Annotated in this window: 103 protein-coding genes, 1 tRNA gene, 1 rRNA gene, 1 other RNA gene, 1 pseudogene and 1 riboswitch (1 of these 108 running past the window's edge); of the genes and pseudogenes, 47 read left to right on the top strand and 60 right to left on the bottom strand. The window is 37.4% G+C overall.

All coding sequences use genetic code 11. The features are described from left to right. From aceF to hda, 7 genes are all read left to right on the top strand, one after another. Nucleotides 1–139, top strand: partial view of a pyruvate dehydrogenase complex dihydrolipoyllysine-residue acetyltransferase gene (aceF, locus tag DV356_RS03795; RefSeq protein WP_118806530.1) — the 3' portion only. The gene continues 1,466 nt to the left of window position 1, outside the view; the window shows 139 of its 1,605 coding nt (coding positions 1,467–1,605); its start codon lies off the left edge, out of view; it ends in the stop codon at nt 137–139. 131 nt (nt 140–270) lie between these two features. Continuing rightward, complete coding sequence (gene lpdA / locus DV356_RS03790) at nt 271–1,695, top strand: dihydrolipoyl dehydrogenase (RefSeq protein WP_118806529.1); 1,425 nt, start codon at nt 271–273, stop codon at nt 1,693–1,695. Nucleotides 1,696–1,854: 159 nt separating this feature from the next. After that, nucleotides 1,855–2,397 (top strand): adenine phosphoribosyltransferase, encoded by a 543-nt coding sequence (gene apt, locus DV356_RS03785; RefSeq protein ID WP_005650156.1) that lies wholly within the window; start codon nt 1,855–1,857, stop codon nt 2,395–2,397. A gap of 11 nt (nt 2,398–2,408) precedes the next feature. Then, nucleotides 2,409–4,475 (top strand): DNA polymerase III subunit gamma/tau, encoded by a 2,067-nt coding sequence (gene dnaX, locus DV356_RS03780; protein ID WP_118806528.1) that lies wholly within the window; start codon nt 2,409–2,411, stop codon nt 4,473–4,475. Between the two features lie 139 nt (nt 4,476–4,614). Next, nucleotides 4,615–5,241, top strand: coding sequence for a uracil phosphoribosyltransferase (gene upp / locus DV356_RS03775; RefSeq protein WP_005657618.1), 627 nt, complete (start codon nt 4,615–4,617; stop codon nt 5,239–5,241). A 103-nt stretch (nt 5,242–5,344) separates the two neighbouring features. Beyond that, nucleotides 5,345–6,589 carry a nucleobase:cation symporter-2 family protein gene (locus tag DV356_RS03770; RefSeq protein WP_118806527.1) on the top strand — a complete coding sequence of 415 codons (1,245 nt, stop codon included), beginning with the start codon at nt 5,345–5,347 and terminating at the stop codon, nt 6,587–6,589. A 63-nt stretch (nt 6,590–6,652) separates the two neighbouring features. Further along, entirely contained in the window at nt 6,653–7,348 is a 696-nt protein-coding gene (gene hda, locus DV356_RS03765; RefSeq protein ID WP_074030104.1) for a DnaA regulatory inactivator Hda, read from the top strand. Between the two features lie 28 nt (nt 7,349–7,376). Here the strand turns inward: hda and yciH are convergent, their stop codons facing one another. The 7 genes from yciH to cmk all read right to left on the bottom strand — a co-directional run bounded on the left by yciH (nt 7,377) and on the right by cmk (nt 12,808). Continuing rightward, nucleotides 7,377–7,697, bottom strand: a complete 321-nt coding sequence (gene yciH, locus DV356_RS03760; RefSeq protein ID WP_005663537.1) for a stress response translation initiation inhibitor YciH — start codon at nt 7,695–7,697, stop codon at nt 7,377–7,379. Nucleotides 7,698–7,703: 6 nt separating this feature from the next. Further along, the gene (gene pyrF, locus DV356_RS03755) at nt 7,704–8,396 is read right to left on the bottom strand and encodes an orotidine-5'-phosphate decarboxylase (protein ID WP_005667227.1); all 693 of its coding nucleotides are present in this window, start codon (nt 8,394–8,396) and stop codon (nt 7,704–7,706) included. A 23-nt stretch (nt 8,397–8,419) separates the two neighbouring features. Continuing rightward, nucleotides 8,420–9,610: a lipopolysaccharide assembly protein LapB gene (gene lapB / locus DV356_RS03750; RefSeq protein WP_118806526.1), complete on the bottom strand. Its 1,191-nt coding sequence runs from the start codon at nt 9,608–9,610 to the stop codon at nt 8,420–8,422. After that, nucleotides 9,610–9,903, bottom strand: coding sequence for a LapA family protein (locus DV356_RS03745; RefSeq protein ID WP_005650128.1), 294 nt, complete (start codon nt 9,901–9,903; stop codon nt 9,610–9,612). Before DV356_RS03745 ends, lapB begins: the two co-directional genes overlap by 1 nt. A gap of 74 nt (nt 9,904–9,977) precedes the next feature. Beyond that, entirely contained in the window at nt 9,978–10,262 is a 285-nt protein-coding gene (locus DV356_RS03740; protein ID WP_118806525.1) for an integration host factor subunit beta, read from the bottom strand. A gap of 122 nt (nt 10,263–10,384) precedes the next feature. After that, the gene (gene rpsA / locus DV356_RS03735; protein ID WP_005650125.1) at nt 10,385–12,034 is read right to left on the bottom strand and encodes a 30S ribosomal protein S1; all 1,650 of its coding nucleotides are present in this window, start codon (nt 12,032–12,034) and stop codon (nt 10,385–10,387) included. A gap of 96 nt (nt 12,035–12,130) precedes the next feature. Next, nucleotides 12,131–12,808 (bottom strand): (d)CMP kinase, encoded by a 678-nt coding sequence (gene cmk, locus DV356_RS03730; protein WP_114890267.1) that lies wholly within the window; start codon nt 12,806–12,808, stop codon nt 12,131–12,133. 463 nt (nt 12,809–13,271) lie between these two features. Between cmk and pdxS the strand changes: the two genes are divergently transcribed. Both pdxS and pdxT read left to right on the top strand, forming a co-directional pair. Beyond that, nucleotides 13,272–14,147, top strand: a complete 876-nt coding sequence (gene pdxS / locus DV356_RS03725; protein ID WP_118806524.1) for a pyridoxal 5'-phosphate synthase lyase subunit PdxS — start codon at nt 13,272–13,274, stop codon at nt 14,145–14,147. Beyond that, nucleotides 14,148–14,726, top strand: coding sequence for a pyridoxal 5'-phosphate synthase glutaminase subunit PdxT (pdxT, locus tag DV356_RS03720; protein ID WP_005687358.1), 579 nt, complete (start codon nt 14,148–14,150; stop codon nt 14,724–14,726). A 548-nt stretch (nt 14,727–15,274) separates the two neighbouring features. On the opposite strand, the gene dld is transcribed toward pdxT, so the two are convergent. Together dld and DV356_RS03710 are read right to left on the bottom strand one after the other, a co-directional pair. Further along, the gene (dld, locus tag DV356_RS03715) at nt 15,275–16,969 is read right to left on the bottom strand and encodes a D-lactate dehydrogenase (protein WP_005694374.1); all 1,695 of its coding nucleotides are present in this window, start codon (nt 16,967–16,969) and stop codon (nt 15,275–15,277) included. Nucleotides 16,970–17,218: 249 nt separating this feature from the next. Continuing rightward, the gene (locus DV356_RS03710) at nt 17,219–17,500 is read right to left on the bottom strand and encodes an Hpt domain-containing protein (protein WP_042600832.1); all 282 of its coding nucleotides are present in this window, start codon (nt 17,498–17,500) and stop codon (nt 17,219–17,221) included. A 134-nt stretch (nt 17,501–17,634) separates the two neighbouring features. On the opposite strand from DV356_RS03710, the pseudogene DV356_RS03705 reads away from it, so the two are divergent. After that, nucleotides 17,635–17,967 (top strand): annotated as a pseudogene (locus tag DV356_RS03705) (transposase); the annotation flags it as partial. Between the two features lie 81 nt (nt 17,968–18,048). Here DV356_RS03705 and DV356_RS03700 read toward each other — a convergent pair. The 3 genes from DV356_RS03700 to rsmI all read right to left on the bottom strand — a co-directional run bounded on the left by DV356_RS03700 (nt 18,049) and on the right by rsmI (nt 21,114). Beyond that, nucleotides 18,049–18,600 (bottom strand): NlpC/P60 family protein, encoded by a 552-nt coding sequence (locus DV356_RS03700; protein WP_038439704.1) that lies wholly within the window; start codon nt 18,598–18,600, stop codon nt 18,049–18,051. Between the two features lie 112 nt (nt 18,601–18,712). Then, nucleotides 18,713–20,161 carry a metalloprotease TldD gene (gene tldD, locus DV356_RS03695; RefSeq protein ID WP_038439703.1) on the bottom strand — a complete coding sequence of 483 codons (1,449 nt, stop codon included), beginning with the start codon at nt 20,159–20,161 and terminating at the stop codon, nt 18,713–18,715. Nucleotides 20,162–20,262: 101 nt separating this feature from the next. Then, nucleotides 20,263–21,114 carry a 16S rRNA (cytidine(1402)-2'-O)-methyltransferase gene (gene rsmI / locus DV356_RS03690; protein WP_118806523.1) on the bottom strand — a complete coding sequence of 284 codons (852 nt, stop codon included), beginning with the start codon at nt 21,112–21,114 and terminating at the stop codon, nt 20,263–20,265. A gap of 71 nt (nt 21,115–21,185) precedes the next feature. On the opposite strand from rsmI, the gene DV356_RS03685 reads away from it, so the two are divergent. The 6 genes from DV356_RS03685 to nrdB all read left to right on the top strand — a co-directional run bounded on the left by DV356_RS03685 (nt 21,186) and on the right by nrdB (nt 28,583). After that, on the top strand, nt 21,186–22,913 hold the full coding sequence (locus tag DV356_RS03685) for a penicillin-binding protein activator (RefSeq protein WP_105877740.1): 1,728 nt from the start codon (nt 21,186–21,188) through the stop codon (nt 22,911–22,913). After that, the gene (locus DV356_RS03680) at nt 22,913–23,272 is read left to right on the top strand and encodes a YraN family protein (protein ID WP_005654204.1); all 360 of its coding nucleotides are present in this window, start codon (nt 22,913–22,915) and stop codon (nt 23,270–23,272) included. Before DV356_RS03685 ends, DV356_RS03680 begins: the two co-directional genes overlap by 1 nt. Before the next feature lie 12 nt (nt 23,273–23,284). Then, complete coding sequence (locus DV356_RS03675) at nt 23,285–23,869, top strand: D-sedoheptulose-7-phosphate isomerase (protein WP_118806522.1); 585 nt, start codon at nt 23,285–23,287, stop codon at nt 23,867–23,869. Nucleotides 23,870–23,925: 56 nt separating this feature from the next. Continuing rightward, nucleotides 23,926–24,507 carry a division/outer membrane stress-associated lipid-binding lipoprotein gene (gene dolP, locus DV356_RS03670; protein WP_118806521.1) on the top strand — a complete coding sequence of 194 codons (582 nt, stop codon included), beginning with the start codon at nt 23,926–23,928 and terminating at the stop codon, nt 24,505–24,507. A 254-nt stretch (nt 24,508–24,761) separates the two neighbouring features. After that, the gene (gene nrdA, locus DV356_RS03665; RefSeq protein WP_118806520.1) at nt 24,762–27,032 is read left to right on the top strand and encodes a class 1a ribonucleoside-diphosphate reductase subunit alpha; all 2,271 of its coding nucleotides are present in this window, start codon (nt 24,762–24,764) and stop codon (nt 27,030–27,032) included. Nucleotides 27,033–27,452: 420 nt separating this feature from the next. Then, nucleotides 27,453–28,583: a class Ia ribonucleoside-diphosphate reductase subunit beta gene (gene nrdB, locus DV356_RS03655; RefSeq protein WP_005650087.1), complete on the top strand. Its 1,131-nt coding sequence runs from the start codon at nt 27,453–27,455 to the stop codon at nt 28,581–28,583. Between the two features lie 115 nt (nt 28,584–28,698). On the opposite strand, the gene odhB is transcribed toward nrdB, so the two are convergent. The 8 genes from odhB to proQ form a co-directional block, all read right to left on the bottom strand. Beyond that, nucleotides 28,699–29,928, bottom strand: coding sequence for a 2-oxoglutarate dehydrogenase complex dihydrolipoyllysine-residue succinyltransferase (gene odhB, locus DV356_RS03650; protein ID WP_118806518.1), 1,230 nt, complete (start codon nt 29,926–29,928; stop codon nt 28,699–28,701). 102 nt (nt 29,929–30,030) lie between these two features. After that, complete coding sequence (gene sucA, locus DV356_RS03645) at nt 30,031–32,838, bottom strand: 2-oxoglutarate dehydrogenase E1 component (protein ID WP_118806517.1); 2,808 nt, start codon at nt 32,836–32,838, stop codon at nt 30,031–30,033. 202 nt (nt 32,839–33,040) lie between these two features. Further along, nucleotides 33,041–33,679, bottom strand: coding sequence for an MBL fold metallo-hydrolase (locus DV356_RS03640; RefSeq protein WP_042593941.1), 639 nt, complete (start codon nt 33,677–33,679; stop codon nt 33,041–33,043). 9 nt (nt 33,680–33,688) lie between these two features. Next, nucleotides 33,689–34,444, bottom strand: a complete 756-nt coding sequence (locus DV356_RS03635; RefSeq protein WP_005670387.1) for a TatD family hydrolase — start codon at nt 34,442–34,444, stop codon at nt 33,689–33,691. A gap of 51 nt (nt 34,445–34,495) precedes the next feature. Beyond that, complete coding sequence (gene mepK, locus DV356_RS03630) at nt 34,496–35,056, bottom strand: peptidoglycan L,D-endopeptidase MepK (protein ID WP_005670386.1); 561 nt, start codon at nt 35,054–35,056, stop codon at nt 34,496–34,498. A 15-nt stretch (nt 35,057–35,071) separates the two neighbouring features. Next, nucleotides 35,072–36,541 (bottom strand): L,D-transpeptidase family protein, encoded by a 1,470-nt coding sequence (locus DV356_RS03625; protein ID WP_042601613.1) that lies wholly within the window; start codon nt 36,539–36,541, stop codon nt 35,072–35,074. 73 nt (nt 36,542–36,614) lie between these two features. Then, entirely contained in the window at nt 36,615–38,696 is a 2,082-nt protein-coding gene (gene prc, locus DV356_RS03620) for a carboxy terminal-processing peptidase (protein ID WP_192882154.1), read from the bottom strand. 27 nt (nt 38,697–38,723) lie between these two features. After that, nucleotides 38,724–39,362 (bottom strand): RNA chaperone ProQ, encoded by a 639-nt coding sequence (gene proQ, locus DV356_RS03615; RefSeq protein WP_038439689.1) that lies wholly within the window; start codon nt 39,360–39,362, stop codon nt 38,724–38,726. A gap of 183 nt (nt 39,363–39,545) precedes the next feature. On the opposite strand from proQ, the gene DV356_RS03610 reads away from it, so the two are divergent. Then, on the top strand, nt 39,546–40,796 hold the full coding sequence (locus DV356_RS03610; RefSeq protein ID WP_085024666.1) for a paraquat-inducible protein A: 1,251 nt from the start codon (nt 39,546–39,548) through the stop codon (nt 40,794–40,796). Continuing rightward, nucleotides 40,780–43,425 (top strand): PqiB family protein, encoded by a 2,646-nt coding sequence (locus tag DV356_RS03605; RefSeq protein WP_118806516.1) that lies wholly within the window; start codon nt 40,780–40,782, stop codon nt 43,423–43,425. Before DV356_RS03610 ends, DV356_RS03605 begins: the two co-directional genes overlap by 17 nt. A gap of 54 nt (nt 43,426–43,479) precedes the next feature. Here DV356_RS03605 and moaE read toward each other — a convergent pair whose 3' ends face one another. The 4 genes from moaE to moaA form a co-directional block, all read right to left on the bottom strand. Next, entirely contained in the window at nt 43,480–43,932 is a 453-nt protein-coding gene (moaE, locus tag DV356_RS03600) for a molybdopterin synthase catalytic subunit MoaE (protein WP_050848615.1), read from the bottom strand. After that, nucleotides 43,933–44,178 (bottom strand): molybdopterin synthase sulfur carrier subunit, encoded by a 246-nt coding sequence (gene moaD, locus DV356_RS03595; RefSeq protein ID WP_005654167.1) that lies wholly within the window; start codon nt 44,176–44,178, stop codon nt 43,933–43,935. A gap of 1 nt (nt 44,179) precedes the next feature. Then, entirely contained in the window at nt 44,180–44,662 is a 483-nt protein-coding gene (moaC, locus tag DV356_RS03590; protein WP_118806515.1) for a cyclic pyranopterin monophosphate synthase MoaC, read from the bottom strand. 91 nt (nt 44,663–44,753) lie between these two features. Then, a complete protein-coding gene (gene moaA / locus DV356_RS03585) occupies nt 44,754–45,767 on the bottom strand; it encodes a GTP 3',8-cyclase MoaA (protein WP_118806644.1) in 1,014 nt (337 codons plus the stop codon). Further along, nucleotides 45,756–45,897: riboswitch (molybdenum cofactor riboswitch) on the bottom strand. Its footprint overlaps the gene before it by 12 nt. 315 nt (nt 45,898–46,212) lie before the next feature. Between moaA and ytfE the strand changes: the two genes are divergently transcribed. Then, on the top strand, nt 46,213–46,884 hold the full coding sequence (ytfE, locus tag DV356_RS03580; RefSeq protein WP_116945331.1) for an iron-sulfur cluster repair protein YtfE: 672 nt from the start codon (nt 46,213–46,215) through the stop codon (nt 46,882–46,884). Nucleotides 46,885–46,959: 75 nt separating this feature from the next. On the opposite strand, the gene rnpB is transcribed toward ytfE, so the two are convergent. Further along, an RNA gene (rnpB, locus tag DV356_RS03575) (RNase P RNA component class A) lies at nt 46,960–47,336 on the bottom strand. Between the two features lie 161 nt (nt 47,337–47,497). Between rnpB and DV356_RS03570 the strand changes: the two genes are divergently transcribed. After that, nucleotides 47,498–48,433: a KpsF/GutQ family sugar isomerase gene (locus DV356_RS03570; protein WP_012054716.1), complete on the top strand. Its 936-nt coding sequence runs from the start codon at nt 47,498–47,500 to the stop codon at nt 48,431–48,433. 9 nt (nt 48,434–48,442) lie between these two features. Then, the gene (locus DV356_RS03565) at nt 48,443–48,985 is read left to right on the top strand and encodes a KdsC family phosphatase (protein ID WP_118806514.1); all 543 of its coding nucleotides are present in this window, start codon (nt 48,443–48,445) and stop codon (nt 48,983–48,985) included. Between the two features lie 117 nt (nt 48,986–49,102). Here the strand turns inward: DV356_RS03565 and yccS are convergent, their stop codons facing one another. Both yccS and DV356_RS03555 read right to left on the bottom strand, forming a co-directional pair. Further along, a complete protein-coding gene (gene yccS / locus DV356_RS03560; RefSeq protein WP_105873246.1) occupies nt 49,103–51,238 on the bottom strand; it encodes a YccS family putative transporter in 2,136 nt (711 codons plus the stop codon). Nucleotides 51,239–51,305: 67 nt separating this feature from the next. Next, a complete protein-coding gene (locus DV356_RS03555; protein WP_074039863.1) occupies nt 51,306–51,971 on the bottom strand; it encodes a curli polymerization inhibitor CsgI-related protein in 666 nt (221 codons plus the stop codon). A 197-nt stretch (nt 51,972–52,168) separates the two neighbouring features. Here DV356_RS03555 and sohB point away from each other — a divergent pair, with 197 nt between their 5' ends. From sohB to DV356_RS03510, 9 genes are all read left to right on the top strand, one after another. After that, complete coding sequence (sohB, locus tag DV356_RS03550) at nt 52,169–53,230, top strand: protease SohB (protein WP_074039865.1); 1,062 nt, start codon at nt 52,169–52,171, stop codon at nt 53,228–53,230. Between the two features lie 282 nt (nt 53,231–53,512). Further along, entirely contained in the window at nt 53,513–54,091 is a 579-nt protein-coding gene (rsxA, locus tag DV356_RS03545; protein WP_071162614.1) for an electron transport complex subunit RsxA, read from the top strand. A gap of 87 nt (nt 54,092–54,178) precedes the next feature. After that, nucleotides 54,179–54,760 (top strand): electron transport complex subunit RsxB, encoded by a 582-nt coding sequence (rsxB, locus tag DV356_RS03540; RefSeq protein ID WP_005650033.1) that lies wholly within the window; start codon nt 54,179–54,181, stop codon nt 54,758–54,760. Continuing rightward, complete coding sequence (gene rsxC / locus DV356_RS03535; RefSeq protein WP_118806513.1) at nt 54,761–56,884, top strand: electron transport complex subunit RsxC; 2,124 nt, start codon at nt 54,761–54,763, stop codon at nt 56,882–56,884. Between the two features lie 4 nt (nt 56,885–56,888). After that, nucleotides 56,889–57,965 carry an electron transport complex subunit RsxD gene (gene rsxD / locus DV356_RS03530; RefSeq protein WP_112072015.1) on the top strand — a complete coding sequence of 359 codons (1,077 nt, stop codon included), beginning with the start codon at nt 56,889–56,891 and terminating at the stop codon, nt 57,963–57,965. After that, a complete protein-coding gene (gene rsxG, locus DV356_RS03525; protein WP_118806512.1) occupies nt 57,965–58,588 on the top strand; it encodes an electron transport complex subunit RsxG in 624 nt (207 codons plus the stop codon). Before rsxD ends, rsxG begins: the two co-directional genes overlap by 1 nt. 1 nt (nt 58,589) lies before the next feature. After that, entirely contained in the window at nt 58,590–59,297 is a 708-nt protein-coding gene (locus DV356_RS03520; protein WP_005658208.1) for an electron transport complex subunit E, read from the top strand. Between the two features lie 121 nt (nt 59,298–59,418). Continuing rightward, entirely contained in the window at nt 59,419–60,054 is a 636-nt protein-coding gene (nth, locus tag DV356_RS03515) for an endonuclease III (RefSeq protein WP_038439678.1), read from the top strand. Between the two features lie 58 nt (nt 60,055–60,112). Next, on the top strand, nt 60,113–61,486 hold the full coding sequence (locus DV356_RS03510; RefSeq protein ID WP_118806511.1) for a sodium-dependent transporter: 1,374 nt from the start codon (nt 60,113–60,115) through the stop codon (nt 61,484–61,486). Between the two features lie 23 nt (nt 61,487–61,509). Here the strand turns inward: DV356_RS03510 and modC are convergent, their stop codons facing one another. From modC to modA, 3 genes are all read right to left on the bottom strand, one after another. Continuing rightward, entirely contained in the window at nt 61,510–62,565 is a 1,056-nt protein-coding gene (gene modC / locus DV356_RS03505; protein ID WP_112119429.1) for a molybdenum ABC transporter ATP-binding protein ModC, read from the bottom strand. Continuing rightward, complete coding sequence (modB, locus tag DV356_RS03500) at nt 62,552–63,280, bottom strand: molybdate ABC transporter permease subunit (RefSeq protein ID WP_005628423.1); 729 nt, start codon at nt 63,278–63,280, stop codon at nt 62,552–62,554. The genes modC and modB overlap by 14 nt, the downstream gene beginning before the upstream one ends. A 123-nt stretch (nt 63,281–63,403) precedes the next feature. Then, complete coding sequence (gene modA, locus DV356_RS03495) at nt 63,404–64,168, bottom strand: molybdate ABC transporter substrate-binding protein (RefSeq protein WP_118806510.1); 765 nt, start codon at nt 64,166–64,168, stop codon at nt 63,404–63,406. 137 nt (nt 64,169–64,305) lie between these two features. Here modA and DV356_RS03490 point away from each other — a divergent pair, with 137 nt between their 5' ends. Continuing rightward, nucleotides 64,306–65,073: a TOBE domain-containing protein gene (locus DV356_RS03490; protein WP_005664858.1), complete on the top strand. Its 768-nt coding sequence runs from the start codon at nt 64,306–64,308 to the stop codon at nt 65,071–65,073. 109 nt (nt 65,074–65,182) lie between these two features. Here DV356_RS03490 and lsgF read toward each other — a convergent pair whose 3' ends face one another. From lsgF to lsgA, 6 genes are read right to left on the bottom strand one after another with little or no spacing between them, the layout of a single operon-like run. Then, nucleotides 65,183–65,986, bottom strand: a complete 804-nt coding sequence (gene lsgF / locus DV356_RS03485) for a lipooligosaccharide biosynthesis galactosyltransferase LsgF (protein WP_192882153.1) — start codon at nt 65,984–65,986, stop codon at nt 65,183–65,185. 1 nt (nt 65,987) lies between these two features. Then, nucleotides 65,988–66,872, bottom strand: coding sequence for a lipooligosaccharide biosynthesis N-acetyl-glucosamine transferase LsgE (lsgE, locus tag DV356_RS03480; RefSeq protein WP_112119427.1), 885 nt, complete (start codon nt 66,870–66,872; stop codon nt 65,988–65,990). An 11-nt stretch (nt 66,873–66,883) separates the two neighbouring features. Then, nucleotides 66,884–67,657, bottom strand: a complete 774-nt coding sequence (gene lsgD, locus DV356_RS03475) for a lipooligosaccharide biosynthesis galactosyltransferase LsgD (RefSeq protein ID WP_071162621.1) — start codon at nt 67,655–67,657, stop codon at nt 66,884–66,886. Nucleotides 67,658–67,668: 11 nt separating this feature from the next. Continuing rightward, nucleotides 67,669–68,730, bottom strand: coding sequence for a lipooligosaccharide biosynthesis family 4 glycosyltransferase LsgC (gene lsgC / locus DV356_RS03470; protein ID WP_071162622.1), 1,062 nt, complete (start codon nt 68,728–68,730; stop codon nt 67,669–67,671). A 1-nt stretch (nt 68,731) separates the two neighbouring features. Beyond that, complete coding sequence (lsgB, locus tag DV356_RS03465; RefSeq protein ID WP_112119426.1) at nt 68,732–69,646, bottom strand: lipooligosaccharide biosynthesis sialyltransferase LsgB; 915 nt, start codon at nt 69,644–69,646, stop codon at nt 68,732–68,734. Next, nucleotides 69,643–70,848 (bottom strand): lipooligosaccharide flippase LsgA, encoded by a 1,206-nt coding sequence (gene lsgA, locus DV356_RS03460; protein WP_112119425.1) that lies wholly within the window; start codon nt 70,846–70,848, stop codon nt 69,643–69,645. Before lsgA ends, lsgB begins: the two co-directional genes overlap by 4 nt. 133 nt (nt 70,849–70,981) lie before the next feature. On the opposite strand from lsgA, the gene DV356_RS03455 reads away from it, so the two are divergent. Continuing rightward, nucleotides 70,982–71,725 (top strand): YdcF family protein, encoded by a 744-nt coding sequence (locus DV356_RS03455; RefSeq protein ID WP_118806509.1) that lies wholly within the window; start codon nt 70,982–70,984, stop codon nt 71,723–71,725. Between the two features lie 220 nt (nt 71,726–71,945). Here DV356_RS03455 and metE read toward each other — a convergent pair whose 3' ends face one another. The 3 genes from metE to lptF all read right to left on the bottom strand — a co-directional run bounded on the left by metE (nt 71,946) and on the right by lptF (nt 76,586). Then, a complete protein-coding gene (metE, locus tag DV356_RS03450) occupies nt 71,946–74,216 on the bottom strand; it encodes a 5-methyltetrahydropteroyltriglutamate--homocysteine S-methyltransferase (protein ID WP_118806508.1) in 2,271 nt (756 codons plus the stop codon). A 193-nt stretch (nt 74,217–74,409) separates the two neighbouring features. Then, nucleotides 74,410–75,486, bottom strand: coding sequence for an LPS export ABC transporter permease LptG (lptG, locus tag DV356_RS03445; protein ID WP_112103247.1), 1,077 nt, complete (start codon nt 75,484–75,486; stop codon nt 74,410–74,412). After that, on the bottom strand, nt 75,483–76,586 hold the full coding sequence (gene lptF, locus DV356_RS03440) for an LPS export ABC transporter permease LptF (protein WP_112103246.1): 1,104 nt from the start codon (nt 76,584–76,586) through the stop codon (nt 75,483–75,485). Before lptF ends, lptG begins: the two co-directional genes overlap by 4 nt. 107 nt (nt 76,587–76,693) lie before the next feature. Between lptF and DV356_RS03435 the strand changes: the two genes are divergently transcribed. After that, nucleotides 76,694–78,169 (top strand): leucyl aminopeptidase, encoded by a 1,476-nt coding sequence (locus DV356_RS03435; RefSeq protein ID WP_112103245.1) that lies wholly within the window; start codon nt 76,694–76,696, stop codon nt 78,167–78,169. A 36-nt stretch (nt 78,170–78,205) separates the two neighbouring features. On the opposite strand, the gene DV356_RS03430 is transcribed toward DV356_RS03435, so the two are convergent. The 9 genes from DV356_RS03430 to rsgA form a co-directional block, all read right to left on the bottom strand. Further along, the gene (locus DV356_RS03430; RefSeq protein ID WP_112103244.1) at nt 78,206–80,233 is read right to left on the bottom strand and encodes a BCCT family transporter; all 2,028 of its coding nucleotides are present in this window, start codon (nt 80,231–80,233) and stop codon (nt 78,206–78,208) included. Between the two features lie 265 nt (nt 80,234–80,498). After that, nucleotides 80,499–81,854: a quorum sensing histidine kinase QseC gene (gene qseC, locus DV356_RS03425; protein ID WP_118806507.1), complete on the bottom strand. Its 1,356-nt coding sequence runs from the start codon at nt 81,852–81,854 to the stop codon at nt 80,499–80,501. After that, nucleotides 81,851–82,516: a response regulator gene (locus tag DV356_RS03420; RefSeq protein WP_014550655.1), complete on the bottom strand. Its 666-nt coding sequence runs from the start codon at nt 82,514–82,516 to the stop codon at nt 81,851–81,853. The genes qseC and DV356_RS03420 overlap by 4 nt, the downstream gene beginning before the upstream one ends. A gap of 64 nt (nt 82,517–82,580) precedes the next feature. Next, the gene (locus DV356_RS03415; protein WP_005654345.1) at nt 82,581–82,946 is read right to left on the bottom strand and encodes a YgiW/YdeI family stress tolerance OB fold protein; all 366 of its coding nucleotides are present in this window, start codon (nt 82,944–82,946) and stop codon (nt 82,581–82,583) included. A 114-nt stretch (nt 82,947–83,060) separates the two neighbouring features. Next, nucleotides 83,061–83,273: a hypothetical protein gene (locus tag DV356_RS03410; protein WP_005649971.1), complete on the bottom strand. Its 213-nt coding sequence runs from the start codon at nt 83,271–83,273 to the stop codon at nt 83,061–83,063. Between the two features lie 182 nt (nt 83,274–83,455). Beyond that, nucleotides 83,456–83,956 carry a PTS glucose transporter subunit IIA gene (gene crr / locus DV356_RS03405; RefSeq protein ID WP_005654343.1) on the bottom strand — a complete coding sequence of 167 codons (501 nt, stop codon included), beginning with the start codon at nt 83,954–83,956 and terminating at the stop codon, nt 83,456–83,458. A gap of 59 nt (nt 83,957–84,015) precedes the next feature. Next, nucleotides 84,016–85,743 carry a phosphoenolpyruvate-protein phosphotransferase PtsI gene (gene ptsI / locus DV356_RS03400; protein WP_118806506.1) on the bottom strand — a complete coding sequence of 576 codons (1,728 nt, stop codon included), beginning with the start codon at nt 85,741–85,743 and terminating at the stop codon, nt 84,016–84,018. 79 nt (nt 85,744–85,822) lie between these two features. Further along, on the bottom strand, nt 85,823–86,080 hold the full coding sequence (ptsH, locus tag DV356_RS03395) for a phosphocarrier protein Hpr (RefSeq protein ID WP_040033977.1): 258 nt from the start codon (nt 86,078–86,080) through the stop codon (nt 85,823–85,825). A 159-nt stretch (nt 86,081–86,239) separates the two neighbouring features. Next, entirely contained in the window at nt 86,240–87,280 is a 1,041-nt protein-coding gene (rsgA, locus tag DV356_RS03390) for a small ribosomal subunit biogenesis GTPase RsgA (protein WP_118806505.1), read from the bottom strand. Nucleotides 87,281–87,350: 70 nt separating this feature from the next. Here rsgA and orn point away from each other — a divergent pair, with 70 nt between their 5' ends. Both orn and DV356_RS03380 read left to right on the top strand, forming a co-directional pair. After that, nucleotides 87,351–87,899 carry an oligoribonuclease gene (gene orn / locus DV356_RS03385; protein ID WP_005694199.1) on the top strand — a complete coding sequence of 183 codons (549 nt, stop codon included), beginning with the start codon at nt 87,351–87,353 and terminating at the stop codon, nt 87,897–87,899. Between the two features lie 93 nt (nt 87,900–87,992). Further along, nucleotides 87,993–88,068 (top strand) — tRNA-Gly (locus tag DV356_RS03380). 131 nt (nt 88,069–88,199) lie between these two features. Here DV356_RS03380 and wecA read toward each other — a convergent pair. The 3 genes from wecA to map all read right to left on the bottom strand — a co-directional run bounded on the left by wecA (nt 88,200) and on the right by map (nt 92,833). After that, a complete protein-coding gene (gene wecA / locus DV356_RS03375; RefSeq protein WP_005688044.1) occupies nt 88,200–89,267 on the bottom strand; it encodes a UDP-N-acetylglucosamine--undecaprenyl-phosphate N-acetylglucosaminephosphotransferase in 1,068 nt (355 codons plus the stop codon). Between the two features lie 74 nt (nt 89,268–89,341). Continuing rightward, nucleotides 89,342–91,933: a bifunctional uridylyltransferase/uridylyl-removing protein GlnD gene (gene glnD / locus DV356_RS03370; RefSeq protein WP_118806504.1), complete on the bottom strand. Its 2,592-nt coding sequence runs from the start codon at nt 91,931–91,933 to the stop codon at nt 89,342–89,344. 93 nt (nt 91,934–92,026) lie between these two features. After that, nucleotides 92,027–92,833, bottom strand: a complete 807-nt coding sequence (map, locus tag DV356_RS03365) for a type I methionyl aminopeptidase (protein ID WP_005649958.1) — start codon at nt 92,831–92,833, stop codon at nt 92,027–92,029. Between the two features lie 138 nt (nt 92,834–92,971). On the opposite strand from map, the gene erpA reads away from it, so the two are divergent. The 7 genes from erpA (at nt 92,972) to DV356_RS03330 (ending at nt 99,745) form a co-directional block, all read left to right on the top strand. Continuing rightward, the gene (gene erpA, locus DV356_RS03360) at nt 92,972–93,313 is read left to right on the top strand and encodes an iron-sulfur cluster insertion protein ErpA (RefSeq protein ID WP_171034761.1); all 342 of its coding nucleotides are present in this window, start codon (nt 92,972–92,974) and stop codon (nt 93,311–93,313) included. A 1-nt stretch (nt 93,314) separates the two neighbouring features. Then, nucleotides 93,315–93,668 carry a YacL family protein gene (locus DV356_RS03355; protein WP_005667113.1) on the top strand — a complete coding sequence of 118 codons (354 nt, stop codon included), beginning with the start codon at nt 93,315–93,317 and terminating at the stop codon, nt 93,666–93,668. Nucleotides 93,669–93,674: 6 nt separating this feature from the next. Further along, nucleotides 93,675–96,020, top strand: coding sequence for a penicillin-binding protein 1B (gene mrcB, locus DV356_RS03350; protein ID WP_118806503.1), 2,346 nt, complete (start codon nt 93,675–93,677; stop codon nt 96,018–96,020). Nucleotides 96,021–96,191: 171 nt separating this feature from the next. Next, complete coding sequence (locus DV356_RS03345) at nt 96,192–97,064, top strand: phosphoribosylaminoimidazolesuccinocarboxamide synthase (protein ID WP_012054745.1); 873 nt, start codon at nt 96,192–96,194, stop codon at nt 97,062–97,064. A gap of 155 nt (nt 97,065–97,219) precedes the next feature. Continuing rightward, on the top strand, nt 97,220–98,554 hold the full coding sequence (gene argG / locus DV356_RS03340) for an argininosuccinate synthase (protein WP_118806502.1): 1,335 nt from the start codon (nt 97,220–97,222) through the stop codon (nt 98,552–98,554). A gap of 76 nt (nt 98,555–98,630) precedes the next feature. Continuing rightward, on the top strand, nt 98,631–98,984 hold the full coding sequence (locus DV356_RS03335; protein ID WP_118806501.1) for a helix-turn-helix domain-containing protein: 354 nt from the start codon (nt 98,631–98,633) through the stop codon (nt 98,982–98,984). Then, nucleotides 98,969–99,745 (top strand): IS3 family transposase, encoded by a 777-nt coding sequence (locus DV356_RS03330; RefSeq protein ID WP_118806500.1) that lies wholly within the window; start codon nt 98,969–98,971, stop codon nt 99,743–99,745. The genes DV356_RS03335 and DV356_RS03330 overlap by 16 nt, the downstream gene beginning before the upstream one ends. A 111-nt stretch (nt 99,746–99,856) precedes the next feature. Here DV356_RS03330 and tnpA read toward each other — a convergent pair whose 3' ends face one another. Together tnpA and DV356_RS03320 are read right to left on the bottom strand one after the other, a co-directional pair. Beyond that, the gene (gene tnpA, locus DV356_RS03325) at nt 99,857–100,321 is read right to left on the bottom strand and encodes an IS200/IS605 family transposase (RefSeq protein WP_032823630.1); all 465 of its coding nucleotides are present in this window, start codon (nt 100,319–100,321) and stop codon (nt 99,857–99,859) included. A gap of 272 nt (nt 100,322–100,593) precedes the next feature. Next, entirely contained in the window at nt 100,594–101,307 is a 714-nt protein-coding gene (locus tag DV356_RS03320) for a UTRA domain-containing protein (RefSeq protein ID WP_032823631.1), read from the bottom strand. A gap of 195 nt (nt 101,308–101,502) precedes the next feature. Between DV356_RS03320 and malQ the strand changes: the two genes are divergently transcribed. From malQ to DV356_RS03300, 4 genes are read left to right on the top strand one after another with little or no spacing between them, the layout of a single operon-like run. Next, nucleotides 101,503–103,023 (top strand): 4-alpha-glucanotransferase, encoded by a 1,521-nt coding sequence (gene malQ, locus DV356_RS03315; RefSeq protein WP_032823632.1) that lies wholly within the window; start codon nt 101,503–101,505, stop codon nt 103,021–103,023. After that, entirely contained in the window at nt 103,010–105,277 is a 2,268-nt protein-coding gene (gene glgP, locus DV356_RS03310) for a glycogen/starch/alpha-glucan family phosphorylase (protein ID WP_204355978.1), read from the top strand. Before malQ ends, glgP begins: the two co-directional genes overlap by 14 nt. Before the next feature lie 9 nt (nt 105,278–105,286). Beyond that, nucleotides 105,287–106,078, top strand: coding sequence for an endonuclease/exonuclease/phosphatase family protein (locus DV356_RS03305; RefSeq protein WP_032823634.1), 792 nt, complete (start codon nt 105,287–105,289; stop codon nt 106,076–106,078). A gap of 10 nt (nt 106,079–106,088) precedes the next feature. Then, a complete protein-coding gene (locus tag DV356_RS03300; protein WP_032823635.1) occupies nt 106,089–107,753 on the top strand; it encodes a PTS transporter subunit IIBC in 1,665 nt (554 codons plus the stop codon). Nucleotides 107,754–107,950: 197 nt separating this feature from the next. On the opposite strand, the gene rnb is transcribed toward DV356_RS03300, so the two are convergent. Further along, nucleotides 107,951–109,930: an exoribonuclease II gene (gene rnb, locus DV356_RS03295; protein WP_112119410.1), complete on the bottom strand. Its 1,980-nt coding sequence runs from the start codon at nt 109,928–109,930 to the stop codon at nt 107,951–107,953. A gap of 82 nt (nt 109,931–110,012) precedes the next feature. After that, nucleotides 110,013–110,801, bottom strand: coding sequence for an enoyl-ACP reductase FabI (locus tag DV356_RS03290; protein WP_005649928.1), 789 nt, complete (start codon nt 110,799–110,801; stop codon nt 110,013–110,015). A 178-nt stretch (nt 110,802–110,979) separates the two neighbouring features. Between DV356_RS03290 and prfC the strand changes: the two genes are divergently transcribed. Next, nucleotides 110,980–112,563, top strand: a complete 1,584-nt coding sequence (gene prfC / locus DV356_RS03285) for a peptide chain release factor 3 (RefSeq protein WP_005654905.1) — start codon at nt 110,980–110,982, stop codon at nt 112,561–112,563. Nucleotides 112,564–112,638: 75 nt separating this feature from the next. Here the strand turns inward: prfC and DV356_RS03280 are convergent, their stop codons facing one another. The 5 genes from DV356_RS03280 to rrf all read right to left on the bottom strand — a co-directional run bounded on the left by DV356_RS03280 (nt 112,639) and on the right by rrf (nt 115,324). After that, a complete protein-coding gene (locus DV356_RS03280) occupies nt 112,639–112,872 on the bottom strand; it encodes a YgjV family protein (RefSeq protein WP_105883253.1) in 234 nt (77 codons plus the stop codon). 102 nt (nt 112,873–112,974) lie between these two features. Further along, on the bottom strand, nt 112,975–113,304 hold the full coding sequence (locus DV356_RS03275) for a branched-chain amino acid transporter permease (RefSeq protein ID WP_112119409.1): 330 nt from the start codon (nt 113,302–113,304) through the stop codon (nt 112,975–112,977). Then, a complete protein-coding gene (azlC, locus tag DV356_RS03270) occupies nt 113,301–114,035 on the bottom strand; it encodes an azaleucine resistance protein AzlC (protein WP_112119408.1) in 735 nt (244 codons plus the stop codon). Before azlC ends, DV356_RS03275 begins: the two co-directional genes overlap by 4 nt. A 9-nt stretch (nt 114,036–114,044) precedes the next feature. After that, nucleotides 114,045–114,974 carry a LysR family transcriptional regulator gene (locus DV356_RS03265; RefSeq protein ID WP_112119407.1) on the bottom strand — a complete coding sequence of 310 codons (930 nt, stop codon included), beginning with the start codon at nt 114,972–114,974 and terminating at the stop codon, nt 114,045–114,047. 234 nt (nt 114,975–115,208) lie between these two features. Continuing rightward, nucleotides 115,209–115,324: ribosomal RNA gene (gene rrf / locus DV356_RS03260) — 5S ribosomal RNA — on the bottom strand. Between the last annotated feature and the right edge of the window lie 19 nt (nt 115,325–115,343).

Genomic DNA, 115,343 nt, shown 5'->3' with positions numbered 1-115,343 from the left:
CGGTAAAGAATTTGCGCCACGCTTAATTCTTCCGATGTCATTATCATTTGACCACCGTGTCATTGATGGTGCAGATGGTGCTCGTTTCATTAGCTATCTTGGCTCTGTTTTAGCAGATTTACGCCGATTAGTAATGTAATCCGTAGGTGGGTTCAGCCCACCTATTAATGAGATCTATTAGAAATCTTTGGTGGGCTGAAGCCCACCCTACAAAGACTACAAAGACCGTAAAAGTGCGGTCAATATTTTTAACGTTTTTACGAGGTAAAAATGAGTAAAGAAATTAAAACCCAAGTCGTTGTACTTGGTGCAGGCCCTGCAGGTTATTCAGCCGCATTCCGTTGTGCGGATTTAGGATTAGAAACTGTTATTGTTGAGCGTTATTCAACCTTAGGTGGGGTGTGTTTAAACGTAGGTTGTATTCCATCTAAAGCGTTATTACACGTTGCAAAAGTAATTGAAGAAGCAAAGCATGCTAATAAAAATGGTATTTATTTTAGTGAACCACGCATTGATCTAGATGAAGTGCGAGCAGGTAAAGAAGCCGTTGTTGCTAAATTAACAAGCGGTTTAGCGGGAATGGCAAAAGCACGTAAAGTGACTGTTGTTGAGGGTTTAGCGACTTTTACCGATTCTCACACATTAGTTGCGCGTGATCGCGATGGAAACCCAACGACTGTTAAATTCGACAATGCCATTATTGCGGCAGGTTCTCGTCCAGTTCAATTACCCTTTATCCCACACGAAGATCCACGTATTTGGGATTCAACAGATGCGCTTAAATTAAAAGAAGTACCGAAAAAACTACTTATTATGGGCGGTGGTATCATCGGTTTAGAAATGGGGACTGTATACAATGCTTTAGGTTCTGAAGTTGAAGTTGTTGAAATGTTCGACCAAGTGATTCCTGCAGCAGATAAAGATGTTGTTGGTATTTACACTAAACAAGTTGAGAAAAAATTCAAGTTAATGCTTGAAACCAAAGTGACTGCAGTTGAAGCAAAAGATGATGGTATCTATGTTTCAATGGAAGGCAAAGCATGTAATGACACCAAACGTTATGATGCAGTACTTGTCGCTATCGGTCGTGTGCCAAATGGTAAATTGATTGATGCAGGTAAAGCAGGCGTTGAAGTAGATGATCGTGGTTTTATTCACGTTGATAAACAAATGCGTACAAATGTGCCACATATCTACGCAATTGGGGATATTGTAGGTCAGCCAATGTTAGCACATAAAGGTGTTCACGAAGGTCACGTTGCCGCAGAAGTCATTGCGGGACAAAAACACTACTTCGATCCTAAAGTAATTCCATCAATCGCTTATACCGAACCAGAAGTGGCGTGGGTAGGTAAAACTGAGAAAGAATGTAAACAAGAAGGCTTAAACTACGAAGTGGCTAAATTCCCTTGGGCTGCATCAGGCCGCGCGATTGCATCTGAATGTTCAGAAGGTATGACGAAGTTAATCTTTGATAAAGATACGCATCGTGTACTGGGCGGTGCAATCGTAGGTTCTAATGGTGGGGAATTATTAGGCGAAATTGGTTTGGCAATTGAAATGGGTTGTGATGCAGAAGATATCGCATTAACTATCCACGCACACCCAACGTTACACGAGTCTGTTGGCTTAGCTGCGGAAGTATTTGAAGGCTCAATTACTGACCTTCCAAATGCAAAAGCGAAGAAAAAATAATTCTTATTGAAGAATTTTTAATTCTGCTTAGATTAAAAATTCCAGCCTAAATAAAAATCCCCAATTGGGGATTTTTATTTTCCTCTCTTTCTATTTTTTTATGATAGAATGCCAATCCAAAAACGTTTCTTTTTTTTACCGCACTTTTGAGCATTATTTATGACTACACAACTTGATTTAATTAAATCTTCTATCAAATCAATTCCTAACTATCCAAAAGAAGGCATTATCTTCCGCGACATTACTACCCTTTTAGAAGTTCCAGCAGCTTTTAAAGCAACAATAGATCTTATTGTGGAACAATATCGCGATAAAGGAATTACCAAAGTGCTTGGAACTGAATCTCGTGGTTTTATTTTTGGTGCCCCCGTTGCCTTAGCACTAGGTTTACCTTTCGAATTAGTACGTAAACCTAAAAAATTACCACGTGAGACTATTTCGCAATCTTATCAATTAGAATATGGTCAAGATACTTTGGAAATGCACGTTGATGCAATTTCAGAAGGTGACAATGTTTTAATTATTGATGATTTATTAGCAACTGGTGGCACCGTTGAAGCGACAGTAAAATTAGTGCAACGTTTAGGTGGAGCGGTAAAACACGCTGCATTTGTGATTAATTTACCTGAATTAGGTGGCGAAAAACGCTTAAATAATTTGGGCGTTGATTGCTATACACTCGTCAATTTTGAAGGTCATTAATTAAGGATTCGATGAGCTATCAAGTCTTAGCCAGAAAATGGCGACCAAAAACTTTTGCTGATGTCGTTGGGCAAGAACATATTATCACGGCATTAGCAAATGGATTAAAAGATAATCGACTACATCACGCTTACCTCTTTTCAGGCACGCGTGGTGTAGGAAAAACCTCTATTGCTAGATTATTCGCAAAAGGATTAAATTGTGTTCACGGTGTAACGGCAACGCCTTGTGGCGAATGTGAAAATTGTAAAGCTATTGAGCAAGGCAATTTTATTGATTTAATTGAAATTGATGCGGCATCTCGCACAAAAGTTGAAGACACGCGTGAATTATTGGATAACGTGCAATATAAACCAGTTGTGGGCAGATTTAAGGTTTACTTAATCGATGAAGTCCATATGCTATCCCGTCATTCATTTAATGCGTTGCTCAAAACTTTAGAAGAACCGCCCGAATATGTAAAATTTTTACTCGCAACAACAGATCCACAAAAACTACCTGTAACTATTCTTTCTCGCTGTTTACAATTTCATCTTAAAGCATTAGATGAAACTCAAATCTCCCAGCATCTTGCCCATATTTTGACGCAAGAAAATATTCCTTTTGAAGAACCTGCATTAGTTAAACTTGCAAAAGCGGCACAAGGAAGTATTCGTGATAGCTTAAGTTTAACGGATCAAGCCATTGCAATGGGCGACCGACAAGTTACAAATAATGTTGTAAGCAATATGTTAGGGTTGCTTGATGATAACTATTCTGTTGATATTTTATACGCCTTACATCAAGGCAATGGCGAACTCTTAATGCGAACACTACAAAGAGTTGCTGATGCGGCAGGCGATTGGGATAAATTACTTGGCGAATGTGCAGAAAAATTACATCAAATTGCGCTTATGCAACTTCTTCCACAAAAATCTTCAGATAACAATGAACATTTTTCATTTTTAGCCAAACACATCTCTCCAGAAAATGTTCAGTTTTTTTATCAAGTCATTGTTTCTGGTAGAAAAGATTTATCAAATGCACCAAATCGTCGTATTGGTGCAGAGATGACATTATTGAGGGCATTGGCATTCCACCCAAAGTTCCTTACGGCAGTACCAAAGGCTAACACTACAATTACGCCACCGCCATCAACGCCAAGTGCGGTTGAAAATACTGGTAATTATGTAGATGTGCCAGTACTGTCGCAAAGTATAAAATCAGCTTATTCTCAAGCAAAACCAAATAAAACGAGCATTCCAAATTTGGCAAGCCTTTCGGCTTTAGATGCGCTGGAACATTTAACACAACTGGAAAACCAAGAACGTCAAGAACACAAAGCTGAATCATTAGCTGCAGTAAGTGAGACTTTACATCACATCCAAGAACTGGACGAAGAAAAATCTTATAAAAAAATGACCGCACTTCCCGTGCGAGAAATGACTGAACCAAAGCCCAAGCACATAGAAAAGCCAACATCACTACCAAATGCCGCACAAGCTCCACAAGAAAATAGCACAGAAGAAAATTCAAGTGATGATAATGCAGAAGTTGCTCAAGATGAACAAGAAATCTTGAGTGCTGACACCTATCGTTGGGAATGGAGCAATCCAGAACTTGCTAAAGCCGATACAGGCGTTCGTCCTTCCGATATAAAACAGGCGATTTTAAAAGATATTACGCCTGAATTACGTTTAAAAATCATCACCCAAACTCAACAACAAGATGAGTGGGCAAATATAGTTGAACGTTCTGGCGTAACAGGATTTAGCAAAGAATTAGCGTTAAATTGTTTCTTACAAAGCAAAACCGATGATGAAATCAATCTTGGACTACATTCAGAAAAATCTCATTTACGCCAAGACAGAAGTATAAAAAATTTGGTTGAAGCTTTAAGTAAATTGCAAGGTAAAGATATTCGATTAACAATCAATCTTGATGATAGCAATGTCACGACGCCAATTGAATATCGCCGTAATATTTATCAAGCATTGCGGGAAAAAGCTCAAAATGAATTGCAAAAAGATAGCAAACTACAAATGTTGCTTAATGAATTTGATGCAAAATTAGACGTAGAGAGTATTCGACCAGTTTAAAAATATTGTGTTTTCCCCTCACAATTTCCCTATCAAATTTATAAAACCATCAGAATATTTTTATTAAACTCTACCATTTTGTATGTTTTTAATCTAAAATTCGTCAATTTGTTTTTTAAGAGTCAAAAGGAGAGTGAAAATGAAACTAGTTGAAGTAAAACACCCACTTGTAAAACACAAACTAGGTGTGATGCGTGAAGCTGAGATTGATACAAAAAAATTCCGTGAACTGGCAACAGAAATTGGTAGCCTATTAACCTATGAAGCAACCTCTGATTTAGAAACTGAAAAAGTAACGATCAACAGTTGGAATGGCCCTGTAGAAATTGATCGAATTAAAGGTAAAAAAGTAACGGTTGTGCCAATTTTACGTGCTGGTTTAGGTATGATGGATGGTGTACTTGAACATGTACCAAGCGCACGTATCAGTGTAGTGGGAATCTACCGTAATGAAGAAACCCTTAAGCCAGTCCCTTATTTTCAAAAATTAGCCAGCGATTTAGAAGAACGTCTTGCAATTGTTGTAGATCCAATGCTTGCAACGGGCGGTTCTATGATTGCAACCCTCGATCTTTTAAAAGCAAAAGGTTGTAAACATATCAAAGTATTAGTGTTAGTGGCTGCACCAGAAGGAATTAAAGCTCTTGAGGCTGCACATCCTGACATTGAACTTTACTGTGCTTCTATTGATAGCCATTTAAATGAACAAGGTTACATTATTCCGGGTCTTGGTGACGCGGGCGATAAAATTTTTGGGACAAAATAATCCCCAAAACAAGACGGCATTTAAGCCGTCTTTTTTCCGTGCGTGAAACACAAGAAAAACTGACCGCACTTTTAAGTTAATTCAAACAGAGAGTTGAAACTAAATGACAAACCAAACTTCTTCTTTTCCTTCGGAAAATCAAAGCAAATTAAAACAATCTTTCGTTGGCCTACAAATGCTTTTTGTTGCATTTGGTGCGCTTGTTCTTGTACCATTAATTACAGGACTTGATTCCAATACGGCATTATTAACCGCTGGCGTTGGCACCCTACTCTTCCAATTTTGCACAGGCAAGCAAGTGCCTATTTTCTTGGCATCATCTTTTGCCTTTATCGCGCCCATTCAATATGGCGTACAAACTTGGGGAATTGCGACTACGATGGGCGGTTTAGCGTTCACTGGTCTTGTTTATTTCGCCTTGAGCACTTTAGTAAAATTACGGGGAGCAGAAGCATTACAACGTTTTTTCCCACCAGTGGTTGTTGGGCCAGTAATTATTATCATTGGCATGGGGCTTGCACCTATTGCGGTGGATATGTCCTTAGGCAAAAACAGTGCCTATGCTTATAACGACGCAGTATTAGTTTCAATGGTAACGCTTCTTACCACTTTATCTGTGGCAGTATTTGCCAAAGGATTGATGAAACTTATTCCAATAATGTTCGGTATTACCGCAGGCTATATTTTGTGTTTATTTCTAGGTTTAATTAATTTCCAACCAGTGATTGATGCGCCTTGGTTCAGTTTGCCCAAATTAACGACACCTGAATTTAACCTAGAAGCCATTCTTTATATGTTACCAATTGCCATTGCCCCCGCCGTAGAACACGTGGGCGGTATTATGGCGATTAGCTCTGTAACAGGTAAAGACTTTTTAAAAAAACCAGGATTACACCGCACTTTATTAGGCGATGGCGTCGCTACCGCTGCTGCCTCTTTAGTTGGTGGTCCGCCTAATACGACTTATGCGGAAGTTACTGGTGCTGTGATGCTAACACGCAACTTTAACCCAAATATTATGACTTGGGCTGCAGTTTGGGCTATTGCGATTTCATTCTGTGGAAAGGTAGGCGCATTCCTATCAACCATTCCAACTATTGTAATGGGTGGAATTATGATGCTTGTTTTCGGTTCAATCGCAGTTGTGGGCATGAGTACCTTAATTCGCGGAAAAGTTGATGTTACCGAAGCTCGTAATCTTTGTATTATTTCTGTCGTAATGACATTTGGTATCGGCAATATGTTTGTAGATGTGGGTAACGTATCACTAAAAGGTATCAGCTTGTGTGCGATTGTTGCTATCATCTTAAACCTTGTTTTACCGAAAGCAAAAAATGAAGTAGAATAAGCCATTTCAAAGGGTTAAATTATCATTTAGCCCTTTCTTACTTAATCTGTACTACATAAACATTTGAATAAGCAACTCCCCTTACCTATTCATCAAATTGATGATGCTACATTAGAGAACTTTTACGGCGATAATAATCTTTTATTGCTCGATTCTTTACGCAAAAATTCATCTGATTTAAAACAACCGTTTTTCTACATTTGGGGAGATAAAGGCTCTGGTAAAACCCATTTACTTAGAGCATTCAGTAACGAATATTTAATCAATCAACGTACTGCTATTTATGTACCCCTTAGCAAATCTCAATATTTTTCTACCGCAGTTCTTGAAAATTTAGAGCAACAAGAATTAGTATGCTTAGATGATTTACAAAGTGTAATCGGAAATGATGAATGGGAATTAGCTATTTTTGATCTGTTTAATCAAATTAAAGCAAGTGGGAAAACGCTTTTACTAATTAGTGCAGATAAATCGCCTTCCGCACTTTCTGTCAAATTGCCTGATTTAAACTCTCGCTTAACTTGGGGGGAAATTTATCAATTAAATTCATTAACAGACGAACAAAAAATCAAAGTACTACAACTCGCAGCTTACCAACGAGGATTCCAATTATCTGACGAAACTGCAAATTTTTTAATTACACGACTAGCACGAGATATGCATACTTTATTTGAAGCACTTGATCTACTAGATAAAGCATCATTACAAGCTCAACGAAATCTTACGATTCCTTTCGTCAAAAAAATTTTGAATCTCTAACAAAAAAGGCACTAATGCGCCTTTTTAATCATCCACCTGATAATTTAACTTTAAACCCTTTTTGCTCTAATAATTGCTTGAGCAAATCTCGTTTTTCCCCTTGAATTTCAATAATACCATTTTTAACTGCTCCACCACATCCACAACGTTTTTTTAATTCAGCAGCTAATTTTTTCAATTCCTCATCAGATAAATCTAAACCAGTTATAACTGATACGCCAGCACCTTTTCTACCACTCGTTTGTTTTTGAATACGTACAACACCGTCTCCTTTTGGGCGAACTACAGAAGCCTTTTCCTCTTTAATTCGACCCACATCTGTTGAATACACTAAAACAGAATCTGACATTTATAATTACCCAATAGATACATTAATAGAACGGAGAACCTCCGCAGGATTATCCGCTTGAGTTATTGGGCGTCCAATAACTAAATAATCTGAACCAGCACGAATTGCTGCGGTAGGTGTCATTACACGTCTTTGATCGCCAAAATCAGTTCCTATTGGACGAATCCCTGGGGTCACTAATTTAAAGTCTTCTCCACAAGCATTACGTAAAATTTCAACTTCTTGCGGAGAGCAAACCACACCATCCAAACCTGCTCGTTGGGTTAAATGAGCTAAGCGTAAAACTTGTTCCATTGGCGATGCATTAATCCCAATTTGTAATAAATCCAAGTCTTCCATACTGGTTAATACCGTCACAGCAATAAGCAATGGCGCATCTTTCCCATAAGGTTCAAGAATTTTCTTCGCGTCTTCCATCATACGCAAGCCACCACTTGCGTGTAAATCCACCATCCATACGCCTAAATCAGCAGCAGAACGAACTGCTCTTGCTACCGTATTTGGAATATCGTGATATTTCAGATCCAAAAAAACATCAAAATTACGTTGATGTAATTGTTTTACAAAATTAATACCAAGTGTAGTAAACATTTCTTTACCCACTTTTAATCGACACAAACTTGGATCAATTTGATCAACTAAAGCAAGAGCCTCTGCTTCTTTCTCGAAATCCAATGCCACAATAATTTTACTTGTCATAATGTTACCTCACTGAGTGTCAATTAATTATGTTCTTGATTTGAAACCGGTTTAATACTTTCCCATTGACGGCAAGATGGGCAATTCCACAATAGCTTATGGATTTGATAACCACAATTTGTACAACGATAAGGCGATGTTTGCTTAATTCGTTCACCAACCATTTTATGTAATAAAATTAAGCTTTCTTTTCCACGCCCGTCTTCTGCATCATCAATTTGATACTGCATAAAACGATGGAAAATTAAAGTACTTGGCTTTTTCGTGAGTTGCTGATAAAGCTTAGCTTGAGCAGCAGACTTGCCATCTTTTTCTTCAATTAATTTGGCTAGTGCCAGCTCTACTTCATCATTATTAATAATTTGACCTGCACGAATTAAAAATAACTCAAAATTATCTAACTGATTTAATTCTTCGTAACAATGTTTTAAAGGTAACAAAATTTCACCCGTATAATCTGGATTTTGCTCCAAAACATTTTCTAATATTTTTACTGCTTGTTGATATTGACCGTCAAGCATTGCTAAATTTGCAAGCAATAAAGAAGCGCGAACACAAGTCGGAGAAACCGACAAAGCCTTTTGTAAAACACTGCGTTTTTCAACCGCACTTTCAGGCTCTAAACTTTGTGAATATTCACAATAACATTGCGCAAGTTCAATATTATTCTCTTGTGGCTTTATTTTAGCGAGTTTTTCAGCAATATTGACTGCTTTTTTCCATTCTTTTGTCTTTTGATAAATCACTAAAAGTTGCTGTAAAGCATTTTCTGCAAACTCAGGTTCATCTACTAGTAAAATATAAAGATTCTCAGCTCGGTCAAAAAAACCAACCACCATAAAATCTCGAGCAAGCTGTTGTTTTGCAAGTAATTTTTGTTCAAAAGTATAATTAGGACTAAGATCTAAAGCTTGATGAATGCGCAATGCGCGATCAACTTCGCCTCGAGAACGAAACAGATTGCCAAGTGTAAGTTCTGCTTCAAATTGAGAGTGACTTTCGATTTCATTTTCGATTTCTTGCTTTTGCAACATATCTAAAAACAAATCTACAGCTTTATCAGTTTGATTGGAAAGTAAAAAATTCACTCCCGTAACATAATCTCGGGAGAGTTTATTACTTACGTCATCTTGATCTTTCTTCGCACTACGCCGCCCCATATACCAACCATAGGCAGCAGCAATAGGCAATAATAGAAAGAGTAATTCTATCATTAAACGACCTTATCGCGCGTAGTCGTCAATTCATTGATTTGTAAAGTCTGACGTTTCACTTGACGAGCTAGTGCCATATTTTTTAATTTTAACTTAATATAGAAAAAAGCAGTAATTAGCCAACCAAGAATTAAACCTAACCCAAATAAAATAGCAACGAGGCTTGAAAGCTGAAACTGACTTTCTGCCACAATATAATTAAATGTAATAATCTGATCGTTATTCGCACCAATGGTAATTGCAACTAACACAATAGCAATAAAGATCACAATACCTAAAATATATTTAATCATTTCATTTCCTTTAAAATATTTGTAACCCAAAATAAACTTTTTAATCAAAAATATTTTAATTAAATTTTAATCAATTAAGCCTGAACATCCACTCGAGCTTTTAATTCTTTACCCGCTTTAAAATATGGAACAGACTTAGCTGATAAGTTTACTGAATCGCCTGTTTTCGGATTTCTTCCCAAACGTGGTTGCCGATGATGTAAAGAAAAGCTACCAAAACCTCGAACTTCAACACGATCACCATTTTCAAGAGATTGAGAAATAAACTCTAAAATATCTTTTACCATATTTTCAATTTCTTTTGCAGGTAAAGTTGGCTGTTTTACTGACAATTTTTCCATAAGTTCTGACTTAGTCATCGTCTATACTTCCTTAATATTACTTAAATTAAGATCTATTGATAATAAATTACACAAATATATTAGCAATAACTCCTAACAAATAAGGCTGGACATCAGCCCAGCCTTATTACGTGAATTAATTATTCACCTTTAGCTGCTTTAAATGCTTCAGCCATTGCATTTGGAATAACAATATCTTCTTGTTTGTTATTTACACTTGCAACTGCCGCAGCTTCTTCAGCTTGATCTTTTGCTTTCACTGATAAGTGAACAATGCGAGATTTACGATCTACTCCAGTGTATTTCGCTTCAACGACATCGCCAACAGCTACTTCACTTGTTAAATCAGCAGAACGGATATAACCTTCAACACCACCTGCTAATTCAACTTTAGCACCTTTAGCATCTGCTTCAACAACAGTTGCAGATACTACCGCACCTTTTTTGTTGATTGCAACAAAGTTATTGAATGGATCTTCTTCAAGTTGTTTAATACCTAAAGAGATACGTTCTTTTACTGCATCAACAGCTAATACAACAGCTGACACTTCGTCACCTTTTTTGTATTGACGAACAGCTTCTTCGCCTGAAATACTCCAAGAAATATCAGATAAGTGAACTAAACCATCGATACCTCCTTCAAGACCGATGAAGATACCGAAATCAGTGATAGACTTGATTTTACCCGTTACTTTATCGCCTTTGTTGTGAGTATCAGCAAACTGAGTCCAAGGGTTAGCTTTACATTGTTTTAAGCCTAAAGAAATACGACGACGTTCTTCATCAATTTCTAATACCATTACTTCTACAGTATCGCCTAAGCTAACCACTTTAGATGGGTGGATATTTTTATTAGTCCAATCCATTTCAGAAACGTGAACTAAACCTTCAACGCCATCTAAGATTTCAACGAAACAGCCATAGTCAGTTAAGTTAGTTACTTTACCTGTTAATTTGCTGTTTACTGGATGATTTTCAGCAATTGCTGCCCATGGATCTTGACCTAATTGTTTTAAGCCTAAAGATACACGAGTACGATCTTTATCGAATTTTAATACTTTAACAGTAACTTCATCGCCAACATTTACGATTTCACTTGGGTGTTTAACACGTTTCCAAGCCATATCTGTGATGTGTAATAAACCATCAACACCACCAAGATCAACGAATGCACCGTACTCAGTTAAGTTTTTAACGACACCTTTAACTTCTGAACCTTCCACAAGATTTTCTAATACTTGTTCACGTTCTTGGCTGTTTTCAGATTCAATTACTGCACGACGAGAAACAACAACGTTGTTACGTTTTTGATCTAATTTGATTACTTTGAATTCTAATTCTTTGCCAAGTAAGTGATCTGCTTCACGCGCTGGACGAGTATCAACTAAAGAACCTGGTAAGAATGCACGAACACCGTTTAACTCAACTGTGAAGCCACCTTTCACTTTGCCGTTGATTAAACCGATAACGGTCGCTTTTTCTTCGTAAGCTTTTTCTAATTCAATCCAAGATTCGTGACGAACCGCTTTCTCACGAGAAAGTTTAGTTTCGCCGAAACCATCTTCAACTGCATCTAATGCAACATTTACAGTATCGCCAACTTGGATTTCAAGTTCGCCTTGTGCATTTAAGAATTCAGCAACTGGAATTGCAGACTCAGATTTTAAACCTGCATCAACAAGCACAAAGCCTTTTTGGATAGCTACTACAGTACCGCTAACGATTGAACCTTGACGAGTTTCAAGGACTTTTAATGATTCTTCAAAAAGTTGAGCAAAAGATTCTGACATATAAATAATCTTCTTAATTTAAGTTAATAACATCCACATTAAAATCCATAAAATGCGGGGTTGAGGATAAATGCTTATTCTTCCTTGAACAAACAGTTAAATCAAAACTGATACCTTTTCTTGAATATAAGCTAACGCCTGATCAATAACTTCATCGATACTCAAGGTTGTACTATCCAATAATAAAGCATCATCTGCTGGTTTTAGCGGCGCAACTTCACGATTTCTATCACGAAAATCACGCTCTTTTATCTCGGCTAAAATCTGTGCAAAGTTACCATTTATTCCTTTATTTTGCAACTGTTTATAGCGTCTTTTTGCACGTTCTTCAGCACTTGCATCTAAAAATAATTTTACTTGTGCATTTGGGAATACAACCGTTCCCATATCTCTGCCGTCCGCAATTAATCCATCATTTTTCGCAAAATCTTGCTGAAGTTGTAATAAAGCTGACCGCACTTTTTGAAAGACTGCTACTTTTGACGCAGCATCTGCCACTTCTTGCGTGCGAATTAAACGGCTCACATCCATTCCTGCAAGCAAAATGCTTACCTCGCCATTTTGAGGAATAAATTGAATATCTAAATGACGGGCTAATTCTGCTAAATCTGTTTCATTTGTTAGATCAGTTTTACGTTGCAACGCTGCCAATGCAGTAACGCGATAAATCGCCCCACTATCCAACAATGCATAGCCCAACTTTTCAGCCAACGCATAACAAAGCGTCCCTTTCCCAGCACCACTAGGCCCATCAACAGTAATAATCATTCCCATACAAATTATCCTTTCATTCTCAAAATTTTGCGCATTATAGAGACAATTGCCCCTCATTACCATCCTAAAGATTATTACTAGCTTTTTTGTATGGCTTATCTAATAAAGTTAATTTCACAAGCTCTAGGAAAGCGTAAACTCCCTTTCAAGCTTTTTCTTAAATTTCAGAAAATCTAACCACATAGAAAAAGGTTTTTAAAAACATTTCAAGGTTTTTTTAATAACTATTGTGGCACTTAAGGACGAAATTCTTTCAGCTAAAGTAGCTCTTTTTTCTATTATTAAATTGGACAATCCTTCTGACGTTCTACACTTCGTTTATACAAAAAACTGAAATTAAGCACGCTAGACATTATGCCTTTTAATATATACGCATTTTTTCAAACTTGTTCTAAAGACTTTTCTACATTACAATAAAAAACGTAGCTATCAATACAAATAATCAAATAATGAGGACAAAGAAATGGCTGAAAATCGTTATGAACTAAATAAAAACTTAGCACAGATGCTCAAAGGTGGTGTTATCATGGATGTTCAAAACCCTGAACAAGCTCGCATTGCAGAAGCTGCTGGTGCAGCTGCAGTGATGGCTTTGGAACGAATTCCTGCAGATATTCGTGCTGTTGGAGGTGTCTCTCGAATGAGCGATCCTAAGATGATCAGGGAAATCCAAGGAGCAGTTAGCATTCCAGTTATGGCAAAAGTTAGAATTGGACATTTCGTTGAGGCTCAGATTTTGGAAGCTATTGAAATTGACTATATCGATGAGAGTGAAGTGCTTTCTCCAGCTGACAACCGTTTCCATGTGGACAAGAAAGAATTCCAAGTACCTTTTGTATGTGGTGCCAAGGATTTGGGCGAGGCCTTGCGTCGTATCGCTGAAGGGGCTTCAATGATTCGTACAAAAGGAGAACCAGGAACAGGAGATATCGTCCAAGCTGTTCGCCATATGCGCATGATGAGTCAAGAAATTCGTCGCATTCAAAATTTACGTGAGGACGAGCTCTATGTTGCGGCCAAAGATTTACAAGTTCCTGTAGAATTGGTTCAATACGTCCATAAGCATGGGAAATTGCCAGTTGTCAACTTCGCAGCTGGAGGAATTGCAACTCCAGCAGATGCGGCCTTGATGATGCAACTTGGCGCAGAGGGTGTCTTTGTTGGTTCAGGTATTTTTAAGTCAGGAGATCCTATAAAACGTGCGAGTGCTATTGTCAAAGCTGTAACTAACTATCGAAATCCACAAATCCTAGCACAAATCTCCGAAGATTTAGGTGAAGCCATGGTTGGTATCAATGAAAATGAAATCCAAATTCTCATGGCTGAGCGAGGAAAATAAATGAAAATCGGAATATTAGCTCTACAAGGTGCCTTTGCGGAACATGCACGAATGCTAGAAAAATTAGGAATTGAAAGTGTCGAACTGAGAAATTTAAAAAATTTTCAACAACATTACAGTGATTTATCAGGTTTGATCCTACCTGGCGGTGAGTCAACCGCCATAGGAAAACTTTTAAGAGAGCTGTATATGCTGGAACCGATAAAACAAGCTATCTCTTCTGGCTTTCCTGTCTTTGGAACTTGTGCTGGTTTGATTCTGTTGGCTAAAGAGATTACTTCTCAGAAAGAGAGTCATTTTGGAACAATGGACATTGTGGTTGAGAGGAATGCCTATGGACGCCAATTGGGAAGTTTCTATACAGAAGCAGATTGCAAGGGGGTTGGTAAAATTCCTATGACTTTTATCAGAGGACCTATTATCAGTAGTGTTGGTAAAAAAGTCAATATTCTTGCAACGGTAAATAATAAAATCGTTGCAGCCCAAGAAAAGAATATGCTGGTAACATCATTTCATCCTGAATTAACAAATAACTTGAGTTTGCATAAGTACTTTATCGATATATGTAAAGTAGCATAAACCATTATCTGCATATCTGCCCTCCCTAGGAAACAAACCATATTGTAGCAATGAGAGCAGATAATTTTCATCAAAAAACCGAACAGTTACTAGACTTAAAACCGAATGCAAGGTAGGATAAGGATGAACAAAAACAAAATTTCTTGTTGTATTGACGAGAGCAAACGCCACTTCGTAATTGGGCTTTCCCCAAAACGAACCAAAATCAACAATCCTAAAGACATTACACACCATTGAGTATTTACAAGGTTTCAATGCGGACTGAATCATCTATGAAAGCACCGACGGCTTGGATCTTACGATTGCCAAAATATTATATCAAGCAGCCCTTTTCGTGCTCATTGCCAATCCACGACAAATCAATCACTTTACAATGTCACATTTAGTAACCAACAATTACTGTACAAGTGTAGACTGGAATAAGTCAAATAATTTTGCGGTAAACATCAGATAATTTGCTGACCTTATTTTGATGAGTTGGCTCTATCTAAGAAGAGGAAATAATAAACAAGCGGTCACATTTGACATCTTTTTTGCATTTTAGAGGTTTATTCCGCCCAGTATTTTTTCCTCGTCGTTTTACCAATACCTGGATTAAAGCTATTGGTTGGATCCAACTCTTTATAGAATTTTCTCAAGGTTGGTTTAGCCTCGTATAAATGCCCTACATTGTGTTCGGCTGGGTATTGCGCACCACGCTTGTCAAGTAATTTCAACATTTCGTATTCTAGTTCTTCATAATCATAACCTTTTTTTACAATGTAATCTTGGTGAAAGACATGGCACATAAAATGTCCGTAGTAAAGTTTAGAGATAATTCTGTTATCAATTTCTGGCGGTAACACTTCAAACCAATCTTGATCATTGCGACGTAATGCAACATCTAAAGCAACTATTTCTTCTACTTCTTTTTCGTGAATTGCACGATAACGAATTGCAGCACTTGCAACAGCGAAACGATGAAGCATTGCAGCTTGGGTTTCGATTGCATTGCATTCAAAATAGCCACCTTTTGAGCCATCTGCAATGTAGGATTCCAAATATTCACGGGCTTCTTGAATGCCTTTTCCACCCATTTTGATAATTAAGTGATGCTCGTATTTGTTGCGATAATCCCATAAGCTTTGTGGAAGATGTTCTGGGATGAATTTAGACACAGTTTGCATAAATTTATCGCTTAAATGTTGTGGTAAAAAGAAGAATTTTTTGCCGATGCGATCCACGTTTGATTTTAAGGAAAAGAGTTTTGGTAGCCAATGTGTACCAAACTTTTTAATGACCCAAAAGGTATCTTTGCCATATTTTGCTGCGATGTCAAATGCATCACGATGGATATATTCACCTGAAATGGGTAGCACTTCGAAGTTTACTAACATGTGGCGACGAATATCGCTCAACACAGAAGTTTGATTGGTGCCGATATAGAAAACAGCCGTCTCTTTTTCAAGCGGAAAGGTGTCTAAACGAACCGCAAAGACAGCAAGTTTTCCTGCACAGCCTGAGGCTTCATAGTGGCGAGCTGGGTCGGCATTAAAACGAGCAGGGGAGCCTTCATCAACTTGACGAACATAGTTGCAGTAGTAATGGTCGTGACCATGTCCGCAATCTTGTCGAATATCTTTAACCTGATAACGTTTTTCTTGTAGATTAGTTAAAATTTCTTCAGGAGTTTCTCCTAAATCAATGCCTAAATGATTTTTTAGTTCTAATTCACCTTTTTCATTAAGTTGAGCGTAAAGTGCCATTTCTGTATAGGCTGGTCCACGTTGAACTAATGCTCCACCTGAGTTGTTACAAATCCCACCAATAACTGATGCACCAATGCAAGATGAGCCAATAACAGAGTGGGGTTCACGACCAAACGGTTTAAGTTGATTTTCTAATTCATTGAGTGTAGAGCCTGGTAAGCAAATAACTTGGGAAGCGTTATTGATGAGTTGGATTCCGTCAATTCGCATTGTATTGATGACGACAATATCGCGATCATAATCATTGCCATCTGGTGTAGAGCCACCAGTTAAACCTGTATTCGCCGCTTGGTTTATAACAATAACATCATGTTCAACGCAAACTTTTACAATGTTCCAAAACTCAAGTAGAGTGGCAGGGCGAACAACAGCTAGGGCGTTTCCTGTTCCAAATCGATAACCACTTCGATAAGCTTCTGTTTTAGTTGGATCAGTAATAATATAACGAGAGCCAACAATATCGGTCAGTCGTGAAATGAGTTGTTGAACAGACATTTTATTATCCTCTTGTAATAAGAATTAATAGCACTATAACAGAATAATTCCCATTTGGATAAGGATATTTTAGGCTTTAATCGGTGTTTTTTTGGAATTGCTCTGCATATAAAGAAAATTCTCTCTTTGAGGGTAAATTGGGATGAGGTAGTTTTTGAAGTGAATTTTAAGCACAATAAAAAAAACATCAGAATTTTTAGCCGCACTTTCTAAAGTATCCGCTAATTTACATAAATGATTTAACCCTACCTATGCTGCTACTCTTTTAATTTTATGAACAGTATTTTCTGTTTCTTTCATATTATCTTTTGATAATTGAGTAAGATAATTAGGCATGGTTTGTTTGAATAAAGATAAATTTTTTAAAATTTTGGATTTACCATGCGTTTCAATCAATGCTAAATCAAACTGTTCTGAAAGCTCATTATCATCATTCATTTCTATAATAGATTCGCTTTCATCTGCAAAAAATTGCTGTAGACAATGGTGTAAATCCTTAATTGAAATGAGTTTACGTAATATGCCATCCATTCCAATTTCTTAATGTTCCTGCTCGCTTTACATAACATTGACGGTAAAAAATCATAAATACCATTCTAATAGTTTTCTCGCAAATGTTGGGCGATTTCTATAATTTCACAAATCTTTTTACATAAATTTGGGGTTTATTTAACAGTGAAATTATGGCTTATAATTTAGTGCTAAGTCCGAACTTTGAGTAAATTAACCAAATGATGAAACAAGCCGTAGCAAGGCTTGATGAAGCAAAACCGATTTTACATTCCGACCAAGGTTGGCAATATCAGATGATAGATTATCAACACATACTCAGGGAGAATGGCATTCAAAGTATGTCAAGGAAGGGAAATTGTTTAGATAACGGTAGAATGGAAAGCTTCTTTAGATGTTTTAATAACTGGAAAAAAAGCTCCATGAGCGTATTCAGAAGAGGCTAAAGACTGAGCCCTGTGAATGACAGAACTCAGTCCTTGAGCTAAATAAGTCTAACTTTTTGGGGGCAGATCATTTATCAATAAACTGATCAAAAAACCGAACTTAATGTTCGGTTTTCTTTTTCATTACATAATTCGACGCGATTGAGTGTAGGTTCTAGCCCAATATTTTTCATCAAGGGAACTTATTGTCACGCCTTGCCCTGTACTTACGTGCATAAATTGGTTATTACCAATATAAACACCAACGTGATTATTTTTACGGAAGAAAACTAAATCGCCTTTTTTAAGTTCTGATTTATTAATTTTTCTACCTAAATGACGCTGTTCAGCCGTAGAACGAGGCAATTCAATACCAAAAACTTCAGAAAAAGTAGTTTGCATAAATGCTGAACAATCAATACCACGTTTAGTCGTACCGCCCATACGATAGCGAGTGCCAACCCATTCATTATAAACACTGGCTAGAGCCTTATCGCCCATCAAAGCAGAGGAACGGTTTGTTCTCACTTTGTGAAAAATGCCTGTTCGATTATCTTTTTCTAAATTATTAATTAAACCAGTTAATTGAATATCATCATTTTCTGAAATAACCTGATGACTTACCGTTCGTGGTACATTAGAACAAGCGGTTGCTAATACAGCTAAACCAATAATAACTAAAATTCTTTTCAACATAATTTCAAATAATTAAAAGAAATAAAATTTCGCAGCGGCTATCAAAATTTGAATAAAATTGCCAGTAAAAATCCAATTCTAATGGAATTTTTGTGATCTTTTACACAATGACTTAATTTGTTCCACCAACAGTAATTTCATCAATTTTTAGTGCTGGCTGTCCTACGCCAACAGGTACACTTTGTCCCTCTTTACCACAAACCCCGATACCTAAATCAAGCTCTGATTTATCTGCAACCATAGAAATTTTTTGCATCACTTCAATGCCACTGCCAATTAAAGTTGCACCCTTAACTGGTTTCGTGATTTTTCCTTTTTCAATTAAATAAGCTTCTGAAGTGGAAAATACAAATTTACCAGAGGTAATATCCACTTGCCCTCCACCAAAGTGCGGTGCATAAATCCCCTGTTTTACAGAAGCAATCAAATCATCAAACTGACTTTGTCCAGCAAGCATATAGGTGTTAGTCATTCTAGGCATTGGTAAATGGGCGTAAGACTCACGTCGTCCATTTCCTGTTGGAGCAACGCCCATCAAACGGGCATTCATTTTATCTTGCATGTAACCTTGCAAAATCCCGTCTTTGATGAGTACATTGCACTGGCTTGGTACACCTTCATCATCAATAGTCAATGAACCTCGACGATTTTTAATCGTGCCATCATCCACAATTGTACATAATGGAGAAGTTACTTGTTCGCCAATCTTACCAGTAAAAAGTGAACTTTCTTTACGGTTAAAATCGCCTTCTAAACCATGCCCAACAGCCTCGTGTAACAGCACACCAGGCCAACCTGCGCCTAACACAACTGGCATTAATCCTGCAGGTGCTGCAACTGCACTAAGGTTTACTAAGGCTTGACGAACCGCTTCTTTAGCAAATCGTACTGCTCTAATATCGCCATCAATCACTTCAAAGAACCAATCTAAACTGAAACGCCCACCAGAACCACAACTTCCTCGTTCACGTTTTCTATTTTCCTCTACTAACACAGAAATAGATAAGCGAACTAAAGGACGAATATCTGCGGCTAATGTGCCATCTGTCGCCATAATTAATACTTCTTCATAAACGGAACTGAGGCTTGCTGAAACCTTGGTTACACGATGATCTTCTGCGCGTGCTGTACGATCAACCAAATGTAATAGCTCAATTTTTTTCTCTTTAGTCAAACTTTCCAAAGGATTAATCGCCGCATAACGAGCAATAGGATTTACAACATTAAAAGCGGATGGCGAAATCAAATTCCCCTGTTTGACTTGCGCGATCCCCTTTACCGCCTCCGCACATTGCTGCAAAGAAGCAAGATTAATTTGATCGGCATAAGCAAACCCCGTTTTCTCGCCAGAAACTGCCCGCACACCAACGCCACGATCAATATGAAAACCGCCTTCTTTTATAATGCCGTCTTCTAATACCCAACTTTCATCTTGGCTAAGTTGAAAATACAGATCGGCATAATCAATATTGCGATGCGACATAACATCAAAAATATTGAGTAATGTTTGAGTTGAAAGATTGCTTGGTGTGAGTAATGTATTTGAAACTTGGTTTAACATATTTTTTCCAGTCTAAAGTAAATATCTTGTGAGTGCTTGTATCCGTTTAATACAACAGCACAGATTAAAATCGGATTAATAAAGTGCGGTTGATTTTGAGGTTATTTTTCCAAATGCGCTAATCCAAATTGATACAAAGCATTCTTCTTATAACTATACAACTCAGCAACTATAGCTGCTGCTTTTTTAAGTGGCAATTCTTCTGCAATTAACTCAAGTGCCTTTACCGCTTGTGGCGAAATTTCATCGTTATTGTCAGACTTTGGTTTGCTTTCCACAATCAAAACCATCTCGCCTTTTGTACGATTGGGATCTTCTAAAAGCCATTCGCGTAAATTTTTAATCGTATTCCCCGTAATCGTTTCCCAAGTTTTAGTCATTTCACGGGCTAACACAATATAGCGTTCTTCCCCTAGCACCGCTTGCATATCTTCTAGTGTATCTAAAATACGGTGAGTGGATTCATAAAAAATCAAAGTGCGGTCTTCTTCTGCGATATTTTCTAATTTATCTTTGCGCGCTTTACTTTTCGCGGGTAAAAAACCCTCAAAACAAAATCTATCAGAAGCAATCCCCGATGCACAAAGAGCGGTAATTGCCGCACAAGCTCCTGGCAAAGGCACAACTCGAATACCAGCTTCACGGCATTGGCGTACTAAATGAAAACCAGGGTCACTGATTAATGGCGTCCCCGCATCAGAAATCAAGGCAATATTACTCCCCTGCTTGAGCTTTTCCACCAAAATATGCGCTTTTTCTTGTTCGTTATGATCGTGCAAAGCAAAAAATGGCTTCTTAATGCCGTAATGGCTCAATAAAAGTCCACTATGGCGAGTATCTTCTGCTGCAATTAAATCCACTTGAGCAAAAGTCTCTAAAGCACGCTGGGTAATATCCTGTAAATTGCCAATGGGTGTGGCAACAATGTATAAAATTCCGGTTAAATCAGTCATTTTTGTTTGCTTTTAAGTTATGAGATAAGTAAGATTTGCTACAACTATTGTCTGTTTATGATGGAGCAAAGATGTCTATTCTATTACAAGGCGGACGTTTTAAAAAACGTTTAATGCCAATTTTATTGTCAATGGCTTTAGCTGGCTGTTCAAATCTACTTGGTAGCAATTTCACGCAAACCTTACAAAAAGATGCAAATGCAAGTTCTGAATTTTATATAAACAAATTAGGGCAAACACAAGAACTTGAAGATCAACAAACCTATAAATTGCTCGCAGCTCGCGTGTTAATCCGTGAAAATAAGGTTGAACAATCGGCAGCGTTATTGAGGGAATTAGGCGAATTAAATGATGCGCAAAAATTAGATCGTGCATTAATTGAAGCGAGAATTTCTGCCGCAAAAAATGCAAATGAAGTCGCACAAAATCAATTACGTGCATTGGATTTAAATAAACTAAGCCCGTCACAAAAATCTCGTTATTACGAAACCTTAGCTATTGTTGCCGAAAACCGTAAAGACATGATTGAAGCGGTAAAAGCGCGGATAGAAATGGATAAGAATTTAACAGATGTACAACGTCGTCAAGATAATATTGATAAAACTTGGGCTTTATTGCGTTCAGCGAATACTGGCGTTATTAATAATGCCTCTGATGAAGGTAATGCAGCTTTAGGCGGTTGGCTAACATTAATCAAAGCCTACAACGATTATATTCGTCAGCCTGTACAATTAAGCCAAGCCTTACAAAGTTGGAAAAATGCTTATCCAAATCATGCAGCCGCAACGTTGTTCCCAAAAGAATTGCTTACATTGCTTAATTTCCAACAAACCACTATTTCACAAATTGGTTTACTCTTGCCATTAAGTGGTGACGGACAAATTCTTGGCACAACCATTCAATCGGGTTTCAACGACGCGAAAGGTAACTCAACCATTCCAGTGCAAGTGTTTGATACCTCAATGAATTCTGTCCAAGATATCATTGCGCAAGCAAAACAAGCGGGAATTAAAACCTTAGTTGGCCCATTACTAAAACAAAATCTTGATGTGATTTTAGCGGATCCTGCTCAAATTCAAGGTATGGATGTGCTTGCATTAAATGCCACACCAAATTCTCGTGCGATTCCTCAACTTTGTTATTACGGACTTTCGCCAGAAGATGAAGCTGAATCTGCCGCCAATAAAATGTGGAACGATGGCGTGCGTAATCCACTTGTCGCAATGCCGCAAAATGATTTAGGACAACGCGTAGGCAATGCCTTTAATGTACGTTGGCAGCAATTAGCAGGTACTGATGCGAATATCCGTTACTACAATTTGCCTGCGGATGTAACCTATTTCGTTCAAGAAAATAACTCAAATACAACCGCACTTTATGCCGTAGCAAGTCCAACTGAACTGGCAGAAATGAAAGGTTATTTAACAAATATCGTACCTAATTTAGCGATTTATGCCAGTTCTCGAGCAAGCGCAAGTGCGACAAACACTAATGCTGACTTCATCGCACAGATGAACGGTGTACAGTTTAGTGATATTCCATTTTTTAAAGATACCAATTCTCCACAATATCAGAAGTTAGCAAAATCCACGGGGGGCGAATATCAATTGATGCGTTTATATGCAATGGGTGCGGATGCGTGGTTGCTCATTAATCAATTTAATGAATTACGCCAAGTGCCAGGCTATCGCTTGAGTGGCTTAACAGGGATTTTAAGTGCTGATACCAACTGTAATGTTGAACGCGATATGACTTGGTATCAATATCAAGATGGTGCAATTGTACCAGTTGCAAACTAATGTTTTCTTTAAAACGTCAGCAAGGGGCGAGCTTTGAGCATCAAGCTCGCCTTTTTTTAGAATCAAAAGGCTTAACATTTATTGCGGCTAATCAAAATTTCAAATGTGGTGAACTTGATCTAATAATGAATGACAAAGAAACTATCGTCTTTGTTGAAGTTCGCCAACGAAGTCATTCCGCCTATGGTTCTGCTATAGAAAGCGTAGATTGGCGAAAACAACAAAAATGGTTAGATGCCGCAAATTTATGGCTTGCAAAACAAAATATGAGCTTAGAAGATGCTAATTGCCGCTTTGATTTAATCGCTTTTGGCAAAACACCTCAAGATATTCAATGGATTCCTAATTTTCTCGATTAATGGCTTTTTATAATGTTACAAAAAGTAAAAGATATTTATAGCGAAAGTATTCAAATTCAAATTGCAGCATCAAGTATGCTTTCTGAAAATATTACCAACGCCACCCAAATGGTAATGCAATGTTTATTAGGCGGTAATAAGGTTATCGCCTGTGGCGTCTCGCGTTCTTATGCTAATGCACAGTTTCTCGTCTCAAACTTACTTAATCGATATGATTTAGTTAGACCGAGCTTCCCGTCTGTGTTATTGAGCTTAGAAAGTGCGGTGGGTTCTTCACTTGTTTTTGAACAATCGCCTGAAGAATTGTATTGTCATCAATTTAATGCTGTTGCAAAATCGGACGACTTACTTATTGCTTTTGCACCTTTGGGGACAGAAAAAATCGTGCTAAATACGATTTCCCACGCTGTCAGCAAAGAAATTAATGTTATTGCGCTGACTGGCTCTAACAATGATGCCATTCAAGGAATTTTAGCAGACAAGGATTTAGAAATATCAATCCCAGCCAGCAAAGAAAGCCGTATTTTAGAAAACCATCTTTTTGTGATTAATGCACTTTGTGAATTAGTTGATCAGACTTTATTCCCAAGTGCTTGACAGGAAAATAAATCACTTTCAAACTAATAGTAATTTAATCTAAAAAGGAGTTAATTATGACATTATCCCCATTAAAAAAACTCGCTATAGTATTTGGGACTACCATTTTTTTACAAGGCTGTGTCGCTGCAGTTATTGGAGGAGGAGCTGTCGCAGCTAAAGTAGCTACAGATCCTCGAACCACTGGCTCACAAATTGATGACGAAACCCTAGAATTTAAAGTAGAAAATGCTGTAGAAAAAGATGCCCAAATTAAGGCTGAAGGCCGTGTAAATGCCGTATCTTACAATGGTCGAGTACTTTTAATCGGTCAAGTACCAAATGATAACGTCAAGGAAACAGCAACGGACTTAACACGTGGCGTTGAAGGCGTTAATGATACTTATAACCAACTCACTATAGGCCCTAAAATTTCCTTTGCACAAATAAGTAAAGATAGTTGGATCACAACGCAAGTCAAATCTAAGATGTTCGTTGATGGTCGAGTTAAAGCCACCGATGTCAAAGTGATTAGTGAAAATGGAGAAGTATTTTTACTGGGTAACGTCACACAATCCCAAGCCAATGTGGCAGCCGACATTGCCAGCAAAATCAGCGGGGTAAAAAAAGTAATTAAAGTATTCAAATACCTAGACTAATCTTTCAAAGTGCGGTGAAAAATTCAACAAATTTTTACCGCACTTTTTCTTATTTTTATAAATAAAAAATTTTAATTTTTATTCTCACAAAAACCGTTTATTTTTAAATAAGTTATCTATTGTCAAGAATTAAAACAAAAAATTTATTACTTGCGATCTTTTCTCAAACACATTATCTTGTGCATCGTTTTCATAAAAACACTATATCTTGTGTTTTAAATCCTGTTTTAAATAACAACAAGAAGGCTAATACAATGAATAAAAGTTTAATGGTTACAAAGCGTGACGGTACGCAAGAACAAATCAATCTTGATAAAATCCATCGTGTGATTACGTGGGCTGCTGAAGGACTAGACAATGTTTCTGTTTCCCAAGTAGAACTTCGTTCACATATTCAATTTTATGAAGGCATTCGCACTTCAGACATCCATGAAACCATTATTAAAGCAGCCGCAGATTTAATCAGCAAAGATTCGCCAGATTATCAATATTTAGCTGCTCGTTTAGCAATTTTCCATTTACGTAAAAAAGCCTATGGTCATTTCGATCCCCCTCGTTTATACGATCACGTCAAAAAACTAGTACGTATGGGAAAATATGATCAAGCGTTATTAGATGATTATACCCGTGAAGAATGGGACACAATGGACGGATTCATCGACCATTGGCGTGATATGACGTTCTCTTATGCAGCCGTGAAGCAATTAGAGGGTAAATATTTGGTACAAAACCGTGTGACAGGAGAAATCTACGAATCTGCACAATTCTTATATTTGCTCGTTTCCGCAAGTCTATTCTCTAAATATCCAAAAGAAACACGTTTGGATTATGTAAAACGTTTCTACGATGCAACATCGACTTTCAAAATTTCCTTACCAACGCCAATTATGGCGGGTGTGCGTACTCCAACTCGTCAATTCAGCTCTTGCGTATTAATTGAATGTGATGACAGTTTAGATTCAATCAATGCAACGGCATCAGCTATTGTAAAATATGTTTCACAACGTGCGGGGATTGGTATTAATGCAGGGGCTATTCGTGCATTAGGTAGTGAGATTCGTGGCGGAGAAGCATTCCATACAGGTTGTATTCCATTCTATAAATATTTCCAAACTGCAGTGAAATCTTGCTCACAAGGTGGCGTTCGTGGCGGTGCAGCAACACTTTATTACCCAATTTGGCACTTAGAAGCAGAAAACTTGCTCGTATTAAAAAATAACCGTGGTGTGGAAGACAACCGCGTTCGTCATATGGATTATGGCGTGCAATTAAACAAACTAATGTATCAACGCTTAATTAAAGGCAGCGAAATTACTTTATTCAGCCCATCAGATGTGCCAGGACTTTATGAAGCATTCTTTGCGGATCAAGATAAATTTGAAGAACTTTACGTAAAATACGAACAAGATCCAACTATCCGTAAGCGTACTGTTAAAGCAGTTGAAATCTTTTCTTTATTGATGCAAGAACGGGCATCAACGGGTCGAATTTACATTCAAAACGTGGATCACTGTAATACCCACTCTCCGTTTGATCCGCAAGTGGCACCAGTTCGTCAATCTAACTTGTGCTTAGAAATTGCATTACCAACTAAACCGCTTCAACACATTAACGATGAAAATGGGGAAATTGCACTTTGTACGCTTTCCGCCTTTAACTTAGGTAAAATTGAAAACTTAGATGAATTAGAAGAACTTGCGGATCTTGCGGTTCGTTCTCTTGATGCCTTATTAGACTATCAAGATTACCCTATTGTGGCAGCAAAACGTAGCTCACTTGCACGCCGTTCACTCGGTATTGGGGTCATTAACTATGCCTATTACCTTGCGAAAAATGGTGTTCGCTATTCTGATGGTTCAGCCAACGATTTAACTCACCGCACTTTTGAAGCCATTCAATATTATTTATTGAAAGCCTCTATGAACTTAGCAAAAGAGCAAGGTGCGTGTGAATACTTCAATGAAACCACTTATGCAAAAGGCATTTTACCGATTGATACCTATAAGAAAGATTTAGATGCTTTAACACAAGAGCCTCTACATTATGATTGGGAAAGTTTACGTAAAGATATTCAAGAATTTGGTTTACGTAACTCAACATTAACTGCCTTAATGCCATCAGAAACATCATCGCAGATTTCCAATGCAACTAATGGTATTGAGCCACCGCGTGGTCACGTAAGTATTAAAGCGTCAAAAGATGGTATCTTAAAACAGGTTGTGCCTGAATATGAAAATTTAATGGATAACTATGAATTACTTTGGGATATTTCAAGTAACGACGGCTACCTACACTTAGTCGGTATTATGCAAAAATTCGTGGATCAAGCGATCTCTGCAAACACAAACTATGATCCAAAACGTTTTGAAGACGGTAAAGTACCAATGAAAGTGTTGTTAAAAGATTTATTAACCGCTTACAAATACGGTTTAAAAACCCTTTACTATCAAAACACCCGCGACGGTGCCGAAGATGTTCAAGAAGATCTTGATGACGGCTGTGCTGGTGGGGCTTGTAAGATTTAACTAGAGGTAGAATATGCTAATTACGGTAGATTTTGGCTCAAATATGACAAAACTATGTTCTGAAGAATATTTATTGGATTTTCTTTTCTATGCATCATCATTACTACAAAATAAACATCCAAATATTAAATTAGAACTATATTCCCCCACTCGAGATATAAACGAGCCTTTGTTGGCCTCTATATACATAGAGATTTCAAAAGGAGTCAAGGTGGTTAGAGACGATACTGAATATGAAATTGGTTGGGAGCTCCAAAATTTATGGAAAAATTACACTAAAAAATCCGATCCAATAGCGCAAACGTCCACGTTTGTGCTAAGTAAATAGACAAAAGCACAAGTGAAGACGCTTGCGCCAGTATGAAAAAACGTTTTAAAAACTTACCGCACTTTACTCATAAAATTAAAGGACAAACAAAAATGGCATACACCACTTTCTCACAAAACAAAAACGACCAATTAAAAGAACCAATGTTCTTTGGTCAAAACGTTAACGTTGCGCGTTACGATCAACAAAAATATGAGACTTTTGAGAAGCTCATTGAAAAACAACTTTCTTTCTTCTGGCGTCCAGAAGAAGTAGATGTATCGCAAGACCGTATCGACTACGCAGCATTGCCTGAACACGAAAAACACATCTTCATCAGCAACTTAAAATATCAAACCTTATTGGATTCTATTCAAGGTCGTAGCCCGAACGTGGCATTATTGCCTTTAGTGTCGATTCCTGAATTAGAAACTTGGATTGAAACTTGGACATTCTCTGAAACCATCCACTCTCGCTCTTACACACATATTATTCGTAATATTGTGAACGATCCCTCTATCGTATTTGATGACATCGTAACTAACGAAGAAATCATCAAACGCGCACAAGATATTTCTTCTTATTACGATGATTTAATCCGTGATAGCCAACTTTATGGCTTATACGGCGAAGGCACTTATACCGTAGATGGCAAAGAATGCGTCGTGACTTTACGTAGTTTGAAAAAACAACTTTACCTTTGCCTAATGAGCGTGAATGCACTTGAAGCAATTCGTTTCTACGTTTCTTTCGCTTGTTCATTTGCTTTTGCAGAACGTCGTTTAATGGAAGGGAATGCGAAAATTATTAAATTTATCGCACGTGATGAAGCATTGCACTTAACAGGTACACAGCATATTTTAAATATTATGGCTGCAGGTCAAGACGATCCTGAAATGGCAGAAATTGCGGAAGAATGTAAACAAGAAGCCTATGATTTATTTGTTGCAGCGGCAGAACAAGAAAAAGCGTGGGCTGATTATCTATTTAAAGACGGTTCTATGATCGGCCTCAACAGAGATATTTTAGTTCAATACGTAGAATATATTACTAATATCCGTATGCAAGCTGTTGGATTGCCACTACCATTCCAAACACGTTCAAATCCAATTCCTTGGATTAACGCTTGGTTAGTGTCAGATAACGTACAGGTTGCACCACAAGAAGTAGAAGTAAGCTCTTATCTTGTCGGTCAAATTGACTCAAAAGTTGATACGAATGATTTTGACGATTTTTCTCTCTAATTAAAAACACATAAAAAACTAACCGCACTTTGGAATATTCTTTTTAAATATTTAAAGTGCGGTTAATTTTTTGTTCATTTTAAAAGGCTTTCTAACACAGAAAGCCTTTTATTTCTTAGATTTCTAATAACAATCTTGTTGGATCTTCCAATAATTCTTTAATCGTTACCAAGAAACCAACAGATTCACGGCCGTCAATTAGGCGATGATCATAAGATAAGGCAAGATACATCATCGGACGAATCACCACTTGACCATTAAGCGCAATTGGGCGTTCTTTAATAGCATGCATTCCTAAAATTGCACTTTGTGGTGGATTGATAATTGGGGTGGACATAAGAGAACCAAACACGCCGCCATTTGTAATGGTAAAATTGCCGCCAGTAAGATCTTCTACTGTTAATTTGCCATCACGACCTTTTTCAGCTAATGCTTTAATTTGTTTTTCGATCTCTGCCATACTGAGCTTATCGCAATCACGAAGCACTGGTGTGACTAATCCACGTGGTGTTGAAACTGCAATACTAATATCAAAATAGTTATGGTAAACAACATCATCCCCATCAATAGAAGCATTCACTTCAGGATAACGTTTTAATGCTTCCACAACCGCTTTAATATAAAAAGACATAAATCCTAAACGTACTGAATGTTGTTTTTCAAATTTTTCGCCGTAGGTTTTACGCAGAGTCATTATCGGCTGCATATCCACTTCATTGAAAGTAGTAAGCATTGCTGTACTATTTTTGGCTTCAAGTAAACGTTCAGCAATACGTTTACGCAAACGGGTCATTGGCACACGTTTTTCAGAACGTGCGCTATAAGCCACCGTACTAATTGTATTTTGCTCAGTGGCAGCTTCTTGTTTCACTTGCTGTGCTTGCCGTTTTGCAATTTCACGTTCAATATCTTCACGTGTTAAACGACCACCCACACCCGAACCTTGAATTTGATCTGCTTGTAAATCATGTTCTGCTAATAAACGACGAATTGCAGGGCTCTGATCCGCATTATGATTATGACTATTTTCAATCGCTGCATTTTGACGATCAGAAGGTGTGGGTTCATTCGTTGCTTTTAACGTCGCTGAACTGACATCTCCTTCTTGAGCCGTAGAAATTTTGCCTAGCAACTGTTTACTCACCACTGTTTCGCCCTCAGCTTGAATAACTTCAGCCAGTACACCATCAGAAAGTGCGGGAACTTCTAGCACGACTTTATCCGTTTCAATTTCCACAATAACCTCATCACGTTTCACAGTATCGCCCAGTTTTTTATGCCAAGTGGCAACAGTTGCATCTGCAACTGATTCAGGTAGGTCTGGAACAAGAATTTCGATTGTCATTTTATTTTTCCTTTTCTTCTTTTTTACTATATCTTAATTATCTTGGCTCCCCTATTTACAGAGGAAAGCAAAGATAAAAACCTTTATTAAATTAACCGCACTTTAAAAACTCAACGCATCTTCCACTAACTGTTTTTGCTGTTTAGTGTGAAGCGACATATAACCCACAGCAGGCGAAGCAGAAGCTGGACGCCCTGCATATTTGAGTTTAACGGATTCTGGAATTGCTGATTCAAAATTATGTTTGCTGCAATACCAAGCCCCTTGGTTAAGTGGTTCTTCTTGGCACCATACATAATCCGTGACATGTGCATAAGGCTCAAGCGCTTTCTTCACATCCTCATGCGGGAATGGATAAAGCTGCTCAATACGAATAATCGCCACATCTTTCTGATTATTTGCACGACGTTGTTCAAGTAAATCGTAATAAACTTTACCTGAACACATTACCACACGTTTTACATCTTTAGGATCAAGCTCATCAATTTCTCCGATTACCGTTTGGAAAGTTCCATTAATCAACTCGTCTAAACTGGACACTGCCAATGGATGACGTAGTAAAGATTTTGGGGAAATGGCAATCAATGGACGGCGCATTTTACGTAAAGACTGGCGGCGCAACATATGGTACACCTGTGCAGGTGTTGATGGCACGCAAACTTGCATATTTTGTTCTGCGCAAAGTTGCAAATAACGTTCAAGACGTGCGGAAGAATGTTCAGGGCCTTGTCCCTCATAGCCATGAGGCAATAACATAACTAAACCACACATTCTGCCCCATTTTTGTTCGCCAGAGCTAATAAATTGGTCGATAACAATTTGCGCACCATTAGCAAAATCGCCAAATTGCGCTTCCCAAATGGTTAAAGTTTTTGGATCTGTTATTGCGTAGCCATATTCAAAAGCAAGAACAGATTCTTCAGAAAGTACCGAATCCCATACTTCAAAACGACCTTGATTGGCGTGTAAATGTGTTAATGGTACATACCCCGTACCATCATTTTGATTATGCACAACGGCATGACGATGGAAAAAAGTACCTCGTCCCGCATCTTCGCCTGATAAACGAACATTAACACCTTCATCAAGTAAGGTTGCATAAGCCATGGTTTCAGCCATGCCCCAGTCGAGCAATTTTTCGCCTTGATACATTGCTTTACGATCATTATAGATTTTTTCTACGCGAGGATGCGCACGTAAACTTTCAGGATATTCACATACACGTTTAGCAAGCGTTAAAAAACGTTCCGGTGAAAATTTGCTTTCATAAGGTGCAGTCCAATCATAGTTGAGATATTGCAACCAATCCATTTTTGCCGTATCCATTTCTCGCCATTCTGATACGACTCGATCGCCATTATCTAGTGCATTGCGATAATCATTCGCCATCTCGGTAACTTGTTCTTCAGTCATCACGCCTTCTGAAACTAAGCGATCCGCATAAACTTTACGAGGGGTAGGATGTTTTTTGATGATGCTATACATCATTGGCTGAGTAGCTAATGGCTCATCAGCTTCATTATGACCATGACGGCGATAAGAAATTAAATCGATAAAAATATCTCGTTTGAATAAATTACGATATTCCACCGCCATACGCGCAGCAAATGCCACCGCTTCAGGATCATCACCATTAACATGAATAATCGGTGCTTGAATCATTTTTGCAATATCGGTGCAATACTCTGTGGAACGCGTGTCATTCGGATTAGATGTCGTAAAACCAATTTGGTTATTAATCACGATGCGAATAGTACCGCTCACACTATAACCACGGGCATTTGACATATTCAATGTTTCTTGAACAACCCCCTGTCCTGCCACAGCTGAATCTCCGTGAACAGTAATAGCAAGCACTTTGCTATGTTCTGTATCATTCATACGAGTTTGTCGAGATCGAACAGAACCAATCACAACAGGGCTTACAATTTCCAAATGAGACGGATTAAATGCCAAAGTTAAGTGAACTCGCTTATCATCTACGGCGAAATCAGAAGAAAAACCTTGATGATATTTCACATCCCCCGTACGTTCGCTGGAATGTTTACCTGCAAATTCATCGAATAAATTTTCAGGCTTTTTACCTAATACATTCACAAGCATATTCAAACGCCCACGGTGTGCCATCCCCATTACCACATCATTTACCCCTTGACGACTAGAATGGCGAATAATTTCTTTCATCAATGGAATAAACGCATCACTTCCTTCTAAAGAAAAGCGTTTCGCCCCAGGGAATTTCGCACCAAGATAACGTTCTAAACCGTCTGCAGCTGTCAGTTCACGAAGAAAATTGACACGTTCTTCAGATGTAAAAAGCGGTTTATCTAACAGGCTTTCCATCTTGCTCTGGAGCCACATTTTCTGCTCCATATCCTGCACGTGCATAAACTCCAAGCCAATTGAGCCACAATATGTTTCTTTCAACATTTGAGCTAATTCGCCAAGTTTAATGGTATCGCGTTTATAAACGTAATGATTTATATTGAAAGTTTCGTTGAGATCTTGTTCAGTAAAACCGTGATGGCGATAATCTAATTCAGGGACAGAAGATACTTTCCAACGATAATAATTGAGGGGATCGAGATTAGCCTCTAAATGGCCTCGAAAACGATAGGCATTGATAAATTGTAGAACTTTCACCAATTTTGCACCAGCTGCAGGATCTATCACTGTCACCGCTTCATTATGGTTTTCTCGCGCTAAACGACGAAAATAATCTCGCACTGGAGTATGGGGCTGTTCAAGTGCGGTGGTTTTTGGCAAAGAATCAAAGGTTTTTCGCCAGCTTTCCTCCACCGACTTCGGATCACTCAAATAGCTTTCATAAAGTTCTTCTATATAAGATTGATTTGCACCGCCTAATGCTGTGCTGGCTAGCCAATTATCAAATGCCTTGTTTTGCTGCATAATTACCTCTTTATTATGATATTTGAAGCAATATTTTCGCTCCATTTTTTATGCATTATACATAGGATTGCAACGGAAATAAGCCTCTTATCAGAAATTGTTACAAATTTGTGATCTAGTTCAAACTCTTTAGATTTCAAACAATAAAAAACCGCACTTCATCTCTTAAACAAAGTGCGGTTATTTTTACTTGTATTAAAATTTAGGATTTAGAATTTAAAAATGGATTGCTCCGCTTTTCTTGCCCAATGGTTGTGTAAGATCCGTGTCCAGCGATAATAATAATATCGTCATTTAATGGGAGTAATTTTGTTCGAATTGAAGAAATCAATGTTTCATAATCCCCGCGAGGGAAATCGGTACGACCAATTCCGCCTTGAAATAATACATCGCCTGTAAATGCCACTTTTTTCTCATGTTCAATGAAACCAATATGCCCGGGTGTATGCCCTGGTAAATGTAAAATCTCGAAATTAAAGCCATCTAATTTTAAAATTTCGCCCTCTTGATTAAACCAACGATCAGGCAAAAAAGCGTCAATATTTGGCAAGCCAAAACGTTGGGCTTGTTCGGGTAAACTCTCAAATAAAAATTTATCTTCTTCTTGAGAACCCCAAATTTCAACGCCAAAATGTTGTTTTAATTGCATTGCAGCACCAACGTGATCTAAATGACCATGGGTAATCAAAATCACTTTGAGATTTAAATCCAGTTCTTCAATGCGTTGAATTAGGCGTTCGGCTTCGCCACCTGGGTCAATAATTGCGGCATTTTTTTCATCATCCCAAATCAAAGAACAATTTTGTTGGAATGCGGTAACGGGGATAATTTCGATATTCATTTTTAATCCTTATAATCGATAAAACTGTTGAGTATTCAAAAGGATTTGCTTTTGAACAGAATGTAATGGCAAAGATTTTAATTCAGCTACTTTCTTCGCTACTTCGAATAATTGCTCAGAAATTACCGCACTTTCAAATCCTTCATGTTGCCAAGGGCTATCCGTTTCAATCATCAAGCGATTTAGGGGTAAATGTTGTGCGACATATTGGGTTTTAGGGTTCCATAAAATATCAGGGGTTAGGCTTGCAAAATAGGGTGTAGAGAAAAATTTCTGAAAAGATTTTTCATCTGTCTTAAACCAGTGAAAATGAGCCCGTTGAATTTTGTGTTTCTGCAATAATTCAAGGGCAATTTCTACATCGTTATGTACAATATGCAAATTTAACGGTAAATCCCATTTTTTCGCTATCAGAATAAAGCGTTCAAGTAATTCAATGTAAGGCACGTAATCTAAATTCGGATTTTCTCGTTTAGAATAATGTGGCAACCCCACCTCGCCAATCCCAGAAATCGATGAATGATGTTCATCAATCCATTGAAATAATTCTTTTTGTTCTTCTAAACTAGGTAATTGCTGTTCAGGATGAAAACCAGCTGCAATATAAAGTTTCTTTGGGTAAGTCTGTTTTAAATTCAGCAGTTTTTTAGCACTGTTGAGATTAGTACTCACCGCAAGCATACCTATAATCTTTGAATGAGCAAGTGTTTGCTGAATATTCTCGTCAGAGAGTTGGTCTAAATGAAGATGGCTGTCAAATAACATTTCTTTTCCAATGAAAAACCGCACAAAAGTGCGGTTAATTTTACATTTGTTTTACACGCCTTTCCAAGTTCTCACAGGGCCTGTATCTACGTGAATGAAATTACTGGTTGGATAATAACCCACGCCACCATTTCGCAGACTTTCCGCAGAAGATTTCACTTTAATCAAAGGCACACCCGCAATACGAAAATCAATGGCTTTTCCTTTAATGTGATAACTATTTTTCGCTACGCCACGACTTTGGCGACGACGCATTGCATTAGTAGCGGCTGAACGATAACCACAAATTACTTCAATTTCAGCATTGCGTAAGCCTAAATTAGTTTGGATATTATAAAATTTCTGGAATAAATTTGGATCCATTTTATGCACTTGATTTGTCCTTTTATCACGCATTAAATAATCCAATTTTTTTAACATCGCAGGCGAAAAACCTTTTGCTAAAGAAAACTCGCCACTTAATCTTTCGCCCGTATTAATGTTGCGGAAAGTTAAAATACGAGGTTTAGGTGTTGAAACCATTGCTAATACAGAATTTGGTAAAATAGATATTCCTAACGCAATACCGCCCAGCGATAACCATTTTCGTTTATTCTGATCCACAGAATTCATTATAGCTCCCTTATTTTATTGAAGATATTTTTTTACGAGATCCCAATTAATCTCAGCAAGATTAATCTGACGATCATAACCATAAATATCAGGTAAATTTACAATATTTCCGTTTTCAATCCACGCAGTAACATAATATAAAAAAACAGGATTATCCGAGCGTATCGGCGCAGAAGTGGTTTTTTTACTTGCTAATACTGTATTTTTTCGAGTTTCTGTCCAACCTGCTTCTTTTAATAAAATACTTGCCAATTGATCTGATTTTTCAATACGTACACAGCCAGAACTTAACGCTCGATTTTTACGATTAAACAATCCGCGATTTGGCGTATCGTGTAAATAAATTGCATCAGAACTTGGCATATTAAATTTATAATTACCTAACGCACTATCGCCAGCCGCTTGTCGAACTCGATAAGGAAATTTATTACCAATAGATTCCCAATCAATAGAAGCAGGATCAACAACATTGCCTTGATTATCTAAAATTGAATAATTATGCTCCGTAATATAATTTGGATCGGCTTTCATTTTTGGCAATAAATCTTCATTAATTAAGCGAATTGGCGCATTCCAAGGTGGATTTACAACCACATTACTTAATTTGCTATACATTACAGGTGTCCTGCGCGAATCTGTGCCAACAATTACCCGAGATTCTAAAATTAAATCGCCATCACGATAATACTGTAATTTATAGCTTGGAATATTCACAAAAATTCCATTATGAAAATCAGGAATCACGCGTAAACGCTGTGCATTCATTGCCAATTTTTGAGCAATATTTGATTCTTTAGAAGTCGGAATAAACATCGGCAATGATTGAACTGTTTGGCGATATAAATGATTTTCTCCCGCTAAACTTTGTATGAAATCAAGAAGTTGATTATTTTCCACCGCACTTAACCAGCGTTGAATATGATCATTTTCAGGCTGTTGTGCTTGATACTGAGCAGATGAATACAACCAATTAGATGCTTGAGAACGAACATTTTGTGTGTAATATAAGTAATCTAACAAAATATCACTTAATAACACATCATAAACCAATCCGCCTTGTTGTTCTACCAATGCCAATGTTTCTAGTGAAGTTGCCGACGATTTTGAAATACCGCTTGCCACCATTGCCGCATAATCACGTAACAATTGACGAGCTGCCGCATTGTCAGTCCATAACGGGGCATATTTACGAGATGCATATAAACGCGCGAGTAAAGGCTTAAATTGTAACTTATGATCGCCTATTTCGTGTGTTAGCGTCATATTAAGCAATGTTTGTTTTTCTTCCGTTAAACGTTGCTGATCCGCATAAATGGCTTCTTCAAGCTCTTTTCTTTCTGCGAGTGACAAATGGGAAAGATTAATGCCGTACAATGATTTAGATTGGTCATTTTTGCTCAAACCTACTAAAACACAACCCGACATCATCATAGATAATGATAAGGCGAATAATGATAACTTTAAGGTGCTTTTAAACACTACCATTTCCTAAACCTTTATTAAAATCACCGCACTTGTTGCGTTTCTCAAACAAAGTGCGGTCAAAACCATTTAGTATTTATTTTTTACTTTCCGTTTTTGCTTCGGATAGACCGTTTGCTTGATTAATTTTCTGATCTGAATTAAAGATAACGAAATCAGCTGCCATTTTTTCAGCTTCTTTTAAGAAGAAATCTGGTGCTTCGTAATCTTTCGGCAAATCATCAATATCTTTCAATGCTTTCTTACCCTCACGTTTAAAACGTTCGTTCAAATCTTTTAAACGTCTTGCATCATCTTTATCATTCTCTGCTTTACGCATTTTATAATTCAATGATAGAAATTTTCGATCTCGGCGTTCATTTCTCACTTTCAATTCTTCATTCAATGCAACAAATTCAGGATCTTTAGCAATACGAGCAAGATGTTTTTCATTTAGAATATTTACTGCATTATTAATATCATCGATATTTCCTACTTCCATATAACTCGCTGATGGGATTTTATCCCAAGCAAGCGCATTATCTTCTTTATCTTCCCCATATTCTTTCGCATCTATAATTTCGGGGAAATTAATATCGGCTGCAACACCTTTTAATTGGGTTGAACCACCATTAACTCGATAAAATTTTTGAATAGTATATTGCAAAACACCCAACGGACTCTGATCTAAATCATAGATAAAATTTAACGATCGACTCTGTTGCACCGTACCTTTACCAAAAGTATTTTGCCCGATGATAATACCTCGACGATAATCTTGCATTGCTGCAGCAAAAATTTCTGATGCGGAAGCACTGTAACGATTAATCATCACAAATAATAACCCCTTATATTGTTGCGTAGCATCATCATCTTCGTGAACACGAATACGCTGATAAGCATCGCGAACCTGCACAATAGGGCCATCAGCAATAAATAAACCACTTAACGCTACGGCTTCCGTTAATGCACCACCGCCATTTTCACGTAAATCAACAATTAGAGCCTCAGCTTTTTGATTTTCTAATTTAACCAGTAGTTTTTTGACATCTTCGGTTAATCCAATATAAAAACTTGGAATTTCTATTACCGCAATGTTTTTTCCTGACACTTTTTCAAAAGTTAGTTTAGCCGCTTGATCTTCAATACGGACTTTATCACGCACCAAAGTAATAATACGTGATTTTCCCCCTTTAGCAGGCTCAATTTCCAAGCGAACTTTAGTGCCTTTTTTCCCTTTAATTTTTTCTACCAAATCTTCTAAACGCCAACCAACAACATCTTCAATATCGCCTGTTGCTTGCCCAACGCCAATGATTTTATCCCCAGGATGCAGCTTTTTACTACGTTCCGCTGGAGCACCAGGTACAAGAGATTTTATGCTAGTTTCATCATCTTCTGATTGTAAAGTAGCACCAATGCCTTCCAAGGAAAGATTCACACTTTCATTAAAACTTTTCGCTGTTCTTGGGGAAAGATAACTGGTGTGAGGATCAATTTCACGCGCAAAAGCATTCAAATAAATTTGAACAATATCGTCTGCTTTTATTTGCGTTAAACGACGAATGGCTAAATTATAGCGTTTTGTAAGTTTTGCTTTGATTTCTGACCATTTTTTATCTTTTAATTTAAGATTAATAATGTCATTTTTTACGCGAGCATTCCAAAGTTTATTCGCATCAGCTTCAGTTTGTGGAGCAGCCGCTTTTTCACGATCAATTTCAATTTGATCTTGACCATTTAAATCAGGCTCTTTATCTAATAGAGATAACGCATAAGTATAACGTTCATAACGACGTTTGATCATTACATCATAAATCTCAAACGCAGCAGAAAGATCGCCTTGATTTAACTGATCATCTAACTTATTACCATATTTTTGACGAAGTTCGTCTATATCAGACTGCAAAAAAGTATTGTGGCTAAAATCTAAATTTTTAATATAACGATCAAAAATTTTCTCGGAAAAATCATCATCTAATTTAATCTTACGATAATGGGATTGAGTTAATCTCGTCGTTGCACGCTTAGTTGCCAACTGATTTTCTTCACTTATCGCTGGAATACTAATGTCACTTGGCTTTAACTTAGGTTGTACAGCAAATGCAGGAATTGCACTGCTCAAACATACCGATAACCACGCATAACAAATCACATTTTTTGACATTTTAAATTTCATAACCATTTCCGAGTCAATTTTCATTTATTAAGCAAATAAACGATCTGCAGCAACGTTCATAATCAAACCGTTTTCAAGTTCAACACGTGCTGAATCTTTTAATACTTCTACCACTGTTGCTTTTTTAGCATTATCTCCAGCTTTAACTTTCACAACAGAACCAACAGAAATTTGTGAAAAATCAACCGCACTTAGTGATACTTTACTCTCTTTTTTAAAGTTTTTATTCGCAGGTTTACGCGGACGCTGTTTTTGTTGTGCTTTTTTAGCCGCAGCTTCTGCTTTACGTTTTTCCGCAAAGCGTGCTTTCGCTTCAGCAAGTTGCTGTGCAGCGTGAGCAACGTGTTCTGCATCTAATACACCTGCAGGATTACCCTGTAAATCAACACGCACTGCACCTTCACGACAGCCATATAAATAACGCCAATTTGATGTATATTGACGAAGAGCCTGACGCAATTGGGTTTTACTTACGCGCTCATCATCTTGTAATGCTTCAGCTAAATCTTGAAATAAACCTATTTTTAATGGTTTTGCTTCGCCCTCTAAAACAAAGCAAAGAGGAAATTTTTCTGCTAAATAAGCAATGATAGCTTTTGCATTGGTTAATTTTTGCACTTCCGTTTGCACATCTGTAACTTGAGATGATAATTGTGTGTCAGTCATAGTTATATCCTTGAGGCTATTAATAAAATGAAGATTTGCCTAGTTTATCGCACTTTTTACAAAATTAACAACGGATCCCGTTATGCTGAATAAATTTCACACAAAAATAACGCCAAGACTTCACAAATACGTTAAAACAACGATAGAATGGCGTGCTTTAATTCATAAAGAAAGACCACAAACGTGCCTAAAACAAAGCTAACTTCGCCTTCATTTCAAATTTTAAAATGCACAGAATGTGATGCTTGCATTAACGTGCCTGTTATTCTTCAATCGAATGAACAAGCCGAATGTCCACGTTGTCATCATCTATTAGCAAGTGGTACGAGGTGGTCATTACATCGTTGTGCAATGATTGCATTATCTATTTTGATATTAATGCCCTTTTCCTTGAACTACCCCTTATTAAGTTTACATTTATTAGGTATTAAAATTGATGCCTCTATTTGGGATGGCATTTGGAAAATGGCAGTAGGTGGTTATGAATATACCGCGTTTATGATCTTTATTTGTGCAGTAGTAATGCCGATTACTTTTGCACTTTTAGTTATTATACTTTGGCTGGCTAAGATTTTTCAGATAAAACCACGTAGTGTTTTACTATTTCTTGGTCATATTAAAGCTTGGGTAATGTTTGATGTTTATTTGGTGGCACTTGGGGTAACCATATTTAAAGTACGCGAATATGCAACATTAGAAATTAATATTTATTTAATTCCTTTTATTTTTACCGCACTTTTAACCACGCTGCTTTTTATCAAACTTAATCTTTCCGCCTTGTGGCAGGAATTTTATCCTGAATGTACTCCAGTTTATACAAAACAAGCTGTTGAATTATGTCCTGCTTGCCATTACACATTTACGCAAAAATCTATCCAATACGATAATCAACAAAAAATTTATTGTCCCCGCTGCCAATCGCCTCTTAATACATCGGATAAGCTAAAATTACAAGCAACTTGGGCAACCTTAATTGCAGGGATTATTATGCTTTTTCCTGCAAATTTATTACCTATATCTGGCATTTATTTAACAGGTGCATTATCTGAAGATACGTTAATTTCTGGGGTTATTTCATTTGTTAAATCAGGTAGTTATTTTGTTGCTTTTGTTGTGTTTTTTGCCAGTATTTTCGTGCCTATCAGCAAAATTTTTATTATGCTTTACTTACTTGCTTGCGTGCATTTTAAATGGCAACATTCTATTAAATGGCAAATGCGTTTATTGCATCTAGTACATTTTGTTGGACGCTGGTCTATGCTCGATTTATTTGTATTAGCCTTAATGATGTCGCTTGTCACACGCGGAGAAATCATTAATTTTACCGTAGGGCCAGGCGCATTTTATTTTGGTGCAGCCGTATTTTGCACTATGCTTTCCACCTCTCAATTTGATAGCAAATTAATTTGGAAAATTTATGACAGAGAAAAATAATTCCTCCTCAATAGAAGAAAAATATCAAGAAATAACAGCGAACTTACATAAAACAAAGCGCATTTCGCCTTTTTGGCTATTGCCTTTTATCGCATTATGTATCGGGGCAATTTTATTCTTCCAAATTGTGAAAGAACGCGGTACTAGCATTACAATTACTTTTACCAATGGTTCTGGTATTGTGGCAGATAAAACTCAAATTCGTTATCAAGGATTACAAATTGGCATAGTAAAAGAAGTTCATTTCACTGATAACCTACAAAAAGTAGAAGTTATTGCAAATATCAATCCTGAGGCTTCAAATATTTTACGTGAAGACACAAAATTTTGGCTTGTACAACCAAATGTTTCCCTTGCAGGCATTTCAGGATTAGATTCTCTCGTGTCAGGTAATTACATCACTCTTCAACCGGGTGATGGCGATCGTGAAGATGAATTTATAGCAGAAGAACAAGGGCCTATTGCGCAAGTTTCAGCAGGAGACTTGTTGATCCACTTAATTTCTGATGATTTAGGTTCGATTTCTATTGGTGCGTCCGTGTATTTTAAAAAATTACCTGTAGGAAAAATCTATGATTACCGTATTAATAAAAACAATAAAGTAGAAATAGATGTGGTCATTGATAAAGCCTATGCCAAGTTTGTGAAAAAAGATTCACGCTTTTGGAATATTAGTGGCATTAACGCTAATATTAGCCCGTCAGGCTTAAACCTAAATGTAGAAAGTTTAAATGCCGTTGTACAGGGGGCGGTTTCTTTTGACTCTCCAGCTGACAGCCCAAAAGCAGATGAAAATAGTCATTTCACGCTCTATACCAATTTAAAAGCGGCTAAACGTGGGATTGAAATTAAGGTAACTATTCCTGCCTCTACCGCTCTTATTGCAGGGCAAACGGAAGTTTATTCTCAAGATAATGCTATAGGGATTCTCGCCAAGCTAAGTGCGGTGGAAAATAACGATGAAATTTTAGAAGGCAGTTTATTGATCGATCCAAACCAAGCCTCTTTGTTTAAAGCAAATAGTAAAATTGTCCTACGCAATAAAAAAATGGATCTAAGCAATTTAGCAGAACCAAAAAAATTCTTTCGTGACGAATATTTTGATGTGATTGCGGGAGACGGCGAAACTAAACATCAATTTAACGTGATTAAAGAAAATGAATTATTACTCAATGCGCCTAACACGTTAGTTTTAACCCTTACTGCGCCAGAGAATTACGGCGTCAACGAAGGGCAAAATGTGTTTTATAACAATATGATAATTGGGCAAATTGTTTCACAAACAATTGATGTAAATGGCGTGCAATTTAAAGCAGCAATTGCCTCTGAATACCGTAATTTAATTCACGAAGATACTCAATTTGTGGCTGCAACCAATTTCGATATAAGCATTGGATTAGATGGATTGCGTTTTGAATCCGCGACACCAGAAAAATGGTTACAAGGTGGTGTTCGAGTACTAACAAAACAAGCTCAGGGAAAAGCTAAAACCAGTTATCCACTTTATCAAAATATTAGCAATGCAGAACACGGTATCACAGGCGATATTCTTACGCCAACAATAACCTTACATACCCAAACATTACCAAGTATTGATAAAGGCTCTCTCGTCCTATATCGTCAATTTGAAGTAGGAAAAATTTTAAATATCCAACCTCAAACCAATAGCTTTGATGTAGAAATTTATATTTATCCTGCCTATCAACATTTATTGACAAATAAAAGCCGTTTTTGGGTAGAAAGTGCGGCGAAGATTGATGTCACACCGAAAGGCATTAGTATTCAAGCAACACCACTTGCACGTTCCTTAAAAGGGGCGATTAGCTTTGATAATGGTGGTTCAGGCAATAATCGAACACTTTATGCAAATGAAAGCTATGCAAAATCCATCGGGTTTGTCATCACGTTAATCACAGATGATGCAACTAATCTTAGCAAAGGAATGAATCTACGCTATCTTGGTTTAGATGTGGGGCAAATTGACAGCATTCAGCTTGATGCAAAAGCAAAACGCATTACTGCAAAAGCGTTAATAAACCCGAATTATATGAATATGATTGCAAAAGAAGGTTCTAACTTTACGATAATCTCGCCACAAATTTCGGCTGGTGGAATAGATAACCTTGATAGTTTATTACAGCCTTATATTGATATTGAAATTGGTAATGGCAACACAAAAACACAATTTAATTTAGCGCAAACGGCGCCACAACGTAATAAATTTAGCAATGGCACGCCGTTTATTTTAGAAACGCGTGATGCGATAAATTTAAGTGAAGGTTCGCCAATTCTTTATCGAGGTGTAGAAGTTGGCACAGTGAAGAAATTTGAACTTAATAGTCTTGGTGATCGTGTGTTAGTACATATTGCCATTATGCCGAAATATAGCCATCTTGTTCGACAAAACACAGAATTTTGGATCGCATCAGGCTACGACTTTAGCTTAGGCTGGAAAGGTGCGGTATTTAATACGGGTAGCGTTCAGCAGTTGCTAAAAGGTGGGATTTCTTTCTCCACACCAGCAGAAAAAGAAATTCAACCGCAAGCACAGCCCAACAAACGTTTCTTGCTTCAAATAAACCGCCCTGAAGAAGTGCAAACTTGGGGAAGTGGTGCGTTATCAAAATAACATAAATGAAAATATTTAATCTGCACCTTAATGAATTAGGGTGCAGATAAGCTATTACCATTTTTCTAATGCTTCTTTATCACTCTCTCTTGCTTCAATCCAACGCTCGCCTTGATTGGTTTGTTCTTTTTTCCAAAATGGGGCTTTGGATTTTAAGAAGTCCATAATAAATTCGTTGGCATGATAGGCATCTCCACGATGAGCAGAACTTACGCCCACTAAAACGATCTCATCACCAGTCTGTAAAAGCCCAACACGATGAATTACCGATACACGTTGAATATCCCAACGCGCTTTCGCTTGTGCAACAATTTCATTCAACGCTTTTTCAATCATTGCGGGATAATGTTCTAAATACAAACTAGATACTGCATCGCCTAAATTAAGATCGCGTACTTTGCCAACAAATATAACCGTTGCGCCAACCGAATGTAGCTCAGAAAGCCATTGATAAACGGCATTTTGATCAAAAGGCTGTTCTTGTACTGCAATTTGAATATCCGTCATTTAGCCCCCTGTTACTGGTGGGAAAAAGGCAATTTCATCGCCATTTTTTACCGCACTTTCTAAAGGCATTAAGGTTTGATTAATTGCCACTAAAAGTTTACCTTTTTCCAGTGCCAATGCCCATTTATCGCCCTTTTGAGCAAGGTGTTCACGCACCGCTTCCGCAGTGGCAAAATCATCTTCTAATTGAATGGCATCAACGCCAATTAATTCACGAGTTTGAGCAAAAAATAAAACATTTAACATCTTATTTTTCCTCCGCAATAAAATGGCCTGATTTTCCACCGCTCTTTTCTAACAGGCGAACGTGCTCAATCACTATGTCTTTTTGTACGGCTTTACACATATCGTAAATGGTTAAGGCTGCTACGCTTGCCGCAGTTAGTGCTTCCATTTCTACGCCAGTTTTTCCAGTTAATTTGCAAAGAGATTGAATGCGAACTTGGTTGGTTTCAAGTAACGGTTCTAAACTCACTTCTACTTTAGAAAGTAATAATGGATGGCAAAGTGGGATAAGCTCCCAAGTGCGTTTTGCGGCTTGAATACCCGCAATACGAGCAGTAGCAAATACATCGCCTTTGTGATGTTTTCCTTCCACGATCATGGAAAGAGTTTCTTTTGACATAGTTACAATGGCTTCAGCACGAGCTTCACGAACAGTTTCCGCTTTAGCAGAAACATCCACCATATTGGCTTCGCCTTGAGAATTGATATGTGTAAATGTAGTCATAATATAATAAAAGTGCGGTTAAAATATTGAATGTTTTAAATAAGCGACCAAAGGAAGCAGATGAATATTGCTATTCATCTCACTTTGCTTTTTAGCCACCAATAGACGCTAAATGATTTCTTACACCAGTATCGCCGATATGTAAATAATGATGTTCACGTTTGCCTTGAAGTGCGGCAAAAATACGCGCCTGTAAAATACCTTGCTGTTCGTGCGACTGCAATAAATCACGTAATTCAATGCCTTCTTCGCCAAATAAACAAAGATGAAGTTTACCTTTTGCTGACACTCTTAAACGATTGCAACTTGCGCAGAAATTCTTTTCATAAGGCATAATTAAACCAATTTCGCCTGCATAATCAGAATGCGTAAAGACTTTAGCAGGACCATCAGTGTGAGATTTATGCTGTAATGTCCAACCATTTTTCAGCAATTTATCCGCTAAGACTTGTCCAGAAAGATGGAATTTATCAAAGAAACTATCCATTTCGCCCGTTTGCATCAACTCAATAAAGCGCATTTGAATTGGGCGATCTTTAACCCAAGCGAGAAATTGTTCAAATTCTTTATCATTCAGATTTTTCATCAAAACTGAATTAACTTTGACTTTGTTGTAGCCCACTTCAAATGCACGATCGATACCACGCATCACATCATCAAATTTATTGATACCTGTAATTTGATGGAACATTTTGGGATCAAGGCTATCAACACTGACGTTAATAGACGTAATCCCTGCTTTCTTCCAATCAGCCACATCTTTTGCCATGCGATAGCCGTTTGTCGTGACGGCTAATTGACGAATGCCATCAATATTAGCAATGCTTTCAGCAATAGAAATAAAATCTTTGCGTAAAGTCGGTTCGCCACCCGTTAAACGGATTTTCTCTGTGCCCATTTCAGCAAAGGCTTGAGCAAGATGGGTGATTTCTTTTAAAGTTAAGAAACTTGGTTTGTTAGCTTCGGGTTGATAACCATCAGGTAAACAATAGGTACAACGAAAATTACACTGATCAGTAATCGACAGTCGTAGATAGTAATATTGACGTTGGAAAGGATCGACTAAGCGAGACTCTCCTACGTTTTTAATAGGAATAGATTGCATTTTACACCTTTCTAAATATGGAGAGGATAAACCGTTTCCAGCGTATCCCTGAATAACGTACCGCGTTATTGGCTTGCCACCGTATTTCTTGTGAAACTTAGGCTAAACAAGCTCGGAGTTATGCGTTAAATTTGATTTGTCGTCATTCTAAAAGATTTCACTTCATAAACACAATCAATAATATTGATGAAAATCAGTATTTTCCTAAATTCTTAAAAATCAATTATATAAAAAAATACATAATGAATATAAGACTAGCTCATTAGTGATAATTAATCCTATTTATATTAATAATCATAAATTTTTAGCTGATTATTATGAGGTATTTTTATTGATTTAAATCATAATTTAATCAATAAATAAATTTCTCTACTTTTCATAATCAGAAAAATATCCTACTATTTTTATCGGATTTATTTTTACTTAATCAATATAGGAGTGATTTATGTCTTTTGCCCAACAAAAACTTAGCGAACTCGCTGTTTCAATTCCAGGTGCAACTAAAATTTTTCGTGAATATGATTTAGATTTTTGCTGCGGAGGTTCTGTATTATTAGAAGTCGCAGCACAACAAAAGAATCTTAACCTTGCTGAAATTGAAAAACGTTTAACTGATTTACAACAAAGTAAAGCAGAAAATAATGATAAAGATTGGACTTCGGCATCTTATGCGGAGATGATCGATCACATTATTACTCGTTTTCATGATCGCCACCGTGAACAACTCCCTGAATTAATTACATTGGCAGAGAAAGTAGAAAATGTACATGGTGATCGTGATGACTGTCCAATAGGCGTAGCCGCACAGTTAGAAAAAATTTATGCTGAACTTAGCCAGCATTTAATGAAAGAAGAACAAATTTTGTTCCCAATGATCAAAATGGGGAATTATGCTATGGCCTCAATGCCCATTCGTGTAATGGAAATGGAACACGATGAAGCAGGACAAGATGTGGAAGTGATCAAATCCCTTACTAATAACTGCACGCCACCAGCAGATGCTTGTTTCAGTTGGAAAGCCTTATATAGCGGTATTAATGAATTTATTGATGATTTAATGCATCATATTCATTTGGAAAATAATATTTTATTTCCACGTGTATTAAACGAAAAATAATTTAATATTCGTCAAAAATAACCGCACTTTAATCTATTCCGAAAAACAAACTAAAGTGCGGTCATTTTTACAAGCGTTTTGAGTTGGTCGATAAGCCGAGTTCTGTCGTGGACAATCATTCCTCTAGGCGACAAATTACTCTGCCGCTCAAGCAACCTACCCGAACTCTGGACGGGCCACCCATTGAGTTCCTATTTGGTCTTGCTACGAGTGGAGTTTACCCTGCTGCACGTTGTTACCAACGGCACGGTGCGCTCTTACCGCACCCTTTCACCCTTACCGTTTACACGGCGGTCTGCTCTCTGTTGCACTGGTCGTCGGCTCACGCCGCCCGGACGTTATCCGGCACTCTGCCCTGTGTAGCTCGGACTTTCCTCTCGTTTACTTGTCCCACTAGGTCGTATAAATACGGTTAAGGGCTTCAATAAACCAGCGATTGTCTAACCAACTCGGCGCGTAGTATAGGGGCAATCACTAGTGCGGTCAATAAAATCCCCAATTTTTGAATATTGCTTCATCAATCTTATCAACAATAATGCCTAATTTTTCATTCGTATTTTTTTATGATTCCGCTAAAATAACGCCAATTTCAACCGCTCTTTTAGGACGAAGAATGAACTATCTAAAAATTGCACAGGATTCCCTTTCAGTGGAAAGTAACGCACTTTTGCAACTCAGCCAACGCTTAGGCGACGATTTTAATCAAGTCATCGATCTTATTTTAGCCTGTGAAGGGCGTTTGGTAATCGGAGGGATAGGAAAATCGGGTTTAATCGGCAAAAAAATGGTAGCTACCTTTGCCTCTACGGGTACACCAAGTTTCTTTTTACATCCAACAGAAGCCTTCCACGGCGATTTAGGTATGTTAAAACCAATTGATATCGTGATGTTAATTTCCTATAGCGGCGAAACCGATGATGTCAATAAACTGATTCCAAGTTTAAAAAATTTCGGTAATAAAATTATTGCTGTGACGAGTAACAAAAATTCCACGCTCGCACGCCATGCAGATTATGTTCTAGATATAACTGTTGAGCGTGAAGTCTGTCCAAATAATCTCGCGCCAACAACATCCGCACTTGTCACGCTGGCACTTGGTGATGCACTCGCCGTATCGCTCATTACGGCACGCAATTTCCAACCAGCTGACTTTGCCAAATTCCATCCCGGTGGCAGTCTTGGTCGTCGTTTATTATGTAAAGTGAAAGATCAAATGCAAACTCGCCTACCAACAATTTTACCGACCACCAATTTTACTGACTGCCTCACAGTCATGAATGAAGGGCGAATGGGCGTTGCCTTAGTGATGGAAAATGAGCAACTTAAAGGTATTATCACGGATGGCGATATTCGCCGTGCGCTTACAGCCAATGGTGCAGAAACGCTGAATAAAACAGCCAAAGACTTTATGACAAGTTCACCAAAAACTATTCATCAAGACGAATTTTTATCAAAAGCAGAAGACTTTATGAAAGCGAAAAAAATTCACTCGCTAGTCGTTGTTAATGATGAAAATCACGTAGTGGGTTTAGTCGAATTTTCAAGCTAAGGAATTTCAATGCAACAAAAATTAGAAAATATTAAATTTGTCATTACTGATGTAGATGGCGTGCTCACCGATGGACAACTTCATTATGATGCCAATGGCGAAGCCATCAAAAGTTTTCATGTTCGCGATGGTTTAGGCATAAAAATGCTGATGGATTCGGGTATTCAAGTAGCAGTGCTTTCTGGTCGCGACTCTCCTATTTTACGTCGTCGCATTGCCGATCTTGGTATTAAATTATACTTTCTTGGCAAACTTGAAAAAGAAACCGCTTGTTTTGATCTTATGAAACAAGCAGGCGTCACTGCCGATCAGACCGCTTATATTGGCGATGATAGCGTAGATCTCCCCGCTTTTGCCGTTTGTGGCGCATCTTTTGCTGTTGCTGATGCCCCTATTTATGTGAAAAATACTGTTGATCATGTACTTTCCACCAATGGCGGCAAAGGGGCTTTCCGTGAAATGTCCGATATGATTTTACAGGCACAGGGAAAATCTTCTGTGTTTGATAGCGCCCAAGGTTTCCTAAAATCAGTGAAAAATATGGGGCAGTAATAACTCATTCGTCAATGTTATTGCCTAATAAAAAATAAAGTGCGGTAAATTTTCAAGGAGTTTTAAAATCTCTCAAAAATCAACCGCACTTTTATCTTTATAACGCCCCCATACTCTTTAACAAGACTCTTTCCTAAAATACTCATAGAACTGCGGTAAGAGTTGCGTAATCAAATTTAATTGCTGATACGGTAAACTAAAGACGGCGCGTTCTTCGGCGGTCATCTCTTGTTTTTCTAATTCTTTTAAATGTGTTTCGATACTTTCTTGCTGTTGGTTAAAAATAGCTTCAGGTATTTCTTCAATGTGTTCTAAGGTATAAATAATTTTCTTTGCCACAGGATAAAAACCAGATAAAAACTGTGCGGTCTGTTGCAAATTTTTCATTCTGTCGCGATAAGCTCCCAATGCAGAAATATAGCTTAATAGAGAATAATTCAGTTTGAGTAAATCAAAACCTTTCTGTAAATATGCCTTATATTTCACTGGTTCATTATTCATATTGGAAAGTGTTGTACTCAGTGCGGCTGCATATTGATGCGCATTGCGACGTGCTATGCGATATTTAAGATCGTCACTTTTACCAAATTGCAATTGACTAATAATATGCAATAAATACACCGCATCACTCCGCAATGCTTGATGGCTCACTTTATCAAGTTGCAAATATTTCCAATCTGGCCATAAGTAAGATACGGCAAACCATGAAATCGCGGCACCAAGTAAAGTATCGAGTAAACGAGGCATTAATGCGGCTGCCGTATCAAATCCCATCACATCAAAACTCAGCAAAACTTGTAGTGTGATGAAAAAGGTAGAAAAACTGTAATTATTACTGCGGAAGAAAAAGAATAGCGTACTTGTAAGCACCACAAGACCCAGTTTTAATTCTAAAGTTGGATTTAAATAAGGTAATAGAGATCCCACCACTACGCCTAATATCGTGCCGATAATACGCTGACGTAAACGTACTTTAGTTGCAGAATAGTTTGGCTGACACACAAATACAGTGGTCAATAAAATCCAATAACCCAGATTAAATTGGAAAAACTCAACAATTGCACAACATAAAAATACCACAATAGATAAGCGTACCGCATGACGGAACAACGGTGACTCAAAAGTAAAATGGCTAAAAATCACCGCACTTATATTTTTTAACCCAGTGATTTGTTCCGTATGAATTTGAGCCAATTGTTCGGTATCCGTCGTTTCTTGTCCCAACTGGCGAAGTTGCCAGTTAATACTTTGTAAATTATCTAACAAGGTTTGAATATCAATCAGTTCATCTTGATCATTAAGATGTTGTGCTTTATATAGTTCAAAGGAATGCAAGGTGCCTAAAAGGGATCGTTCGACACGTTCATTAAAATGATAAGATTTATTTTCACGCAAACTCGCCGTGATTTCTTTACAGGATTGTGCTTGTAGCTCTAACAAACGTTGAATACGGAAAATCAAATCTGTATTTTTTAGTTTTTCCGTTATTTGTTGATAATCAAAATGCGTAGAATTGGTGCGTTCGTGAATATCTTGCGCAGCAAAATAATAACGTAACATTCTCTGGGTGCGAGGATGGCGATGTTGCCCTCTAATGCGATAAAAAAGCGCGGTGCGAACAATATTAAATGCCGTGACAACATTCGCATTTTTCATCGCGAAATTAAGATGTTTTTTTTCAATCTCAGCCACTTCGTCAGGATCAAAAAAGCAGGATTTGGTATCTAAATATTCCCCCAACGCACAAAACGCTTTAGCGACACTTTCTTGCACGGGGCGATTTGGGAAAAACAGGTAAACAATCAGAGTCACCACGCTATACAGCAAGGTACCGCATAAAATCATTACAGGGTTAATAAACCATACATTTACCTCTGGGATATAAGTTAATGTGGTGTAAAGCGCAACCACTAATGAACCGAAAGCAATGGTGCTATAACGCTGCCCCACAGCACCAATCATAGTGAAAATAAATGTCAGCACCGTCATTAACACAATATATTGGATAGGCTTGCCAATATGTAACTGCACAATAAAGGAAGAAATAGAAAAGGCAATAAGGGTAAAAAATACGTTTTTCAATCGTCCAGTTAAACGGTTATCCAAATCCACCAAACCACCTGCAATGATCCCTAGAATCAAAGGCATTGATTGCGAAGAAATATCAAAAAACCATATTCCCACTGCCGCAATATTTACGGCAATAAAAACAGGAATTGTAGAAATTACTTTAGTATTTAACCGAATATTCATTTCAAATCCTTATCAAAATAGAAAAGTGAGCAACAAGGCTCACTTTTTATTGTATAAAGTGCGGTCATTATTTATGGGATTTTGCCCAGTTTAAGAAACGTGTTTGAGTTTCTTTATCCGCTTGTTGGAACCAATATTGGAGCTGTTGCTCTGCAACATTTTCGCCCTGAACAACCACTTTTCCTTTATTCGCTTTTGCATTACCTGCTGGCGCAACAGCCACTGAACTCGCAACTGTTGTTGCAGCAAATTTAGAAACTGATGCCACTGCACCAGACGCATTATATTCAGCAAGATCATTTAGCACATTACCACTTGGGAATAAACCTTCTTGTTTTAACACATCCACTTTCGCTGAAATAGCATTACCTGATTTTGTTTTCACAGTAATATTTGGCATTTGATTGAATTTATCGCCACTATCAAGATTACGAATAGCTGGTGCGGAAATAACTAAATCTTCAGCATTACCTTGAAATGTCACAATCACAGGATTAGATTCAAAAAGAGATTGATTCGATCCTGAACCAACAATTTCATTTAAACGCACAACAACCTGATGGTTTTGGGTATCATCTACAGTAAATGTCTTAGCTTTTCCGATAGATTTAGAGGCTTTTTGACCATCAATCGCTAAAAACTCAAGGTTAGATGACGTAGAAACCATTCCAGCAAAGGTTGCCGTACTTGTGCATAATGTGGCAAGACCTAATACAACAGCGCGTAATTTCATAATTGCTCCTTTGGTATAAATGAAATACTCGCTTATGCTATGCCAAATTAGCCAAAATGAAAATAAAAAGTAAGAATTAATTTAAAATTTTTTGTTATAAATAGCACAAACAATCACAATGTTTTATTATGTTGGCGATCTACACACTAAACCAGTGTCGTGAAAATTTAATCCATTAAATATCAACGGGAGTAACAATGTTGAACGATATTTTAACAGGCTATGGAATTTTTATTCTGGAAATTTTAACAATTTTATTACTCATTCTTGCTATTGTTGGTTTGATTATTTCTTATCGCCAACATAACAAGTCTAAAGTGGGAGAATTAGAAATTAAAGATTTATCAGAAGAATTTAATGAACAAGTTCGTTTATTACGTGATTTTAATCTTTCTGAAGAAGAACAAAAACAACGCACTAAAGCTGAAAAAAAAGCGGAAAAACAAAATGCTAAAAAACGCAAAGAAAAATTGAAAAAAGGCGAGACTTTAGAAGATGAAAAGAAAGCTTGCGTATATGTATTAGATTTTTGCGGCGATATTTCAGCCTCAGAAACAACCGCACTTCGTGAAGAAATTTCAGCAATTTTAAATGTAGCAAAACCAGAAGACGAAGTATTACTACGTTTAGAAAGCCCTGGTGGCATTGTGCATAATTATGGATTTGCAGCCTCTCAATTGTCTCGCTTAAAACAAAAAGGCATAAAATTAACCGTTGCCGTTGATAAAGTGGCTGCAAGTGGCGGTTATATGATGGCTTGCGTTGCCGATAAAATTGTATCCGCACCTTTTGCTGTTATTGGTTCTATTGGCGTTGTCGCTCAAATTCCAAATGTTCATCGACTATTGAAAAAACACGATGTCGATGTAGATGTAATGACTGCGGGCGAATTTAAACGTACAGTGACCGTATTGGGTGAGAACACTGAAAAAGGCAAACAAAAATTTCAACAAGAATTGGAAGAAACACATAAATTATTCAAACAATTTGTCTCACAAAATCGCCCTTGCCTAGATATTGATAAAATTGCAACAGGCGAACATTGGTTTGGACAACAAGCCATTGCATTACAACTTGTAGATGAAATCTCAACGAGTGATGATTTAATTTTGGAAAAAATGAAAGAAAAACAGGTGCTTAATGTTAAATACCGTTTAAAAAAATCCCTAATAAAAAAATTCGGACGACAAGCTGAAGAAAGTGCAATTAATATCATTCATCGTTATAGTACAAAACAGTCTAGAGACTTTATGTACTAAACATTTATCCACAAAAAAAGAAGTTTTTATTTCTATGTTTACAAGACAAATCTTTGTCATTAAGATACTCGCCGATCTTTAGGGGTTTTATTATATTTAATTCATAAATCAAGTTGAGTATTGTTAATCCAAATATTACGCAGCTAATCGTTTAAATGATTAGCTGCGTTTTTTATTTTAATAACAAAATCGCAACTTACCATTTCCCCTTAGCAAAATTTTCTATTGTTCTTGCTTCCATAAATAGGGATAATAACGCCCCTATTCAAAAGGCAAAAAATAATGACGCACTATATTTTATTGATTATCAGCACCGCATTAATTAACAATTTTGTATTGGTAAAATTCTTAGGACTTTGCCCTTTTATGGGTGTATCCAAAAAAATTGAAACAGCTGTGGGAATGGGATTAGCAACAATGTTTGTTTTAACTGTTGCTTCCCTTTGTGCATATTTGGTCGATCACTATATTCTAATTCCCTTAAATGCCACTTTTTTACGTACATTAGTGTTTATTTTAGTTATTGCTGTAGTGGTGCAATTTACCGAAATGGCAATAAACAAAACAAGTCCAACATTATATCGTTTACTCGGCATTTTCTTGCCTTTGATAACTACAAACTGCGCAGTACTTGGTGTCGCATTATTAAATGTAAATCTCGCTCATAATTTAACAGAGTCTGTCGTTTATGGTTTTGGTGCATCTCTCGGTTTTTCCTTAGTATTGGTACTTTTTGCCGCACTTCGTGAACGTTTAGTCGCCGCTGATATACCTGCCACTTTTCGCGGTTCATCCATTGCTTTAATTACCGCAGGCTTAATGTCCCTCGCTTTTATGGGATTTACAGGACTTGTAAAATAATAAAATGATTTACCTTTTAATGATAATAACTCTGTTAATTTTATTTATTGGGTTCACTCAGTATTTTTCAGGAAAAAGAAAGAAATAATGACCTTTTTATTCATCGTAATTACGCTACTCGCTTTAATTTTCGGTGCGATTTTGGGCTTTGCATCAATCAAGCTCAAAGTGGAAGCTGATCCTGTCGTAGAGAAAATTGATGCTATTTTACCGCAAAGCCAATGTGGGCAATGTGGTTATCCTGGTTGTAAGCCTTATGCTGAAGCCATTTGCAATGGCGATGAAATCACAAAATGTATTCCAGGTGGTCAAACAACTATCGTAAAAATTGCCGAAATTTTAGGGGTTGATGTACCAACAATGGAGGGCATAGAAGAACCTATCGAAAAAGTTGCTTTTATTGATGAAAATATGTGTATTGGCTGCACAAAATGTATCCAAGCCTGTCCCGTTGATGCCATTATTGGTACAAATAAAGCAATGCACACGATCATTCCCGATCTTTGTACAGGTTGCGAGCTTTGTGTTGCGCCCTGCCCGACAGATTGTATTTTAATGATTCCCGTGAAAAAAAATATTGATAATTGGGATTGGAAATTTGATGCAAAACTCGTTATTCCAGTAATGAATGTCGATGGCTCTGAAAAAAAATTGGTTGTGGGGGAATAAATGGCGGACGTATTATCTCGTTTCAATTCCGGTAAATTATGGGATTTCAAAGGTGGCATTCATCCACCAGAAATGAAATCTCAATCTAATTCACAGCCATTACGCTATCTGCCTCTCGGCACGGATTTTTACATTCCACTCAAACAGCACCTAGGAACAACAGGCAATCTTTTAATAAAAGAGGGCGATTACGTCTTAAAAGGACAAGCCTTAACAAAAGGCGATGGCTTGCGTATGTTGCCAGTTCACGCGCCCACTTCTGGCACAATTAAATCGATTAAACCTTATGTTGCCACGCATCCTTCAGGTCTTGATGAACCCACAATTCATTTACAGGCGGATGGTTTAGATCAATGGATCGAACGTAATCCTATTGATGATTTTTCAACGCTATCGTCAGAACAACTTATTCACAAAATTTATCAAGCAGGTATAGCAGGTTTAGGCGGTGCAGTATTCCCAACTGCTGCCAAAATTCAGTCAGCAGAGCAAAAAGTCAAACTCTTAATTATCAATGGTGCAGAATGTGAGCCTTATATCACTTGTGATGATCGTCTTATGCGTGAACGCGCTGATGAAATCATAAAAGGCATTCGTATTTTACGTTATATATTGCACCCTGAAAAAGTTGTCATTGCCATTGAAGATAACAAACCAGAAGCCATATCGGCAATCCGCACAGCACTACAGGGAGCAAATGATATTAGCATTCGAGTTATTCCAACAAAATATCCTTCAGGTGCTACCAAACAACTGATTTATTTGCTCACAGGGATAGAAGTGCCAAGCGGTGCGCGTTCATCCAGCATTGGCGTATTAATGCAAAATGTGGGAACAATGTTCGCAATAAAAAGAGCAGTTATAAATGACGAGCCTTTAATTGAGCGTGTTGTCACCCTTACTGGAAATAAAATCGCTGAAAAAGGCAATTATTGGGTGCGTCTTGGCACACCCATTTCCCAAATATTGAGCGATGCGGGCTATCAATTTGACAAGCATTTTCCCATATTTGCAGGTGGGCCAATGATGGGGCTAGAGCTTCCAAATCTAAATGCGCCTGTGACAAAACTTGTCAATTGTTTACTTGCGCCAGATTATCTTGAATATGCCGAACCTAAAGCAGAACAGGCTTGTATTCGTTGTTCTAGCTGTTCTGATGCCTGCCCAGTAAATTTAATGCCACAACAACTTTATTGGTTTGCACGCAGTGAAGATCACAAAAAATCGGAAGAATACGCTCTCAAAGATTGTATTGAATGTGGAATTTGTGCCTACGTATGCCCAAGCCATATTCCTCTAATTCAATATTTCCGCCAAGAAAAAGCTAAAATCTGGCAAATAAAAGAAAAACAAAAGAAATCAGATGAAGCCAAAATTCGCTTTGAAGCAAAACAAGCACGGATGGAACGTGAAGAACAAGAGCGTAAAGCACGTTCACAACGTGCAGCACAGGCTCGCCGTGAAGAATTAGCACAAACTAAAGGGGAAGATCCAGTCAAGGCGGCACTCGAACGCTTGAAAGCGAAAAAAGCCAATGAAACAGAATCAACGCAGATTAAAACACTAACCTCAGAAAAAGGAGAAGTTTTACCTGATAACACAGATTTAATGGCACAACGTAAGGCACGCCGTTTAGCTCGTCAGCAAGCAGCATCTCAAGTCGAAAACCAAGAACAACAAACTCAACCAACCGATGCGAAAAAAGCAGCAGTTGCAGCCGCACTTGCTCGAGCAAAAGCAAAAAAACTTGCTCAAGCAAGTAGCACCACCGAAGCCATTTCAAACGCTCAAACCGTAGAAAATGAAGTAGAAAAAACAAAAAGTGCGGTAGAAAAAACACAAGAAAATTCAACCGCACTTGACCCTAAAAAAGCAGCCGTAGCCGCAGCGATTGCCCGTGCAAAAGCAAAAAAACTTGCGCAAACAAATAGCACCAGCGAAGCTATTTCAAACGCTCAACCCGCAGAAAATGAAGTAGAAAAAACAAAAAGTGCGGTAGAAAAAACACAAGAAAATTCAACCGCACTCGATCCGAAAAAAGCAGCCGTAGCCGCAGCGATTGCTCGGGCAAAAGCGAAGAAACTGGCAAAAACACAAGCAACGTTAGAAAATAATCAGGAATAAAATAATGTTTAAAATGGTTAGCTCCCCACATACCCATTCGGGAAAACTCACAGCGCGTATTATGCTTTGGGTCATTTTGGCAATGATGCCCGCTTTTTTCACGCAAATTTATTATTTTGGATTTGGCGTGGTGATTCAATCCGCATTAGCCATTGGTACGGCAATCATTGCGGAATTTATTGCAATAAAATTACGAGGTAAAAAACCGCTCAATTATCTTTCAGATTTCAGCGTAGCCCTGACTGCGTTAATTTTGGCAATGGCTATTCCACCTTATGCACCTTATTGGGTCATCATCATTGGAACACTCTGTGCAGTTTTATTAGGTAAACAGGTTTATGGGGGTTTAGGGCAAAACCCATTCAATCCTGCGATGATTGGTTATGTAATTCTTCTAATTTCATTCCCATTACAAATGACAACTTGGATGCCACCAATTAATTTATTACAGGAACCACCGACTTTTTCAGATACTTTTTCATTAATATTTTCAGGCTTAACCACTGATGGATTTACGCTTTCACAACTTACACATAACATTGATGGCATCACCCAAGCAACGCCTTTGGATAGCGCAAAAATTTTCTATAAAAGTCACAATCAATTAAGTGATTTTTATGAATTAATTAAACTGCCGATTTTTATGGGTAATGGAACCGATTTTGCTCAAGGCTGGTGGCAAATCAACGTGGCTTTCTTAGCGGGCGGAATTTTCCTTATTTTAAAACGTGTCATTCACTGGCAAATTCCAGTGGCGATGCTTGTCACCTTTTTCTGTTTAGCCACCGCGACCGCTTTTACTGGTTTCACACATTTAAGTGCGATTAGCCAACTCGTTAGTGGTGCAATGATGTTTGGTGCATTTTTTATTGCAACAGATCCTGTCACAGCCTCCATTACACCACGCGGAAAAATTATTTTTGGCGCATTAGTGGGGTTATTTGTTTATCTCATTCGTTATCACGGAAATTATCCAGACGGCGTGGCATTCGCCATTTTATTAAGTAATATTTGCGTCCCACTTATCGATCATTACACACGTCCGCGCGTATCTGGTTATCCGACAAAAGGAAGAAAATAATGGGTACAGTAAAAATCACATCGCGTTATGGCATATTGTTAGGCTTTATTGCCCTACTTTGCACAGCAATTTCTGCAGGGATTTATTTCCTAACCAAAGATAAAATTGATGCGGTAATCGCAGCACAACAGCGAGAATTACTTCTACAAGTTATCCCACAAGATTATTTCAACAATAATTTGCTAGAAAGTGCGGTTATTCCTCAAGATAAAAATTTTGTGGGTATCCAAAAAATTTATTTTGCGAAAAAAGATGGAAATATTTCTGCCTATGCCTATGAAACCACCGCACCAGATGGTTACTCTGGTGATATTCGCTTGCTTGTGGGATTAGATCCGAAAGGCGAAATGTTAGGCGTACGAGTAATCGAACATCACGAAACACCAGGCTTAGGCGATAAAATTGAACGCCGAATTTCTAACTGGATTTTAGGTTTCACAAATCAATCGATTAATGAACATAATTTAAGCGAATGGGCGGTAAAAAAAGATGGCGGAAAATTTGATCAATTTTCTGGTGCAACCATTACACCTCGCGCAGTGGTTAATCAAACTAAACGCTCAGCATTAATCATGCTAAATAACCAAGCCTTGTTACAACAGCTTTCAACACAAGTGAAATAATATGACAGATTTAACTGAAAAAAATACCGCACTTGAAGAAGAAAAAATAGAAAGTGCGGTTGAAAATCAACAAAAATCCATCTGGAAAGAAATTTTTGCTCAAGGAATTTGGAAAAATAACCCTGCGGTTGTCCAACTTCTCGGGCTTTGTCCACTTTTAGCGGTGTCTAGCACCGCCACCAACGCGCTTGGTTTGGGTTTAGCAACAATGCTTGTACTCACTTGCACAAATACGGTCATTTCCCTTTTCCGTCAATATATTCCTAAGGAAATCCGTATTCCAATCTACGTGATGATCATTGCAACCACAGTAACAGCGGTTCAACTTTTAATGAATGCTTACACTTATACGCTTTATCAATCACTGGGGATTTTTATTCCATTAATTGTGACCAACTGTATTATTATCGGTCGCGCAGAAGCATTCGCCTCAAAAAACAGCTTACTCCATTCCATCTGGGATGGGTTTTCAATGGGATTAGGAATGGCACTTAGTCTAACCATACTCGGCGCATTACGTGAAATTATTGGACAAGGCACGATTTTTGAGGGCATAGAAAATCTATTCGGAGAACAAGCAAAATTTTTAACGCACCATATTTACCATACAGACAGTAGCTTTTTACTTTTCATTCTGCCACCAGGCGCATTTATAGGCTTAGGCTTGCTCCTCGCCATAAAAAATCGAATTGATAATATAAAAAAATAAAGCAACCAAATCTTGCCTTCCCCTGCTTGCGGGGGAAAGTGTCACAAAGTGACGGAAGGGGGCTTACAGTCTTCTAAACAGATAATTCCAATAAATTAAATAGGCTAATTTCTACAAAAATATGAACAAAACAAAAAGAATCGAAATACTCACAAGATTACGAGAGCAAAACCCCCACCCGACCACAGAATTACAGTATAACTCGCCCTTTGAATTATTAATTGCGGTCATTCTATCGGCACAAGCAACCGATAAAGGCGTGAATAAAGCAACAGAAAAACTATTCCCCGTGGCAAACACGCCTCAAGCGATTTTAGATTTAGGATTAGATGGTTTAAAAAGCTATATTAAAACTATCGGGCTTTTTAATAGCAAAGCAGAAAATATTATCAAAACTTGCCGAGATTTAATCGAAAAGCACAACGGCGAAATCCCCGAAAATCGTGAATCCTTAGAAGCATTAGCAGGTGTCGGACGAAAAACAGCTAACGTGGTTTTAAACACAGCATTTGGTCATCCAACTATTGCGGTGGATACCCATATTTTCCGTGTATGCAATCGAACTAATTTTGCAGCGGGTAAAGATGTGGTAAAAGTGGAAGAAAAGCTGCTTAAAGTCGTACCTAATGAATTTAAAGTGGATGTTCATCATTGGCTAATTTTACACGGACGCTACACTTGTATCGCACGTAAACCACGTTGCGGATCTTGCATTATCGAAGATCTTTGTGAATATAAAGAAAAAGTTGAATTTTAATTTTGCGGTAAAACAGCCTAATTATTTACCGCACTTTTTATTAAAAATAGGATAAAAAATGACAACAAATAATAAACAGCGACAAACTTGGTCGAGCCGCCTCACTTATGTAATGACGGTCGCAGGCGCAACGGTCGGTTTCGGTGCAACTTGGCGTTTCCCTTATCTTGTGGGTGAAAATGGTGGCGGTGCTTACGTTCTACTTTTCTGTATCGCAATGATTGTAATCGGCATCCCAATGATTTTAGTTGAAAACGTGATAGGTCGCCGCTTACGTGTAAATTCCATTGATGCATTCGGCGATAAAATTCTCGACAAAGGAAAAGGCATTTCTAAATATTGGAAAATATTAGGTTATATGGGCTTACTCGGCGCATTTGGCATTATGGCGTATTATATGGTGCTTGGTGGTTGGGTTATTTCTTATATCATTAGCCTAATCAGCGGTACATTAGACATTTCAGCCCCCATCACAAAAGACATTGCCAAAAATTTCTACGATCTTCATATCGGCAATAGCCCTTATGAAATTATATTCTACACCCTCTTATTTGTTATCGTGAATTACATTATTTTAGCTAAAGGGATCATTGGTGGAATTGAACGTTCGGTAAAATATTTAATGCCATTACTATTTATCTTCTTAATTGGAATGGTAATTCGCAACGTAACATTACCGGGCGCAATGGAGGGCATTACATTCTATTTAAAACCTGATTTCAGCAAAATTACCCCACAATTATTTATCTTTGTTTTAGGGCAAGTCTTCTTCGCATTAAGCCTTGGTTTTGGTGTATTAATTACCCTTTCCAGTTACTTAAATAAAGAAGAAAACTTAATCCATACCGCAGTTATTACAGGTTTCACCAACACAATTATTGCCGTACTTGCTGGCTTTATGATCTTCCCATCACTTTTCACCTTTGGGATTGAACCAAACGCAGGCCCAACTTTAGTATTCCAAAGTTTACCTATCGTATTCTCTCACTTATGGGCGGGTAAATTCTTTGCAATTATTTTCTTCGGCTTATTATTAATTGCCGCACTAACGACTTCCATCACAATTTATGAAGTGATCATTACCGCATTACAAGAAAAACTCAGAATGCGCCGTGGCAAAGCGATTATCTTAACCCTTGGTGGGATTTTTGTATTAGGCAATATTCCAGCCATTTTAGGCGATAATGTATGGAAAAATGTCACCATTTTCGGCAAAAGCATTTTTGATTTCTATGATTATGTCAGTGGAAATATTCTCTTTATGCTGACCGCACTTGGCTGTGCTATTTTCGTTGGTTTCGTGTTAAAAGATGAAGCCCAAAAAGAACTTTCTTCAACAAAATATTCAACTTTCATCAAAATTTGGTTTAACTACGTGAAATTTGTTGTACCCTTGATCATCTTAGTTATCTTTATCAGCAACCTGTTCTAAAAATTAAAAATGCGGTAAGGCGACTACATCACCGACACCGCTTTAATTTGAACATAGACATCTTGCCCAACAGCAAAACGTAGTTCATTTTGCGCCCATTTACTGATACTTGCCCAAATCTTATGCCCTTCCACTAATACGGCAAGATCCACTCGAGAATCTTGTATCTCAATTTGTGTAATTTTGCCACGTAAAATATTACGGATGCTTGTTTGTTCTGGCTTTTGTAGCGTGATAGAAACATCTGAACTATAAATACAAACTCGCACTCGCTCGCCTACATTTGCAGGCACTTGATGAATCCAAAGCACTTGTTCGCCTAGCGAAAGTGCGGTCATTTTATAAGGTGGATTATGCAAATGAACAGGCAAGGCAAGTACACTGCTCTGTTCGTTTTCCCCTTTCCAAGGGGCAAAAATAGGGCTATTCCAAATTTTTTCTACGCTGTCATAGGCTTTCACAATGCCGTTTTCCATCAATACGACCCGATCAGCTAAACGCAACAGTTCGTCCAAGCTATGTGTAACATATAAAATCGGGATATTAATTTCTTTAGAAAGACGTTCCAAATATTGCATTAGCTCACGTTTGCGGGGAACATCAAGGGCAGAAAGTGGTTCGTCCATCAGTAAAATATCAGGATCAGTCAGCAGCGCACGCCCTATTGCCACACGTTGTTTCTCTCCGCCAGAAAGCGTAAGCGGATAACGCTTTAATAAATGAGTAATACCGAGAAGATCGACAATATAATTAAAATCATCTTGCGAGACATTTTTCATGCCATAGCGCAAATTACCTTTCACTGTGTAGTGAGGAAATAAGCGTGCATCTTGGAACACATAGCCAATTTTACGCAAGTGGGTCGGCAATGATTCTTGGCTTTCCATATCCACTAAAGTGCGGTCATTTAAACGGATGAATCCTTCGTCTGGTTGTATCAAGCCACTGACAAGATTAATCAGCGATGTTTTGCCTGAGCCAGACAAACCGAAAATAGCTGTCACACCTTGATCTGGTACTTGTATATTCGCTTGCAAGGCAAGTTGCCCGAGCTGTTTTTTCACATTAATCTGCAACATTTCCTTGTCCTAATTTTTTCTGCATCCGCTTGCTCAACCACTCTGACAATAGCAAAGAAATCAATGAAAGAATGATAGCAAATAAACATAAGCGAGCGGTTTGTTCTTCTGCACCGGGTGTTTGAATAAAAGAATACATCGCAAGTGGAATCGTTTGAGTTTCGCCTGCAATGTTCGATACAAAGGTAATGGTCGCGCCAAATTCTCCTAATGATCGTGCAAAACCAAGCACGAGTCCAGCTAAAACTCCCGGTAAAGAAAGTGGCAAGGTTATTGTAAAAAATACACGCCAAGCGGAAGCGCCCAATGTTTGCGCCGCTTGCTCCAATTTAATATCAATATTTTCTAAAGAAAGTCGAATCGCGCGAACAACCAATGGGAAGGCAACTACGGCGGAGGAAAGCACCGCCCCCTTCCAACTAAAACCAAAAGATAAGCCAAACCACTGATATAAATACTTACCAATGAAACCATTGCGTCCCATTGCCACAAGTAATAAATAACCGATAACCACAGGTGGCAATACTAAAGGCAAATGAATGACGCCAGTAATCAGGGATTTTCCATAGAAGTTTTTACGCGCTAATAGCCATGCCACAAAAATGGCTAACGGCAAACTCCAAAGCATGGAACTAACAGCGACACTCAAACTTAAATTAATCGCTGAGATTTCCATTGGAGTTAGATTAAAAAATGAAAAAATTTGGGTAAGCAAAATGAATAGCCTCTGTTTAAATACCTGATTGATGGGAAAATTCCCACATTTTCGCGAGAGATATAATAACGCTAATAACAAAGGGCAGAAATATCTGCCCTTAATAAATGTTAAAATGCCATCTTATTTTGCAGAGAAACCATACCCTACAAGCACTTTCTTCGCAGCATCTGATTCTAAATATTTCAAGAAATCGCGAGAATCCGCATTATCATGACCTTTTACAATAGAAACGGGATAAACAACCGGTTTATGGCTATCTGCAGGGAACACTGCAACAGCTTTAACTTGTTGGCTAATTTTTGCATCAGTGCTGTACACAATACCGTAAGGTGCTTCTGCACGTTCAACTAAAGCTAATGCGCCACGCACATCTTTAGCACGCGCTAAACGATCTTGCACTTTATCCCATAAATTTAATTTGGTTAATGCTTCTTCTGCATATTGCCCCGCTGGTACATGCGCAGGATCGCCAACAGATAAATAGCTATCTTTTAATGCATTGATCCATTCACCTTTTGCAATATCCACAGAATTTACCGCACTTTTTGCTGGTGCGATTAATACTAAATCATTGCCCACTAAAACTTTTTCAGTTTCCTTCACAGTTAAGTCTTTTTCAGAAAGATATTTCATCCATTTATTGCTTGCAGAGACAAAAATATCCGCTGGCGCACCTTCTTCAACTTGTTTTGCTAAAGTTGAAGAAGAAGCGAAAGAAAATACCACTTCATTTTTCGGATTTTGTTTTGCGTAATCTTTTACTACTTGTTGTAAAGCATCTGTCATTGAAGCCGCTGCAAATACAGTCACTTTAGCGGATGCCGCAAAAGAAAAGCCTAATCCTGCGATTAAAAGTGCGGTTGAAATTTTAGTTAATTTTTTCATGAATCATCTCCTACGATTAAACGTTATTTACTTGATTATATATTGAAATAAATAACAATCATATAGCAAAAGAAAAATTATTTAGTAAAATATATAACGCTTAGGCTTACCACTTAGGATTACTTAGGAACAGCAAAATGAAAAACACCGAAATTTTACTCACAATTAAACTTCAACAAGCACTTTTTATCGATCCAAAACGAGTGCGTTTACTCAAAGAAATTCAACAATGCGGTTCAATTAATCAAGCAGCGAAAAATGCAAAAGTGAGCTATAAAAGTGCGTGGGATCATTTAGAAGCCATGAATAAAATCAGCCCTCGCCCATTGCTGGAACGAAATACAGGTGGAAAAAATGGCGGAGGTACGGTGCTTACCACTTATGCCGAGCGTTTGCTCCAGCTTTATGATTTATTAGAACGTACGCAAGAACACGCTTTTCATATCCTACAAGATGAATCCGTGCCGTTAGATAGTTTACTCACGGCAACCGCACGTTTTTCTTTACAAAGTAGCGCACGCAATCAATTTTTTGGGCGAGTGGCACAACAACGAATCATTGACTCTCGTTGCGTTGTGGATGTGAATGTGCAAGGATTACCAACGCCGTTGCAAGTTTCTATTACCACAAAAAGCTCGGCTCGTTTGAAACTGATTACAGAAAAAGAAGTGATGCTGATGTTCAAAGCTCCTTGGGTAAAAATCAGTGAACAACCATTAGCAAATCAACCGAATCAGTTCCCCGTAAATATCAAATCACTAAATGAAGAAGAAGCCATCCTTCAATTTGCTGAAAGCGACATTGAATTTTGTGCCACAGTCCACCAGCCAAATCAATGGCAAATCGGGCAACAGGTTTGGATTCATATTGATCAAGAGCAAATTATATTAGCGACGCTGGGGTAATTCAGATATATAATACGTAAATTCAATACTTATATTTATTGTTTTCTGAACTAAAATAACCTCAAATCAAACAAAATTTTAAATAAAATATTTAATTTCATCGTATTTCCTATTTACGTAAAAAAGTTTGATAAAGGTTTTTTAATAACGAGGTTGGCAATAAACGAGAACCAAAACGCAATGCAAAAGTAAATAATCCAGATAACAAACCCTGAATTCCCAAACGGTATTTCAATTTGAACAAACGCCATTCTGCTTTAGCTTGATTGACGCCACGACGGCGGCTTACCATGCCATTTCCGACTCGAGCATAAACTAAAATATCTGGCAAATTCGCCATATATAAACCTTGTGCGACAAGTTTGATCCACAAATAATAATCTTCTTGAAGATCTTCATATCCACCACAATTAATGACCGCACTTTTTTGATATGCCACCGTCATGTGATTAAACGGACAACGTTTTTGCGTGAACTTAATAATTTCTTGAGCCGACGTTGGCACATTACGATATGCCACAATATCATTTACATTTTTACCAAATTCAGCAATTTGTCCGCCAAAAATGATGGTTTCAGGATGCTGTTCAATAAACGCTACTTGCTTTTCAAAACGCTCAGGCACGCAAATATCATCGGTATCCATACGGAAAACCCAGTCATAATCACAATGCAATAACCCCTCGTTTAAGGCTTTGCCTAATCCTCGATTTTGCGACAATTTAACTAATTTTAATGGCAATTTTGTTTCAAATTCTGTCACAACAGATTCTAATTCTGGCGTTACAGCTCCATCAAATACCAAGACAATTTCATCTGCTTGACGAGTTTGAGCCACAAGACTTTCAAAACACTCCCGCAAGAATTGAGGATTTTCCTTAATATATAAGGACATAAGGACTGAAAATTTCATTTTATTTTCCCAACCGTTTTAAATTAATAGCTAATTTTGGCGAAATTAAAATAACCAAAGTAATAATAAATTGCTTAATGCTTTTTGTTTTCTTAAAAATATCAAAATAATATTTTGCCGCTTTACGCGATAAATTCATGATATGGGGATAAGCCAAAATATAGCTCGCGTTAATATCAAAATTACGAGCTTGCTCTACCGTTTTCACATAATGCTCACGAATATAATCAATGGCTTTTTGCGTATTAGTGGTATCCGTAGACACACTTGAGCGTTTAGTATGGAAAGTACAATAAGTTAGTGGTTCATTAATTTTATAAGGGGTAAAACTTGGCTCTTGTAACAGTTTTAACAAGAAATCATAGTCTTCCAAAGAACGAAGTGCGGTGGATAATCCACCTATTTTTAAAAACATCTCTTTTTTAATCGCAACCATTGGCATGCCACCAATCTTATTGGCTAACAAAATACGTTCTGTCGAGATTTCTTGGGGTTCAATCGGTTGAGTCACATAAGTAAACCCTTCATTGACCATTTCACATTTAGCTGGATGATAAATAAAATTAATGTCTGGATTTTGCTCAATCACTTGTAGTATTTTTTCAGATTTTTCTGGCATAAAACGATCATCATCATCGAGAAAAAGCAACCAATCTCCCTTTGATGCACGCGCACCAATATTGCGACTTTCTGCTGCACCTTGATTGGTTTCGTTACGAATCACTGTAACTGGAAAAGAATAGCGTTGCTCAACGACTACTCTCTCTTTGGAGTAATCATCCACAATAATTACTTGAAAATTACTCGATGTTTGTTGAGTTAAACTTTCTAATAAAGCTGGCACTTCTGCTTTTCGATTATAAGAAGGCACAATAATGCTTAACATAATTCCTTCCTTTAATTAGCCAAATTTTTCTTAATCGCAAAGATTTTTTTCAATGGATATTTCATTAATTTTTTAAGTAAATTATTGGATAAAGATCCACGAACACTTTCTAAATTGCTTATCAATACAGGATTTTCAATTACCATGAGAGGGCGAACCACTTTATTTCTTATATTAAAATTCTGTTCAAAGAGTAAAAAATCATCCGCTAACCAAAATGGTTTATTTTGGGAAATTTGCTGGATAAATCTTCTTGCGGCTGATTTTTTTATAAGATAACCCACCGTGCCAGCAAAATAACTTTTATAAGGGAAAGCGTAATTTACATTGCCTGTTTTTTTGCATAGAAAAGAAAAAGTTGTGGGATAATTAATTTCTAAATCAGTATCATTGAAATTATTAATTTTTGACTGTCCAAGCAATATAATTTCAGCCTCAAGTTTTTCTGATAAAAGTGCGGTTAAATTTTGCTGAAAATCTGAGTGGAATAAAGCATCGTCTTCACAGACTAACGCATAGCTATCTTCAGCAATATCGTTGTCTTCAACAATTTTTTGATATACCGAAAGATGGCTTAATGTACAACCGATCTCGCCCTTAGTCACATTACGAAAATAATATGCTTTAAATTGTTCAATATTAAAAATAGCAGCTAATTCATCCCAATCTTTTTGCATGGTATTAATGGCCGAAAACACTTGGAAATCCTCAGTATTTTTTTGAGAAAAGAATAATTCCCGACGTTGAATATCTTTATCTAAAGAGATCAAATATTTTTTTAACATAAAATTATTCCTTATAAAATCCCTTTCCATTCTTCAATAATTTTCTCAATGCCATAATCTTCACTCATTAAACGAGATTTGTCTGACATTTGTAGATAAAGTTCAGGATTATTCATTAATAAATCTAAACCTTTAACCATTTCTTCAATATTATTTTTTTCACAAAGAAAACCATTTTCTTTATGTTCCACTAATTGCTTTACGCCAGGAGAACAATTAAAGGCAACAATAGGTAAGCCAAATGCCATCGCTTCAATAACGACTAAAGGCAAGCCTTCTGTTTGTGAAGGTAAACAATAAATTGAACTGCTTTCATAATAAAAAGAAACATCATTAGTACGAGGAATAAAATTAACTGAATCTTCAATATTCAATGCTTTAGCAAGATTTTTTAAATTTTCTTCTTCCTCGCCAGAACCCACTATTTTTAAATTCCAATCTGGATATTTTTTTGCCAAAACTTGCCAAACTTTTAATAAATAATCAAAACCTTTATAAGAAAATAAATGCCCTACAGATAAAATAGTTTTATTTTCCCATTTTGCTAATTTATTCTTTGGCAAAAGCGTATTTGGATTAGCAATAGTGATTATATTGTTCGTTTTAAATTTTTCTTGCCACAGCGTTTTTTCTGCTTCTGTCAATGTAACTATTTTATCGCAAGTTGTTACAGCTAAATATTTACCGAGCGTGCGAACGAGACGATTGCCCGTAAAATTAAAAGAATAATGCTCCCATAAAATATGTTTTATATTTAAATTAACCAACGCCAAAGCAGAAAAAAGCATAATTGCACCATCAACCACAATTAAGGTATCCAGCTGTAATTCTTTAACTAATTCTCTTAATTTTTTAGTGATAGAAAAATAATCTTTTTTCAATGAATAGGGCAATTTATTCATTGCGTAAATATTAATTTTTTCATCAACTTGGAAAAAAGGCTTGTTACCGCCAATGCTAATAAAAGAAACATCATATCCCTGTTTAGCAAGAGCATTAACAACATTAATGGAAACTCGCTCCGTTCCACCCGCACTTTCGATATTCATAATAAAGAAACCAATTTTTTTCATTTTAAATTTCCTTATAAATCGTTAATCCAAGGTCTGGAAATGAATCGTAACAGAATTGCCATCTTGGAATACTCGTTCTAATAAAACGAATTTCTACATTAGGATGACTTAACAAATTAAATGCAACAGAACTGAAGAACGTATAAATAATTACTTTTTTATTTGATAAATGTTTAAATACGTAATCTTCAAAAATTAATTCAGATTCAACATAATTTACCCCATCAACTCGATAATCTTCTGCTGGATGAGGGAAATAATAGCCAAAAGGAATCTGATCTTTTAATTTTTTTATTAATGAGATATTTTCCTCTTTTGTATTTAACAATGGTTGCCCAATAAAAAATGAGACCTCACCATCTATCTCGCAATCTATTTGATTATCCCATAAAGAAATTGGTTCAATATTAGAAACAATATTTTTGTAATTAGGATAAACCGTATAATGTTTTTTTATTTTTTTAAATAATTTATTTACACTATATTTATCGCCAATAAAGGCTTTAATCAGTTTATATTTAAATGTGTCAGGCTCTCTCAATAAATTAGGATGTGGGAAAATATTATCTGAACCATCATCAAAGGTATAAAGCTCTTTAAATGAAACATGACTAAGATAAGTTTGTAGCCATAATGAATTAAGATTGGCGAGAAAAACCTTATCAAAACCTTTGTGCGTAATTTTATTCTTAAGCTGGCGCATTAACTTTAGGGAATCGAAACCTTTTAGATCTTTTCCCGTATCAATATTCATCGAATCATTACAAACTTCTGCTAATTTACTCGCATACAAGGTTCTTTTTTTATCCCATACACCACCAAACATGATGCCAAAGAATTGCTCGTTAGGATGTAATTCAATTATTTTTCTCGCAATTAATACTTGCAATGGTGTACAACAAAGAATGAGATTCATAGGGTTTTACTCACTTTAGATGTCATAAAATAAAGAATAGGAATAATGGAAAGCGAACCAATAATTCCAGCATAAGGGATATATTTAATTTCTGTAAAAGTTAAAGCTACAAGGCTTGCCACATAAATGATTGTAGATAAAACGGAACATTGGGAAATAAGTTTATTTTTCCCATAATAGAAAAGATAATTAACTAAAATCAAATAAGGAATACTTAATGTGGTCGAAATTAAAAATAAAATAAAATAATATTTCGTTCCCACAAATTGACTACCTAAAATCCAAACTAACACATCCTCAGGAATAATCCACATTATTAAGGCAGGAATAGGTATTAGCAAAAAGGAAAATAACGCCCATTTATGTAGCTGTTGAATAACTAATTTCTTTTGTTTTAAGGCTTCATAAAAATAGGGGATAATCGCTTTATTAAGTGCTTGAATTGCAATAGAAACAATTAAAGCAAGTTGAGCCCCCATAGCATAAAGCCCTAAATCTGTTTCACTGAATTTGTGATAAATAAAAATACGGTCTAACTGCCCTTTTAAGAAAAAACTTGCATAATGTAAAATAAGCGGTAATCCAAATCCTAAAATATAAAATAATGCGGATTGATAATGTTTAAATTGATATTTTTTAGATGTCGTACTCTTTCTGTAAAGAAAATAAGAAAAAAACCAGACGACTAAATTACTCAATAAAATTGCCAAAATTCTTTTTTCAACAAGATCATTTTGATAATACTCAAGCAATGCGACGGTAAATACAGCTCCCGTAACAGTAAGTGAAAATTGAATAAAAGCATAAGACCAAGCCTTTTTCTGGCATTGTCTTACACTTAGCTGAACATTTAAGAAAGATTGGAAAATTGAGGAAAGTGCAGCGTAAAATAATATTTCAGACTGAGCAATCCAACAGCCAATTAAAATAATACTGCCGATTATCGTGGTATAAGCATAGCCGGTATTTACCACTAAATTTAATGAACGTTTTCCGTAAAAATAAAAATAACGGGAAATTGCGCCTTCTTGAGTTAAAGAAACCACAATTAAAAATAAACTTAAAAAAGTTTGATAATAAGAAAGTGAGCCATACCCTTCTACGCCCAATTTACGGGATAAATAAGGCAAAAGCAAAAAAGGAACTAACTTTGACGATAATTCCCCAGCAAGGTAAATGGCACTGTCTTTAAAAACTTTCATAAATATCACCGCACTTTTGATGAATTCGAGCGTTCGTTTATCAAAAAATAAGGGGCTTATTTTAACAAAATCAACATAGACAAGCTATGACTAATCATTATAATGAAACCGCTCTATATCAAGGATCTTATCTATGTTAGAACTCGGAAAACTTCTTACCGCTCTTATCGCACCACCTCTTAATACCTTTGTATTACTGATTATTGCAACGATTCTTTATCGTGTTCATTTCAAAAAATTAGCCAAATTTCTTGCGATTATAAGTTTCACTTGGCTTTATATCATGAGTGCGCCTTTTACTGGTTTATTGCTAACAGATAATGATGACATTCCAGCCCTTACCCTAGATGAGTATAAACAAGCTCAAGCCATCGTCATATTAGGCGGTGGATCTTACCCAACCAAAGAGCTGTATGCAGAAACGGCTTCTGGCGCACCACAACTAGAACGTTTACGTTATGCGGCATTTTTACAAAAGGAAACGGGCTTGCCTATTTTAACCACGGGCTATTCTTTGATAGGCATTTCTGAAGGCTATTTAATGGCAAAAGAACTTAACCAATTCTTTAATGTGCCAACACAATGGATCGAAAATAAAGCCCGTAATACGGAAGAAAATGCCAGTTTCACTAAAAATATTTTAATTAAAGATCATATTCAAAAAATTATTTTAGTAACAAATCAATGGCATATGAAACGAGCCAAATATCTTTTTGAAAAACAAGGATTTGATGTACTTCCTGCTGCTGCAGCAAGCTATGGCAGCAAAGGAAATCTATCTGCAAAATCTTTTATTCCTGACTTAGGTGCGTTAAATAGCAATATGGTTTTATTAAAAGAGTGGATTGGTTATTGGAAAGCCCATTATGTAGAATAATTTGCTTATAAAACTCGATGACTTGTTGTTTGAAAAGAAAATTGTATTTGCTCATAAAAAATCTGCACCTTAGTTAGTTGTTTAGTCCAACTTTTGGAGTGCAGATCAATTCAAGGCTTTTTTATTATATTCAACATTTTATCTATAAGAAAAACCGAATCCCATAGAGATTCGGCTTTAATTATATTGTGTTTGAAAATTATACTTTCTGTATTATGACTTACGCTAATTCCGCACGTAATTTTTTGGTTACATCCACCATCACTTTTAATTGGTCGATGGTTTCTGTCCAACCACGTGTTTTTAAACCGCAGTCTGGGTTTACCCATAAACGTTCTTTTGGAATTACTTTTAATGCTTTGCGTAATAAGTGTTCAATTTCACCTGCGGTTGGTACACGTGGGCTGTGAATATCATACACACCTGGACCGATGTCATTCGGGTAGTTAAATTTCACGAAGGCATCTAATAATTCCATATCTGAACGTGAAGTTTCGATGGTAATCACATCCGCATCTAATGCAGCAATCGCTGGTAAGATGTCGTTAAATTCGGAATAACACATATGAGTGTGAATTTGCGTATCATCTTGCACGCCCATTGAGCTTAAACGGAATGCTTCGCCAGCCCATTGTAAGTATGCGTCCCAATCTGCACGTTTAAGTGGTAAACCTTCACGAATTGCTGGTTCATCGATTTGGATGACTTTAATGCCCGCTGTTTCTAAATCTAACACTTCATCAGATAATGCCACACCGATTTGTTTACATACGGTTGAACGTGGAATATCGTTACGCACAAATGACCATTGTAAAATAGTCACAGGGCCTGTAAGCATTCCTTTCATTACACGATTAGTTAAACTTTGTGCATATTGTGACCAACGTACTGTCATTGGCTCAGGACGAGTCACATCACCGTAAATCACTGGTGGTTTTACACAACGTGAACCGTAGCTTTGTACCCAACCAAATTTAGTGAAGGCAAAACCATCTAATAATTCCCCGAAATATTCCACCATGTCGTTACGTTCCGCTTCACCGTGAACTAACACATCTAAATCTAATTCTTCTTGGCGACGCACGACATATTCGATCTCTTTTTTCATTGCCGCTTCGTAATCTGCAAGGGATAATTCACCTTTTTTGAAACTTGCACGGGCGTGACGAATTTCAGTCGTTTGCGGGAATGAACCAATGTTTGTGGTTGGTAGAAGCGGTAAATTTAACCATGCATTTTGCTTAACAATACGTTCTGCAAATGGTGATTTACGTTGATCCGCACCTTTTGGCAAGTTTGCTAATCGTTCTGCCACTTCAGGGCGATGAATTTCTTTTGATGTTGCGCGTGCATCTGCTGCCGCTTGGCTTGCATCTAATGCCGCTTGTACAGACGCTCTACCATGATTTAAGGCTTGTTTTAATACATTTAATTCTTCTACTTTTTGTAGCGTGAAAGATAACCAGCTATAAAGTGCGGTATTTTTTTCTTTTAGTTGTACTTCCACTTCTAAATCAAATGGGGTGTGCAATAATGAACAGCTTGGTGCAATCCATAAACGCTCGCCTAATTTTGCTTTTAATGGCTCTAATACATCTAACACTTTGTTTAAGTTTGCACGCCAGATATTACGGCCTTCAATCACACCAGCTGATAATACTTTGCTGTAATCTTCAAATGCTGCAAGTTGTTCTGGTGCACGAACTAAATCTAAATGTAAGCCCGCAACAGGTAAAGCTTTTAATAACTCAGCGTGTTCTGCAACGGAACCAAAATAAGTAGCTAATAATAATTTTGCATTCACTTTGCTTAATTCAGCGTAAACAGATTTATAAGCTTCAACCCATTCTGCAGGTAAATCTAATGCTAATGCAGGTTCATCAATTTGAATCCACTCTGCACCTTCAGCTACTAATGCGTTTAAGATTTCAACATAAACAGGCACTAATTGATTTAATAAATCGAAACGGTTAAATGCTTCGCCTTTTTCTTTACCTAACCATAAGAATGTTAATGGACCAACAATCACTGGTTTGAAGTTTAAGCCTAACGCTTTTGCTTCACGGATTTGGTTTACATAATGTGCTGGATTAGCTTTGAATTGTGTATTTTTATGAAATTCAGGCACGAGATAGTGATAGTTTGTATCAAACCATTTGGTCATTTCAATCGCAAATTGATCTTTGTTACCACGTGCAAGTTGGAAATATTGATCAAGGGTTAAATTTTGACTATCAAAACCAAAACGAGCAGGAATTGCCCCTGTTGCCACTTGTAAATCTAAAATATGATCGTAGAACGTGAAATCGCCCACTGCAACGAAATCTGCATTCGCCGCAGCTTGATGTTTCCAGTTTTTTTCACGCAATGCTTTCGCTAAATCTAATAAATCTTGTTCAGATAATTCTTTACGCCAATAACGTTCTTGTGCAAATTTTAATTCACGTTTTGCCCCTACACGAGGAAAGCCTAAGATGTGTGCTGTTGTCATAATAACTCCCACTTTAAAGTAATTTTCTTAATCATTTAGACGGCTAAACGTCTATACCAATATAGAATGCTTGATCTTTATTTATTATGCAAACTTATTATTTTCAGGATTTGCATTAAATAAATTCATAATTAAACATTCCCCTATTTATTAAATAACAATGAATCAATTCAACTAATTTATCCCCTTAAAGCTAATCTCGCTTATGACTTAACAACCACCAAATCATCACAATGAAAAGCAAGCTCGGGATCAATGCGCCGAAAATGGCTGGAATACCATAAACCACGCTCATTTGTCCTAAAATTTCATTAACGACATAAAATAAGAATCCTACACAAATCCCAGTAACTATCCTTGCGCCTGCTGTCACGCTGCGTAGCGATCCAAAGATAAAAGATAAGGCTAATAACATCATTACGCCAACGGATATAGGCTGGAAAATTTTACGCCAAAACGTGAGTTCAAAACGACTCACATCTTGCCCTGTTTCACGCAGAAATGAAATGTAATGATATAAACCAGAAATAGATAATGATGTCGGGCGCAAAGAAACCGCACCTAATTTATCTGGCGTTAAACTAGTTTCCCAAGTTTCTAATAAATGATTCGTTGTAATGATTTCATCTTTTGTAATCGTTGAATGATTAACTTGACGCAATGTCCATTTAGCTTCATCTTCAGAATAACTCGCTTGGTTTGAATGTTTTAATTCTGTTAAATTATGCTGTTGATCAAAGGTATAAATATAAATATCATCTAATTTTGCATCATCCGTTACCCGCCTAACAAATACAAAATTATTACCATCTTTCGCCCACACGCCATTTTTTATTGAAAGTATAGAACCACCAGAAAGAGCCTTAGCGCGCATATCTCGTGCAAATTGTTCTGTTTGTGGAATTCCCCACTCCCCAATAATCATTGTAAATACTACTAATGGTAATGCAGTTTTCATCACGGCCATTCCAATTTTAAAGCGAGAAAATCCTGCTGATTGCATAACAACAAGTTCGCTTCTGCTAGCAAGATTACCTAGTGCAATTAATGCACCAAGCAATGCTGCCATAGGAAAGAAAGTTTCAATATCTTTCGGCATAGTTAAACCAGTAAAAATTACCGCTTGCCAAATATCATAAGTGCCTTTACCTACATTACGAAATTGTTCGACAAATTTAATAATCGCCGATAACCCCACTAAAGTCATTAAAGTAGCAAAAATCGCGCCAAGAATACTTTTTCCAATATAACGATCAAGGGTATTTATCATTTTGCCGATCCTTTCTGACTAAATAAATAGCGAAATTTATACATTATTTTACTGTCCCAGCTATTCAACACCACCGCAAGTAAGAAAAATCCGATATTAACAAGCGGCATTAAGAGTTCAGCCTCTAATTTTCCCGCTGCACCTGCAGATTTAAAAGAGCTTTGTAACAAGAAATAAATTAAATAGAGTAAAAGTGCGGGTAAAATTTTGGCAAATCTACCTTGTCGAGGATTTACGCGACTTAATGGTACAGCAATCAATGCCATTAATGGCACTGCCAAAATTAAGGTAATACGCCAATGCAATTCAGCTTTCGCAGAAGAAGAATCTAAATCGATAAGTTGAGATAATGTTAATTCTGCTGCTTCATCATTGGTATTTTCTGCTGCTTGATAACCTAAATAGGCGCGATATTCATCAAAATGTGTAATGCGAAAATCTGGCAAAACAGAAGTTCCTTCAACCCTTTTTGTATTTTTCAAATTTAATACTTGATCGCCATTTGGTAACGCAATTAATTCCCCTTTTTCAGCCGTTACCACTGAAGGTTTTGTTTGTTTTTGAGGAGTCATTTGAAATAAATAAACATTGCGGATTTGGTTATCTTTAATCTTATCAATAAATAACACAACGTTATTGTTGTTGGTAGAAATAAACTGACCTGAAGACAGCACGCCAACGGTTGGATTAGCCTTTGCATCTTCCACTATATTCACTTGTTTTTGAATTGCCCAAGGCGAAAGCCATAATGCGTTATAAGCGGCAATACCTGCTGTTAATAAAGACATCAGCAATGCCACTTTAACCAAAATCCGTTGCCCCACACCGCAGGCACGCATCACTGTGATTTCACTTTCAGCGTAAAGGCGACCAAAAGTCAGTAAAATTGCAATAAATAAACATAGCGGCAACATCAACTGAGCCATTGTCGGCATTCCTAAGCCTAATAAAGAGAAAACCAAATCAGCTGGCACATTCCCATTTGCCGCCGCACCTAATACACGTACAAACTGCTGACTAAAAAAAATCAATAGCAAAATTAGTAAAATTGCGATTTGGCTTTTGAAAACTTCTTTTATTAAATATCGAATTAAAATCATCTTATTTCGTTTGTTTTTCTAAATCTAAACGGGGGGAAAACTGGATAAAATCGGTCGCGTATGATACCTTATTTTCGCTGAATTAAACAGAAATTTAAGGACAACAAATGAAATATCAAGCAAAAAATACCGCACTTTCTCAAACCACTGATTGCATTGTTTTAGGCGTCTATGAAAATAATGAATTTTCAAAAAGTTTTAATGAAATCGATCAATTAACCCAAGACTATTTAAACGATTTAGTGAAATCAGGTGAGCTAACTGGAAAATTAGCCCAAATCGTTTTACTTCGTGATCTTCAAGGTTTATCTGCTAAACGCGTATTAATCGTTGGCTGTGGCAAAAAAGGAGAACTCACGGAGCCTCAATATAAACAAATCATCCAAGCTGTATTAAAAACGCTAAAAGAAACCAACACACGTGAAGTTGTTTCTTATTTAACTGAAATTGAATTAAAAGATCGCGATCTTTATTGGAATATCCGCTTTGCCATTGAAACGATTGAACACACTAATTATCAATTTGATCATTTCAAATCTCAAAAAACGGAAGCCTCTGTTTTAGAATCCTTCATCTTTAATGCGGATTGCGAACAAGCACAACAAGCCATTGCTCACGCCAATGCCATTAGCTCAGGCATAAAAGCAGCACGCGACATCGCAAATATGCCGCCAAATATCTGCAACCCTGCTTATCTTGCTGAACAAGCAAAAAATTTAGCAGAAAATTCTACCGCACTTTCATTGAAAGTTGTGGATGAAGAAGAAATGGCAAAACTTGGAATGAACGCTTATCTTGCCGTCTCAAAAGGCTCTGAAAACCGTGCTTACATGTCTATTTTGACATTCAATAATGCGCCAGATAAAAACGCAAAACCAATTGTACTTGTCGGCAAAGGATTAACCTTTGATGCGGGCGGTATTTCACTTAAACCTGCCGCTGACATGGATGAAATGAAATATGACATGTGTGGGGCTGCCTCTGTCTTCGGCACAATGAAAGCCATTGCAGAGTTGAATTTGCCATTAAACGTTATTGGTGTTTTAGCTGGTTGCGAAAATCTGCCTGATGGCAATGCTTATCGCCCAGGCGATATTCTTACCACTATGAATGGTTTAACCGTAGAAGTTCTTAATACTGATGCGGAAGGTCGATTAGTGCTTTGTGATGCCCTTACTTATGTTGAACGCTTTGAACCAGAGCTTGTTATTGATGTTGCAACCTTAACGGGGGCTTGTGTGGTTGCGCTTGGGCAACACAATAGTGGCTTGGTTTCTACAGATAACGATCTTGCCAATGCACTACTCCAAGCCGCAACAGAAACTACTGACAAAGCGTGGCGTTTACCATTAAGCGAAGAATATCAAGAGCAACTGAAATCGCCTTTCGCCGACCTTGCCAATATTGGGGGTCGCTGGGGTGGCGCAATTACTGCTGGTGCATTTTTGTCTAACTTCACGAAAAAATATCGCTGGGCACATTTAGACATTGCAGGTACGGCTTGGTTACAAGGCGCAAATAAAGGTGCAACTGGTCGCCCAGTTTCGCTATTAACCCAATTTTTGATTAATCAAGTTAAATAACCAAAAAACGAGGCACACGTTGCACCTTTAAATCGATTACTCTGCTAATTCGGTTTGCTCGTGTGCCATTAGTTCCTGACCCACATCATCAAGCAAACTTAAATAACGTTCATATTGTTTCAACATATCAGCAATCAATTCATCTTGATCCATATATTGAACATCGTAACCTACTCGTCCATCAAAAAAATAAGCGTAAGGTTCATAAGTAGTGCTATGCTGAATGTGCGGTAAATTTTCATCGTTAATTAATTGCTCTGACACTTCTCGCCCAACAGATCTAATACCATACATAAAATCTCTCATTGATTCTTTATGAATTACCAATTCCAAAGCTGGCTCTTCTTGTTCAAATAATCTGTTGATTTCTACACTTAAATTATATTTTCCTGTTAATTCTTGACGTAATTCTCGCATAGCGGGTAACGCCGTATTTTTAAGAAAACGTAAAATATCTTTCTCTTGCGTTTGGTTCATCATTTGCTCTAAATGTGATTTCCATTTATCGCCGCTCCAGAAAATGCTAGTTGGATTGACTTTAGTAGAAAAATATTTTTTATCCGCAATTAAGCCTTTCCATAAACTAAAACACATTACCAACATCAATAAAGCAAAAGGCAAGGCAACAATTAATGTCATTGTTTGCAAATTAGCAAGTCCACCAGATTGCATAAGTACAATCGCAACAACTGACATTAACGTTCCCCACATTATGGCTTGCCACGCAGGCGAAGCTAAACTTTTATCTCGAGATGCGATATTATTTAACACATAAATGCCTGAATCCGCTGAAGTGATAAAAAACAATGAAATCACTAATAAACTCACAAAGCCTGTTACTGTTGGCAAAGGCAGATAATTTAAAAATTTAAATAATAAAATTTCTGGGGAAGAAATAAATTCGCCAAGCCCGCCCGCAGCAATGCCATCATTTAGCCATACTGCTGTATTACCAAAAACAGTAAACCATAAAATACCAAATAAACTTGGAATAACTAATACACCAAAAATAAATTCACGGATAGTTCGTCCTTTAGAAATACGGGCAATAAATAAACCCACAAACGGAGCCCAAGAACACCACCAAGCCCAATAAAGCACAGTCCATCCACTAAACCAGCTAGTATGTTCTTGTTCATAAGCATAGGTTTTAAAACTGAGTTGCACTAAATTGCTGAAATAATTCCCCATATTGTCGCTAAATGCAGATAAAAGGTATAACGTAGGTCCTGCAATTAAAACAAAGAGAAGTAAACAAAATGCTAAAGTTAAGTTAATTTCACTTAATATTTTCACGCCTTTTCCAACACCAGAAATAGCAGAAAACACCGCTAAACACATCACCACAACAATAACGCCAACTTGTAAAGCAAAGCTGTTCTGGCTTATCCAACCTATTTGTTCAAGTCCTGCACCAAGCTGTGATGAACCGAAACCTAATGTAGTAATAATCCCAAACAATGTGGCAAGTAATGCCATAACATCAATCGCATCGCCGATTTTGCCATTAATACGATCTTTTAATAAAGGATAAAAACAAGAGCGCAACGCTAAAGGTAATTTATAACGAAACCCAAAATAAGCTAATGCTAAAGCAATGGTGCCATATACTGCCCACGCGTGAATGCCCCAGTGGAACAGAGTATGAAGTAAAGCCTCTTGTTGTTTATGTTCTGCAGAACCTGCTGTAATGTCAGAAAGATAATGGGTTAATGGTTCTGCTACGCCAAAAAACATCAACCCCACCCCCATTCCAGCGGCAAATAACATCGCAAGCCAAGATAAGAAACTAAATTCAGGTTCTTCTTCATCCTGCCCTAGTTTTATATTGCCAAGACTACTGACTGATAAAATTAATAAAAATCCTAAAAACACTGAAAAAGTGAGTACATAAAACCAACTAAAATTAGCAAAAATACCACTTTTAGCTTGATTCAATAATGCCTGTGTTTGCTCTGGCGCAATAAAAATCATTGCCATCAGTAACAACACAAAAAATAATGTAACGCCAATTACCAAAGGATTAAATGACGTTCTCTTTGTCATAAATTGAGATAAAGACAAACTTTTCCCCTTAACGATTAAGTGAATAGATTTAATAAAAATTGCCTAGAGGCAAAAATGTGTAATGGAACCACTACAAAGGACAGCACATAGAAATGCGATTTTGAAGGAAACGTTCAGTAGGAATTGAAGGATTGTTTCCAAAAACTTGTATATATTAACAAAATACAGCCATTATTTCAAATTAGCGAAAGCTAAAGTGAAAAGTGCGGTAAAATTTACAAAATAATTTACCGCACAAATATCATTTATTTTAAAGCCATTTCTACAAGGATATTATTGCTTTTAAGCCAATTCTTCTCCCCTCTTTTACAACGTTTTCTAACCGCACTTTAAATCCGTGTAATTCCGCAATTCGCATAACAATAGAAAGCCCCAAGCCACTTCCCTTTTCATTTTGCCCAGCTGGACGATAAAAACGCTGTCCAAGTTTTTTCAAATCTTCAGGTTCAACGCCACCACCATTGTCCTCAATAATAATCTGTGAGGATGAAATTTTTACTGAAACGATTGTATCTTCAGGACAATATTTAATAGCATTGTCGAGTAAATTTCTAAGCATCAATGAAACTAAAATTGATTGCCCTTGTTTTTGCTTTGGTTCAGTTTCTTTCTCAAAAACCAAGGTAATTTTACGTTTTTCTGCCACAAAATAACGCTCAGAAATTAATGATTGAACAATAGCTTCCCAATCAAGCAGCTGTAGTGTTTCTAAGGCTTGCAAATTATCCAAGCGGGAAAGCGTTAATAATTGTTCAATCAATTGCGAAGCCCGATCAATGCCTTGCGTTAAATGTAAAAGTGCTTGTTCTCGTAACGCTACATCATCGCCAGCTAGTTGTGCAACTTCAGTTTGAATACGCAATGCCGCCAATGGACTACGCAATTCGTGAGCTGCATCAGAAGTAAAACGGCGTTCGCGTTGCAACATAGCTGAAGTGCGGTCAAAAAATTGATTTAAATTTTTTACTAAGGGTAAAATCTCAACAGGTAGCCCCTCCGTATTCAGCAATGACACATCGCCAGATTTTCTCGTTTGTACTTCTTGGCTTAAACGTTTAATCGGTCGAAGTTCTTTATGAATCAACCATCCTAAAACAATGATCAAAATAGGCAAACTGGCAAACCAAATCCACATTTGCCCAAAAATCATTTCTTCAATTAAATCTTCACGGTAATCTAATTCTTGCCCTACTGCGATAACTAATTCTCCATTAGCTGCCGTACGCCAAAAAATTCGCCATTTATCGTCATCATCATAAATATTCGCATTATGAAACCCCATTTTATTATTAAAAATAAAACGTTTTCCATTTCGTCCATCACTAAATAAAAGTTTCCCTGTTTGAGAAAAAATAGCAAAGGCTAAGGCATCATCGTCATAACTTTTTTTTAATGCCGACTGTGAATTTTTATCTAGCTTTGTGCTAGATTCCAACAAAATAGCACTTAAATCAGAATTAGCGAGCCGTTCGGCAAAGAGAACTTGTTGTGCATCAAAAACTTTATTCACATCGTGACGTACTTGCCACCAAGCCACAAGCGTAGAACCAAACCAAACTAAAAGTGCGGTTAAAGAAAGCACGGAAATAAGACGCAAAGTGAGACTTCTATTTTTCATTTTTCAACTTGTCCCAGCGCATAACCAACACCGTGTACTGTTCGAATAAATTGTTTCCCCAATTTTTGGCGTAAATTATAAATATGCACATCCAATGCGCCACTGCTAATTTCTTCATCCCAACTGGATAATTTTTCTTCAATCGATGTGCGAGACAACACACGATCTTTATTCAACATAAATAATTCTAATAATTTATATTCACGGCTTGTTAAAGAAATGGGTTGATTATTCAGCCAAACGGAACGTTGATTCTGATCAAGCTTAACACCAGACTGTTCTATTACCGAATGATGATGTCCATAACGACGACGAATAAGGGCTTGTAAACGTGCGGCGACTTCAGCCAAAGCAAAAGGCTTGCAAAGATAATCATCTGCACCACTTTGTAAACCTTTAACTCGTTCATCTAAAGTATCGCGAGCAGTCAAAATTAATACGGGAACATCTTGATGATTAGATCGCCATTGTTGCAATACATCTAATCCATCAAGTTTAGGCAAGGTTAAATCCAATACCACCGCATCATAAGGCGCAGAGGTTAAAGCAGCCATTCCTGTTTTTCCATCGGTAAACCAATCCACCGCAAAACCAAGTTTGGTTAAACCAATCTGCAACCCATTGCCGATTAGATTATCGTCTTCTATCAATAAAATTCTCATAAAAAATTGACCGCACTTTATAAACAAAAATAGCGAGCTAATGCCCGCCATTTTGAAAGAATGATTATTCTACTTTTTCGATACGTAATACATCAAGCTCCGCTTTCTCAAAGACTTCATTATCCAATTTTCCATAAATTTTCACTTTATCCTTAGAATCTACGTTTAAACCATTCCAAACGCGTTTTTTAATTTCAATCTTGATTTGCCCAGTCCCATCAGTAAACCAAAACTCATCGTCATCAATTTGCTGAGTGATATTCCCCACTAAAGTAATCATTGAATTATCAGCCGCAGATAAAGCTTGTTTTACACTAATTGCAGCAGGGGCTGCTTGTTGAAAACCACCTTGACTATTATTGCCATTAAAACCAGCAAATGCTGAAGTGGTTGCTAATGCGAAGATTGTTGCTAATGCAAATTTTTTCATAACGTTTCCTTTTTAAGTTAGTTAATTTCAAGCTCCATTGCTTGGATGTGTGTATTAAAACAAATAAATCTTAATAAAAGATTAAGAGGACTATACTTTTTTGAAAAGACTTTATCAAGGCAATTTTGCGACCACTGCATAGCCTTCAATTAATCCTTCCACTTCATAAGCCGCACCTGCAGTAATGAAAGCTACCTTACCTTGTTTCAAAGAAAGTGCGGTCGTTTCTGAGCGTAAATTTAACTGCCCTTTCATTACTAATAAAATACTCGCACTTTGTGCTTTTAAATGATGTGTTTCGCCACATTCATATTGAATATTTTGCAAAGCGAAATCTTTTGCTGACGTGGCGTAAGTATACCCACGGTTAATTATAGTCGTTCCTCTTTGAGGAACTTCAAACTACCCCAACGGGGGTAGCACTTAAATTAGCCTAGGGTATACTTACCCTAGGTAACTATAATAAATAAAAAATCCGCACAAAGGCGGACTTTTTTACCGTAAACAAATTATTTCTTTAAGGCTAATACCACTGATTCTCCAGCCACTACTTCGCCTGATTTTTTTACGATACAAGAAATTTCGTCCATATTTGAAATTACGATTGGTGTTAAGACAGATTTTGCTTTTGATTCTAATAGCGCAAGATCAAATTCAATCACAGTATCGCCACGCTTAACAGATTGCCCTTCTTGCGCAATACGAGTAAAGCCTTCCCCTTTTAACTCAACAGTATCAATACCAAAGTGTACAAATAATTCTACGCCTTCTTTTGATTCCATTGAAAAAGCGTGATTGGTTTCAAAAATTTTACCAATCACACCATCCACTGGCGCAACGATTTTGTTACCAATAGGACGAACAGCAACACCATCACCAACAATTTTTTCAGAGAAAACCACATCAGGAACATCTTCAATATTAACGATCTCGCCAGAGATCGGTGCATAAATTTCAACTTCCACAGATTTGTTTTCTTTTGAACCAAATAACTTGTCAAATAAGCCCATTTTAATCTCCTATCCATTCAAGATGGTTGCTATTTTAACGTAAAATCAAATACTTTTGTTTAATTTAATGAATTTTCCAGCAAAAATTCTTCAATTAATTGATCAATTTCTGCAGCAGTCGGTTTTTGTAATGCAGTATCAGCAAGCACTTTTGCATCTTGAAAATTTACATTACGGATTAATTTTTTAATTCGAGGTACAGAAATCGCACTCATACTAAATTCATCTAACCCCATACCAAGCAATAATAAAGTCGCACGTTCATCCCCTGCTAATTCCCCACACATTCCCGTCCATTTTCCTTCTGCGTGAGAGGCATCAATCACTTGTTTAATTAAACCAAGCACAGAGGGGTGCATCGGATTATAAAGATGGGAAATAAACTCATTACCGCGATCTACAGCCAAAGTATATTGGGTTAAATCGTTAGTACCGATACTAAAGAAATCTACTTCTTTTGCTAAAAATTTTGCATTTACCGCGGCAGAGGGGGTTTCTACCATTACCCCAACTTGGATATTATTATCAAACAGTCTCCCCTCTGCACGTAATTCCGCTTTTAATGTTTCAATAACCGCTTTTAATTCCCGAATTTCTTCTACAGAAATAATCATCGGGAACATCACAGCCAATTTACCAAAGGCTGAAGCACGTAACACCGCGCGTAATTGTGCATTTAAAATTTCACGGCGATCTAACGCAATGCGAATTGCACGCCATCCCAAGAATGGATTCATTTCTTTTGGTAAATCTAAATATGAAAGCTCTTTATCGCCACCAATATCCATCGTACGAAGCACGGTTAAACGTCCGTTCATTGCTTCTACCACTTGTTTGTAGGCTATAAATTGTTCTTCTTCTGTGGGAAGCTGCTCACGATCCATAAATAAAAATTCAGTTCGGTATAGCCCAATCCCTTCCGCCCCATTACGTTCTGCCCCGTCACAATCACGGATCGTCCCGATATTTGCGACGATATCAACCTTATGTCCATCCAATGTAATAGCTGGAAGATCTTTTAATTTAGCTAACTCTGCTTTTTCCTCAGAAATTTTCGCTTCAAGTGCTTTTAATTCATCAATTTGAGATGGCGTTGGATTAATATAAACTTGATTATTTATCGCATCTAAAATTAAGTAATCGCCCGTATTGACTAATTTAGTCACTTTATTTGTGCCGACAATCGCTGGCAATTCTAAAGAACGCGCCATAATCGAAGTATGGGAAGTTCTGCCACCAATATCAGTGACAACTCCTAATACTTTTTCAAGATTAAGTTGGGCGGTTTCTGAGGGAGTCAGATCATAAGCAACAAGAATTGATTCTTCTTGAATATCGCCAAGATCTACTATGTACATGCCCAAAATATTTTTAATTAAACGATTACCAATATCACGGATATCGCCCGCACGCTCTTTCAAATATTCATCATCGATCTCCGACAACATTGTGACTTGTTGATCAATAATTTTACTCGCTGCAACTGCGGTATTGACTTTATTTGAACGAAGATAATCAAGAATTTCTTCTTCTAATTCCTCATCCTCAAGAATCATCAAGTGACCTTCAAAGATCGCGGCTTTTTCTTCGCCTAAAGAAACTAATGCGCGCTCTCTGATTGAATTAAGTTGTTCCACCGTCAATGCTCGACCTTCATAAAATCGAGCGACTTCTGCGTCAATTTGATCATCAGTAATTTTTTGCGTATCAAGAACAATCTTTTCTTCTTTAAGAACAAGTGCCTTACCAAAGGCAATACCTGGGGATGCGAGAATGCCAGAAATCATAGATACCTTCCGAAATAATTAAAAAAGGGATAGATAAACAATAGCCATAAAATTTCTCAATTTTATGGCTAAGTCAGTATTATTCTAAGGTTGGAATTAAAGCAACTAAATGGTCTACAGCCTGTTGCTCATCTTCACCTTCTGCAGAAATGGTAATCACTGTTCCCTGTGTTAACCCTAATGTTTGTAGCTTAAACAAACTTTTTGCACTTGTGCTCTTACCGGCAGACGTTACTGTGATATCAGAAGAAAATGCTTTCGCTTCTTTCACAAATTGTGCTGCAGGACGAGTGTGTAAACCGTTTGGCGCGGTGATTTCAACATCTTTTGAGTACATAATGCTACCTCTACTAATTAATGGTTAAAAAATAAAAAACTAGGAAGTCGCCCTAGTATCCTTTTTCAGAACAAAATAATCAAGAATAAACACCAAAAAGCCTGAATTAAATCATAAAAATAAGCTAAATAGTTTATTTATTATTCACAATCTCAATCGTTAAACTAATGAAAAATGACGTTGTGATTTTGTTTCACTTAAACTTTCAATTAATCGATGATAGTTATCATAACGAACAGGCGAAATTTTGCCTTGCTCAACGGCTTCACGCAACGCACACCCTGGATCGCTCAAATGTTTACAATCACGGAATTTACAGGTGCCCAAAACATATTGAAATTCTCGATAGCCTTTTGTGATTTGCTCTGCATCTAAATGCCAAAGCCCAAATTCTCTAATTCCGGGCGAATCAATTAAATTACCGCCTTGTGGCAAATGGTAAAGACGTGACGATGTCGTGGTATGCTGCCCTAACCCTGATGTTTCGCTCACATCCCCTACTTGAGCGTTTACGCTAGGCAAAATATGATTAATTAAACTCGATTTACCAACACCAGATTGCCCAACAAAAATCGCCGTGCCTTGTGCCAAAATTGCGGTCAATTTTTCCATATTTTCACCGCTCTTTGCTGAAATCATTAAAATTTCATAGCCAATATCTTGGTAAATTTTAAGTTGGTCTTCAATTTCTTGACGCTGTTCCTGCGCCAGTAAATCCACTTTATTCAAAACAATGAGAGGCGTGATTCCCGCAATTTCACACACAACAAGATAACGATCGATAATATTTAAGGAAAGCGTTGGCAACACTGCTGATACAATAATAATACGATTAATATTCGCCGCAATAGGTTTCAAACCATCATAATAATCAGGGCGGGAAATTTCATTTTCTCGGGGATGGATCGCTTCAATCACGCCTCTCACACCTTGTAATTGTTCATTGCCTTTACGCCAAACAACTTTATCTCCCACCACCAAACTCGACAAGGTACGACGCAAATTACAACGATAAATTTCGCCTTGTTCATTTTCGACATCTGCATGAATCGAATAACGTGTGACCACAACGCCTTCTTGTGATTCGCCAAGCATTTCATCTGACCATTCAATGTCTTTTTTCTTATGGCGATGTAATGTTTTCGCATTATTCGATTGAATTCTTCTGGTTTGGTTTTGAGTTAATTTACGTTTAGCCATAAAAGTGCGGTCGTTTTTTCCCTTGTTTTTGGTAAAATGAAAAAAATTTTTGCATAGGATACCTGATATTATGTCATTCGATAAACAAAATCTTATTTGGATTGATTTAGAAATGACCGGTTTAGATCCGGAAAAAGAACGTATTATTGAAATTGCGACTATTGTGACAGATAAAAATTTAAATATTTTGGCAGAAGGTCCAGTATTAGCGGTTCATCAGTCTGATGAATTACTCAATAAAATGAATGATTGGTGCCAAAAAACGCATAGTGAAAACGGCTTAATTGAACGCATAAAAGCCAGCAAACTTACCGAACGAGCAGCAGAATTACAAACCTTAGACTTTTTAAAAAAATGGGTTCCCAAAGGTGCATCGCCAATTTGCGGTAACAGCATTGCCCAAGATAAACGCTTCTTAGTGAAATATATGCCAGATTTAGCCGATTATTTTCATTATCGCCATTTAGACGTGAGCACATTAAAAGAACTTGCAGCACGTTGGAAACCTGAAATTTTAGAAGGCTTTAAAAAAGAGAATACGCATTTAGCGCTAGATGATATTCGAGAATCCATTAAAGAGCTGGCTTATTATCGCGAACACTTCATGAAATTAGATTGACGAAAACTTCAACAAAAAATTTCTTTTTATGAAATTGCCCTTGCAAGCCCTAAAAATATTTGTATAATGTGGGCTCATTCACTGATGTGAACTGCGGGAATAGCTCAGTTGGTAGAGCACGACCTTGCCAAGGTCGGGGTCGCGAGTTCGAGCCTCGTTTCCCGCTCCAAATTTCAATCCCTAGCCAAAAGGCTGGGGATTTTTTCTATCTACAAAAATAGATCATCAAAATGTTAAAAAGTGCGGTGAATTTTCTCAAAAAATAAAGGCTTGTGATTTAATAACACAAGCCTTTATTTTTTATGCTTTCTTCAACCGTTTGGCACGACGTTTCATTCTTCTTACCCAACGGGTAATTCGCCATGCATGCGTAATTGAATAGACATAAAGGAAAAATAAAATGAAAAAGCCAACAAACATCGCCCACTCATTCACATAATAAACTTCCCCTAAAATACCGATAGTTGCACAAACTGCAGAAACAAACGTAATCAATAAAAAGGCTTGTCTTGATGTTAAACCCGCTCTTACCATTAAATGATGAACATGTAAACGATCTGGACGGAATGGGCTTTTACCTTTACGTACACGGCGATAAATAATCGCAACCATATCAATCAAAGGAATCGCAATAATCCAAAGTGCGGTTACTGGATTCATAGGATGCCCTTTTCCTTGCGTACTTAATAACAAAATCCAAATAATAGTAAAGCCAATTAATGTACTCCCGGCATCCCCCATAAACACCTTATATTTTGGTCCAAATGGAATCCCTAGATTGAGCATCAAATAAGGTAAAATCGATACGATTAAAGCAAAACTCCAATGCGCCATATCCATTTGCCCATCTCGATACATTAAAATACCAATCGCCGCAAAAGAAACACAAGAAAGCCCACCGAGCAATCCATCAATACCATCAATCATATTAAAGGCATTAATAATCGCAATAGTAGCAAAGACGGTAATAATCAAACCAATTGAACCAAGCGTTAATTGGAAAGGCCCTAAAATTTGACCAAGATGATCAAGATAAATATTCCCAAGATCGATCATTAAAATCGCCAATATTGCTTGAATGCCTGCTCTTAAAAAAGGGCTAATATCAAAGCGATCATCTAAAATCCCAATCGCCAATAAAACAAAAATACTGAACAAATAAAGATACGGTAATCGAAGTTGATCCCATTCCATCAAATAATAGCAAAGATTTCCAACAAAAAGCGATACGCCACCGATTAGTGGAATTGTGCCTTGATGACGTTTACGATAGTTTGGCTTATCAACTAATCCAATCCAATTGGCAAGAGGTCGCATCACAATCAATGTTAAAAATGCGCCAAGAAAAGTAACAAAAATACTCAGCATAGTGTGACCCTAAAATTTTTTGTAAAGGATAACATAAGGCAAATTTACCTAGAAATATATTTTTATAAAAAGGACTATCCAATATTTCGATACAGCACGTTACGTAATATTTCTCTTTGTTGAGAATCCAGAGCTTGCCCAAATTGGTTCGTCAAAATAAAAAAATCCTCGGCTTTTTCGCCTACGGTGGTAATTTTCGCATTTAATAAATTTAGATTTAACTCAGTAAAAATCTGGCTCACTTGGGCTAATAACCCTGCTTTATCCAAGGCAACCAGTTCCATTTGAGTATGTTCTTTTTTGTTTTCCTGTAAAAAACGCACATCGGTTTGTACAGTAAAATGTTGAAGCTGGCGATTAGGCACAATAGAAAGTGCGGGTAATTTTTCACTTTGAAGGGCTAATGTTAGGACTTGCTCTAGTTCTCGGCGACGATCAAATTCAACCAATTCTCCGTTAAGTTCTGTGATGATAAGGCTATCAAAAACATAACCATCTTGTGTCGTAATAATCTGTGCATCGTGGATACTGAATTTTTTTGCCCCAATGGTACTCACCACTTTATTAAATAAGTGCGGTTGATCTTGGCAATAAATAAACACTTCCGTGCCGCCAAGCGAAAAGCGATTACTAATTTTCACTAATAATGCCTCAACGAAATCCACCAGCAAACTTGTATGCCACGCGATTTGCTTTGGCGTATTACGAACAAAATAATCTTCAGGACAACGAGTCCATAATTTCTCAATCGAGATTGGTGCAATATCGGAATAATCCTGCGTTAAAATTTGCTGTGCAAGTTTTCGGTTTTCTGCCGATTTTTCTGAATAATCAAGCAATTCTTTCATGCCTTGTGAAAATTGCCGTCCTGTAAATTCATATAAAGAGGCAAAAAGCGAACGTTTCCAGCTATTCCATAAATTACCATTGGTTGCACAAATATCCGCCACCGTTAAACAGGTCAGATAATCTAATCGAACTTGATTTTGCACGGCTTCCGTAAAATTCATAACCACTTCAGGATCATGAATATCACGGCGTTGCGCCGTAATTGACATCAGCAAATGGGATTTTACGAGCCAAGCAAGGGTATCAATTTCTCGACGATCTAAACCATGTAATTGTGCAAAGTCTGCCACATCTTCTGCACCAAGTTCTGCGTGATCACCGCCCCGTCCTTTTGCAATATCGTGGAATAACGCCGCAATATAAAGTAAAGTGCGGTCAGAAAGTTGGCTAAAAATTCGATGAGCAATGGGGTGTTCTTCCTCACTTTCCTGTGACAGAAAACTTTCCAATTTCAACATCACGCGCAATGTATGCTCATCCACCGTATAAATATGGAACAAATCAAATTGCATTAAGCCCTCAATGGCTTGCCATTGCGGAAGATAAGCTGTTAATACACCATATTGGTGCATCGGCATAAACGCACGTTTAATTGCATTAGGTTGATTAAACAAACGCAGAAATTTTTCCCGAGCTGCAGGAATTTCGCATAATTTTTGTGATAATTGATCTAAGGAAATTTGTAATTGACGCAAAGTATCAGAATGAATATCCGCCTGCTTGTACTGCGTTAAATAAAAGAATAGATCTAAAATTCGCGCTGGTTTTTCTTGAAAAACAAAGCTATTACGCAAACATAAGGATTGGTTAATCAGTTGAAAATCATCGTCTAATTGGTCAATCACAGTATCCTGATTTGATGAAAGCACATTTTCTCGATAATGCTGAATCAACAAATTACTAATCAGCGAAATTCGGTGCAATGCTTGGAAAAAACATTTCATCATTTTTTCCACAGCTGGATTGCCTTCCCCTCGAAAGCCCAACAATTCACTAACTTTAATTTGGCGATCAAACAACAGACGATTATCGTAACGTTTCAAAATCAAATGCAAAGCGAACCGCACTTTAAATAAAAATGCACGACTTTCTTGTAGTTGCTGATATTCTTGAGGATAAATAAAACCACTTTGTAAAATAGCCTCAAGGGTCAAAGCCCCGGAATGGTGCAACGCCACCCAATACAACAAATGCAAATCACGCAAACCACCAGGGCTGAACTTAATATCTGGCTCAAGGTTATAAGCCGTATTGTGATAACGCTGATAACGTTCTATTTGCTCTTGCACTTTGGCATTAAAAAAATCCTCTTTCGACCAAAAATCAGCACGTTTTACCAATTCATTTAGCGCATCAAAGTGCGGTCGATTTCCAGTGAGAAATCTTGCTTCTAATAAATTGGTGGCAATCGTAATATCTTGTTTCCCTTCCGATTTGCATTGTGCTAAGGTTCGAACACTATTTCCCACCTCAAAACCGCAATCCCATAAAAACTGGATAAATTGAGTAATTTTTTCTTCAATCTCAGGGCTTGGGGTTTGCTCGACTAAAATCAAAAAATCTAAATCCGACAAAGGAAACATCTCACGCCGTCCATAACCGCCCACCGCAATTAAAGGAATGCCTTGCTGTTCACTTAATCCCATTTCCTGCCAAAGTTGAATCAATAAGGCATCATAAAAATCACAGCGATTTTCAATAAGCTCAAAAATGGAATAACAAGAAAAATTCTCGAGCTCAAATTGCTTGAGATTTTCTCGTTCAATTTTGACCGCACTTGGCGTTAAAGGAGAAGATAGTGTCGGAGAAAACAGCATATGAATTGCCTTTTGTTAGATCGAAGTCGTTTTATTATAAAGAAAAACAAAAAGGGCGTATATCTACGCCCTTATCTTATAATTTTATGTCAATTACACATTCACCATAATCCGTGAAATTCGACCTTCTGCAATTTCTTCATCGCGGATAGTCATTACTTCACAACCAGTTTCCGTGACAACAAGTTGATGTTCGTATTGTGCTGAATGGCTGCGATCTTTGGTTTTTACTGTCCAACCATCTCCCATTACGCGCACTTCTTTTTTGCCTGCATTAATCATTGGCTCAATGGTAAACACCATTCCGGGTTTTAAAATCACGCCGCCATCATCGGCATAATAATGCAATACTTGAGGTTCGCAGTGAAATTCCGTACCAACGCCGTGTCCGCAATATTCACGCACAACGCTGAAAGTCTGGCTTTCCGTATATTTTTGCACGGCTTTACCTATTTCATTTAAACGAATATCGGGTTTTACAGTGCGTATCCCAACATATAATGCTTCTTGTGCCGCTTCCACTAACTTTTTACTACGAATATTTGTTTCTCCGCCCACAATATACATTTTTGAGTTATCGCCAAAATAACCGTCTTTAATCACGGTAACATCAATATTCACAATATCGCCATTTTTTAACACTTTATCGTCACTTGGAATACCGTGACAAACGACTTCGTTAATGGAAATACAGGTAGCCTTTGGGAAACCGTGATAATTCAAACACGCAGGGATAACCTTTTGTTCATTTACCATATATTCATGGCAAATGCGATCAAGTTCGCCTGTGGTTACGCCTGCTTTTACGTAAGGTTCAATCATTACCAGCACATCGGAAGCCAATTTGCATGCCTCACGTAACTTTACAATTTCTTTTTCAGTTCTAATTGGAATAGCCATTTTTATCTCGCTTTTTTGAAAAAACTTTGCGAGATTATAGCACGATTTCTAGGAAAAAACTGGATTGCACTTGAATGGAGTAAAGGGTTATTAGATAATGGCGAGATTGAAATTTTAGGAAAGTAGGAAATAGTTATGATAGATGATATGGCGGTGCCACTGACATTTACTGATGCAGCGGCAAATAAAGTAAAAAGTTTAATCAGCGAAGAAGAAAATACTGATTTGAAATTACGCGTGTATATCACAGGGGGTGGTTGCAGCGGTTTCCAATATGGTTTTACCTTTGATGAAAAAGTCAATGACGGCGATTTAACCATTGAAAAATCAGGGGTTCAACTTGTGATTGACCCGATGAGCTTACAGTATTTAATTGGTGGCACTGTCGATTACACAGAAGGTTTAGAGGGTTCACGTTTTACTGTAAATAATCCAAATGCTACCAGCACTTGTGGCTGTGGTTCATCCTTTAGTATCTAAAATGGATTTTCAATTTACACATTATCAAGGCAATGTATCCGTCAAATGTTCAATGGAACACATTGCCCTTGCTAACTGGTTCAACACAGAAGTGCGGTCAAATTCAGACAAGATTTTAACCGCACTTTCTACTGCAAAATCACTTATTGAAAATCAAGAAAAAGTCTTAATTGGTGCGGAATATACGTTATTTTTAAATGCTGATGAAGTAATGGTGCGCGCCAACAATCTCGCCATTGAAACCGATGAAATTCTGGAAGACGATTTTCATTATTATGACGAAGAAAGCCTTGCTTTTTGCGGTACGCAAGATTTTATTCATTTTCTCCAATCTTATGTTGATTTTATTGCTTAACTCACTATGACTTCTCAACACTCCGCTAAAAAATCATCGAAAAACACGCCAAAAAATAACCGCACTTTTAAAGGTTTTTTACTTAAATTTAGCTTCACAGCACTTGTCTTAACGATTTTTTACGGCGGTTATCTCGATTGGCAAATTCGTTCTAAAATGGACGGTCAAATTTGGCATTTGCCTGCGGAAGTTTATAGTCGATTAGAAAGTGTGAAAATTGCCGATAATCTCGCTTTTGATGAAGTCATTCAAATTTTATTAGATAACGAATATCGCCAAACGACCATGGTTGCCGCCCCTGGCGATTTCAAATTAGAAGATGATAGCATTGTAGTGCTTCGCCGCGCTTTTCCTTTCCCCGATAAAGCAGAGCCTCAGCGAGTTTTACGCTTGCGTTTTAGCCATAATAAGTTATCTCGCATTGAAGATTTAGTCACAGTCAAAACTGTTGATGAATTTCGTCTTGCACCAAAGTTGATTGCGATGTTGCAATCAGACAACGAAGATCGCCTTGCTATTCCTTTACAAAATTATCCCCGTTTATTAATTGATACATTAATTTTAACGGAAGATCGCCGCTTTTATGAACATAATGGCATTAATCCAGTGGGGATTTTACGTGCATTAATTGCGAATATTCGTGCTGGTCAAACGGTACAGGGTGGCAGTACGCTCACTCAACAATTAGTCAAAAATTTATTTTTATCGCGCGAACGCACCATTACACGCAAAGCCAACGAAGCCTTGATGTCATTGGTTTTAGATTGGCGTTACGATAAAAACCGAATTCTCGAAACCTATCTCAATGAAATTTATCTCGGGCAAAATGGCGATACGCAAATTCACGGTTTTGAATTAGCCAGTCAATTTTATTTTGGACGTTCGATTCGTGAAATTAGCTTAGATCAAATTGCCCTTTTAGTGGGTATGGTCAAAGGCCCTTCACTTTATAATCCATGGCGTAATCCACAAAACGCGCTCGAACGTCGCAACATTGTTTTAAGGCTAATGCTTGAACATAAAATGATCGGCGATGAACTTTATCAATTATTAAGTCAGCGACCTTTAGGTGTGCAAAAGAAAGGGCAAATCTCGCGTAAATATCCTGCATTTATTCAAACTTTACAGGCGGATTTACGCCGCGAACTGGGCGAACACAAAATATCGAGCTTACTTGGTGCACGTATTTTTTCCACAATGGATTTAAAACAACAAGCTCAAGCAGAAAATGCCGTGGGCAATACCGTTTCGCAATTACAACTGAAAATGAAAAATCCCCATTTAGAGGGAGCGATGATTATAACGGATCATCGCACAGGCGAAATTCGTGCAGTAGTTGGCGGTTTACAAACGCAATATGCAGGCTTTAATCGTGCATTAATGGCAAAACGTCAGATTGGCTCTTTAGTAAAACCTTCTATTTATTTGACCGCACTTTCTAACCCAGAACAGTTCCGTTTGAATACCCCAATTAATAACCAACCAATAACAATTAATGTCAAAGGTAGCCCGCCGTGGCAGCCACGCAACTATGACAAAAAATATAGTGATTCTGTAATGTTAATGGATGCCTTAGCCCGTTCTTTAAATATTCCTACTGTGAATATTGGAATGAAAGTTGGCTTGAGCAAAGTTATTGACACGCAAAAAGCGATGGGCTGGGACAACGTGGAAATTCCTAAAGTGCCTGCGATGTTGCTCGGTTCTTATAGCATTTCGCCTTATGATGTCACAAAACTTTATCAAACCCTTGCCAATCAAGGTGGGAGAATTGCGCTTACAACCGTCGATAGTATTGCAGATCGTCAAGGTAACCTAATTTTTCAACACGATAAAAGTGCAAAACAAGTGGTGCCACAAGAAGCGGCATTCCAAACCTTATTTGCAATGCAACAAACGGTTGAACGTGGTACAGCTCGCAGTTTGCAAAAGGATTACGCTGATTTACATTTAGCAGGCAAAACAGGCACAACCAATGAATCACGCGATACGTGGTTTGTGGGAATTGACGGAAAAAATATCAGCACCGTCTGGCTTGGTCGCGATGATAATGGCGAAACAAAACTGACTGGTGCTTCTGGCGCATTGCAAATTTATAAAGATTATTTAAACCGTACAAATATTGAAAAATTAGCAATTACTCCCCCTACAACAGTGAAATGGGTGGGGATAAATCAATACGGTGACTGGGATTGTGAGAGTTATCGAACAATTCCTGTTTGGCTAAATAATGGTCAGAATTTCTGTGGCGAAACATCATCTCCCTCTCTCACGCCAACAACTGAAGCAGAAACACCACCACAAGAAAGCCTGTGGGACGTATTGGATAATCCCAATCCACCCGCTCAATAATTAAGCCGTAGGATTTACTAAATTTCCAATAATAAACATTTTCCCCCTATACTTCCCCTAACATTTCAGAGGATTTTTATTTCTTTTTAAAAATAGCAAACGTTTGCTTTATTTGATTTAAAAGTGCGGTACAATACGCGCCAGTTTTTACTTTCATACAGGTGCAAAACGATGACACAACAACTCCCTATTTTAAGTCTAAAAAAAATCTATTCAGGCAAAGTACGCGATCTCTATGAAATCGATGATAAACGCATGCTAATGGTTGCTTCTGACCGCTTATCTGCCTTTGATGTTATTTTAGATGATCCCATTCCACGAAAAGGCGAAATCCTAACTCAAATTTCCAATTTTTGGTTTAATAAACTTGCTCACATTATGCCCAATCATTTCACTGGCGACAGCGTTTATGATGTGTTACCAAAAGAAGAAGCGGATTTAATCAGAGATCGCGCCGTCGTGTGTAAACGTTTGAATCCCATTAAAATTGAATCTATCGTACGTGGTTATTTAACTGGCAGTGGTTTAAAAGATTACAAACAAACTGGCACGATTTGCGGATTAAAATTGCCTGAAGGCTTGGTGGAAGCGAGTAAATTACCCGAAGCTATTTTCACGCCATCAAGCAAAGAAGAAGTTGGCAACCACGATATAAATATCAGCTATGCAGAATGCGAAAAACTTATCGGGGCTGATTTAGCCGCACAAGTAAAAGAAAAAGCTATCGCACTTTATACCGTGGCTGCAGAATATGCACTCACTAAAGGGATTATTATTTGTGACACAAAATTTGAATTTGGTTTAGATGAAAATGGCACGCTCACTTTAATGGACGAAGTATTAACGCCAGATTCTAGCCGTTTTTGGTCTGTGGATACTTACCAAGCAGGAACAAATCCCCCATCATTCGATAAACAATTTGTGCGCGATTGGTTAGAAAATAGCGGCTGGAATAAACAAGCTCCCGTACCAAAAGTGCCAGAAAATATTATTCAGAAAACCGTTGATAAATATCAAGAAGCACTGGATTTATTAACAAAATGAAAATTAGGATTTTTTATGCACAAAGCTAAATAAAGATTTTTGCTTTTAATGTACAAAACACTAGACAAAGAGGAAAAGTGCGGTTATACTCTGTCGATTTTTTATTCGCAAAAATCGATTATTTATTCAATTCTAATTATTAGTAAGGAAAATATATGTCAAATACTATTCTACAGAATTTACCTAAAGGACAAAAAGTAGGGATCGCTTTCTCTGGTGGTTTAGACACTAGTGCAGCATTACTTTGGATGCGTCAAAAAGGCGCAGTGCCTTATGCCTACACCGCTAATTTAGGGCAACCCGATGAAGATGATTACAACGCAATCCCTAAAAAAGCCATGGCGTATGGTGCTGAAAATGCTCGCTTAATTGATTGTCGTGCTCAGCTTGCTCATGAAGGCATTGCCGCAATTCAATGTGGTGCATTCCATATTTCTACAGGCGGCATTCCTTACTTCAATACAACGCCTCTTGGTCGCGCCGTAACAGGCACAATGCTTGTAGCAGCAATGAAAGAAGATGATGTAAACATTTGGGGCGACGGCTCCACTTTCAAAGGGAATGATATTGAACGTTTCTATCGTTATGGTTTATTAACGAACCCGAATTTAAAAATCTATAAACCTTGGTTAGATGTACAATTTATTGAAGAACTTGGCGGTCGTTTAGAAATGTCTCAATTTCTTATTGAAAATGGTTTTGACTATAAAATGTCCGTTGAAAAAGCCTATTCCACTGATTCCAACATGCTGGGTGCAACCCATGAAGCAAAAGACTTAGAACAATTAAGCACAGGAATGAAAATTGTTAAGCCGATTATGGGTGTCGCATTTTGGGATGAAAAGGTTGAAATTAAACCTGAAACAGTCACAGTCACTTTTGAAGATGGCGTGCCTGTGGCATTAAATGGCAAACATTTTGATAATGCTGTTGATCTTATTCTAGAAGCCAATCGTATTGGTGGGCGTCACGGTTTAGGAATGTCAGACCAAATCGAAAATCGTATTATTGAAGCCAAATCTCGTGGTATTTATGAAGCACCAGGAATGGCATTATTGCATATCGCTTACGAACGTTTAGTCACAGGTATTCACAATGAAGATACCATCGAACAATATCGTATTAATGGCATTCGCTTAGGTCGTTTGTTATATCAAGGTCGTTGGTTTGATCCGCAAGCATTAATGTTGCGTGAAACAGCACAACGTTGGGTGGCAAAAGCAATTACAGGCACAGTAACCCTTGAACTTCGTCGTGGTAACGACTTCACAATTTTAAATACCGAATCGCCAAACTTAACCTACGAAGCAGAGCGTTTAAGTATGGAAAAAGTGGAAGAAGCACCATTTGATCCAATTGATCGTATCGGTCAATTAACAATGCGTAATTTAGATGTATCAGACACCCGAGGTAAACTTGGCATCTATGCACAAACAGGTTTATTAAGCGCAATTAAAGATTCCGTATTGCCACAATTAGGCAAGAAATAAGATAAAAGTGCGGTGAAAATGATCTGCACCCCAAAAGTTGGACTCAACAAACCAACAATTGAGGTGCAGATTTTTTATGGGTAAACACTACACAATCGAATTTAAATTACAGGCTCTCCAACCTATTCTGAATCGAAAAATGAGTATCAGAGAAGCGGCGCGTTTTTACAATATTCCTTCCAACGCCTTAGTCGGGACATGGTTGAAACGGTTTGAAAAAAGTGGCATAAAAGGACTGATTCCCCGCAAACCATCAGGACGACCGCCAATGAAACCCAAATATGCCAGAATGCCTCCGCCACCCAAAAATGAAGAAGAGCGTTTACGTTTGAGAATTTTACAGCTTGAAGCGGAGGTAGCCTACCTAAAGGAGTTGAGAAGGCTCAGACTTCAGGACGAAGCCGAGCAACAGAAATTATCCAAAGGTTAAGAACACGCTATCCGTTAAAATGGCTTTTAGACTTTGCACAGTTAGCGCGTAGTACGTTTTTTGCGAAACTTCAGATTAAACCGGATAAGGATGAGTTGTTGAAAAAGACCATTCAACGCATCAAAGCCAATCATCCTGATTATGGTTATCGACGTGTTCATGCCTGCTTGCCAGGCGTGAATCATAAAAAAGTCCAACGCTTAATGCAGGCACTTGGGCTTCAAGTGCGGTCAAGAAAGAGCAAGAAATTTACCACCTATCGAGGCACGATAGGGGTGATAGCACCGAATCATCTTGAACGCGATTTTAGTGCAACAGCCCCGAAACAAAAATGGGTAACTGATATCACCGAGTTTAAAGCGAAAGATGGGAGTAAAGTCTATTTATCCCCTATTTTAGACTTATTTAACAATGAGATAGTCTCCTATAATCTCAGCTATTCCCCAAACTGGGCGCAAGTAGAGGACATGTTAATGCAAGCCGTTAAAGGATTAAATAAAGCTTGTGGTGTCATTTTACATTCAGACCAGGGATGGCAATATCAAATGGTAGCTTATCGTCGAATCTTGGCTGAACATGGCATCATTCAAAGTATGTCGAGAAAAGGGAATTGCTTGGACAATGCCGCGATGGAAAGTTTCTTTGGACGATTAAAAACAGAATGCTTTTATGGTCGGGAATTTAAAACAAAAGAAGAGATAGTTGATGCTGTCAGGGATTATTTGGATTACTATAATCACCGGCGGATTCAACTAAAATAACAATCCGCACGTAAAACGTGCGGTTTTTAGACTCCCCTATAAGGGCCTATACATCACAATCCCCTCAAGGGGCTTGTGAGAACTGACAACCGCGTCTAATTATTTCCTTGATTACCCCTTAAAGGGGGCAACATGTTCTTTCGTTGATAAATTATCTTGAACCATATCTTCTTTTTCTTGGTTTCTTATATAATCCTCTACTACTTTTATATTTAACCCTACTGTGCTTACAAAAAATCCTTTCGCCCAGAAATGCCTATTTCCATATCTATATTTTAAGTTCGCGTGTCTTTCAAAAATCATTAGCGCTGATTTCCCCTTCAGGTAGCCCATAAAACCTGATACGGATATTTTAGGTGAGATTTTTAAGAGCATATGGATATGGTCTGGCATTGCATGCGCTTCTATTATCTCCACATTTTTATAGTCACATAGCTGCCTCAATATTTGACCTATATCTGCTCTTAACTTTCCATAAATTGCTTTTCTTCTGTACTTCGGGATAAATACAATGTGATACTTACAGTTCCATTTTGTGTGTGATAGACTTGAATCGTCACTGGTTTTACTTACCATGATAATCCTCCTATATGTTGAATTTTGGTTGTCAGCCTTGTTCATTATATAGCGAGGATTTTTTCTGTTCATCGCTTAAGCTATTTGGCTCCATACGCATAGCATATGGTTTTTATAGCCAGACTTTCGTCTGGCTATAATTAAAAGGACTGAGTCCGATACAATATCGTCTTCAGTCCTTATGTGAATAGTCCAAATTTTTGGGGTCAGATCAAAATTGACCGCTCTTTTTTTATGAATTTTTTAATCACAACTTATCATTTACAAAAGAACTAGACATGCCGTTTTGCTGTTGATGTAAACGCAATTTTATCTGGTCGGTAGCTAATACTCCCATATTGAAACGGTCGACCATCAGCCAAATAAGTCGTGCTCGTCACATTTACGACCATGGCATACTCACCAAGATTTATCGCATTTTTTTCTTCTTCATTTGCATAACGAAAGACAATTTTTCGTTGTGAGTGGCTAATTTTTAATTTTAATTCGTTTTCCAGGTAGTGATAAATAGAGTGTTCTGCGATTTCTCGGCTAATAAACGGCACGATACGGCGATCAAAATAAGACACTTCATGCTCAACCGCTTCACCATCAATTTCACGGAGACGAGCAATGCGGTAGAAATCGATCTGATCGTTGACGTTAAAAATATCCATCAATTCTTCTTCGCCTTGCACAATATACAAGCTGGTTAATGTGGTTTTTACTTGGTGTGTAGAGGCACTGTTTAATTCGCTAACGGTTTTAATTTCAGAAAGCATTTGTGGCTTAGATAAGTCATGCTCTAAAACAATTGAATTTCGGCCTTGTTGCTTTTGAATATAGCCATCAATTTCAAGTAAAGAAAGCGCTTTTCGAATGGTGTCTTTAGAAAAACCATAACTCTGCATGAGTTCATTTTCACTAGGAAGCTCTTGTAACGGTGAAAAATTACCATGGTTAATTTGGCTTTTTATGTCGTTATAAACCTTCTTGTACTTGCTCATTTTTAATCCTTTTATCTACCATTCGTTCCATAGGTATAGCTATAGCATATCATAAAACCCAAAATGTTATACGTACAAAATGTGATAAATATCACTCTTTTACGAAAATGATTTAATCTTTTACGTAAAAGTTATTGCGTTAAAATATGTTTAGGTTAGAATGAGCCAAAATCATGACTTCCTAGAGGAAATATTATGCTGACTCGTTCAAGTGGTGTTCTTATGCACATTACTTCTCTACCAAATTCATTTGGGATTGGTAGTTTTGGGCAATCTGCTTATGACTTTGTCGATTTTTTAGTTGAAACTAAACAAACTTATTGGCAAATTCTTCCACTTACCACCACCAGTTATGGAGATTCTCCTTATCAATCTTTTTCTGCGATTGCAGGCAATACTCACCTTATTGATTTTGATTTATTAACCCAAATAGGCTTGTTGAAGGAAGCTAATTATACATCAGTCAATTTTGGTGATGATCCAACTAACGTGGATTATGAACGCATCTTCTATGCGCACCGTCCAATTTTAGAAATCGCCGTGAAAAATTTTTTAGCTAATCAATCATTCCAAGCGGATTTCCAAAATTTTGAAAAAAACAACCGCTTGTGGTTAGACGATTTTGCTGAGTTTATGGCTATTAAAGAACATTTTGGTAACCAAGCGTTGCAAAAATGGGATGATAAAAAAGTCGTAGCGCGTGATCCAAACACGCTAGAAAAATATCGCACCATGTTAACTGAGCAAATTCAGTACTTTAAAGTAACGCAATATTTCTTCTTCAAACAGTGGAGCAAATTAAAAGATTACGCAAATCAAAAAGGTATTCAGATTATCGGTGATATGCCAATTTATGTGGCAGCAGATAGCGTAGAAGTTTGGACCAAACCAGAACTTTTCCAATTAGATAAAGAACGCAATCCGCTTTTTGTTGCCGGGGTTCCAGCTGATCAGTTCAGTGCAACGGGGCAGCTTTGGGGTAATCCGCTTTACGATTGGAAAGAACATAAAAAACAAGGCTATACTTGGTGGATTCACCGAATTGAAGAAAGCTTCAAGATTTATGATGTACTTCGTATCGATCATTTCAAAGGTTTCTCCGATTATTGGCAAGTAGATGGAAAAGCTGATATTGCTAAATACGGTAGTTGGCAGCCTGGTCCGGGTTATGACTTATTCAAAGTGGTTAAAGAACAACTAGGTAATTTGCCGATTATTGCTGAAGACTTAGGTAATATTGATGATAAAGCCAGAAAACTGCTTGCAGATTGTCATTACCCAGGCATGAAGATCCTGCAATTTGGTTTTGAAGATGTCAGCGGGAAAAGCTTAGATAGCCCGCATTATTGCATTCCGCACTCCATTGTTTATACCGGCACACATGATAATGATGTGACCAATGGTTGGTATAACAGCTTAACTGAACAACAGCAGCAATATATCAATGATTATACCCACCGCCGTGAGGATGAATCGATTTGCCAAGCAATGATTCGTCAGCTCTTTGCAACGGTTAGCAATACGGCGATTGCAACAATGCAAGATATTTTAGATTTGCCTGCGAGCTCAAGAATGAATGTTCCCTCAACAATTGGTGGAAACTGGCAATGGAGAATGCAGCAATCTGATTTAACGCAAGATAAAAAAGACTTTTTAGCAAAAATGACCACGTTATATCAACGTGTGAATCAGGAAAAACATAATGATGAAATTTAGTACATTTGTAAAAAACGAAACCAATAAATCGCTTGAACAATTAAGCGATAAAGAAACTTATATTCAATTATTAAATTACGTAAAAACACTTTCTGCAGATAAACCGAAAAACACAGGTAAACGTAAGGTTTACTATATTTCTGCTGAATTTTTAATTGGTAAATTACTTTCTAATAACCTGATTAACCTTGGTGTATATCAAGACATCAAAACAGAATTAGAAAGTGCGGGTAAATCATTAAGTCATATTGAAGATATTGAGCCAGAACCGTCTTTAGGAAATGGTGGTTTAGGGCGTTTGGCTTCTTGTTTTATTGATTCCATGTCTACACTTGGCTTAAATGCTGAGGGGGTAGGTTTAAATTATCATTATGGTTTGTTCAAGCAAGTCTTTAAAAAGAATGAGCAACATGCAGAGCCTAATGATTGGATTGAGGATAGCTCTTGGTTAATTCCAACGGATATTAGCTATGAAGTGCCATTTAAGAAATTTACGTTAACCTCTAAATTAGATCGTATTGATATTTTAGGTTATAAGAAAGACACGAAAAATTATCTCAATTTATTTGATATTCAATCAGTGAATTCAAAATTGATTAAAAATGGGATTGAGTTTGATAAAACCGCGATTGAAGAAAATCTGACTTTATTCCTTTATCCAGATGATTCAGATAAAAATGGGGAATTACTGCGTATTTATCAACAATACTTTATGGTATCAAATGCGGCACAATTATTAATTGATGAAGCGATTGCACGTGGCAGTAATTTACATGATCTAGCCGATTATGCCTATGTACAGATCAATGATACGCACCCTTCAATGGTGATTCCTGAATTAATTCACTTATTAACGGAAAAACATCAGATTAAATTTGCAGAAGCGGTTGAAATTGTACGTAATATGGTGGGCTATACCAACCATACGATTTTGGCTGAAGCGCTAGAGAAATGGCCGCTCGATTATCTCGATGAAGTGGTGCCGCATTTAGTGGTGATCATTAAAAAATTAGATGAATTAGTGCGTGCGGAATATCAAGATCCAGCCGTACAAATTATTGATAAACAAAAACGTGTGCATATGGCACACATGGACATCCACTTTTCAAATTCTGTGAATGGTGTGGCGGCATTACATACGGAGATTTTGAAAAATTCAGAGCTTAAAGCGTTCTATGCGTTATATCCTGAAAAATTCAATAATAAGACAAACGGCATTACCTTCCGCCGTTGGTTAGAATTTTCTAACCAACCATTAGCGGCTTACATTAAAGAATTGATTGGTGATGAGTATTTGCATGATGCAACGAAATTAGAAAAATTGTTAGCCTTTAAAGATGATAAAAAGGTTCACCAACAATTAACGAAAATTAAGTTTGAAAACAAATTAGCATTAAAAACGTACCTTAAAGAAAATAAAGATATTGATTTAGATGAACATTCAATCATTGATACGCAAATTAAGCGTTTCCATGAATATAAACGCCAACAAATGAATGCGCTTTACGTGATTCATAAATATTTAGAAATTAAAGCAGGTAAATTACCAAAACGTAAAATTACCGTGCTTTTCGGCGGAAAAGCGGCTCCTGCTTATATTATTGCACAGGATATTATTCACTTAATTCTTTGTTTATCTGAATTAATCAATAGTGATCCTGAAGTGAACAAGTATTTAAACGTGCATTTGGTGGAAAACTATAATGTGAGCGTGGCGGAAAAACTGATTCCAGCTACCGATATTTCAGAACAAATTTCTCTCGCCTCTAAAGAAGCCTCCGGTACAGGGAATATGAAATTTATGCTGAATGGCGCATTAACGTTAGGCACAATGGATGGGGCTAATGTTGAAATTGCAGAATTAGCTGGTGCTGAAAATATCTATACATTCGGTAAAGATTCAGAAAGCATTATTAAACTTTATGACACAGCAGGTTATGTTTCAAAAGAATATTATGAAAACGACAAAAAGATTAAAAGAGCGGTTGATTTTATTCTGAATCCTACCGTGGTAAAATTAGGCAATAAAATGCGTTTAGAACGTCTTTATAACGAATTATTGAATAAAGACTGGTTTATGACGTTAATTGACTTTAATGCTTATGTCGATGCGAAAGAACAAATCTTAGCCGATTATGAGGATCAAGATAGTTGGAATGAGAAAGTGGTGCACAATATCGCAAAAGCGGGCTTCTTCTCATCTGACCGCACTATCACTCAATATAATGCTGATATTTGGCATTGTGAGGGCTAAGGGGAGGCAATGAAACTACTTACCCTGAATGTACACGCTTGGTTAGAAGCTAACCAAGCGGAAAAAATAGAGATTCTTGCTGAGACGATTGTGGAAAAGGGCTATGACATTATTGCCTTACAAGAAGTTAATCAATTGATGTCAACTTCTGCTATTTCGCCAACATTAAAGCAAGATAACTATGGTGTCATTCTGTTGAATAAAATCAATCAACGCGTTACACAAAAATACTCGCTTTTTTGGAGTAATTCGCATATCGGTTATGATAAATATGATGAGGGCATTGCATTTTTAAGCCGCTTGCCCGTTTATGATGTTGATGCGTTTTATTGTAGCCAACACCGATGCCTTGACTCGATTCTCTCGCGTAAAATCATTGGTTTGACAGTAGAATATCAAGGTCAGTTGATTGAATGTTATTCTTGCCACATCAATTTGCCAAATTGCGATGGGGAAAACCAACTCGATAATGTCCGTTATATTGTAGAGCGGAGCCAAAGTGCTAATCTTAAAATCTTGATGGGCGATTTTAATACCGATGCAATAAGCGATCAGCAAGCTTATCAACAAATTAAATCCTTAGGTTTATTTGATACGTTTGAAATGGCAGAGCAAAAGGGTAGCGGTATCACTGTGGAGAAAGCGATTGATGGCTGGAAAGACCATAGTCAAGAAAAGCGATTAGATTATATTTTTTTAAACCAAGCAAAAAGGGTTTTATCCAGTCAGGTTATTTTTAATGGAAAAAATAAACCGATTGTTTCCGACCATTTTGGCGTAGAAGTAGCTCTCATCTTGTAGGAGAATAGATATGAAAAAAATGCTTAGTTTTGAGTTTTGGCAAAAATTCGGTAAATGCCTAATGGTAGTAATTGCCGTTATGCCAGCCGCGGGTTTAATGGTGAGTATTGGCAACTCACTGCCTTTGATTAGTGACGCAGAATGGCTAGCGCGTGTCGGAAACATTATCGCTCAAATTGGTTGGGGGATTATCGGTAATCTTCATTTATTATTTGCTTTAGCGATTGGCGGTAGCTGGGCAAATGAGCGTGCAGGTGGCGCATTTGCAGCAGGCCTGGCTTTCATTTTAATTAACTTAATTACCGGTAACTTTTTCGGTGTGAAACTTGAAATGCTAGCGGATCCAAATGCACATGTAAGTACAGTATTGGCCGGTGAAATTCCTGTGGCGAATTACTTTGTGAATGTGCTTGGGCAACCAGCGTTAAATATGGGTGTGTTCGTTGGTATTATCGCTGGTTTTGTGGGTGCAACAACTTTTAACCGTTACTACAATTTCCGTAAATTACCTGAAGTACTCACTTTCTTTAATGGTAAACGTTTCGTTCCTTTCGTTGTGATTTATCGTTCCGTATTAGTGGCAATCATCTTATCTCTATTCTGGCCTTTAGTTCAAACTGGAATTAACCATTTCGGTCAATGGATTGCTAACTCACAAAACTCAGCGCCAATTTTAGCACCATTTATTTATGGTACCTTAGAGCGTCTATTACTTCCATTTGGTTTACACCATATGTTAACTATCCCAATGAACTACACTTCATTAGGTGGTACTTATGAATTCTTAACAGGTGTACAACAAGGTAAACAAGTATTTGGTCAAGACCCACTATGGCTTGCATGGATTTCTGACTTAATTAACCTTAAAGATGCAGGTAATTTAACGCAATATAACGAACTTCTTTCAACTGTGACACCTGCTCGCTTCAAAGTAGGACAAATGATTGGTTCAACCGGTATCTTAATGGGTTTGACTCTCGCAATGTATATCAATGTGGATGAAGACAAGAAAAAACTCTATAAAGGTATTTTCCTTTCTTCTGCACTTGCGGTGTTCTTAACTGGTGTGACTGAACCAATTGAATACATGTTTATGTTTGTCGCCTTACCGCTTTATATTGTTTATGCGTTAGTACAAGGTTGTGCTTTCGCCATGGCAGATATTGTTGACTTACGTGTGCATTCATTCGGTAACATTGAATTCTTAACTCGTACACCAATGGCGATTAAAGCCGGCATTGGTATGGATGTGATCAACTTTATTTGGGTATCTATCCTCTTTGCAGTGGCTATGTTCTTTATCGCGAACTTTATGATTAAGAAATTTAATCTCGCGACAGCAGGGCGTAACGGTAACTATGATGCGAAAGGTTCAGATGAAGCTTCTAGCAATGAGCCAAAAGTTGCGGATGCTAGTGCGCAAGTTATTCAAATCATCAACTTACTTGGTGGACGTAATAATATTGCAGATGTTGATGCTTGTATGACACGTTTACGTATCACCGTACATAATCCAGAGTTAGTGGGTGATGAAGCAAGTTGGAAACAAGCAGGTGCAATGGGCTTTATCGTGAAAGGCTCTGGTATCCAAGCGATTTATGGACCAAAAGCAGATGTCTTAAAATCTGATATTCAAGACGTGCTTTCATCGGGCGTAGAAATTCCTAAAATGTAATTTAGCCTAAACATTCATTTTATCCCCGCTTTTTAAGGCGGGGATATCATATTAATACCTTATATCGATATTGCTCATCTTTAATCTATCCCCAAATACTATCAACGTAGAAAACATTTCCATAATTTCTGTACTATAAAAAAATACCGCCCATTGTATAACGAGCGGTATTTGTAGTATTAGAAGGGAAGTGGTCATTAAATGATTAACTGACCGATAATACTACGAGTTTCTTCTCGAACCTCGGTGAGTTTTACTTTCACTAAATCCCCGATTTTGTAACGGCGTTCGCCTTTAATATAAAGGGCAATCTCATCTGAATTCACCTGTATTTCTTCTTTATTATTATGTAAAGTGGACGCAGGTATAAACATTGAGGCGCCATTTTCTAATAATTGCACACGTAATCCACCACGCATCACATCTTGCACTTCCGCCTCAAATTCAGCATTTGATGCCACTTTATCAGCAAGATAACGGCAATATAGCCAATCGGCAATATCACGTTCTACGAGGCGATTTTGGCGGCGAGCCTCTTGCAAACGTGCCAACACGTCATTTTGTGGTTTTTCATAAGGCTGTTTTGCCAGCACGGCTTTGATTAAGCGATGATTAACCATATCTGAATATTTGCGGATGGGCGATGTCCAAGTGGCATAGCCTTCTAAACCAAGACCAAAGTGCGGTGATAATTCTGATTTAAATTCGGCGAAAGTTAAATAACGGCGTAAACGCAGTTCTAAATAATCGCTTTCGATGGGTTCAATATCGTGGCGCATTTGGCAATAGCCGTTTAAGGTTGCTAAGTTTTTTACTGAATAACGTTCTGCCAGTTCAGTTTGATTTTGTTCATTGGCTAAATTTGCCATTAAGAAATTGTGTGCGTTCTCTAAGAATTTTTTATCAAAACCGCTATGGGTGTTGAAAATGCCTGTTTTTGCCTGTTCGTGTAAAAATTGGGCGGCGCAGATGTTGGCAATAATCATTGCTTCTTCCACAATTTGATTAGCAATGCGGCGATATTCTGCTTTGATTTCTTGCACTTTGCCGTTTTCTGCCAGCACAAAGGCATAATCGGGTTTTTCTTTAAAAAATAAGGAATGGGTTTTGCGCCATTGAATACGTGCTTTGGTAAATTGATGTAGCCAGTGAATTTGTTGTGCTGTTTCTGGCATTTCTGGCTGCCATGCATTGTCTGCCTGTTCTAAATAATCCGACACTTTGTTGTAAGCCAGTTTGGCTTTAGATTGAACATAAGCGGAAACAAAATGCGGTTTGGCTGTGATGTTGCCTGTAAGATCGGTTTCGATATAACAGACAAGCGCGGGGCGGGTTTCATTGGCGATTAAGGAACATAATTCATCAGATAATTCACGAGGTAACATTGGAATGTTAAAGCCCGGTAAATAATTTGTGAAGCAACGCTGTTTGGCTTCTTGTTCAATTTGAGAATCTAAGGCGATGTAAGCGGTTGGGTCAGCAATGGCGACCACTAATTTCCAGCCTGTTTGTGTGCTGTTTTGTGCTATGGGTTCGATATATAAGGCGTCGTCCATATCCATTGTGCTTTCGGAATCAATGGTTACAAAATGAAGTGCGGTCAGATTTTCGCGTGTTTTTTGATCTAACATTTCATAAGGTTCTGTGCCTTGCACGGGATAGCGCGATTGTTCGTGGCGTGCCAATGTGACCCACCAAGGGGCTAATTCATCGTCAGCTCGGCAAATAAACTGATTAATAGTGGCATAGAAAAAGCGATCGTCACGTAATGGATGGGTTTTTAAATTTGCGACGACCCAGTCGCCCTCTTGCAATTCTTCTTTTACCGATTTCGCCTGTTGTGCGCCAATGGGTTGATTAATACTTGGGTGATCCACCAGCACTTGTAATTTCTTGTCTTTATTGAACCGCACTTTTGCGATAAAACGTGTGAGCATTGGCTCAATTAAGGCTTCTGGCTCGGCTTGTTCTTTGTCGCCTTGTTTTTCAATAGTGGCTTTGATTTTGTCGCCATGCATCACTTTTTTCATTGATGGCGGTGCGATGAAATAGGTTTTTTTATCGCACTCTAAAAAACCGTAGGCTTTATCTGTGCTTTTTACCACGCCCTCAACCTGTTCTTTGCTGTCGTGGATTTGTTGTTTAAGTTGTGCGAGTAGAGGATTATCTTGAAACATAGTTATTTTGAAACATCGTTATTATTTTAAAAAAGAGAAAAGGCAGACTGAAAAGCCTGCCTAAAAAAGAATGTAAGAAAAATTATTCTTCGCCTAATTCGCCCATTGCAGTAATGCTGAAACCTGCATCAACGTGAACGATTTCGCCTGTAATGCCAGAGGCTAAATCAGAGCATAAAAATGCCGCTGAGTTACCCACATCTTCGATAGTGACAGTGCGACGTAATGCGGCGGTTTTTTCAAAGGTGGAAAGCATTTTCTTGAAGTTTTTAATGCCTGATGCGGCTAAGGTGCGGATTGGGCCTGCAGAGATTGCATTCACACGAATACCTTCTTTCCCTAAATCAGCAGCCATCACGCGCGTTGCAGCTTCAAGAGAGGCTTTTGCTAGGCACATTACGTTGTAGTTAGGAATTGCACGTTCTGCACCTAAATAAGAAAGCGTTAATAATGCGGCATTTGGATTTAAGTAAGGACGTGCCGCTTGTGCCATTGCAACAAAGCTGTATGCGCTAATATCATGAGCGATACGATAGCCTTCACGAGTTGCCGCATTTACGTAATCGCCGTCTAATTGATCACCTGGTGCAAATGCGATTGCGTGAATAAAACCATCAAATTTATCCCAACGCTTACTTAATTCTGCAAAGCAGTTTTGGATGCTTTCATCGGTTGCCACATCTAAAGGAAGCACGATATCAGAACCAAATTCTTTGGCAAATTCTTCTACGCGCGGTTGTAATTTATCGTTTAAATAAGTGAAAGCAAGTTCTGCGCCTTGTTCTTTCATTGATTTTGCGATCCCGTAAGCAATGGAACGATTGCTTGCAAGACCAGTTACTAAAATGCGTTTACCTGTTAAGAAACCCATAATTTTTCCTATGTTGTTAGCGTAAAAAACTTGCGTAGTATAAGCGAAAATTTGTCTTTGTACAAAGCCGACCAATTTTTCTAAGAAAACTAACCGCACTTTATTTACAAATTCGTTTGAGCAAAAACCTAAAATCAGGGAAAATAGCCCACATTTTTAATTAAACAAAGAAGAAACAATGAGTTATCCATTAGAAGAAGTTAATAAACGTCGCACTTTTGCGATTATTTCCCACCCTGATGCGGGTAAAACAACGATTACTGAAAAAGTACTTTTATACGGCAATGCAATTCAAACTGCTGGTTCTGTAAAAGGCAAAGGCTCGGCGGCTCATGCGAAATCTGACTGGATGGAAATGGAAAAACAACGTGGGATTTCGATTACCACTTCTGTGATGCAATTTCCTTATAATGATTGTTTAGTGAATTTGCTCGATACCCCTGGACACGAAGATTTCTCTGAAGATACTTACCGCACTTTAACCGCTGTGGATAGCTGTTTGATGGTTATTGACTCTGCCAAAGGGGTGGAGGAACGTACGATTAAGTTGATGGAAGTCACACGTTTACGTGATACGCCCATTATTACGTTTATGAATAAACTCGACCGTGATATTCGTGATCCGATGGAATTGTTGGACGAGGTGGAAAATGTGTTGAAAATTCGTTGTGCACCAATTACTTGGCCAATTGGCTGTGGGAAGTTGTTTAAGGGCGTTTATCATCTTGCAAAAGATGAAACCTATTTATATCAATCAGGGCAGGGTTCAACCATTCAGGCAGTGCGTGTTGTTAAAGGCTTGAATAATCCTGAATTAGATGTTGCTGTTGGCGATGATTTAGCACAACAGCTTCGTGATGAATTGGAATTGGTGCAAGGCGCAAGTAATGAATTTGAGCAAGATGCCTTTATTAAGGGCGAGCTTACCCCTGTATTTTTCGGGACAGCATTAGGCAATTTTGGGGTGGATCATTTCCTTGATGGCTTAACACAATGGGCTCCGAAACCGCAATCTCGTCAAGCGGATACAAGAACGGTGGAAAGTGCGGAAGAAAAATTCAGTGGTTTTGTGTTTAAAATTCAAGCCAATATGGATCCGAAACACCGTGACAGAGTGGCGTTTATGCGTGTGGTTTCGGGCAAATATGAAAAAGGGATGAAACTTAAACACGTCCGTATTGGAAAAGATGTGGTTATTTCTGATGCGCTGACTTTTATGGCGGGCGACCGTGCTCACGCCGAAGAAGCTTACGCAGGCGATATTATCGGTTTACATAATCACGGTACGATTCAAATTGGCGATACGTTCACGCAAGGCGAAACGCTGAAATTTACAGGCATTCCAAATTTTGCGCCAGAGTTGTTCCGTCGTATTCGTTTAAAAGATCCTCTTAAACAAAAACAACTGTTAAAAGGCTTGGTGCAACTTTCTGAAGAGGGTGCAGTGCAAGTGTTTCGTCCATTATTAAACAACGATTTAATTGTGGGGGCTGTGGGTGTGTTGCAGTTTGATGTGGTGGTTTCGCGTTTAAAAACTGAATATAACGTGGAAGCGATTTATGAAAATGTGAACGTTGCCACGGCTCGTTGGGTGGAATGTGCCGATGGGAAAAAATTTGAAGAATTTAAACGTAAAAACGAGCAAAATTTAGCCTTAGATGGCGGCGATAATTTAACCTATATCGCGCCAACAATGGTAAATCTAAATTTAGCTCAAGAACGTTATCCTGATGTCGTTTTTTACAAAACTCGCGAACATTAAAATGACAAAGTGCGGTAAAATTCTACCGCACTTTTCCAGAAAAAAAGCGTTGAAATTTAATTCAACGCTTTTCTTTTATTTAGAGAGATTTTCTTGTTTTAATCGGCAAAGTTGATAAATATTTACCACAACTAAAAAGGCATTTAATAATGCAACGGGGTATGCTGTGATAATTACGCTGTAAATAACAAATAAAATCGCGCCGATACTATTTACAATGCGTAAATGCACAATAGATTTAAATAAGAAAGATGCCGCAACAAAAAAAGTCGCCATATAACCTAAAAACTCAATAAAATTAAAGTCCATTATTTTGTTCTCTTTGATTAAAAATAAAAACGGTGGGTATGATAAAAGATTTTTAACGCAAGGAAAAGATAAGAAAAAGAAGCAACCGTTTGCAAGGGAAAATTATATAAAAATAAGTTGAACGAGAACCATATAGAAAAGTGTGCCTACGGCAATAGATAGAAACATATTTTTCTTCCAGAAATGTAAGCCAAGCACGACTATCCCTGCAAGCAAATCAGGAATGCCGTGATAGCCAGTTAAAATCTCAATATTTTTATAGCAATAAACGACAAGCATACCAAACATTGCAGGGGGTAAAACTTTTCCAAGATAACGGATATATTGTGGAATGGGGCGATTAACAGGAAATACAAAAAATGGTAATAAACGTGTAAATTGTACCGCCACTATACAAATTCCGATGGTAATGATTTGTTCTATTAATGTCATTTTAAAGATTCCAATTTTGTTTCTAATTTAGTTATGCGCATAGTTAGAATTAACCAAATGCCAATTAATGTTGGAATTAAAAAATATTCTTTTCCTATAATAAGTAAAAAAACTAATGCGATGCCTAAACCTAATAGAGAGCTTTCGTGGGATTTTTCTTTTAACCAATTTTCTGCAAAAATAACTAAGAATAATGCTGTCATTGAAAATCCCACACCTTTTAAATTAAAAGGTAAAACAGTACCAAATAAATTCCCCATTGCTGCGCCAAGTACCCAATAAATATGCAAATATAAGCTCACAAAAAACATATACCAGCCTTTATCTAAGTGCGGTGGGATTTTTGCCATATAATTTAGGGAAAAAGATTCATCTACAAGTGTTGTGATTAAATACCAGCGTTTTTTTCCTATATGTATGCCATATTTTTCTAGCATTGATATGCCATAAAAAATTTGGCGGGCACTAATCATTAAGGTAATTAATAATACGCTGATTGGAGAAAAAGGTGCAATAAGTGCGCCTGCTGCAATAAATTCAACAGAACCCGCATAAATAAGTAAAGCCATCAAAGTAGGATATAAAAATCCGAAACCAAGTGCTTTCATATAAATACCGTATGCTATGCCAAGAAATAAAAATCCTGCAATCATTGGTACGCTATAGGGAAAAGCAGCTTTAGCCGATTCAGTAATTGGGTTAGAGTGTTGATTTTGTTGAGATAAATTCATTAATTATGTCTATAAATTTAAAACAGAAAGTCCAGGTAAAGTTGAGAAACTTTGAGATTTGACTGTTTGATAAAAATCTTCTAAATAAGAAAGAGATTCATCTTCTTTGCGAATCGCGGCATATAAGTTGCTGTATAAGCCACTTTTTGTGATTTTTCTTGCCACAACATAACCTTTTTCCAAATAAGGCAAGGCAGCCCAATAAGGCACTGTGGCAATGCCGCGTTTGCTCGCAACAAGTTGAATCATTGCAATAGTAAGTTCTGTTGTACGGCGAATAGGATTAATGCCTTTTGATTTAAGCACTTTACGCCATAGATCTAACATATCGTCAGGTACGGGGTAAGTTACCCAAGTTTCATCAATAAAATCTTCCGCTTCCCAAATATCTTTTTCTGCTAAAGAATGATTTTTTGAGCAAATCCCAACCATTTCATAAGAAAAGAGCGGTTTAAAAATGACATCATCATTATGCTCTATTTCTGATACTATCGCCCAATCTGCTCGATGGGAAAGTAATAAACCAACGGGATCAGTATGAAAGCCAGATACAATATCCAGTTCTACTAGCCCCCAATGCTGACGGAATTCATCCATCGCTGGCATTAACCAATCAAAACAAGTATGGCATTCCACCGCTATACGTAACTGTCCTGCATCGCCGTGTTTTACCCTTGCAAGATCACGTTCAGCATCAATCACTTTTGGTATTACTTCATTCGCAAGACGAATTAAACGCTCTCCCGCTGAAGTAAAACGAAGTGGATTACTTTTACGCTCAAATAAAGGCAAGCCAAATTGTTCTTCTATTAATTTAATTTGGTGAGAAAGTGCTGATTGGGTTAGATATACACGCTTTGCAGCTAGAGAAACGCTACCTGTCTCTTTTAAAGCCAATAAAGTTTTAAGATGTCTAAATTCTAGAAAGGTTGGTTTCATTAATAATATTCATATAAAATTAAGAATTAGGGAACCAGTATAATACATTAAAATTAGAAATATGCTAATTAATAAAATTAATTATTTAGATAATTATTTTAGTTAAAATACAAAACCCCAGTCCTTAAACTGGGGTTCTATATTTATTCTTTATCTAATTTGTTTAATTCTGTTTTTACTTAATTTAATTTTATCTATCTTAGATAGATTTATATTTAGATTTTTTATTTGGTAACCTGGCAGTGCCCTACTCTCACATGGGGAAACCCCACACTACCATCGGCATTACAGCGTTTCACTTCTGAGTTCGGTATGGTCTCAGGTGGGTCCACCGCACTATCGCCGCCAGGATAATTCTTTGATAACTCG

The organism is Haemophilus influenzae, from assembly GCF_003494325.1.
Classification (GTDB): domain Bacteria; phylum Pseudomonadota; class Gammaproteobacteria; order Enterobacterales; family Pasteurellaceae; genus Haemophilus; species Haemophilus influenzae_I.
Note: the sequence above shows the minus strand (reverse complement) of the source record. Positions and strands in the feature narration are given on the sequence as shown.

What these genes read in the sequence shown, in the direction of transcription:
- lpdA (WP_118806529.1), top strand. Translation starts at nt 271, where the DNA reads ATGAGTAAAGAAATTAAAACCCAAGTCGTTGTACTTGGTGCAGGCCCT.
- apt (WP_005650156.1), top strand. Translation starts at nt 1,855, where the DNA reads ATGACTACACAACTTGATTTAATTAAATCTTCTATCAAATCAATTCCT.
- dnaX (WP_118806528.1), top strand. Translation starts at nt 2,409, where the DNA reads ATGAGCTATCAAGTCTTAGCCAGAAAATGGCGACCAAAAACTTTTGCT.
- upp (WP_005657618.1), top strand. Translation starts at nt 4,615, where the DNA reads ATGAAACTAGTTGAAGTAAAACACCCACTTGTAAAACACAAACTAGGT.
- DV356_RS03770 (WP_118806527.1), top strand. Translation starts at nt 5,345, where the DNA reads ATGACAAACCAAACTTCTTCTTTTCCTTCGGAAAATCAAAGCAAATTA.
- yciH (WP_005663537.1), bottom strand. Translation starts at nt 7,697, where the DNA reads ATGTCAGATTCTGTTTTAGTGTATTCAACAGATGTGGGTCGAATTAAA.
- pyrF (WP_005667227.1), bottom strand. Translation starts at nt 8,396, where the DNA reads ATGACAAGTAAAATTATTGTGGCATTGGATTTCGAGAAAGAAGCAGAG.
- lapB (WP_118806526.1), bottom strand. Translation starts at nt 9,610, where the DNA reads ATGATAGAATTACTCTTTCTATTATTGCCTATTGCTGCTGCCTATGGT.
- DV356_RS03745 (WP_005650128.1), bottom strand. Translation starts at nt 9,903, where the DNA reads ATGATTAAATATATTTTAGGTATTGTGATCTTTATTGCTATTGTGTTA.
- DV356_RS03740 (WP_118806525.1), bottom strand. Translation starts at nt 10,262, where the DNA reads ATGACTAAGTCAGAACTTATGGAAAAATTGTCAGTAAAACAGCCAACT.
- rpsA (WP_005650125.1), bottom strand. Translation starts at nt 12,034, where the DNA reads ATGTCAGAATCTTTTGCTCAACTTTTTGAAGAATCATTAAAAGTCCTT.
- cmk (WP_114890267.1), bottom strand. Translation starts at nt 12,808, where the DNA reads ATGGGAATGATTATTACTGTTGATGGGCCTAGTGGTGCTGGGAAAGGG.
- pdxS (WP_118806524.1), top strand. Translation starts at nt 13,272, where the DNA reads ATGGCTGAAAATCGTTATGAACTAAATAAAAACTTAGCACAGATGCTC.
- pdxT (WP_005687358.1), top strand. Translation starts at nt 14,148, where the DNA reads ATGAAAATCGGAATATTAGCTCTACAAGGTGCCTTTGCGGAACATGCA.
- dld (WP_005694374.1), bottom strand. Translation starts at nt 16,969, where the DNA reads ATGTCTGTTCAACAACTCATTTCACGACTGACCGATATTGTTGGCTCT.
- DV356_RS03710 (WP_042600832.1), bottom strand. Translation starts at nt 17,500, where the DNA reads ATGGATGGCATATTACGTAAACTCATTTCAATTAAGGATTTACACCAT.
- DV356_RS03700 (WP_038439704.1), bottom strand. Translation starts at nt 18,600, where the DNA reads ATGTTGAAAAGAATTTTAGTTATTATTGGTTTAGCTGTATTAGCAACC.
- tldD (WP_038439703.1), bottom strand. Translation starts at nt 20,161, where the DNA reads ATGTTAAACCAAGTTTCAAATACATTACTCACACCAAGCAATCTTTCA.
- rsmI (WP_118806523.1), bottom strand. Translation starts at nt 21,114, where the DNA reads ATGACTGATTTAACCGGAATTTTATACATTGTTGCCACACCCATTGGC.
- DV356_RS03685 (WP_105877740.1), top strand. Translation starts at nt 21,186, where the DNA reads ATGTCTATTCTATTACAAGGCGGACGTTTTAAAAAACGTTTAATGCCA.
- DV356_RS03680 (WP_005654204.1), top strand. Translation starts at nt 22,913, where the DNA reads ATGTTTTCTTTAAAACGTCAGCAAGGGGCGAGCTTTGAGCATCAAGCT.
- DV356_RS03675 (WP_118806522.1), top strand. Translation starts at nt 23,285, where the DNA reads ATGTTACAAAAAGTAAAAGATATTTATAGCGAAAGTATTCAAATTCAA.
- dolP (WP_118806521.1), top strand. Translation starts at nt 23,926, where the DNA reads ATGACATTATCCCCATTAAAAAAACTCGCTATAGTATTTGGGACTACC.
- nrdA (WP_118806520.1), top strand. Translation starts at nt 24,762, where the DNA reads ATGAATAAAAGTTTAATGGTTACAAAGCGTGACGGTACGCAAGAACAA.
- nrdB (WP_005650087.1), top strand. Translation starts at nt 27,453, where the DNA reads ATGGCATACACCACTTTCTCACAAAACAAAAACGACCAATTAAAAGAA.
- odhB (WP_118806518.1), bottom strand. Translation starts at nt 29,928, where the DNA reads ATGACAATCGAAATTCTTGTTCCAGACCTACCTGAATCAGTTGCAGAT.
- sucA (WP_118806517.1), bottom strand. Translation starts at nt 32,838, where the DNA reads ATGCAGCAAAACAAGGCATTTGATAATTGGCTAGCCAGCACAGCATTA.
- DV356_RS03640 (WP_042593941.1), bottom strand. Translation starts at nt 33,679, where the DNA reads ATGAATATCGAAATTATCCCCGTTACCGCATTCCAACAAAATTGTTCT.
- DV356_RS03635 (WP_005670387.1), bottom strand. Translation starts at nt 34,444, where the DNA reads ATGTTATTTGACAGCCATCTTCATTTAGACCAACTCTCTGACGAGAAT.
- mepK (WP_005670386.1), bottom strand. Translation starts at nt 35,056, where the DNA reads ATGAATTCTGTGGATCAGAATAAACGAAAATGGTTATCGCTGGGCGGT.
- DV356_RS03625 (WP_042601613.1), bottom strand. Translation starts at nt 36,541, where the DNA reads ATGGTAGTGTTTAAAAGCACCTTAAAGTTATCATTATTCGCCTTATCA.
- prc (WP_192882154.1), bottom strand. Translation starts at nt 38,696, where the DNA reads ATGAAATTTAAAATGTCAAAAAATGTGATTTGTTATGCGTGGTTATCG.
- proQ (WP_038439689.1), bottom strand. Translation starts at nt 39,362, where the DNA reads ATGACTGACACACAATTATCATCTCAAGTTACAGATGTGCAAACGGAA.
- DV356_RS03605 (WP_118806516.1), top strand. Translation starts at nt 40,780, where the DNA reads ATGACAGAGAAAAATAATTCCTCCTCAATAGAAGAAAAATATCAAGAA.
- moaE (WP_050848615.1), bottom strand. Translation starts at nt 43,932, where the DNA reads ATGACGGATATTCAAATTGCAGTACAAGAACAGCCTTTTGATCAAAAT.
- moaD (WP_005654167.1), bottom strand. Translation starts at nt 44,178, where the DNA reads ATGTTAAATGTTTTATTTTTTGCTCAAACTCGTGAATTAATTGGCGTT.
- moaC (WP_118806515.1), bottom strand. Translation starts at nt 44,662, where the DNA reads ATGACTACATTTACACATATCAATTCTCAAGGCGAAGCCAATATGGTG.
- moaA (WP_118806644.1), bottom strand. Translation starts at nt 45,767, where the DNA reads ATGCAATCTATTCCTATTAAAAACGTAGGAGAGTCTCGCTTAGTCGAT.
- ytfE (WP_116945331.1), top strand. Translation starts at nt 46,213, where the DNA reads ATGTCTTTTGCCCAACAAAAACTTAGCGAACTCGCTGTTTCAATTCCA.
- DV356_RS03570 (WP_012054716.1), top strand. Translation starts at nt 47,498, where the DNA reads ATGAACTATCTAAAAATTGCACAGGATTCCCTTTCAGTGGAAAGTAAC.
- DV356_RS03565 (WP_118806514.1), top strand. Translation starts at nt 48,443, where the DNA reads ATGCAACAAAAATTAGAAAATATTAAATTTGTCATTACTGATGTAGAT.
- yccS (WP_105873246.1), bottom strand. Translation starts at nt 51,238, where the DNA reads ATGAATATTCGGTTAAATACTAAAGTAATTTCTACAATTCCTGTTTTT.
- DV356_RS03555 (WP_074039863.1), bottom strand. Translation starts at nt 51,971, where the DNA reads ATGAAATTACGCGCTGTTGTATTAGGTCTTGCCACATTATGCACAAGT.
- sohB (WP_074039865.1), top strand. Translation starts at nt 52,169, where the DNA reads ATGTTGAACGATATTTTAACAGGCTATGGAATTTTTATTCTGGAAATT.
- rsxA (WP_071162614.1), top strand. Translation starts at nt 53,513, where the DNA reads ATGACGCACTATATTTTATTGATTATCAGCACCGCATTAATTAACAAT.
- rsxB (WP_005650033.1), top strand. Translation starts at nt 54,179, where the DNA reads ATGACCTTTTTATTCATCGTAATTACGCTACTCGCTTTAATTTTCGGT.
- rsxC (WP_118806513.1), top strand. Translation starts at nt 54,761, where the DNA reads ATGGCGGACGTATTATCTCGTTTCAATTCCGGTAAATTATGGGATTTC.
- rsxD (WP_112072015.1), top strand. Translation starts at nt 56,889, where the DNA reads ATGTTTAAAATGGTTAGCTCCCCACATACCCATTCGGGAAAACTCACA.
- rsxG (WP_118806512.1), top strand. Translation starts at nt 57,965, where the DNA reads ATGGGTACAGTAAAAATCACATCGCGTTATGGCATATTGTTAGGCTTT.
- DV356_RS03520 (WP_005658208.1), top strand. Translation starts at nt 58,590, where the DNA reads ATGACAGATTTAACTGAAAAAAATACCGCACTTGAAGAAGAAAAAATA.
- nth (WP_038439678.1), top strand. Translation starts at nt 59,419, where the DNA reads ATGAACAAAACAAAAAGAATCGAAATACTCACAAGATTACGAGAGCAA.
- DV356_RS03510 (WP_118806511.1), top strand. Translation starts at nt 60,113, where the DNA reads ATGACAACAAATAATAAACAGCGACAAACTTGGTCGAGCCGCCTCACT.
- modC (WP_112119429.1), bottom strand. Translation starts at nt 62,565, where the DNA reads ATGTTGCAGATTAATGTGAAAAAACAGCTCGGGCAACTTGCCTTGCAA.
- modA (WP_118806510.1), bottom strand. Translation starts at nt 64,168, where the DNA reads ATGAAAAAATTAACTAAAATTTCAACCGCACTTTTAATCGCAGGATTA.
- DV356_RS03490 (WP_005664858.1), top strand. Translation starts at nt 64,306, where the DNA reads ATGAAAAACACCGAAATTTTACTCACAATTAAACTTCAACAAGCACTT.
- lsgF (WP_192882153.1), bottom strand. Translation starts at nt 65,986, where the DNA reads ATGAAATTTTCAGTCCTTATGTCCTTATATATTAAGGAAAATCCTCAA.
- lsgE (WP_112119427.1), bottom strand. Translation starts at nt 66,872, where the DNA reads ATGTTAAGCATTATTGTGCCTTCTTATAATCGAAAAGCAGAAGTGCCA.
- lsgD (WP_071162621.1), bottom strand. Translation starts at nt 67,657, where the DNA reads ATGTTAAAAAAATATTTGATCTCTTTAGATAAAGATATTCAACGTCGG.
- lsgC (WP_071162622.1), bottom strand. Translation starts at nt 68,730, where the DNA reads ATGAAAAAAATTGGTTTCTTTATTATGAATATCGAAAGTGCGGGTGGA.
- lsgB (WP_112119426.1), bottom strand. Translation starts at nt 69,646, where the DNA reads ATGAATCTCATTCTTTGTTGTACACCATTGCAAGTATTAATTGCGAGA.
- lsgA (WP_112119425.1), bottom strand. Translation starts at nt 70,848, where the DNA reads ATGAAAGTTTTTAAAGACAGTGCCATTTACCTTGCTGGGGAATTATCG.
- DV356_RS03455 (WP_118806509.1), top strand. Translation starts at nt 70,982, where the DNA reads ATGTTAGAACTCGGAAAACTTCTTACCGCTCTTATCGCACCACCTCTT.
- metE (WP_118806508.1), bottom strand. Translation starts at nt 74,216, where the DNA reads ATGACAACAGCACACATCTTAGGCTTTCCTCGTGTAGGGGCAAAACGT.
- lptG (WP_112103247.1), bottom strand. Translation starts at nt 75,486, where the DNA reads ATGATAAATACCCTTGATCGTTATATTGGAAAAAGTATTCTTGGCGCG.
- lptF (WP_112103246.1), bottom strand. Translation starts at nt 76,586, where the DNA reads ATGATTTTAATTCGATATTTAATAAAAGAAGTTTTCAAAAGCCAAATC.
- DV356_RS03435 (WP_112103245.1), top strand. Translation starts at nt 76,694, where the DNA reads ATGAAATATCAAGCAAAAAATACCGCACTTTCTCAAACCACTGATTGC.
- qseC (WP_118806507.1), bottom strand. Translation starts at nt 81,854, where the DNA reads ATGAAAAATAGAAGTCTCACTTTGCGTCTTATTTCCGTGCTTTCTTTA.
- DV356_RS03420 (WP_014550655.1), bottom strand. Translation starts at nt 82,516, where the DNA reads ATGAGAATTTTATTGATAGAAGACGATAATCTAATCGGCAATGGGTTG.
- DV356_RS03415 (WP_005654345.1), bottom strand. Translation starts at nt 82,946, where the DNA reads ATGAAAAAATTTGCATTAGCAACAATCTTCGCATTAGCAACCACTTCA.
- crr (WP_005654343.1), bottom strand. Translation starts at nt 83,956, where the DNA reads ATGGGCTTATTTGACAAGTTATTTGGTTCAAAAGAAAACAAATCTGTG.
- ptsI (WP_118806506.1), bottom strand. Translation starts at nt 85,743, where the DNA reads ATGATTTCTGGCATTCTCGCATCCCCAGGTATTGCCTTTGGTAAGGCA.
- ptsH (WP_040033977.1), bottom strand. Translation starts at nt 86,080, where the DNA reads ATGTACTCAAAAGATGTTGAAATCACCGCGCCAAACGGTTTACACACT.
- rsgA (WP_118806505.1), bottom strand. Translation starts at nt 87,280, where the DNA reads ATGGCTAAACGTAAATTAACTCAAAACCAAACCAGAAGAATTCAATCG.
- orn (WP_005694199.1), top strand. Translation starts at nt 87,351, where the DNA reads ATGTCATTCGATAAACAAAATCTTATTTGGATTGATTTAGAAATGACC.
- wecA (WP_005688044.1), bottom strand. Translation starts at nt 89,267, where the DNA reads ATGCTGAGTATTTTTGTTACTTTTCTTGGCGCATTTTTAACATTGATT.
- glnD (WP_118806504.1), bottom strand. Translation starts at nt 91,933, where the DNA reads ATGCTGTTTTCTCCGACACTATCTTCTCCTTTAACGCCAAGTGCGGTC.
- map (WP_005649958.1), bottom strand. Translation starts at nt 92,833, where the DNA reads ATGGCTATTCCAATTAGAACTGAAAAAGAAATTGTAAAGTTACGTGAG.
- DV356_RS03355 (WP_005667113.1), top strand. Translation starts at nt 93,315, where the DNA reads ATGGATTTTCAATTTACACATTATCAAGGCAATGTATCCGTCAAATGT.
- mrcB (WP_118806503.1), top strand. Translation starts at nt 93,675, where the DNA reads ATGACTTCTCAACACTCCGCTAAAAAATCATCGAAAAACACGCCAAAA.
- DV356_RS03345 (WP_012054745.1), top strand. Translation starts at nt 96,192, where the DNA reads ATGACACAACAACTCCCTATTTTAAGTCTAAAAAAAATCTATTCAGGC.
- argG (WP_118806502.1), top strand. Translation starts at nt 97,220, where the DNA reads ATGTCAAATACTATTCTACAGAATTTACCTAAAGGACAAAAAGTAGGG.
- DV356_RS03335 (WP_118806501.1), top strand. Translation starts at nt 98,631, where the DNA reads ATGGGTAAACACTACACAATCGAATTTAAATTACAGGCTCTCCAACCT.
- tnpA (WP_032823630.1), bottom strand. Translation starts at nt 100,321, where the DNA reads ATGGTAAGTAAAACCAGTGACGATTCAAGTCTATCACACACAAAATGG.
- DV356_RS03320 (WP_032823631.1), bottom strand. Translation starts at nt 101,307, where the DNA reads ATGAGCAAGTACAAGAAGGTTTATAACGACATAAAAAGCCAAATTAAC.
- malQ (WP_032823632.1), top strand. Translation starts at nt 101,503, where the DNA reads ATGCTGACTCGTTCAAGTGGTGTTCTTATGCACATTACTTCTCTACCA.
- glgP (WP_204355978.1), top strand. Translation starts at nt 103,010, where the DNA reads ATGATGAAATTTAGTACATTTGTAAAAAACGAAACCAATAAATCGCTT.
- DV356_RS03305 (WP_032823634.1), top strand. Translation starts at nt 105,287, where the DNA reads ATGAAACTACTTACCCTGAATGTACACGCTTGGTTAGAAGCTAACCAA.
- DV356_RS03300 (WP_032823635.1), top strand. Translation starts at nt 106,089, where the DNA reads ATGAAAAAAATGCTTAGTTTTGAGTTTTGGCAAAAATTCGGTAAATGC.
- rnb (WP_112119410.1), bottom strand. Translation starts at nt 109,930, where the DNA reads ATGTTTCAAGATAATCCTCTACTCGCACAACTTAAACAACAAATCCAC.
- DV356_RS03290 (WP_005649928.1), bottom strand. Translation starts at nt 110,801, where the DNA reads ATGGGTTTCTTAACAGGTAAACGCATTTTAGTAACTGGTCTTGCAAGC.
- prfC (WP_005654905.1), top strand. Translation starts at nt 110,980, where the DNA reads ATGAGTTATCCATTAGAAGAAGTTAATAAACGTCGCACTTTTGCGATT.
- DV356_RS03280 (WP_105883253.1), bottom strand. Translation starts at nt 112,872, where the DNA reads ATGGACTTTAATTTTATTGAGTTTTTAGGTTATATGGCGACTTTTTTT.
- DV356_RS03275 (WP_112119409.1), bottom strand. Translation starts at nt 113,304, where the DNA reads ATGACATTAATAGAACAAATCATTACCATCGGAATTTGTATAGTGGCG.
- azlC (WP_112119408.1), bottom strand. Translation starts at nt 114,035, where the DNA reads ATGAATTTATCTCAACAAAATCAACACTCTAACCCAATTACTGAATCG.
- DV356_RS03265 (WP_112119407.1), bottom strand. Translation starts at nt 114,974, where the DNA reads ATGAAACCAACCTTTCTAGAATTTAGACATCTTAAAACTTTATTGGCT.